This window comes from Streptomyces sp. NPDC042100, from assembly GCF_055582325.1.
This window is the reverse complement of record NZ_JBVJDK010000008.1, coordinates 167,996-281,670: the sequence shown is the minus strand read 5'-3', so window position 1 is coordinate 281,670 and position 113,675 is coordinate 167,996. Positions and strand designations below refer to the sequence as shown.

102 protein-coding genes, 2 tRNA genes and 2 pseudogenes (1 of these 106 cut by a window edge) are annotated in these 113,675 nt (G+C 72.2%); 50 read left to right on the top strand and 56 right to left on the bottom strand.

Annotated features, from left to right (window positions below; all coding sequences use genetic code 11):
- Positions 1-329 carry the 5' end (the start) of a sensor histidine kinase gene (locus ACZ6J5_RS20265; protein WP_469393354.1) on the bottom strand. The gene continues 1,105 nt to the left of window position 1, outside the view, so the window shows 329 of its 1,434 coding nt (coding positions 1-329); the start codon lies at positions 327-329; the stop codon falls past the left edge of the window.
- Between the two features lie 326 nt (positions 330-655).
- Between ACZ6J5_RS20265 and ACZ6J5_RS20260 the strand changes: the two genes are divergently transcribed.
- The 7 genes from ACZ6J5_RS20260 to ACZ6J5_RS20230 all read left to right on the top strand — a co-directional run bounded on the left by ACZ6J5_RS20260 (position 656) and on the right by ACZ6J5_RS20230 (position 6,403).
- A tRNA-Gln gene (locus tag ACZ6J5_RS20260) sits at positions 656-727 on the top strand.
- Between the two features lie 110 nt (positions 728-837).
- Positions 838-2,286 (top strand): bifunctional UDP-N-acetylglucosamine diphosphorylase/glucosamine-1-phosphate N-acetyltransferase GlmU, encoded by a 1,449-nt coding sequence (gene glmU / locus ACZ6J5_RS20255; RefSeq protein ID WP_469393352.1) that lies wholly within the window; start codon positions 838-840, stop codon positions 2,284-2,286.
- A gap of 121 nt (positions 2,287-2,407) precedes the next feature.
- Positions 2,408-3,382, top strand: a complete 975-nt coding sequence (locus ACZ6J5_RS20250) for a ribose-phosphate diphosphokinase (RefSeq protein WP_469393350.1) — start codon at positions 2,408-2,410, stop codon at positions 3,380-3,382.
- Positions 3,383-3,632: 250 nt separating this feature from the next.
- The gene (locus tag ACZ6J5_RS20245) at positions 3,633-4,223 is read left to right on the top strand and encodes a 50S ribosomal protein L25/general stress protein Ctc (protein ID WP_469393348.1); all 591 of its coding nucleotides are present in this window, start codon (positions 3,633-3,635) and stop codon (positions 4,221-4,223) included.
- A 107-nt stretch (positions 4,224-4,330) separates the two neighbouring features.
- Positions 4,331-4,927 carry an aminoacyl-tRNA hydrolase gene (pth, locus tag ACZ6J5_RS20240; RefSeq protein WP_469393346.1) on the top strand — a complete coding sequence of 199 codons (597 nt, stop codon included), beginning with the start codon at positions 4,331-4,333 and terminating at the stop codon, positions 4,925-4,927.
- A 33-nt stretch (positions 4,928-4,960) separates the two neighbouring features.
- Positions 4,961-5,404 carry a hypothetical protein gene (locus ACZ6J5_RS20235; protein WP_469393344.1) on the top strand — a complete coding sequence of 148 codons (444 nt, stop codon included), beginning with the start codon at positions 4,961-4,963 and terminating at the stop codon, positions 5,402-5,404.
- Between the two features lie 180 nt (positions 5,405-5,584).
- Positions 5,585-6,403 carry an LPXTG cell wall anchor domain-containing protein gene (locus tag ACZ6J5_RS20230; protein WP_469393343.1) on the top strand — a complete coding sequence of 273 codons (819 nt, stop codon included), beginning with the start codon at positions 5,585-5,587 and terminating at the stop codon, positions 6,401-6,403.
- A gap of 76 nt (positions 6,404-6,479) precedes the next feature.
- Here ACZ6J5_RS20230 and ppc read toward each other — a convergent pair whose 3' ends face one another.
- Entirely contained in the window at positions 6,480-9,209 is a 2,730-nt protein-coding gene (gene ppc, locus ACZ6J5_RS20225; RefSeq protein WP_469393341.1) for a phosphoenolpyruvate carboxylase, read from the bottom strand.
- A gap of 236 nt (positions 9,210-9,445) precedes the next feature.
- Here ppc and ACZ6J5_RS20220 point away from each other — a divergent pair, with 236 nt between their 5' ends.
- Positions 9,446-10,441 carry an acyl-CoA desaturase gene (locus ACZ6J5_RS20220; RefSeq protein WP_469393339.1) on the top strand — a complete coding sequence of 332 codons (996 nt, stop codon included), beginning with the start codon at positions 9,446-9,448 and terminating at the stop codon, positions 10,439-10,441.
- Positions 10,441-11,136, top strand: a complete 696-nt coding sequence (locus tag ACZ6J5_RS20215; protein WP_469393587.1) for a TetR/AcrR family transcriptional regulator — start codon at positions 10,441-10,443, stop codon at positions 11,134-11,136. The genes ACZ6J5_RS20220 and ACZ6J5_RS20215 overlap by 1 nt, the downstream gene beginning before the upstream one ends.
- A gap of 66 nt (positions 11,137-11,202) precedes the next feature.
- Here the strand turns inward: ACZ6J5_RS20215 and ACZ6J5_RS20210 are convergent, their stop codons facing one another.
- Positions 11,203-12,042 (bottom strand): trans-aconitate 2-methyltransferase, encoded by an 840-nt coding sequence (locus ACZ6J5_RS20210; RefSeq protein WP_469393337.1) that lies wholly within the window; start codon positions 12,040-12,042, stop codon positions 11,203-11,205.
- A gap of 178 nt (positions 12,043-12,220) precedes the next feature.
- Between ACZ6J5_RS20210 and ACZ6J5_RS20205 the strand changes: the two genes are divergently transcribed.
- Positions 12,221-12,718, top strand: a complete 498-nt coding sequence (locus tag ACZ6J5_RS20205; RefSeq protein WP_362475398.1) for a MarR family winged helix-turn-helix transcriptional regulator — start codon at positions 12,221-12,223, stop codon at positions 12,716-12,718.
- On the opposite strand, the gene ACZ6J5_RS20200 is transcribed toward ACZ6J5_RS20205, so the two are convergent.
- The 8 genes from ACZ6J5_RS20200 to ACZ6J5_RS20165 form a co-directional block, all read right to left on the bottom strand.
- Complete coding sequence (locus tag ACZ6J5_RS20200) at positions 12,677-13,405, bottom strand: LuxR C-terminal-related transcriptional regulator (protein WP_469393335.1); 729 nt, start codon at positions 13,403-13,405, stop codon at positions 12,677-12,679. The two genes, ACZ6J5_RS20205 and ACZ6J5_RS20200, sit on opposite strands and share 42 nt — an antisense overlap.
- A gap of 241 nt (positions 13,406-13,646) precedes the next feature.
- Positions 13,647-14,801 (bottom strand): galactokinase, encoded by a 1,155-nt coding sequence (gene galK, locus ACZ6J5_RS20195; RefSeq protein ID WP_469393333.1) that lies wholly within the window; start codon positions 14,799-14,801, stop codon positions 13,647-13,649.
- A complete protein-coding gene (gene galE / locus ACZ6J5_RS20190; RefSeq protein ID WP_469393331.1) occupies positions 14,798-15,781 on the bottom strand; it encodes a UDP-glucose 4-epimerase GalE in 984 nt (327 codons plus the stop codon). The genes galK and galE overlap by 4 nt, the downstream gene beginning before the upstream one ends.
- The gene (gene galT / locus ACZ6J5_RS20185; RefSeq protein WP_469393329.1) at positions 15,778-16,818 is read right to left on the bottom strand and encodes a galactose-1-phosphate uridylyltransferase; all 1,041 of its coding nucleotides are present in this window, start codon (positions 16,816-16,818) and stop codon (positions 15,778-15,780) included. The genes galE and galT overlap by 4 nt, the downstream gene beginning before the upstream one ends.
- Before the next feature lie 128 nt (positions 16,819-16,946).
- Positions 16,947-17,624, bottom strand: a complete 678-nt coding sequence (locus ACZ6J5_RS20180) for a response regulator transcription factor (protein ID WP_469393327.1) — start codon at positions 17,622-17,624, stop codon at positions 16,947-16,949.
- Positions 17,625-17,757: 133 nt separating this feature from the next.
- Entirely contained in the window at positions 17,758-19,584 is a 1,827-nt protein-coding gene (locus ACZ6J5_RS20175) for an outer membrane protein assembly factor BamB family protein (protein ID WP_469393325.1), read from the bottom strand.
- 61 nt (positions 19,585-19,645) lie between these two features.
- Complete coding sequence (locus tag ACZ6J5_RS20170) at positions 19,646-21,442, bottom strand: outer membrane protein assembly factor BamB family protein (RefSeq protein ID WP_469393323.1); 1,797 nt, start codon at positions 21,440-21,442, stop codon at positions 19,646-19,648.
- Between the two features lie 133 nt (positions 21,443-21,575).
- Positions 21,576-23,381, bottom strand: coding sequence for an ABC-F family ATP-binding cassette domain-containing protein (locus tag ACZ6J5_RS20165; RefSeq protein WP_469393321.1), 1,806 nt, complete (start codon positions 23,379-23,381; stop codon positions 21,576-21,578).
- A gap of 106 nt (positions 23,382-23,487) precedes the next feature.
- On the opposite strand from ACZ6J5_RS20165, the gene ACZ6J5_RS20160 reads away from it, so the two are divergent.
- From ACZ6J5_RS20160 to ACZ6J5_RS20150, 3 genes are all read left to right on the top strand, one after another.
- A complete protein-coding gene (locus tag ACZ6J5_RS20160; protein ID WP_469393320.1) occupies positions 23,488-24,591 on the top strand; it encodes a hypothetical protein in 1,104 nt (367 codons plus the stop codon).
- Positions 24,588-25,682, top strand: a complete 1,095-nt coding sequence (locus ACZ6J5_RS20155) for a hypothetical protein (RefSeq protein WP_469393318.1) — start codon at positions 24,588-24,590, stop codon at positions 25,680-25,682. Before ACZ6J5_RS20160 ends, ACZ6J5_RS20155 begins: the two co-directional genes overlap by 4 nt.
- A gap of 168 nt (positions 25,683-25,850) precedes the next feature.
- Complete coding sequence (locus tag ACZ6J5_RS20150) at positions 25,851-26,864, top strand: NHL repeat-containing protein (RefSeq protein ID WP_469393316.1); 1,014 nt, start codon at positions 25,851-25,853, stop codon at positions 26,862-26,864.
- On the opposite strand, the gene ACZ6J5_RS20145 is transcribed toward ACZ6J5_RS20150, so the two are convergent.
- The 6 genes from ACZ6J5_RS20145 to rsmI form a co-directional block, all read right to left on the bottom strand.
- Positions 26,861-27,766, bottom strand: coding sequence for a 4-(cytidine 5'-diphospho)-2-C-methyl-D-erythritol kinase (locus ACZ6J5_RS20145; RefSeq protein WP_469393314.1), 906 nt, complete (start codon positions 27,764-27,766; stop codon positions 26,861-26,863). The two genes, ACZ6J5_RS20150 and ACZ6J5_RS20145, sit on opposite strands and share 4 nt — an antisense overlap.
- Entirely contained in the window at positions 27,763-28,644 is an 882-nt protein-coding gene (gene rsmA / locus ACZ6J5_RS20140; protein WP_362475422.1) for a 16S rRNA (adenine(1518)-N(6)/adenine(1519)-N(6))-dimethyltransferase RsmA, read from the bottom strand. Before rsmA ends, ACZ6J5_RS20145 begins: the two co-directional genes overlap by 4 nt.
- Positions 28,641-29,798 (bottom strand): ubiquitin-like domain-containing protein, encoded by a 1,158-nt coding sequence (locus tag ACZ6J5_RS20135; RefSeq protein WP_469393311.1) that lies wholly within the window; start codon positions 29,796-29,798, stop codon positions 28,641-28,643. Before ACZ6J5_RS20135 ends, rsmA begins: the two co-directional genes overlap by 4 nt.
- Before the next feature lie 72 nt (positions 29,799-29,870).
- Positions 29,871-30,740 (bottom strand): TatD family hydrolase, encoded by an 870-nt coding sequence (locus tag ACZ6J5_RS20130; protein WP_469393309.1) that lies wholly within the window; start codon positions 30,738-30,740, stop codon positions 29,871-29,873.
- 58 nt (positions 30,741-30,798) lie between these two features.
- Positions 30,799-31,134 (bottom strand): hypothetical protein, encoded by a 336-nt coding sequence (locus ACZ6J5_RS20125; RefSeq protein WP_469393307.1) that lies wholly within the window; start codon positions 31,132-31,134, stop codon positions 30,799-30,801.
- Positions 31,135-31,273: 139 nt separating this feature from the next.
- Positions 31,274-32,161 (bottom strand): 16S rRNA (cytidine(1402)-2'-O)-methyltransferase, encoded by an 888-nt coding sequence (rsmI, locus tag ACZ6J5_RS20120; RefSeq protein ID WP_469393305.1) that lies wholly within the window; start codon positions 32,159-32,161, stop codon positions 31,274-31,276.
- A 52-nt stretch (positions 32,162-32,213) separates the two neighbouring features.
- On the opposite strand from rsmI, the gene ACZ6J5_RS20115 reads away from it, so the two are divergent.
- From ACZ6J5_RS20115 to ACZ6J5_RS20095, 5 genes are all read left to right on the top strand, one after another.
- On the top strand, positions 32,214-33,968 hold the full coding sequence (locus tag ACZ6J5_RS20115; RefSeq protein WP_469393304.1) for a dolichyl-phosphate-mannose--protein mannosyltransferase: 1,755 nt from the start codon (positions 32,214-32,216) through the stop codon (positions 33,966-33,968).
- A gap of 962 nt (positions 33,969-34,930) precedes the next feature.
- On the top strand, positions 34,931-36,577 hold the full coding sequence (locus tag ACZ6J5_RS20110; RefSeq protein ID WP_469393302.1) for a penicillin-binding transpeptidase domain-containing protein: 1,647 nt from the start codon (positions 34,931-34,933) through the stop codon (positions 36,575-36,577).
- A gap of 298 nt (positions 36,578-36,875) precedes the next feature.
- On the top strand, positions 36,876-37,364 hold the full coding sequence (locus ACZ6J5_RS20105; protein WP_469393300.1) for a YbaK/EbsC family protein: 489 nt from the start codon (positions 36,876-36,878) through the stop codon (positions 37,362-37,364).
- Positions 37,361-38,212 (top strand): EamA family transporter, encoded by an 852-nt coding sequence (locus ACZ6J5_RS20100; RefSeq protein WP_469393298.1) that lies wholly within the window; start codon positions 37,361-37,363, stop codon positions 38,210-38,212. The genes ACZ6J5_RS20105 and ACZ6J5_RS20100 overlap by 4 nt, the downstream gene beginning before the upstream one ends.
- Before the next feature lie 113 nt (positions 38,213-38,325).
- A complete protein-coding gene (locus tag ACZ6J5_RS20095; protein WP_469393297.1) occupies positions 38,326-38,832 on the top strand; it encodes an RICIN domain-containing protein in 507 nt (168 codons plus the stop codon).
- 12 nt (positions 38,833-38,844) lie between these two features.
- Here the strand turns inward: ACZ6J5_RS20095 and ACZ6J5_RS20090 are convergent, their stop codons facing one another.
- The 4 genes from ACZ6J5_RS20090 to ACZ6J5_RS20075 are packed head-to-tail and all read right to left on the bottom strand — an operon-like array spanning position 38,845 to position 42,711.
- On the bottom strand, positions 38,845-40,062 hold the full coding sequence (locus ACZ6J5_RS20090) for a serine hydrolase domain-containing protein (RefSeq protein ID WP_469393295.1): 1,218 nt from the start codon (positions 40,060-40,062) through the stop codon (positions 38,845-38,847).
- Positions 40,063-40,118: 56 nt separating this feature from the next.
- Complete coding sequence (locus ACZ6J5_RS20085; protein WP_469393293.1) at positions 40,119-40,880, bottom strand: energy-coupling factor ABC transporter ATP-binding protein; 762 nt, start codon at positions 40,878-40,880, stop codon at positions 40,119-40,121.
- A complete protein-coding gene (cbiQ, locus tag ACZ6J5_RS20080) occupies positions 40,877-41,638 on the bottom strand; it encodes a cobalt ECF transporter T component CbiQ (protein ID WP_469393291.1) in 762 nt (253 codons plus the stop codon). Before cbiQ ends, ACZ6J5_RS20085 begins: the two co-directional genes overlap by 4 nt.
- Positions 41,638-42,711 (bottom strand): energy-coupling factor ABC transporter permease, encoded by a 1,074-nt coding sequence (locus ACZ6J5_RS20075; RefSeq protein WP_469393289.1) that lies wholly within the window; start codon positions 42,709-42,711, stop codon positions 41,638-41,640. The genes cbiQ and ACZ6J5_RS20075 overlap by 1 nt, the downstream gene beginning before the upstream one ends.
- A gap of 300 nt (positions 42,712-43,011) precedes the next feature.
- Here ACZ6J5_RS20075 and ACZ6J5_RS20070 point away from each other — a divergent pair, with 300 nt between their 5' ends.
- On the top strand, positions 43,012-43,323 hold the full coding sequence (locus ACZ6J5_RS20070; RefSeq protein ID WP_469393585.1) for an SsgA family sporulation/cell division regulator: 312 nt from the start codon (positions 43,012-43,014) through the stop codon (positions 43,321-43,323).
- A 100-nt stretch (positions 43,324-43,423) separates the two neighbouring features.
- Here ACZ6J5_RS20070 and ACZ6J5_RS20065 read toward each other — a convergent pair whose 3' ends face one another.
- Both ACZ6J5_RS20065 and ACZ6J5_RS20060 read right to left on the bottom strand, forming a co-directional pair.
- Positions 43,424-45,634, bottom strand: a complete 2,211-nt coding sequence (locus ACZ6J5_RS20065) for an MMPL family transporter (RefSeq protein ID WP_469393287.1) — start codon at positions 45,632-45,634, stop codon at positions 43,424-43,426.
- A 184-nt stretch (positions 45,635-45,818) separates the two neighbouring features.
- The gene (locus tag ACZ6J5_RS20060) at positions 45,819-46,388 is read right to left on the bottom strand and encodes a TetR/AcrR family transcriptional regulator (RefSeq protein WP_469393285.1); all 570 of its coding nucleotides are present in this window, start codon (positions 46,386-46,388) and stop codon (positions 45,819-45,821) included.
- A gap of 233 nt (positions 46,389-46,621) precedes the next feature.
- Between ACZ6J5_RS20060 and ACZ6J5_RS20055 the strand changes: the two genes are divergently transcribed.
- Positions 46,622-50,107 carry a S41 family peptidase gene (locus tag ACZ6J5_RS20055; RefSeq protein WP_469393283.1) on the top strand — a complete coding sequence of 1,162 codons (3,486 nt, stop codon included), beginning with the start codon at positions 46,622-46,624 and terminating at the stop codon, positions 50,105-50,107.
- On the opposite strand, the gene ACZ6J5_RS20050 is transcribed toward ACZ6J5_RS20055, so the two are convergent.
- From ACZ6J5_RS20050 to ACZ6J5_RS20030, 5 genes are all read right to left on the bottom strand, one after another.
- Positions 50,050-50,625: a GNAT family N-acetyltransferase gene (locus ACZ6J5_RS20050; protein ID WP_469393281.1), complete on the bottom strand. Its 576-nt coding sequence runs from the start codon at positions 50,623-50,625 to the stop codon at positions 50,050-50,052. The two genes, ACZ6J5_RS20055 and ACZ6J5_RS20050, sit on opposite strands and share 58 nt — an antisense overlap.
- Before the next feature lie 118 nt (positions 50,626-50,743).
- The gene (locus ACZ6J5_RS20045) at positions 50,744-50,935 is read right to left on the bottom strand and encodes a hypothetical protein (RefSeq protein WP_469393279.1); all 192 of its coding nucleotides are present in this window, start codon (positions 50,933-50,935) and stop codon (positions 50,744-50,746) included.
- Between the two features lie 122 nt (positions 50,936-51,057).
- Positions 51,058-51,939 (bottom strand): SDR family oxidoreductase, encoded by an 882-nt coding sequence (locus ACZ6J5_RS20040; protein ID WP_469393277.1) that lies wholly within the window; start codon positions 51,937-51,939, stop codon positions 51,058-51,060.
- A complete protein-coding gene (locus tag ACZ6J5_RS20035) occupies positions 51,936-52,853 on the bottom strand; it encodes an alpha/beta fold hydrolase (protein ID WP_469393275.1) in 918 nt (305 codons plus the stop codon). The genes ACZ6J5_RS20040 and ACZ6J5_RS20035 overlap by 4 nt, the downstream gene beginning before the upstream one ends.
- On the bottom strand, positions 52,850-54,373 hold the full coding sequence (locus ACZ6J5_RS20030) for a flavin-containing monooxygenase (protein ID WP_469393273.1): 1,524 nt from the start codon (positions 54,371-54,373) through the stop codon (positions 52,850-52,852). The genes ACZ6J5_RS20035 and ACZ6J5_RS20030 overlap by 4 nt, the downstream gene beginning before the upstream one ends.
- Positions 54,374-54,722: 349 nt before the next feature.
- On the opposite strand from ACZ6J5_RS20030, the gene ACZ6J5_RS20025 reads away from it, so the two are divergent.
- On the top strand, positions 54,723-55,337 hold the full coding sequence (locus ACZ6J5_RS20025) for a MerR family transcriptional regulator (protein WP_469393271.1): 615 nt from the start codon (positions 54,723-54,725) through the stop codon (positions 55,335-55,337).
- A gap of 21 nt (positions 55,338-55,358) precedes the next feature.
- Here ACZ6J5_RS20025 and ACZ6J5_RS20020 read toward each other — a convergent pair whose 3' ends face one another.
- Complete coding sequence (locus ACZ6J5_RS20020; protein WP_469393269.1) at positions 55,359-56,162, bottom strand: exodeoxyribonuclease III; 804 nt, start codon at positions 56,160-56,162, stop codon at positions 55,359-55,361.
- 57 nt (positions 56,163-56,219) lie between these two features.
- Here ACZ6J5_RS20020 and ACZ6J5_RS20015 point away from each other — a divergent pair, with 57 nt between their 5' ends.
- Together ACZ6J5_RS20015 and ACZ6J5_RS20010 are read left to right on the top strand one after the other, a co-directional pair.
- Positions 56,220-56,714 carry a GNAT family N-acetyltransferase gene (locus ACZ6J5_RS20015; RefSeq protein WP_469393267.1) on the top strand — a complete coding sequence of 165 codons (495 nt, stop codon included), beginning with the start codon at positions 56,220-56,222 and terminating at the stop codon, positions 56,712-56,714.
- Between the two features lie 168 nt (positions 56,715-56,882).
- Entirely contained in the window at positions 56,883-57,623 is a 741-nt protein-coding gene (locus ACZ6J5_RS20010) for a class I SAM-dependent methyltransferase (RefSeq protein WP_469393266.1), read from the top strand.
- Between the two features lie 48 nt (positions 57,624-57,671).
- Here the strand turns inward: ACZ6J5_RS20010 and ACZ6J5_RS20005 are convergent, their stop codons facing one another.
- From ACZ6J5_RS20005 to galU, 9 genes and pseudogenes are all read right to left on the bottom strand, one after another.
- The gene (locus ACZ6J5_RS20005; RefSeq protein ID WP_469393264.1) at positions 57,672-58,739 is read right to left on the bottom strand and encodes a hypothetical protein; all 1,068 of its coding nucleotides are present in this window, start codon (positions 58,737-58,739) and stop codon (positions 57,672-57,674) included.
- A gap of 512 nt (positions 58,740-59,251) precedes the next feature.
- Positions 59,252-59,347 (bottom strand): annotated as a pseudogene (locus tag ACZ6J5_RS20000) (nuclear transport factor 2 family protein); the annotation flags it as partial.
- A gap of 188 nt (positions 59,348-59,535) precedes the next feature.
- A tRNA-Ala gene (locus ACZ6J5_RS19995) sits at positions 59,536-59,609 on the bottom strand.
- 95 nt (positions 59,610-59,704) lie between these two features.
- Positions 59,705-60,805, bottom strand: coding sequence for a divisome protein SepX/GlpR (sepX, locus tag ACZ6J5_RS19990; protein WP_469393262.1), 1,101 nt, complete (start codon positions 60,803-60,805; stop codon positions 59,705-59,707).
- Positions 60,806-60,961: 156 nt separating this feature from the next.
- Positions 60,962-61,579 carry a GNAT family N-acetyltransferase gene (locus ACZ6J5_RS19985; protein ID WP_469393260.1) on the bottom strand — a complete coding sequence of 206 codons (618 nt, stop codon included), beginning with the start codon at positions 61,577-61,579 and terminating at the stop codon, positions 60,962-60,964.
- Positions 61,576-62,100, bottom strand: a complete 525-nt coding sequence (locus ACZ6J5_RS19980; RefSeq protein WP_469393258.1) for a MogA/MoaB family molybdenum cofactor biosynthesis protein — start codon at positions 62,098-62,100, stop codon at positions 61,576-61,578. The genes ACZ6J5_RS19985 and ACZ6J5_RS19980 overlap by 4 nt, the downstream gene beginning before the upstream one ends.
- Positions 62,097-62,582 (bottom strand): cyclic pyranopterin monophosphate synthase MoaC, encoded by a 486-nt coding sequence (moaC, locus tag ACZ6J5_RS19975; RefSeq protein ID WP_469393256.1) that lies wholly within the window; start codon positions 62,580-62,582, stop codon positions 62,097-62,099. Before moaC ends, ACZ6J5_RS19980 begins: the two co-directional genes overlap by 4 nt.
- A gap of 58 nt (positions 62,583-62,640) precedes the next feature.
- Positions 62,641-63,918 (bottom strand): molybdotransferase-like divisome protein Glp, encoded by a 1,278-nt coding sequence (glp, locus tag ACZ6J5_RS19970; protein WP_469393583.1) that lies wholly within the window; start codon positions 63,916-63,918, stop codon positions 62,641-62,643.
- Positions 63,919-64,033: 115 nt separating this feature from the next.
- Positions 64,034-64,933 carry a UTP--glucose-1-phosphate uridylyltransferase GalU gene (gene galU / locus ACZ6J5_RS19965; protein ID WP_469393254.1) on the bottom strand — a complete coding sequence of 300 codons (900 nt, stop codon included), beginning with the start codon at positions 64,931-64,933 and terminating at the stop codon, positions 64,034-64,036.
- 144 nt (positions 64,934-65,077) lie between these two features.
- Between galU and ACZ6J5_RS19960 the strand changes: the two genes are divergently transcribed.
- Entirely contained in the window at positions 65,078-65,641 is a 564-nt protein-coding gene (locus tag ACZ6J5_RS19960) for a 5-formyltetrahydrofolate cyclo-ligase (RefSeq protein ID WP_469393252.1), read from the top strand.
- Positions 65,642-65,660: 19 nt separating this feature from the next.
- Here the strand turns inward: ACZ6J5_RS19960 and ACZ6J5_RS19955 are convergent, their stop codons facing one another.
- Positions 65,661-68,378, bottom strand: coding sequence for a penicillin acylase family protein (locus tag ACZ6J5_RS19955; protein ID WP_469393250.1), 2,718 nt, complete (start codon positions 68,376-68,378; stop codon positions 65,661-65,663).
- Positions 68,379-68,613: 235 nt separating this feature from the next.
- Between ACZ6J5_RS19955 and ACZ6J5_RS19950 the strand changes: the two genes are divergently transcribed.
- The 6 genes from ACZ6J5_RS19950 (at position 68,614) to mscL (ending at position 74,391) form a co-directional block, all read left to right on the top strand.
- Complete coding sequence (locus tag ACZ6J5_RS19950; RefSeq protein ID WP_469393581.1) at positions 68,614-70,173, top strand: potassium/proton antiporter; 1,560 nt, start codon at positions 68,614-68,616, stop codon at positions 70,171-70,173.
- 249 nt (positions 70,174-70,422) lie between these two features.
- Entirely contained in the window at positions 70,423-71,700 is a 1,278-nt protein-coding gene (locus ACZ6J5_RS19945) for an MFS transporter (RefSeq protein WP_469393248.1), read from the top strand.
- 68 nt (positions 71,701-71,768) lie between these two features.
- A complete protein-coding gene (locus tag ACZ6J5_RS19940; protein ID WP_469393247.1) occupies positions 71,769-72,098 on the top strand; it encodes an FmdB family zinc ribbon protein in 330 nt (109 codons plus the stop codon).
- Between the two features lie 85 nt (positions 72,099-72,183).
- On the top strand, positions 72,184-73,026 hold the full coding sequence (locus ACZ6J5_RS19935) for an S-methyl-5'-thioadenosine phosphorylase (RefSeq protein WP_469393245.1): 843 nt from the start codon (positions 72,184-72,186) through the stop codon (positions 73,024-73,026).
- Positions 73,027-73,242: 216 nt separating this feature from the next.
- Positions 73,243-73,791, top strand: coding sequence for a hypothetical protein (locus ACZ6J5_RS19930; RefSeq protein ID WP_469393243.1), 549 nt, complete (start codon positions 73,243-73,245; stop codon positions 73,789-73,791).
- Between the two features lie 111 nt (positions 73,792-73,902).
- Positions 73,903-74,391, top strand: coding sequence for a large conductance mechanosensitive channel protein MscL (gene mscL, locus ACZ6J5_RS19925; RefSeq protein WP_469393241.1), 489 nt, complete (start codon positions 73,903-73,905; stop codon positions 74,389-74,391).
- Positions 74,392-74,410: 19 nt separating this feature from the next.
- Here the strand turns inward: mscL and ACZ6J5_RS19920 are convergent, their stop codons facing one another.
- The 10 genes from ACZ6J5_RS19920 to nirB form a co-directional block, all read right to left on the bottom strand.
- Positions 74,411-74,626, bottom strand: coding sequence for a hypothetical protein (locus ACZ6J5_RS19920; protein WP_469393239.1), 216 nt, complete (start codon positions 74,624-74,626; stop codon positions 74,411-74,413).
- 75 nt (positions 74,627-74,701) lie between these two features.
- Complete coding sequence (locus ACZ6J5_RS19915) at positions 74,702-75,109, bottom strand: DUF6755 family protein (protein ID WP_469393237.1); 408 nt, start codon at positions 75,107-75,109, stop codon at positions 74,702-74,704.
- Positions 75,106-75,789: a QcrA and Rieske domain-containing protein gene (locus ACZ6J5_RS19910; RefSeq protein ID WP_469393235.1), complete on the bottom strand. Its 684-nt coding sequence runs from the start codon at positions 75,787-75,789 to the stop codon at positions 75,106-75,108. The genes ACZ6J5_RS19915 and ACZ6J5_RS19910 overlap by 4 nt, the downstream gene beginning before the upstream one ends.
- Entirely contained in the window at positions 75,786-76,385 is a 600-nt protein-coding gene (locus tag ACZ6J5_RS19905) for a 4Fe-4S dicluster domain-containing protein (RefSeq protein ID WP_469393233.1), read from the bottom strand. The genes ACZ6J5_RS19910 and ACZ6J5_RS19905 overlap by 4 nt, the downstream gene beginning before the upstream one ends.
- A gap of 7 nt (positions 76,386-76,392) precedes the next feature.
- Entirely contained in the window at positions 76,393-78,705 is a 2,313-nt protein-coding gene (locus ACZ6J5_RS19900; protein WP_469393230.1) for a molybdopterin oxidoreductase family protein, read from the bottom strand.
- Entirely contained in the window at positions 78,702-79,988 is a 1,287-nt protein-coding gene (locus ACZ6J5_RS19895) for an MFS transporter (protein WP_469393228.1), read from the bottom strand. Before ACZ6J5_RS19895 ends, ACZ6J5_RS19900 begins: the two co-directional genes overlap by 4 nt.
- Positions 79,989-80,097: 109 nt before the next feature.
- Positions 80,098-80,898, bottom strand: a complete 801-nt coding sequence (gene pflA / locus ACZ6J5_RS19890; protein WP_469393226.1) for a pyruvate formate-lyase-activating protein — start codon at positions 80,896-80,898, stop codon at positions 80,098-80,100.
- Between the two features lie 206 nt (positions 80,899-81,104).
- The gene (gene pflB / locus ACZ6J5_RS19885; protein ID WP_469393224.1) at positions 81,105-83,375 is read right to left on the bottom strand and encodes a formate C-acetyltransferase; all 2,271 of its coding nucleotides are present in this window, start codon (positions 83,373-83,375) and stop codon (positions 81,105-81,107) included.
- Positions 83,376-83,561: 186 nt separating this feature from the next.
- Positions 83,562-84,986, bottom strand: coding sequence for an MFS transporter (locus ACZ6J5_RS19880; RefSeq protein ID WP_469393222.1), 1,425 nt, complete (start codon positions 84,984-84,986; stop codon positions 83,562-83,564).
- Between the two features lie 105 nt (positions 84,987-85,091).
- Positions 85,092-87,905: a nitrite reductase large subunit NirB gene (gene nirB / locus ACZ6J5_RS19875; RefSeq protein ID WP_469393220.1), complete on the bottom strand. Its 2,814-nt coding sequence runs from the start codon at positions 87,903-87,905 to the stop codon at positions 85,092-85,094.
- Between the two features lie 350 nt (positions 87,906-88,255).
- Here nirB and ACZ6J5_RS19870 point away from each other — a divergent pair, with 350 nt between their 5' ends.
- The 4 genes from ACZ6J5_RS19870 (at position 88,256) to ACZ6J5_RS19855 (ending at position 92,325) form a co-directional block, all read left to right on the top strand.
- The gene (locus ACZ6J5_RS19870) at positions 88,256-88,978 is read left to right on the top strand and encodes a sirohydrochlorin chelatase (RefSeq protein ID WP_469393218.1); all 723 of its coding nucleotides are present in this window, start codon (positions 88,256-88,258) and stop codon (positions 88,976-88,978) included.
- A gap of 123 nt (positions 88,979-89,101) precedes the next feature.
- Complete coding sequence (locus ACZ6J5_RS19865) at positions 89,102-90,274, top strand: low temperature requirement protein A (RefSeq protein WP_469393216.1); 1,173 nt, start codon at positions 89,102-89,104, stop codon at positions 90,272-90,274.
- 35 nt (positions 90,275-90,309) lie between these two features.
- Entirely contained in the window at positions 90,310-91,365 is a 1,056-nt protein-coding gene (locus tag ACZ6J5_RS19860; RefSeq protein ID WP_469393214.1) for a P1 family peptidase, read from the top strand.
- Between the two features lie 171 nt (positions 91,366-91,536).
- Positions 91,537-92,325 (top strand): DUF6227 family protein, encoded by a 789-nt coding sequence (locus ACZ6J5_RS19855; protein ID WP_469393212.1) that lies wholly within the window; start codon positions 91,537-91,539, stop codon positions 92,323-92,325.
- 78 nt (positions 92,326-92,403) lie between these two features.
- Here ACZ6J5_RS19855 and ACZ6J5_RS19850 read toward each other — a convergent pair whose 3' ends face one another.
- Together ACZ6J5_RS19850 and ACZ6J5_RS19845 are read right to left on the bottom strand one after the other, a co-directional pair.
- A complete protein-coding gene (locus ACZ6J5_RS19850; RefSeq protein ID WP_469393210.1) occupies positions 92,404-93,492 on the bottom strand; it encodes a glycosyltransferase in 1,089 nt (362 codons plus the stop codon).
- Between the two features lie 292 nt (positions 93,493-93,784).
- On the bottom strand, positions 93,785-94,222 hold the full coding sequence (locus ACZ6J5_RS19845) for a hypothetical protein (RefSeq protein WP_469393208.1): 438 nt from the start codon (positions 94,220-94,222) through the stop codon (positions 93,785-93,787).
- 849 nt (positions 94,223-95,071) lie between these two features.
- Here ACZ6J5_RS19845 and ACZ6J5_RS19840 point away from each other — a divergent pair.
- Positions 95,072-95,251, top strand: a complete 180-nt coding sequence (locus ACZ6J5_RS19840) for a hypothetical protein (RefSeq protein ID WP_469393206.1) — start codon at positions 95,072-95,074, stop codon at positions 95,249-95,251.
- Between the two features lie 73 nt (positions 95,252-95,324).
- On the opposite strand, the gene ACZ6J5_RS19835 is transcribed toward ACZ6J5_RS19840, so the two are convergent.
- From ACZ6J5_RS19835 to ACZ6J5_RS19820, 4 genes and pseudogenes are all read right to left on the bottom strand, one after another.
- The gene (locus ACZ6J5_RS19835) at positions 95,325-97,316 is read right to left on the bottom strand and encodes a PTS fructose transporter subunit IIABC (RefSeq protein WP_469393205.1); all 1,992 of its coding nucleotides are present in this window, start codon (positions 97,314-97,316) and stop codon (positions 95,325-95,327) included.
- A gap of 154 nt (positions 97,317-97,470) precedes the next feature.
- On the bottom strand, positions 97,471-98,424 hold the full coding sequence (gene pfkB / locus ACZ6J5_RS19830) for a 1-phosphofructokinase (RefSeq protein WP_469393203.1): 954 nt from the start codon (positions 98,422-98,424) through the stop codon (positions 97,471-97,473).
- Positions 98,421-99,182 carry a DeoR/GlpR family DNA-binding transcription regulator gene (locus tag ACZ6J5_RS19825; protein WP_469393201.1) on the bottom strand — a complete coding sequence of 254 codons (762 nt, stop codon included), beginning with the start codon at positions 99,180-99,182 and terminating at the stop codon, positions 98,421-98,423. Before ACZ6J5_RS19825 ends, pfkB begins: the two co-directional genes overlap by 4 nt.
- A 206-nt stretch (positions 99,183-99,388) precedes the next feature.
- Positions 99,389-100,087: pseudogene (locus tag ACZ6J5_RS19820) on the bottom strand (MFS transporter); the annotation flags it as partial.
- 173 nt (positions 100,088-100,260) lie between these two features.
- On the opposite strand from ACZ6J5_RS19820, the gene ACZ6J5_RS19815 reads away from it, so the two are divergent.
- Entirely contained in the window at positions 100,261-101,814 is a 1,554-nt protein-coding gene (locus ACZ6J5_RS19815) for a recombinase family protein (RefSeq protein ID WP_469393199.1), read from the top strand.
- A 715-nt stretch (positions 101,815-102,529) separates the two neighbouring features.
- Here ACZ6J5_RS19815 and ACZ6J5_RS19810 read toward each other — a convergent pair.
- A complete protein-coding gene (locus tag ACZ6J5_RS19810; RefSeq protein WP_469393197.1) occupies positions 102,530-102,718 on the bottom strand; it encodes a hypothetical protein in 189 nt (62 codons plus the stop codon).
- 393 nt (positions 102,719-103,111) lie between these two features.
- Here ACZ6J5_RS19810 and ACZ6J5_RS19805 point away from each other — a divergent pair, with 393 nt between their 5' ends.
- From ACZ6J5_RS19805 to ACZ6J5_RS19740, 14 genes are all read left to right on the top strand, one after another.
- A complete protein-coding gene (locus tag ACZ6J5_RS19805) occupies positions 103,112-103,450 on the top strand; it encodes an HNH endonuclease (protein ID WP_469393195.1) in 339 nt (112 codons plus the stop codon).
- A 601-nt stretch (positions 103,451-104,051) separates the two neighbouring features.
- Positions 104,052-104,504 (top strand): HNH endonuclease signature motif containing protein, encoded by a 453-nt coding sequence (locus tag ACZ6J5_RS19800; protein WP_469393193.1) that lies wholly within the window; start codon positions 104,052-104,054, stop codon positions 104,502-104,504.
- 98 nt (positions 104,505-104,602) lie between these two features.
- Positions 104,603-105,085, top strand: coding sequence for a P27 family phage terminase small subunit (locus ACZ6J5_RS19795; protein WP_469393191.1), 483 nt, complete (start codon positions 104,603-104,605; stop codon positions 105,083-105,085).
- Positions 105,063-106,763: a terminase large subunit gene (locus ACZ6J5_RS19790; protein ID WP_469393189.1), complete on the top strand. Its 1,701-nt coding sequence runs from the start codon at positions 105,063-105,065 to the stop codon at positions 106,761-106,763. Before ACZ6J5_RS19795 ends, ACZ6J5_RS19790 begins: the two co-directional genes overlap by 23 nt.
- Before the next feature lie 14 nt (positions 106,764-106,777).
- Positions 106,778-107,149, top strand: coding sequence for a hypothetical protein (locus ACZ6J5_RS19785; RefSeq protein WP_469393187.1), 372 nt, complete (start codon positions 106,778-106,780; stop codon positions 107,147-107,149).
- A complete protein-coding gene (locus ACZ6J5_RS19780) occupies positions 107,139-108,209 on the top strand; it encodes a phage portal protein (protein ID WP_469393185.1) in 1,071 nt (356 codons plus the stop codon). The genes ACZ6J5_RS19785 and ACZ6J5_RS19780 overlap by 11 nt, the downstream gene beginning before the upstream one ends.
- Positions 108,209-109,189: a VG15 protein gene (locus ACZ6J5_RS19775; protein WP_469393183.1), complete on the top strand. Its 981-nt coding sequence runs from the start codon at positions 108,209-108,211 to the stop codon at positions 109,187-109,189. The genes ACZ6J5_RS19780 and ACZ6J5_RS19775 overlap by 1 nt, the downstream gene beginning before the upstream one ends.
- A 17-nt stretch (positions 109,190-109,206) precedes the next feature.
- On the top strand, positions 109,207-109,773 hold the full coding sequence (locus ACZ6J5_RS19770) for a hypothetical protein (RefSeq protein WP_469393181.1): 567 nt from the start codon (positions 109,207-109,209) through the stop codon (positions 109,771-109,773).
- A gap of 100 nt (positions 109,774-109,873) precedes the next feature.
- On the top strand, positions 109,874-110,833 hold the full coding sequence (locus ACZ6J5_RS19765) for a major capsid protein (RefSeq protein ID WP_469393179.1): 960 nt from the start codon (positions 109,874-109,876) through the stop codon (positions 110,831-110,833).
- Positions 110,834-111,041: 208 nt separating this feature from the next.
- Complete coding sequence (locus ACZ6J5_RS19760; protein WP_469393178.1) at positions 111,042-111,569, top strand: hypothetical protein; 528 nt, start codon at positions 111,042-111,044, stop codon at positions 111,567-111,569.
- Positions 111,566-111,910, top strand: a complete 345-nt coding sequence (locus ACZ6J5_RS19755; RefSeq protein WP_469393176.1) for a hypothetical protein — start codon at positions 111,566-111,568, stop codon at positions 111,908-111,910. The genes ACZ6J5_RS19760 and ACZ6J5_RS19755 overlap by 4 nt, the downstream gene beginning before the upstream one ends.
- A gap of 238 nt (positions 111,911-112,148) precedes the next feature.
- Positions 112,149-112,559, top strand: coding sequence for a hypothetical protein (locus ACZ6J5_RS19750; RefSeq protein ID WP_469393174.1), 411 nt, complete (start codon positions 112,149-112,151; stop codon positions 112,557-112,559).
- 41 nt (positions 112,560-112,600) lie between these two features.
- Positions 112,601-113,164, top strand: a complete 564-nt coding sequence (locus ACZ6J5_RS19745) for a phage tail tube protein (protein ID WP_469393172.1) — start codon at positions 112,601-112,603, stop codon at positions 113,162-113,164.
- Positions 113,165-113,195: 31 nt separating this feature from the next.
- Positions 113,196-113,510, top strand: coding sequence for a hypothetical protein (locus ACZ6J5_RS19740; protein ID WP_469393170.1), 315 nt, complete (start codon positions 113,196-113,198; stop codon positions 113,508-113,510).
- Positions 113,511-113,675 lie beyond the last annotated feature (165 nt).

The window sequence follows — 113,675 nt, the reverse complement described above, 5'->3', positions numbered from 1 at the left end:
ACCTCGGAGGCGGCCAGCGTGTAGAGGCCGACGACGCCCATCAGATAGCCCATCTCGGCGGGCGTGACGGCGATGGAGACCAGCACGACGGTGATGGGCCAGCGGCGGCGCACCAGCAGCACGGAGCCCACGACGAGGCCGAACAGCACACCGACCGGCACCGGCAGCGACGCCTTGCCGGCGAAGCCGATGCCTTCGAGCCCGCACTCCAGCGCGGACACGACGGCCAGCAGCACGTCGAGCACCACGCTGCGCCGTCTTCCCCACCACCACCATGTACGCGGGGCGCGCGCGCCCTGAGCGTCCTGGTCTGCCCCCGTTGTGGTCATGCCTTCCACCCTACGGGCGAGAGCCAGCGGTTTTCCCGCCGCTGGCGCCGCCCGGAGCGGCGCGCGTCAACGTGTGCGCACACCAGTCGCTCGAACTAATGAATCGACAGGACTTTCGACCCGGACGCCCGCATTCCGAACGACCCTGGGTGTCATGACTTCCGCATCGAGCCGCCGCGCGAACGTCGGATCGCCGGGGCCGCCTCGCGGTCCGCGTCGCGCGAGGCGCCGAGCCGTACCGTCGCATCGGAGGCGGGTGGTGCGGCATAGTAGGTGCCGTCGGCCCGGACAACATGACGGAATGTCCGATTTAGTCGACTTAGCTATCCCCTGTGGTGTAATCGGCAGCACTGGGACCTTTGGAGTCCTATGTCCGGGTTCGAGTCCTGGCAGGGGAGCCGTTCGCACAAGGGTCCCGACCGTCCCGGTCGGGACCCTTACTCATAGCCCGCCCAGTACCCCCCGGTATCCTTCGGACGTCCACCCCCCGAAGCCGAAGGGCACATCCGTGAGCGCCAATCGCCCGGCCGCCGTCGTCGTCCTCGCAGCGGGTGAGGGCACCCGCATGAAGTCGAAGACCCCCAAGGTTCTGCACGAGATCGCCGGGCGTTCGCTCGTCGGGCACGTCGTCTCCGCCGCTCGCGAGCTGGAGCCCGAGGACCTCGTCGTGGTCGTCGGGCACGCGCGGGAGCAGGTCACGGGGCATCTGGACGAGCGGTACGCGGGGACCCGGACCGCCGTGCAGGAGCAGCAGAACGGGACCGGGCACGCGGTGCGCACCGCGCTCGGGGAGCTCGGGCGGGCGCCCGAGGGGACCGTGGTCGTGGTCTGCGGCGACACCCCGCTGCTGTCGGGCGAGACGCTGCGGGCGCTCGCCGAGACGCACGCGGCCGACGGGAACGCCGTGACGGTGCTGACGGCCGAGGTGCCGGACGCCACCGGTTACGGGCGGATCGTGCGGGACGAGGCCACCGGCGCCGTCACCGCGATCGTCGAGCACAAGGACGCCTCCGACGCGCAGCGCGCGATCCGGGAGATCAACTCCGGGGTGTTCGCGTTCGACGGCACGCTGCTGGCGGACGCGCTGGGCAAGGTGCGGACGGACAACAGCCAGGGCGAGGAGTACCTCACCGACGTGCTGTCGATCCTGCGCGAGGCCGGACACCGGGTGGGCGCCTCCGTGGCCGGGGACCACCGGGAGATCCTCGGGATCAACAACCGGGTGCAGCTGTCCGAGGCCCGCGCGCTGCTGAACCGGCGGCTGCTGGAGCGGGCGATGCTCGCCGGCGTGACCGTGGTGGACCCGGGTTCGACGTTCGTGGACGTCACGGTGACCTTCGAGCCGGACGCGGTGGTGCTGCCGAACACGCTGCTGCTGGGTGCGACGCACGTGGGCGAGGACGCCGTGGTGGGTCCGAACACGCGGCTGACGGACACCACGGTGGCGCGCGGGGCGCGAGTGGACAACACGGTGGCCGACTCGGCCGTGGTGGGCGAGGGCGCCTCGGTGGGCCCCTTCGCGTATCTGCGCCCGGGGACGAAGCTGGGCGCGAAGGCGAAGGCCGGCACGTATGTCGAGATGAAGAACGCCGTGGTGGGCGAGGGGACGAAGGTCCCCCATCTGTCGTACGTGGGTGACGCGACGATCGGCGACTACACGAACATCGGCGCGGCGAGCGTCTTCGTGAACTACGACGGCGAGGCCAAGCACCACACGACGATCGGTTCCCACTGCCGTACGGGTTCGGACAACATGTTTGTGGCACCCATCACGATCGGGGACGGGGCGTACACCGCCGCCGGGTCCGTGATCACGAAGGATGTGCCGCCGGGTTCGCTGGCCGTCGCCCGTGGCCAGCAGCGGAATATCGAGGGCTGGGTGGCCCGCAAGCGGCCGGGCAGTGCCGCCGCGCAGGCCGCTCAGGCCGCGTCCGAGGACTCCGTCGGCGCAAGCTGACCGGAAACGAGTACGTCGAACTCGGCGTACCGTGATACGTGCACACAAATTCGGCTGGCTCGCACACGCGCTCGGGAGCGCGGGTATCCGTGGCCAGAGAAACCGTCGAGGAGACAGTGCTGTGACCGGGATCAAGACGACCGGCGAGAAGAAGCTGATGCTCTTCTCCGGCCGCGCCCACCCCGAGCTGGCCGAGGAGGTCGCGCACCAGCTGGGCGTCGGCATCGTGCCGACCAAGGCTTTCGACTTCGCCAACGGTGAGATCTACGTCCGCTTCCAGGAGTCGGCGCGCGGCGCGGACTGCTTCCTGATCCAGAGCCACACGGCTCCGATCAACAAGTGGATCATGGAGCAGCTGATCATGATCGATGCTCTGAAGCGGGCCTCGGCCCGGAGCATCACCGTGATCATCCCGTCCTACGGCTACGCCCGTCAGGACAAGAAGCACCGCGGTCGCGAGCCGATCTCGGCCCGTCTGGTCGCCGATCTGCTGAAGACCGCGGGTGCGGACCGCATCCTGACGGTCGACCTGCACACGGACCAGATCCAGGGCTTCTTCGACGGCCCGGTGGACCACCTCTCGGCGCTGCCGGTCCTCGCGGACTACGTGGGCGCGAAGGTGGACCGCTCGAAGCTGACGATCGTGTCCCCGGACGCCGGCCGCGTGCGTGTGGCGGACCGCTGGTGCGACCGCCTGGACGCGCCGCTGGCGATCGTCCACAAGCGCCGTGACAAGGACGTCGCCAACCAGGTGACCGTCCACGAGGTCGTCGGCGACGTGAAGGGCCGCGTGTGCGTCCTGGTGGACGACATGGTCGACACCGGCGGCACGATCTGCGCGGCCGCGGACGCCCTGTTCGCGCACGGCGCCGAGGACGTCATCGTGACGGCGACGCACGGCATCCTGTCGGGCCCGGCCGCCGACCGCCTGAAGAACTCGAAGGTCAGCGAGTTCGTGTTCACGGACACGCTGCCGGACCCGGGCTCCCTGGAGCTCGACAAGATCACGGTGCTGTCGATCGCCCCGTCGATCGCCGCCGCGGTGCGCGAGGTCTTCGAGGACGGTTCGGTCACGAGCCTCTTCGAGGAGCACTGAGCCTCGTAGCCCCTGGGCACGCGTAAGGGCCGCTCCCCTCGGGGGAGCGGCCCTTACGCGTGCCCCACGTGATCCACGTGATCCATTTGGGCCCCTGGTGAGCTGCGGCTAGACTGTCGTGGTTGCTCGGCGAGGGAGGCCGGATCCTGTGGATCCGGCGGTCCGTTATCGACGCGCTCTTCGTAGCAGGCCATCGCCAGTCGTGGCCGGGTGACAGTCACAGACGTCACCACCCATACGAGGAGTGCACATGTCCGAGGTCAAGCTCGCCGCCGCCGTCCGCACCGAGTTCGGCAAGGGCGCCGCCCGCGCCATCCGCCGCGCCAGCCAGGTCCCCGCCGTCGTCTACGGCCACGGCTCGGAGCCGGCCCACATCACCCTTCCGGCTCACGAGCTGGGCATGGCGCTGCGTACGCCGAACGTCCTGCTCTCCCTGGACATCGACGGCAAGAACGAGCTGGCGCTCCCGAAGGCCGTCCAGCGCGACGCCATCAAGGGCTTCCTCATCCACGTCGACCTGCTCCTCGTGAAGCGCGGCGAGAAGGTCACCGTCGAGATCCCCGTCCAGGCCGAGGGCGACCTCGCCGCCGGTGGCAACCTGCTGGAGCACGTGCTCGGCACCCTCTCCGTCGAGGCCGAGGCCACCCACCTCCCCGAGGCCGTCACGGTCTCCGTCGAGGGCCTGGAGGCCGGTGCCTCCATCCTCGCCAAGGACATCGTCCTGCCCGCCGGCGCCTCCCTGGTGACCGACGCCGACGCCGTCGTCCTGCAGGTCCTGGCCGCGCAGGCCGAGGAGCCGGCCGCCGAGGGCGACGCCGCCGCCGAGGGCGACGAGGCCTGAGCCGTAGGCTCTGCCTGACCTGACGGGGTGACGGACCGGGAACGGTCCGCCACCCCGTTTCTTTCTTCACGTTCACACCTGTACGCATTCGAGGAGACGTGCACCAGATGACGGACGACGCGAACGCCCCCTGGCTGATCGTCGGCCTCGGCAACCCGGGCCCCGAGTACGCGGGCAACCGGCACAACGTGGGCTTCATGGTGGCGGACCTGCTGGCCGAGCGGATCGGCGGCCGGTTCAAGCGGGCGCAGAAGGCGCAGGCGCAGGTGGTGGAGGGCCGGATGGGCCCGCCCGGACCGGCGAACCGGCGGGTGGTGCTGGCCAAGCCGATGTCGTACATGAACCTGTCGGGCGGCCCGGTGACGGCGCTGCGCGACTTCTACAAGGTGCCGACGGCGCGCATCGTGGCGGTCCACGACGAGCTGGACATCGACTACGGGGTGCTGCGGCTGAAGATCGGCGGCGGCGACAACGGGCACAACGGCCTGAAGTCGATGACGAAGTCGATGGGCGCCGAGTACCACCGGCTGCGCTTCGGTATCGGCCGGCCGCCGGGCCGGATGCAGGTCGCGGACTTCGTCCTGAAGGACTTCTCGTCGACCGAGCGCAAGGAGCTGGACTACTTCGTGGACCGGGCGGCGGACGCGGTGGAGTGCCTGGTGACGGAGGGCCTGGAACGGGCCCAGTCCGCGTACAACTCCTAACGCCCGCGCGGTACGACGGTACGATCGCGGGTCATGACGCTCGCCCGTAACGCCGCCATGGCCCTCGTCGTGCTGCTCCTGCTCGTCGCGGGCGCCTGGTCGTCCTGGAACACGGCCCAGCACGTGCTGCTCCCGAAGGGGCGCGAGCACGGGACGCTGCTGGTGACGGGCTGCGACGACGAGACGTGCAGCGGGCGGTACGTGTCCGACGACCCGGCTTCGGGGCTGCGGGCGGTGACGATCGCGCACTCGGTGGCGGCGCGGAAGGGCGAGACGCTGCCGGTGGTGGTGAAGCCGGGGACGCGGGAGGCGGTCCGCACGGGCTGGGGTGGCGGGCTGCACGCGTGGCTGCCGCTGGGCGGGGCGCTGCTGCTGGCGGCGCCGCTGATCGGCGGCGGGATGCGGCTGCCGAGGACGGCGTGGTCGGCGGCGGGCGCGGGGGCGGCGGTGCTGGTGGCCACGTTCTTCGCGCTCTGACGGGCTCGCGCGCCGCCGGGCTCGTGCCCGGCCCCTCCTCACGCTCTGGCGATTTTCGGCCATCCTGGCCTGATGCCAGGCAAATCGTTATCACCTCTGGGTTAAGGGTGACTTAAAGCGACGGATAGGCTGCCTCCGCGCCGCCCCCCACGGCTACCCATCCCACTTGGACGACAGCACATGCGACGATCCCTCATACCCGCCGCGCTGGTCGCGGCCACGGCCGGCTCCCTGGTCCTGGCGCCGAGCGCGCTCGCCGGCGGCAAGCCCCACGGCGACAACGGCACCGTCAAGATCCACGACTCCAGGACCGGCGAGGAGTTCAAGCAGAACGAGCCCAAGGTCTGCTCGTTCTACCTGGACGCCTTCGGCTTCGACGCCGGCCAGAAGGTCCAGTGGCACATCGAGGCCTGGGCCGACAACCCGAAGGACAAGGGCACCACGGTCAAGGACGGCACCCTCGTCCTCGACGCCGACGGGCACGAGCGCACCGCGGACATGACCCTTCCGAACGGCCAGTACAAGCTGTTCTGGAACTTCGAGGGCGAGAACGGCCGCGCCAAGCAGAAGGTCTTCAAGACCGACTGCGAGCCCGGCGAACCCGAGCAGCCCGGCACCCCCAGCCCCTCGGACACCCCGACCGGCGGCACCCCGAGCCCCTCCGACACGCCGACCGGCGGCACGCCCAGCCCCTCGGACACCCCGAGCGGCACCCCGAGCGGCACCCCGAGCGGCACACCGTCCGGGACGCCCTCCGGCACCCCGGGCACCGGCACCGAGACGCCCGGCGGCTCCGAGTCGCCGTCCGCCTCCGCCTCCGTCACCACCCCCGGCGCCACCGCGAGTGACGGCACCTCGGGCTCCGGCGGTTCCACCGGCGGCGACCTGGCCCAGACCGGCTCCGGCGCCCCCGTCGGCGTCCTCGCCGCCGTCGCCGCCGTCCTCGCGGGCGCCGGCGCCTTCCTGGTGAGCCGCCGCCGCAAGGCCCAGCGGCACTGAGCCGGACCCCTGGACGTGACGGTGCCCCCGCGGGATCTCCCGCGGGGGCACCGTCACGTCCAGGGGTGGGCGGCCGTCAGCCGGTGTTGCGCAGGCCCGCCGCCACGCCGTTCACCGTGAGCAGCAGCGCCCGGGACAGCAGCGGGTCCGGGTCCTCGCCGCGCTCGGCGGCGGCCCGCTGACGGGCCAGCAGGGCGACCTGGAGGTAGGAGATCGGGTCCAGGTAGGCGTCGCGGATGGCGAAGGTCTGCTGGAGCGCCGGGTTGGAGTCGAGCAGCTTCTCCCCGCCCGTCACCCTCAGGACCTCGGCGACGGTCAGGTCGTGCTCGGCCTGGATGGCGTCGAAGACGTGCTGGAGCTCCTCGGGGACGAGGGTGTCGACGTAGTGCCGGGCGATCCGCAGGTCCGTCTTCGCGAGCGTCATCTCCACGTTGGAGAGGAAGTTGCGGAAGAAGTGCCAGTGCTCGTGCATCTCGCCGAGGACCTCTTCGAGACCGGCCTCGCGCAGCGCCTTGAGGCCGGAGCCGACGCCGAACCAGCCGGGGACGATCTGGCGGGACTGGGTCCAGCCGAACACCCACGGGATGGCCCGCAGCCCGTCGAGGGAGACGCCCGAGCCGGGGCGGCGGGACGGCCGCGAGCCCAGGTGGAGGTCGGCGAGCTGGTCGACGGGGGTCGAGGCGAGGAAGTACGTCGGCAGGTCCGGGTCCTCGACCAGCCGGCGGTACGCGGAGTGGGCGGCGTCCGAGACGGTGTCCATGGCCGCGTCCCAGCGGGCCAGCGACTCGCCGGACTGACGGGGCGCCGTGTGCAGGGCGGAGGCCTGGAGCGTGGCGGCGACCGTGAGCTCCAGGTTCTCCCGGGCCAGCGACGGGATCAGGTACTTGTCGGAGATGACCTCGCCCTGCTCGGTCACCTTGATCTCGCCCTCCAGGGTGCCCCAGGGCTGGGCGAGGATCGCGTCGTGCGAGGGGCCGCCGCCCCGGCCGACGGTGCCGCCCCGGCCGTGGAAGAGGCGCAGCCGCACGCCGTAGCGGTGGGCGACGTCGCGGAGCCGGCGCTGGGCGCGGTGGATCTCCCACTGGGAGGTGGTGATGCCGCCGAACTTGGAGGAGTCCGAGTAGCCGAGCATGACCTCCTGGACGTCGCCGCGCAGCGAGACGAGGCGCCGGTAGGAGGGGTCGGCCAGCATGTCGTTGAGGATGACGTCGGCGGCGCGGAGCTCGTCGGTGGTCTCCAGGAGCGGCACGATGCCGATCTCGGCCCAGCCGGCGTGCAGGTCGATCAGGCCGGCCTCGCGGGCGAGGACGGTGGCGGCGAAGACGTCGTCGGCGCCCTGGCACATCGAGATGATGTAGGACTCGATGACCTCGGGGCCGAAGCGCTCGAAAGCCTCCTTGACGGTGTGGAAGACGCCGAGGGTCTTCTGTCCGGCCGGGTCGAGCGGGGCGGGGGTGGGCGCCAGCGGGCGGCGCGACCTGAGCTCCTTGGCGAGCAGCTTCTGCCGGTAGTCGCGCGGCATGTCGGCGTAGCGCCAGGACTCCTCGCCGAGCCGGTCGAAGAGCTGCCCGAGGGCGTGGTGGTGGGCGTCGGCGTGCTCGCGGACGTCCATGGTGGCGAGCTGGAGGCCGAACGCGGACAGGGTGCGGATGGTGCGGTCCATCCGGCCGTCGGCGAACAGGCCGCCGCGGTGTTCGCGCAGCGAGCTCTGGATCAGGGTGAGGTCGCGGAGCAGCTCGGCGGTACCGAGGTAGTCGCGGCCCTCGACGTGCGGGGTGCCGGTGGCGAGCCGCTCGCGGGTGTTGACCAGCTTCTGGCGCACGCAGGTCGCCTTGAGCCGGTAGGGCTCCTCGGAGTTGAGGCGCTTGTAGCGGGGGCTGATCTCCGGGAGGCGCTCCAGGTCGGCCTGGAGCGAGTCGAGCAGCTCCTGGGTGGCGCCCGTGTAGCGGATGGAGTTGGAGAGCAGGCCGCGCAGGTAGTCGACGAGTTCGAGGGCGTCGGTGATGCCGTGCTCGTGCTGGAGGATCAGCACGTCCCAGGTGACCTGCGGGGTCACGTTGGGGTTGCCGTCGCGGTCGCCGCCGATCCAGGTGCCGAAGGTGAGCGGGCGGGTGCCGGCGGGCAGTTCGAAGCCGACCCGCTCCAGCTCGGCGGCGAGGTCCTCCAGGACGTCGCCGACGGCGTTGCCGTGCAGCTCGTCGAGGTAGTAGATCGCGTTGCGGGCCTCGTCGGCGGGCTCGGGGCGGACCACGCGGAGCTCGTCGGTCTGCCAGATGAGGTCGATGTTCTCGGCGAGCCGCAGGTCGTGGCGGCGCCGGTCGGCCTCGATGACCGGGGTCTCCAGGAGCACGGCGATGCGCCGCAGCTTGTTGAGGACCGAGCGGCGGGCGGCCTCGGTGGGGTGCGCGGTGAACACCGGCCGCACGTTGAGGTTCTTGATCGTCTCGCGTACGTGCTCGGGGTCGCCGTCCTTGAGCATGTCGGCGGTGCGGGCGAGCAGCCCGCCCTCCGCGGCGCGCCTGTCGCGCATCTCACGTCCGCGGTGCACCTGCTCGGTCACGTTGGCGAGGTGGAAGTAGGTGGAGAAGGCCCGTACGAGGCGGGCGGCGGTCTCCAGCTCGACGCCGCGCAGCAGCTCGGCTGCGGCCTCGCCGTCCTCGCGCGTGAGGCGGCGGACCTTCTCGACGAGGTCCAGGAGCTCCGGGCCCTCCTGGCGGACGAGCGTCTCGCCCAGCAGGTCGCCCAGTCGGCGGATGTCGGAACGCAGCTCGGCGCTGGCGGTGGAGGTCTGGTCGGCACTGCTCACAGGTGCGGCTCCTTGCAGTGTTTGAGCACGTCTGGAGGGGTACTGGAGGCTTGCGGACCGCGCTGTCCGACGCACCAAGGATAGGTGTCCGATCAGGCGGCACGGGCAACGCCCCGGCTGAGGACCTCTTGCCGGGCGCCGACGCGCTGCCATACTTACGTCGCCGTAGGTTACGGGAGCGTAGCCACGGCCCCTTTTCCGTACCCCTCCCCCACCCTCAGCCCCCAGGGACACGTATGACCATCAGCCCCGAGGTGATCTCGGAATCCGCCGCCGGCTCAGGGGAACGGGGGACCGCGCCGGTCCCGCCCTCCGCCACGCTGGGCGGTGACAGCAAGCGGTCGGTCGAGCAGGTCACCCTGCTGCTGTTCATCGCGGTGCCGTTCCTGGCCCTGGTCGCGGCGGTGCCGCTGGCCTGGGGCTGGGGTGTGAGCTGGCTCGATCTGGGCCTGCTGACGGCGATGTACTTCATCGGCTGCCACGGCATCACGATCGGCTTCCACCGCTACTTCACGCACGGCTCGTTCAAGGCGAAGCGCCCGCTGCGGATCGCGCTGGCGATCATGGGATCGCTGGCGGTGGAGGGGCCGCTGGTGCGCTGGGTGGCGGATCACCGCAAGCACCACAAGTTCTCCGACGCGGAGGGCGACCCGCATTCGCCGTGGCGGTTCGGGGAGACGGTGCCGGCCCTGATGAAGGGGCTGTGGTGGGCGCACATCGGCTGGATGTTCGACGAGGAGCAGACGCCGCAGCACAAGTACGCGCCCGATCTGATCAAGGACCCGGCGATCCGCCGGATCTCCCGCCAGTTCGTGCTGTGGACCGTGGTGTCGCTGGCGATCCCGCCGCTGGTGGGCGGTCTGGTGACGATGTCGTGGTGGGGCGCGTTCACGGCGTTCTTCTGGGGCTCGCTGGTGCGGGTGGCGCTGCTGCACCACGTGACCTGGTCGATCAACTCGATCTGCCACGCGGTGGGCAAGCGCCCCTTCAAGTCGCGGGACCGCTCGGGCAACGTGTGGTGGCTGGCGGTGCTGTCCTGCGGGGAGTCCTGGCACAACCTGCACCACGCGGACCCGACCTCGGCCCGGCACGGCGTGCTGAAGGGCCAGGTGGACTCCAGCGCGCGGCTGATCCGCTGGTTCGAACAGCTCGGCTGGGCCTCCGACGTGCGCTGGCCGGCCGCCGCCCGCATCGACGCCCGGCGCCAGGACACCCCCGCCGACGCGGCATGATGGAAGACGTGGCGATCACAGGCAGCGCAGGCGGTACCGGCAGCACCGGCAGTACGAGCGAACCCAAGCCCCGGCGGGGCCGTCGGGTGCGGATGACGGGTGCGGAGCGCCGGGAGCAGCTCCTTGACATCGGCCGCACCCTCTTCGCGGAGAAGGGTTTCGAGGGCACGTCGGTGGAGGAGATCGCGGCGAAGGCCGGGGTGTCGAAGCCGGTGGTGTACGAGCACTTCGGCGGCAAGGAGGGCCTGTACGCGGTCGTGGTGGACCGGGAGATGCGCCAGCTGCTGGACATGGTGACGGGGGCCCTGACCGCCGGGCATCCGCGCGAGCTGCTGGAGCAGGCGGCCTTCGCGCTGCTGGATTACATCGAGCGGTATACGGACGGCTTCCGGATCCTGGTCCGGGACTCGCCGGTGGCGCAGTCGACGGGCACCTTCGCCTCGCTGATCAGCGACATCGCCACGCAGGTGGAGGACATCCTGGGGCTGGAGTTCAAGGCCCGCGGCTTCGACCCGAAGCTGGCCCCGCTGTACGCGCAGGCCCTGGTGGGCAGTGTGGCGCTGACCGGGCAGTGGTGGCTGGACGTGCGCCGGCCGAAGAAGGCGGAGGTCGCGGCGCACCTGGTGAACCTGGCCTGGCACGGCCTGGACGGGCTGGAGCAGAAGCCCCGGCTGATAGGGCACCGCAAGAACTGACGGCTTCCACGGGGCCCGGGGACGGGGGCGTCGCACGCGCGGGCGTGCGGCGCCCCCGTCCCCGTGTCACGCGCGGGTTCTGGTGGCGACGGCGAAGATCCTGCGGAACGGGAAGGCGGTGCCGTGCGGGCCCGGGGGGTAGGCCTCGCGGAGCCGCTCGCGGTACTGGGCCAGGAAGGCCTCGGTGGCGGCCCGGTCGTCGCGCAGGGCGGTGAGCACGGGCCGCAGGGCGGTGCCCTTGACCCAGTCGAGGACGGGGTCCTCGCCGGGCAGGAGCTGGATGTAGGTGGTCTCCCAGACGTCCGTCTCGCAGCCGAGGTCGGCGAGCCGGCGGAGGTAGTCGGCGGGTTCCAGGATGTGGACGTAGCGCCGGCCCTGGTCGCCGAGGCGCCCGCGCCACTCGGGGGTCTCGCAGAGTTCGCCGAGCAGGGCGTGGCTGGGCGAGGTGAAGTTGCCGGGGACCTGGAAGGCGAAGGTGCCGCCGGGGCGCAGTCCGGCGATCCAGGGGGCGAAGGACTCGGGATGGTTCGGCACCCATTGGAGGGCCGCGTTGGAGACGATCAGGTCGTACGGCTCCTCGGGGGTCCAGTGGGCCGCGTCGGCGGCGCGGAAGTCGAGCCAGCCGCCGCCCGCCGTGGTGCCCGCCCAGTCCTTCTCGGCGCGTTCCAGCATCTCGGGCGAGAGGTCGAGGCCGGTGATGTGGGCGTCGGGCCAGCGGTCGGCGAGGAGGGCGGTGACGTTGCCGGGGCCGCAGCCGAGGTCGGCGATCCGGGCGGGCCGGCCGTCGGCGGCGGGGAGCCGGGGTATTCGGGCGAGCAGGTCGACGAAGGGGCGGGTGCGGTGGCCCGCGTGGCGGAGGTACTGCTGTGGGTCCCATGTCGGTGCGGCGGATTCCACGGAATGCATGTTCGAAGCCCCCTTGCTGGAACGAGTTGCCGAAGCGGAACGGAGTTCCGGCCCGGTCCCTTCCCCATAGTCCAGGAGACTATATCTCTATGTCAAGATTCTCGTCATCGAGATACTTGAAAACGAGAGACTTAATACCAAGAGACTTTATGTCAACAGACCCTCTACACTGATCGTCATGGAGGACGAGGTCGACCGGCTGGTCGCTGCATGGCGCCGAGAGCGCCCGGACCTCGACGTGGAACCGCTCGAGGTGCTCAGCCGTGTCTCACGCCTGGCCCGGCACCTCGACCGCGCCCGTCGGCTCGCCTTCTCCGAGCACCAGCTGGAGCCCTGGGAGTTCGACGTCCTCACCTCGCTCCGCCGGGCCGGCGCGCCCTACCAGCTCTCCCCCGGCCAGCTCCTCACCCAGACCCTGGTCACCTCGGGCACCATGACCAACCGCATCGACCGGCTCACCAAGAAGGGCCTCGTCGAGCGGCTGCCCGACCCCAGCGACCGGCGCGGCGTGCTGGTCCGCCTCACCCCCGAGGGCCGCGACCGCGCCGACCAGGCGCTCGCCGGGCTGCTCGCCCAGGAGCGGGCGATCCTGGCCCGCCTCTCGCGCACCGAGCGCGCCGAACTGGCCGCGCTGCTACGCCAGCTGACCGCTCCGTTCGACAACATCCCCGGCTAGGGCGGCCCCCGGCGGCTCCTCCGCCGGGCCCACCCCGGCCCGCCGGGCCAGCGCCACGGCGGCCAGCGTCGAGTGCACGCCCAGCTTGCCCAGCACGTTCTGCATATGCGTACGGACCGTGTGCGGCGACAGGAACAGGCGCTCCGCCACCGCCTTGCGCCCCAGCCCGGCCACCATGCAGCGCAGCACCTCCCGCTCGCGCGGGGTCAGCGACTCCACCAGCCGCTCGCTCTCCGTCCGGTGCTTGCGGGCCTCCGTCAGCTCCCGCAGCACCCCCGTGAGCAGCGCGGGCGGCAGATGGGTCTCGTCCCGCAGCACCCCGCGCACCACGGCGAGCAGCCGTTGCAGCGAGCAGTCCTTGGCCACCCAGCCCCAGGCACCCGCCTGGAGCGCCAGGGCCGCCCGCCGGGCGTCGTCCTTCTCCGCGAGGACCACGCAGCGCAGCCCCGGCCGCCCCTCGCGCACCCCCGCGACCAGCGCGACCCCGTCGCCGCCGCCGAGGTCGGCGTCGACCAGCATCACGTCGAAGCGGCGCCCCTCCCCCGCCGCGCGGTCCAGGCAGCGCAGCGCCGCCGGGCCGCTGCCCGCGGCGGTGACGTCGACGTCGGGCTCCGCCGCGAGGGCGGCGGCGAGCGACTCGGCGAAGATGCGGTGATCGTCCACCACGAGAACCCGGATACGGGCCACGGACACTCCCAAGTGTCGAGGAACGGCCCGGCGCGGGCACGGCGCCGGGGGCGGGTCCGCCGGTCGCACGGCCGCCGCCGTGCCATGACAGTTACCCCGCCCCGGGCGCCGTACCCGGCGGGTCTCGATACCCCTGAAACAGCACCGGCCCCCACCGGCGCTGCGCACCAGGGTAGGGGTGCGCGGCTCCGGTGGGGGCCGAATCGCGGAACTGTACGCCGTCTGTGGGGTCTTGGTGGATTCAGCGGACCCGACGGGCGCCCGCCGACGGCACCGCCGGGAAGATCCCGGGGGCGCCGTGGCCCGCCTCGGCGAAGGCCTTCCCGACGGCGACGGCGACGGCGTCCGCCCGGTCCGCCGCGACCAGGACGACGGCCGAGCCGCCGAAGCCGCCGCCGGTCATCCGGGCGCCGAGCGCGCCCGCCGCGTTCGCCGCCCCGACCGCGAGGTCCAGTTCGGGGCAGGAGACGCGCAGGTCGTCGCGGAGCGAGGCGTGGCCCTCGGTGAGCAGGGGGCCGACGGCGGCCGGGTCGCCGGCGTCGAGGAGGGCGATCACCCGCTCCACGCGGTCGTCGTCGGTGACGACGTGCCGCACATAGCGGCGGACCGTTTCGTCGTCCAACCGTGCGAGGGAGTCGGACAGATGCGCGGCGGGGACGTCGCGCAGCGCGCGCACGCCGAGCGCCCGCGCACCCGCTTCGCACCCGGCGCGCCGCTCGGCGTACGCGCCGTCCCCGAGCGCGTGCTTCACCCGGGTGTCCACCACCAGCAGGCACAGCCCCCGGGCCGCGAGGTCGAAGGGCACCTGCCGGTACGAGAGGTCGCGGGTGTCCAGGTACAGCGCGTGGCCCTCGGCGGCGCAGGCGGAGGCCATCTGGTCCATCACCCCGCACGGCACGCCCACGAAGTCGTTCTCGGCCCGCTGGGCGAGCACGGCCAGCTCGGGGCGGGAGAGCCCGAGGCCGAACAGGTCGTTCAGGGCGAGGGCGGTGACGACCTCCAGGGCGGCGGAGGAGGACAGGCCCGCGCCGGTCGGCACCGTCGACGCCAGGTGGATGTCCGCGCCGGTGACCGGGTGCCCGGCCGCCCGCAGCGCCCACACCACCCCGGCGGGGTACGCGGCCCAGCCGTACCCCGAGGTCCCGGACAGGGGCTCCAGGGTGTCGGCGTCGAGCCGGACGACCCCGCCGCCGACGTCGGCGGAGTGCAGCCGCAGCACGCCGTCGTCCCGGCGGGAGACGGCGGCCGCGGCGGTGTGCGGCAGGGCCAGCGGCAGGACGAAGCCCTCGTTGAAGTCGGTGTACTCACCGATCAGGTTGACCCGCCCGGGGGCCTCCCAGACACCCTCGGGGGCCGTCCCGTACAACGCCGCGAACTCCGCCGCCACCGTGCTCATGCCTGTCCCTGCTCCTTCTTCCGCGCGAACGCCCACGCGTCCTCGACGATGGCCGCCAGGTCCGGGCGGGACGGGTTCCAGCCGAGGCGCTCGCGCGCCGCGCCGGCCGAGGCGACGAGCACGGCCGGGTCTCCGGCGCGGCGCTCGGCCATGACCTCGGGCACCGGGTGGCCGGTGACCTCGCGGACGGTCTCGACGACCTCCCGCACGGAGAAGCCGTTGCCGTTGCCGAGGTTGCAGATCAGGTGCTCGCCCGAGGTCATCGCGTCCAGGGCCAGCAGGTGCGCCTCGGCGAGGTCGGCGACGTGGATGTAGTCGCGGACGCAGGTGCCGTCCGGTGTCGGGTAGTCGTCGCCGTAGACGTTGATGGCCTCGCGCTGCCCGAGGGCGACCTGGAGGACCAGCGGGATCAGGTGCGACTCGGGGTCGTGCCGCTCACCGCACTCCTTGTAGGCGCCGGCCACGTTGAAGTAGCGCAGCGAGACGGCGGCCAGGCCGTGCGCGGCGCACTCGCCGGAGATCATGTGGTCGACGGCCAGCTTGGTCGCGCCGTACGGGTTGGTCGGCGCGGTCGGCGCGTCCTCGGTGATCGGCACGGTCCGGGGCTCGCCGTAGGTGGCGGCGGTCGAGGAGAACACCAGGCGGCGCACGCCGGCCTCGCGCATGGCGGCGATCAGCGCCATGGTGCCGCCGACGTTGTTGTCCCAGTACTTCTCGGGCTTGGCGACGGACTCGCCGACCTGGGAGTACGCGGCGAAGTGCAGCACGCCGTCATAGCTGGAGTCGAGCCACTTCGCGGCGTCCTGGATGCGCCCCTCGATGAACTCGGCACCGGCCGGGACACCCTCCCGGAAGCCGGTGGAGAGGTCGTCGAGGACGGTGACCTCGTGCCCCGCCTCCAGGAGGTGGGCGGCGACCGTGCCGCCCACGTAGCCCGCTCCACCGGTCACCAGGTACTTCGACGACGCTGCCTTGCTCAACTGCTTGCCACCTCTCGGAGTCTGTCGGCCGCGGACTCCGGCGACACGTCGTTCATGAACGCGCCCATGCCGGACTCGGTGCCCGCGAGGTACTTCAGCTTGCCAGAGGCCCGGCGGACGGTGAAAAGCTCCAGGTGCAGCGCGAACTCCTCGCGCCCGGCGCCCGCCACCGGGGCCTGGTGCCAGGCGGCGATGTACGGGGTCGGCGGCAGGCCCTCGCCGAAGATCCGGTCGAAGCGGCGCAGCAGCTCCAGGTAGATCCCGGGGAACTCGGCGCGGGCCGCCGCGTCGAGCCCGGTCAGGTCGCCGGTCCGGCGGTGCGGGTAGAGGTGCACCTCGTACGGCCAGCGGGCCGCGTACGGCACGAAGGCGGTCCAGTGCTCCCCGGCCAGCACCACCCGCTCCCCGGCCCGCTCGCGCGCCAGGACGTCGTCGAAGAGGTTGCGCCCGGTGGCGGCGCGGTGGGCGGCGGCGCTGCGGAGCATGGTGGCGGTGCGCGGCGCGGTGTACGGGAAGGCGTAGATCTGGCCGTGCGGGTGGGCGAGGGTGACGCCGATCTCGGCGCCCCGGTTCTCGAAGCAGTAGACCTGCCGGACGCCGGGGCGGGCGGAGAGCTCGGCGGTGCGGTCGGTCCAGGCGGCCAGCACGAGGGCGGCCCGCTCCTCGGTCAGGTCCGCGAAGGAGGCGGTGTGCTCGGAGGTGAAGCAGACGACCTCGCAGCGGCCGTGGGCGCCCGACAGGGAGGGGAAGCGGTTCTCGAAGACGGCCACCTCGTACGCCGGCGCCGGGACCTCGCCGTGCCGCTCCCCGGTGGAGGGGCAGAGCGGGCAGCTGTCGGCGGGCGGGTGGTAGATCCGGCCCTGCCGGTGCGAGGCGATGGCGACGTCCTCGTCGAGCAGCGGGTCGTGGCGGAGCTCGGAGGCGGAGGCGACGGGGTCGAGCGGGCGCGGGTCGGCCGCGTCGCGGACGGCGTCCTCGTCGAGGTCGAAGTAGATGAGCTGACGCCCGTCGGCGAGCTGGGTGACGGTCTTCTTCACGGCGGGCGGCCTCCACAGCCTCCATCCAACAGAACCACCCATAAAAAACCACAATCGAACATCGATGGTCAACACTCCACCACGCCCGACCACTCGGAAGGGTCAACGGGGCGGCGCGGGACCCGGGTTCAGCCGCGCCGCTGCCCCGGCACCCGGTCCAGCAGCCCCGTCCGCGCCGCCAGCGCCGCCGCCTCCAGGCGCGAACCCACTCCCAGCTTCATCAGCACCCGCTGCACATGGGTCCGCGCGGTGCTCGGCGCGATCGCCATCTCCGCCGCGATCACCCGCGTGTCCTCGCCCTCGGCCACCCGGACCAGCACCTCCACCTCGCGCGGGGTGAGCATCCGCAGCAGCCGCTGCCCCTCGTCGTCCGGCTGCGCCGCCGGGTTCAGCAGCTCCGCGAAGGCCGCCTGGAGGAGCTGCGGCGCCACCGCCGCCTCCCCCGCCCGGGCCTTCACCAGCGCCCGCTCGACCCCCTCGATCCGCTCGTCGTGCCGCACGTACCCGGAGGCGCCCGCCGCGAACGCCGCCGCGATCCCGCGCGGCGAGGGCACCGGCCCGAGCACCACCACCGCCACCTGCGGGCGCTCCCGCTTGATCCGCACGACCGGGTCGAAGGCGCCCGGTTCGGCGGGCGCCGAGGTGCCCAGCAGACAGACCTCCGGCGCCCGGCTCACCACCAGCTCCGCCGCGCCCGCCACCGGCGCCGCCGACGCCAGCACCCGGTGCCCGCGCAGCTTCAGCGCCGAGGCCAGCGCCTCCGCGTGCAGGCGGTGGTCGTCGACCACCACGAGCCGAACGCCCATCGATCTGGCCCCCATCTCTCCCCCATCCCCCCGGACTGTCGAATTCTTCGCCGGGCGGCACCCGCGCAAACAGCCCGGCGCGCCGATGTGCATCGGTGCGCCGGGCTGCCGGGTCCTCGCCCCGCGACCGACGTCAGTGCGTGCTGTACCCCACCGCCAGGTACTCCTTGGCGGAGGACGACGTGCGCTGCTTGGAGATCATGACCTCCGACAGGAAGAACCGCCCGTCGGCGTACAGCGCCTCCGAGTAGTCCGAGGAGAAGGTCCGCTCCGGGTTGTCGAGGCCCTTGACCGCCGGGGTCTCCAGCAGCGTGGTCTGCTTCATGGTGGCGCCGTCGACGGAGACGATCTGCCCGCCCTTGTCGTAGGGCGGCAGCTTGTACGCGACGAGGTTACCGCCGTCCATGCGCAGCGGGACCATCGTGTAGCGGTCGCCCGCGTCCGCCTTCTCCGGCACCGGCTGCCCGCTGGCCAGGTCGAAGGCGACGATCTCGTTGGTGTCGTCGCCGTACTCGCCGGTGCTGCCCTCGTGCTTCTCGGTCGGCAGGTAGAGCCGCCCGTTGCCGACCACGACCTTGCTGCAGTTCTCCACCTCGGTGGAGCGGCAACGGGCCGCGTAGCGCTCGGAGTCCGCCGAGATCTTCGCCTTCAGCTTGCCGGTCTTCTCGTCGATCGAGAAGAAGTCCGAGATGCCGGAACCGTCGGTCGCGGTGTCGGCGACGTTGGCGGCCACCACCAGCGGCTTGGTCGAGACGACCGCGGCGTAGTCGACGCCCGTGGGCATCTTGTACTGCGAGATCGGGGCGCCCGTCGTCGGGTTGAGGTTCTGGATCAGCACGTGCTGGCTGCCGTACGGGCCGCACTTGCGGGCCGCGACCAGACCGGCGCCGCCGCCGTACCCCATGTCGTAGCAGTTGTCCGCGTTGGCCTGCGGCTTCCAGCGCGGGTTGCCGTTGGCGACGTCGAAGGCCGCGCCGCCGTCGGTGCCGCCCGCCGCGACCGTCGCGCCGGACAGCGTGACCTCGTTGAACTTGGCCTTGCTGTCGCCCGCCGAGCCGCCGGTGACGGAGGTCGACCAGACCAGCTTGCCCGTGTTCAGGTCGACCAGGCCGACCTCGGTGCACGGCTGGTAGTTCTTCGGGGGCATCCGCTTGCCCGCCTCGAACAGGATCGGCGTCTTCCCGTCCGCGGTGACGTGCCGGGAGGTGCCGCAGACCTGGCCGGTCAGCGGCAGCGTCCACAGCGCGGTGCCCTTGTCCAGGTCGTAGCCGACGACCGAGTTCACCCCGGTCTTCACGTACGCCTTGGCGGTGATCCAGGAGCCGGCGACGTCGGTGACGTCCTCGACCTTCGGCTGCGGGAGCTGGACGGTGAGCTTGGCCGCGGTGTTCGCGGGAGCCTTCTCCTTGCCCGGCCCGTCCACGCCGCCGCCGCCCGTGCCGCCGGAGCCGCCGCCCGAGGCGGTGCCGCCGGACGCGGTGCCCTTGGCGTCCTTGCCCGGTCCCTCGTCACCGCCGGAGTTCGCGTACCAGAGGCCGGCGCCGACGAGCAGCACCACGGCGACGACGGCCGCGATGACGATCCGCGCCTGCGCCGACGGCTTCTTCCCGCCGCCGGAGCCCGGCGGCGGGGCCTGCTGGTACATCGGCTGCGTCGGATGGCCGTACGGCTGCTGGGGCGGCTGGCCGTACGGCTGCTGCGGCTGGCCCGGCGGCTGCGTCGGGTACCCGTACGGCTGCTGCTGGGGATAGCCGTACGGCTGCTGGGGCTGCTGGGGCTGCTGGGGCTGCGGGTAGCCGTAGGGCGGCTGCTGCGGCGGGGGCGTCGGCGCGCCGAACCCGCCCGGCGGGGGGTCCTGCGGGGCGCCGAAGCCGCCGGGCGGCGGGTCCTGGGGGGCGCCGAAGCCGCCCGGGGGCGGGCCGGGGGGCTGGTTCGGCGGGGGTGGCGGGGGCTGGGTCATGGCGTGGGCACCTCGGAGTGGGGACGGAGCGGGGAGCGGGGACGGGACGGGCGGCGGGGCGTCACTTGCCGTACGCCATCATCGTCTTGACCTCCTTCTCCGCCTTGTCGTTGGAGGCGGAGACCCGGCCCGAGGCGATCACGAAGGTGCCGTCGGCGTAGGCGAAGCGGGCGTTGTAGAAGGAGCTCTCGACCGTCGACACCGCCGCCTGGTGCTGGAGCAGCACCTTCGGCGCGCCACCGGTCGGGGCGAGGGTGGCGACCGCGCCGCCCGTGTCGTAGCGGGGCTCGACGTAGAGCAGCACGTCGGAGCCCTGCATCCGCAGCGGGGTCATCTGCTGCTCGCCGGGCGCCTTGGAGCGCCACTTGGGCTTGCCCGTGTTCAGGTCGAAGGCGACGACCTCGTTGGGGGTGCCGTACGCGCTCTCGGTCGCCATGTAGAAGGTGTTCGCGTCGGCGGCGACCCCGGTGCAGCCCTGGAGGTTCTTGCCGAAGACGACGAAGGCGCCGCCGCAGCGCGGGGCGAACTTGTCCTTGCCGCCCTGGATCTGGGAGCGCTCGGTGCCGTTGGCCGTGAGCGAGAAGATCGCCCACTTCTTCTGCTCGCGCTGGGTGGCGGAGACGACGAGCGGGTCCACCGAGTAGACGCGGTCCACCTCCCAGTCGGTCTGCAGCTTGAAGGTCCACTTGGCCTTGCCGGTGGCCGGGTCGACCTCGCTGACCGCCTGCGACTGCTTGTTGACGTCGCCTGAGGGGCACTTGGAGGCGGCGATCAGCTTGCTGCCGCCCGCGTACGCGAACGGCTTGCAGCCGTCGGCGGGGCCGGTGAAGAGCTGCCTGCCGTCGGTCAGCGAGAAGCCGTACGCGGAGCTGGAGCCCGCCGCGGTCACCGTGTCGCCGCTGATGGCGAGGGTGTTGTCGGAGAAGGCGAAGAGGCCGGTGGCCTTGGGGACGGCCTTCTTCCAGCCCGCCTTGCCGGTCTTGAGGTCGACCTGCTGCATCTGCGTGCACTTGGCGCGGTCGCCCGCGCTGTCGTTGTACGCGAAGACCATGGTGCCGTTCGCGGAGGGCTCCGGCGGGGCGGCGCACAGCTCGAAGGGCACGTCGACGTGCCACTTCGGGGAGCCGTCGGCCAGGCTGTAGCCGTCGATGCCCTTGTACATGGCCTTGACGACGGTGTCGCCGACGATCCACGGGCCGAAGACGTCGGCGCCGTTGCGCGGCAGGTCCACGTCGTTCTTCAGCAGCCAGGCGAGCTTCGCCTCGCCGTCCTTGCGGCCGGCGTTCAGGCTCTCGTCGCCGTTCTGCCCGTCGCCGCTGCCGTCGCCCTGGTCGACGGAGTCGGAGGGCTTCGGCGTGGGGCTCGTGGAGTTGCTCGGCTGGGCGACCGGTTCCTTGTCGTCGCCGCCGCCGAAGGCGAACCAGCCGGCGGTGCCGATGACGAGCAGCGCGGCGGCCGCTGCGGCCACGATGACGCCGGGCCTGCCCTTGAAGGGATTGCCGCCGCCGGAGGACGGGGGCGGCGGCACCGGGCCGCCGGGGTAACCGCCGTACGGGTTCGGCTGCTGGGCGTACGGACCCGGCTGCTGGCCGTAGGGGCCGGGCTGCTGGCCGTACGGACCCGGCTGCTGGGCATACGGACCGGGCTGCTGCGGCTGCTGCGGGTAGCCGTACGGGCCCGGCTGCCCGGGCGGCGGCGTCTGCGGCGCCTGCTGCGGATACCCGTACGGTCCCGGCTGCGCCTGCGGAGCCTGCGGCGGGACCGGCGGGGCCTGCGGCGGGACCGGGGGCACCGGCGGCACGTTCGGGTCCGGAGCGCCGAAGCCCCCCGGCGGCTGGTTGCTGGGCGGCTGGGTCATCTTCGGTTCCCCCTTTTGTGAGCGGGTTTTCTTTCTACCACTCACCCGATGGCGCAAAAGTGACCGGTCCGCCCCTTGTTCCCAAGGGAGGACCGGCCCGTGATGCCCTCGTTACGCCTTCTCTACGACTTCTCTACGCGTCCTCGGCCAGTTCCAGCCAGCGCATCTCCAGCTCCTCGCGCTCACCGGCGAGTTCGCGCAGCTCGGCGTCGAGCTTCGCCACCTTCTCGAAGTCCGTGGCGTTGTCCGCGATCTGGGCGTGCAGCTTCGCCTCCTTGTCGGAGACCTTGTCGAGCTGCCGCTCGACCTTCTGCAGCTCCTTCTTCGCGGCGCGCGCGTCGGCCGCCGACGGGCCCGCCTTCGGCGCGGCGGCCGGGGCGGGCGCGGCCGGGGCGGCGTCCTCGACCATCCGCCGGCGCCGCTCCAGGTACTCGTCGATGCCGCGCGGCAGCATCCGCAGCGCCCGGTCGCCGAGCAGCGCGAAGGTCCGGTCGGTGGTGCGCTCCAGGAAGAAGCGGTCGTGGGAGATGACCACCATCGAGCCGGGCCAGCCGTCGAGCAGGTCCTCCAGCTGCGTGAGGGTCTCGATGTCGAGGTCGTTGGTCGGCTCGTCGAGGAAGAGCACGTTGGGCTCGTCCATCAGCAGCCGCAGCAGCTGGAGCCGGCGCCGCTCGCCGCCGGACAGGTCGCCGACGGGCGTCCACTGCTTGTCCTTGCCGAAGCCGAACTGCTCGCAGAGCTGCCCGGCGGACATCTCCCGGCCCTTGCCGAGGTCCACCCGGTCGCGGATCTGCTGCACCGCCTCCAGGACCCGCAGGGTGGCGGGGAGTTCGGTGACGTCCTGCGAGAGGTAGGCGAGCCGCACGGTCTTGCCGACCGTGATCCGGCCGGCCGGCGGCTGCACCTCGCCGCCGGAGCGGGCGGCCTCGGTGAGGGCCCGCAGCAGCGAGGTCTTGCCCGCGCCGTTCACGCCGACCAGGCCGATCCGGTCGCCGGGGCCGAGCTGCCAGGTCAGGTGCTGGAGCAGCGTCTTGGGCCCGGCGGTGACGGTCACGTCCTCCAGGTCGAAGACGGTCTTGCCGAGCCGGGCGTTGGCGAACTTCATCAGCTCGGAGCTGTCGCGCGGCTCCGGCACGTCGGCGATCAGCGCGTTCGCCGCCTCGATCCGGAAGCGCGGCTTGGAGGTGCGGGCGGGGGCGCCGCGGCGCAGCCAGGCGAGCTCCTTGCGGACCAGGTTCTGCCGCTTGACCTCCTCCGTGGCCGCGATCCGCTCCCGCTCGGCGCGGGCGAAGACGTAGTCGGAGTAGCCGCCCTCGTACTCGTAGACCGCGCCGCGCTGCACGTCCCACATGCGGGTGCAGACCTGGTCGAGGAACCAGCGGTCGTGGGTGACGCAGACGAGCGCGGAACGCCGCTCGCGCAGATGCCCGGCGAGCCAGGCGATGCCCTCGACGTCGAGGTGGTTGGTGGGCTCGTCGAGGACGAGCAGGTCCTGGTCCTCGATGAGCAGCTTGGCGAGCGCGATGCGCCGCCGCTCGCCGCCGGACAGCGGGCCGATGACGGTGTCGAGGCCCTTCTCGAAGCCGGGCAGGTCCAGGCCGCCGAAGAGCCCGGTGAGCACGTCGCGGATCTTGGCGCTGCCGGCCCACTCGTGGTCGGCCATGACGCCGATGACCTCGTGGCGGATGGTCGCCTCGGGGTCGAGCGAGTCGTGCTGGGTGAGCACCCCGAGGCGCAGCCCGCCGCTGTGCGTGACGCGGCCGGTGTCGGCCTCCTCCAGCTTGGCGAGCATCCGGATCAGGGTGGTCTTGCCGTCGCCGTTGCGGCCGACGACGCCGATCCGGTCCCCTTCGGAGACGCCGAGCGAGACCCCGTCGAGCAGCGCACGGGTGCCGTACACCTTGCTGACGGACTCGACATTGACCAGGTTGACGGCCATTTCACTCCTGTACCGGGGGATCGATCGACTCCAGAGTAGTCGGGCGGAGCCGGTGGGATAGCGTGCGGTGATTCGTTCGCGGTGACGTACGGGGCGGGGGCCTGGCATGGACGGGACGGCTTGGGCGCGCTTCCGGCGCCGCCGGTGGCTGCCGAGGGCCGCGCTGGTCCTGCTGGCCGTGGCCCTGGCCGCCGGCTTCGTCCTGGTGCGCGCCGGGCTCCGGGAGAGCGGGAACACGGAGGCGCTGGCCCGCGCCTGCGGCGGGGTGCTGCCCCGGGACGCGGTGCGGGCCCTGCTGCCCGAGGACGGCTCCTGGAGCGAGCGGAGCGGCCCGGGGCCGCGCGGTCTGGTCGCCTGCGGGGTCGGGGTGAGCGGCGGCGAGGGCGGCTGGCTCCAGCTGACGGCGGTCCCGGTGCTGGCGGCGCCGCTGGCGAGCGTGCGGGCCGAGGGCGTCGCGGGCGATCCCTTCGGGCGCGCGCCCCGCTGGGCCGCCGACCACCGCTGGGCCGACGCCACGGCCACCGTCGGCTGTCCGGGCGGGCTGCCGGGGTACGCGCGCCCGGTGACCTCCTTCCACGTGTACGGGGACCTGTCCACCGTGGGCGACGCGGTGCCGCCCGGCTGGGAGCGGCGGCTCGCCGAGGCGGTCGCCGCCGTCGCGGAGGACCTGCGCACCGCCCACGGCTGCGGCGGCTCCGCCGTGCGCCCCGCCGAGGTCCGGCCCGCCCCGAGGGCCGCGCCGGACGGCACGGACGGGGCCGCCGGGTCGGACGGGAAGGCCGTCCGGGCAGCCTGCGACTGGTTCCGGGCCTCGCGGCTCGGTCCCGGCTGGGGGCCGACCGGGGAGGCCGACCGGGGCGCCGAGCACGCCGGGGCGCGCGGCTGCGTCACCGGCGGGCTGAACGGGCGCCGGACCGCCGCGGTGACCTCCGCGAGCTGGTGGGGCGAGCTGCTGCCGGAGGCGCGCACCGAGTACGGGCGCGAGCTCGCGCTGGTGGGCCGAGGCACCGCGCCCGGCGGGGGCCGCCCGGCGCACACGGTCGCCGCCTGGGCCGAGGCGCGCTGCGGCGACGGGCCCGCGCTGCACCGGGTGAGCGTGACGGCCGGGGAGCCGGGCGGGCTCGCGGACCGGGCGGAGGCGCTGCTCGGCCGCTATCTGGAGGCGGCGCACTGCCGCGGCGTCACGAGGCTGGGGACGGTGTGGAAGTGAGCGGGGCGACGGCATCCGAGCGGCCGGGGCGCCGCCGCCTGGCGCGGCGGGCGGCCTGGCTCGCCGGCGGCGCGGTCCTGGTGTCCGGCGGCCTCTTCTGGGCGTCGGGCGGCTGGGACGCCTGGCGGCACGACCGGGCCCTGGACACGGCCTGCGACGGGGCGCTGGCGGCGGGCCCGGTGCGCGCGCTGACCGGCGGGGCCGAGGTGACGGCGGACATCCGGCGTGACCGGCGGGGCTCCTGGTGGCAGTGCCGGGTGACCGGCGTCCGGGGCGAGGAGGACGGCCGGATCGACCTGCGGGTGACGGTGTGGCCGGGCGAGGAGCGGTACGCCGGGATCGAGGCCGCGCGCACGGACGCGCCGCTGGGGCACGGCTGGACCGGCGGCTTCGCCTTCGACCCCGACCGGGCCGGCGGGGACCCGGGCGACGCGGTCGCCACGCTGCTGCTCGACTGCCGGGGCGAGGGGCGCGGGTCGGTGTCCGCCGAGGTCCGGGCGCGCACCGACCGGCTCGACTTCGGCCGTCCCGAGGCCCGGGAGCGGCTGACGGCCGTGCTGACGGGCACGGCGACGGCGTACGCCCGGCGGACGGGCTGCGAGGTCGCCGAGGGCGGACCGGTGACCGGGGTCGGGGTCTCGGCGACGGCGTGGGACCACGAGCCGTTCGCGACGGTGTCGGGGAGCTGCGCCGGGATCCTGGACGCGGCGACGGCCGCCCGCTGGGGCGTGCGCACGGCCGTCGAGACCGCGCGGGACCCGAAGCCCGTCGAGGGCTGCCTGCTCGGCGGGGTGCGGGGCGCGCCGCTGTACGAGTTCACCGCCTCCTACGGGGCGGCCCTGGAGTGGGCCGAGCGGGACCGGCTGGACCGGCTCGGGGACACGCCGGGCGACTCGTCCGACGGGAGCTACGCGCTGTGGGCCTCCTGTCCGGCCGGGACGGCGGCGTACGCGGTCGGGACGGCGGACCGCGCCGGCGGGCTGGCCCTGGACCACCCGGGGCTGCGGGCCGCGCTGGCCCGCTTCGCCGCCGCGTCGGCGAAGGAGCACGGCTGCGCCGCGCCGCGTACGGAGCGGCCGGCCGCCGGCTGACGCCCGGCGGGCGTGCGCCGGGCGTGCGCCGGGCGTCACCCGCCCGTGCATACGTGCGAACGGAGTGCCGGGGTCGGCCGCGCGGGCGACTGTGCGGCCCCGGCTGCCGGGGCCGGGTGGCGGCGGGCCGCCATGTTCGGGGGACAGCCGCACCCCCAGGAGAGAACCATGACCCGCAGTCCCCGCCCCGGGCCCCGCCCCGGGCCCCGCGCCGCCGCCGTCGGCGCGCTCACGGCCGCCCTCACCGCCCTCGCCCTGCTCGCCGCCGGACCCGCCGCCGCCCACGGCGACCCGAAGGTGACCGATCCGCAGGTCCTCGCGCACTTCGACTTCGCCGCCGGACAGACCCCGGAGAACATCGCCCTGGAACCCGACGGCTCCGCCGACCTCACCTTCGCCTTCGCCCGGCAGGTCGTCCGGGTGGACCGGCAGGGGCGCACCCGGGTCCTGGCGACCCTGCCCGCCGTGGCGCACCCGGCGACCCCGACGGTCGGCGCGGCCCTCGTCACGGGCATCGCCCGCGCCGGGGACGGCACCCTGTACGTCAACTACGCCACCGGCACGCCCGAGACCGGGATCTGGCGGATCGCCCCCGACGGCGGCGCCCCCGAGCGGATCGCCGCGCTGCCCGCCGACGGCTTCCCCAACGGGCTGGCGCTCGACGAGGACTGCGGCACCCTCTACGCCGCCGACTCGGCCCTCGGCACCGTGTGGAGCGTCCCCGTGGACGGCGGGCGGCCCACCGCGTGGGCGGCCGGGCCCGCCCTGGCACCCACCTCGGCCCTCCCCTTCGGCGCCAACGGCGTCAAGCTCAAGGACGGCGCCGTCTGGGTCTCCAACACCGCCAGGGGAACCCTGCTGCGCATCCCCGTCCGGCCCGGTCCCGAGCGGGCCGCGGGCCCGGTGGAGACCCGGGCGAGCGGGCTCACCACCGTCGACGACTTCGCCTTCACCGGGCACGGCGACACCGTCCTGGCCGCGCTCAACACCGTGCACGAGCTGGCGCTGGTCCGCCCGGACGGCACTCACAAGACGGTCCTGACCGGCGCGGACGGGCTCCAGAACCCGACCTCGGTGGCCGTGCACGCCAAGAGCGTCTACGTGAACAGCGCCGCCTTCTACGTACAGCGGGGCCAGGACCCGAACCTGCTGCTGGCGCGGATCTCCAAGAACAAGCTCTAGATCAGGGTCGCGCCCGCCGCCGGGGAGCTCGCCACCCGGGCCGCGCGGCAGGTGCCGGAGGCGGTCAGGGCGCTCGCGACCGCCTCGGCGGACTCGGCGTCCTTCACCAGGAAGGCCGTCGTCGGGCCCGAGCCGGAGACCAGCGCGGCCAGCGCCCCGGCGGCCGTGCCCGCCTCCAGCGTCGCGGCCAGCGAGGGCCGCAGCGACAGGGCGGCGGGCTGGAGGCCGTTGGCGAGGGCCCCGGCGAGGGCGGTGGTGTCCCCGGTGCGCAGGGCGTCGAGCAGCGCCGGGGAGGCGACCGGCTCGGGCACCGTCACGCCCTCGGTGAGGCGGTCGAACTCGGCGTACACGGCGGGCGTGGACAGCCCGCCGTCGGCGACGGCGAAGACCCAGTGGAAGGCGCCGCCGACCGGCAGCCCGGTGAGCCGCTCGCCCCGGCCGACGCCGAGCGCGGCACCGCCGACCAGGCTGAACGGCACGTCGCTGCCCAGCTCGGCGCAGATCTCCAGGAGCTCGGCACGCGGGGTCTCCAGGCCCCACAGGGCGTCGCAGGCCAGCAGGGCGCCCGCGCCGTCGGCGCTGCCGCCGGCCATGCCGCCCGCGACCGGGATGTCCTTGGCGATGTGCAGGTGCACGTCGGGCGCGATGCCGTGCCGGGCGGCGAGGAGTCCGGCCGCGCGGGCGGCCAGGTTGGTGCGGTCGAGCGGCACCTTGTCGGCGTCGGGACCCTCGCAGGTGACCGTCAGGGCCTCGGCGGGGGTGGCGGTCACCTCGTCGTACAGGGAGACCGCGAGGAAGACGTTGGCCAGGTCGTGGAAGCCGTCGGGGCGGGCGCCGCCGACCGCGAGCTGCACGTTGACCTTGGCGGGGACCCGTACGGTGACGGATCCGGCGGCGCTCACGCCCCGGCCCCCTTGTGCTCCGCGATCCGGGCGAACTCCTCGACCGTCAGGGCCTCGCCGCGCGCCTGCGGCGAGATGCCGGCCGCGACCAGCGCCGCCTCGGCGGCGGCGGGCGAGCCCGCCCAGGTCGCGAGGGCGGCGCGCAGGGTCTTGCGGCGCTGCGCGAAGGCGGCGTCGACGACGGCGAAGACGTCCTTCTTGGCGGCGGTGGTCTTCACCGGCTCGGCGCGCCGGACCAGCGAGACCAGGCCGGAGTCGACGTTGGGCGCGGGCCAGAAGACGTTGCGGCCGATGGAACCGGCCCGCTTGACGTCCGCGTACCAGTTGGCCTTCACCGACGGCACGCCGTACACCTTGTTGCCCGGCCCGGCGGCCAGCCGGTCGGCGACCTCGGCCTGGACCATGACGAGGGTCCGCTCGATGGTCGGGAAGCGGTCCAGCATGTGCAGCAGCACCGGCACGGCCACGTTGTACGGCAGGTTGGCGACGAGCGCGGTGGGCGGCGGGCCCGGCAGCTCCTGGACCAGCATGGCGTCGGAGTGGACCAGCGCGAAACGGTCCTTCCGCTCCGGCATCCGGGCGGCGATGGTGGCCGGCAGCGCGGCGGCGAGGATGTCGTCGATCTCGACGGCGGTCACCCGGTCCGCGGCCTCCAGCAGCGCGAGGGTGAGGGAGCCGAGCCCCGGTCCCACCTCCACGACCACGTCGTCGGGGCGCACCTCGGCCGTGCGGACGATCCGCCGGACCGTGTTCGCGTCGATGACGAAGTTCTGGCCCTTCTGCTTGGTCGGGCGCACGCCGAGGGCGGCGGCCAGCTCGCGGATGTCTGCGGGGCCGAGGAGGGCGTCGGGACTGTCGGGTCCGGTGGTGGTGCTCACCGGTACAGCCTACGGCCGCAGTGCGGCCACGGAGTCGCCCCCCGGGTCACGTAGAGCTTCTTCGCCCGGAAGGTCTGCTCGGCGGCGGGCGCGTTCTGCGCGGTGCCGCTGCCGCCGAGGGAGCGCCAGGTGCCGGGGTCGAACTGGTAGAGCCCGCCGTAGGTGCCGGACGGGTCGACGGCCCCGGGGCGCCCGCCGGACTCGCAGGCGGCGAGCGCCGACCAGTTCAGGTGGTCGGCGCCGGACACCGAGGTGGGCAGCGGGCGGGTGCCGATCCGGACCCGCTGGGCGACCGGCTCGCGCACGGTCTCCTCGCCGGTGCGCCGGGGCTTCTGCCGGACCCCGTTGACCGTGCGCAGGCTGTACGTGACGCGGCGGACACCTGGAACGCCCTGGCGTTCGACGAGCTCGGTGCCGGCGAAGAGCTCGTCGTCGCGGACCTTCTCGACCGCGAACGGCAGGGCCTCCTCGCGGATCTCCTGGGTGCCGGTGATCCGCAGCACGGTCACCGTCTGCCCGTCGCGCGGGAAGGACGCGGGCGGCACCGAGGTGGTGTCCTGGCCGGAGAGGGTGATCCCGGCCTCCTCGACGGCCTCCCGGACGGTGGCCGCGTTGGTGCGCACGGTCCGCTCCCGCCCGTCGGCGAGGAAGGTGACGGTGCGCTCGGTGCGCACGTCGAGCGCGAGGCCCTGCCGGGAGATGGCGGCCGAGCGGGAGACGGAGAGGTGGGCGCCCTCGGCGCGGACGCCGAGCTGCCGCAGGGCCCCGTCGACGGTCCGGGCGGTGGTCCACACCTGGCGGCGCTGGCCGTCGAGGGTGAGGGCGACGGGCCGCCCGTAGCGGACGACGATCTCGTCGCCGCTGGCCAGGGCGGCGGCCGGGGCGGGGGCCACGATGTCGTGGCCCCCGACCGCCAGGCCCTCGTCGGCCAGCAGCTCCTCGACGTCGTCGGCGAAGGTGTGCAGGGTGCGCGGGACGCCGTCGACGGAGAGCCGGACGGCCTTGTCCTGGGCGACGAAGGCGCTGGTGCCGCCGGCCAGGAAGGCGACGACGAGGGCCTGCGGGACGATCCGCCGCAGTCCGTCGACGGCGGGCGGGCTCGCCTTGCGGCGCCGGGCGGCCCGGCGAGCCCCGGATCGATGCGAAGTGCTCACGAGGCCGGGACCCTAGCCCCGTGCGCGCTCACTCTCCAAGACGACCCGACTACATGACGTAACCGTTATGGATCAGTAATCGAAGGCGCGGGCCGTGTTGACGGCGATCGCCCCGGCCAGCTCCTCCTCGCCGATGCCGCGCACCGCCGCCATCGCGCGGACGGTGACGGGGATCAGGTACGGGGCGTTGGGGCGGCCCCGGTAGGGCGCGGGGGTCAGGAAGGGGGCGTCGGTCTCGACCAGGACGAGCTCCAGCGGGGCGACGGCGAGGGCGTCGCGCAGCGGCTGGGCGTTCTTGAAGGTCACGTTGCCCGCGAAGGACATGTAGTAGCCCTTGGCGGCGCAGATCGCGGCCATCTCGGCGTCGCCGGAGTAGCAGTGGAAGACGGTCCGCTCGGGGGCGCCCTCCTCGTCGAGGACCCGCAGCACGTCGGCGTGGGCCTCCCGGTCGTGGATGACGAGGGCCTTGCCGTGGCGCTTGGCGATCTCGATGTGGGCGCGGAAGGAACGCTCCTGCGCGGCCATGCCCTCGGGGCCGGTGCGGAAGAAGTCGAGCCCGGTCTCGCCGACGGCCCGCACGTACGGGAGGGCGGCGAGCCGGTCGATCTCGGCCAGCGCGTCGTCGAGCGCCGCGTCCCCGCCGGGCGTCCGCGCCCCCTGCCGGGACCATCCGTCCGGATCCCCCAGCACGATCCGGGGCGCTTCGTTGGGGTGCAGCGCCACCGCCGCGTGCACGTTCTCGTGGGCGGCGGCCGTCTCGGCGGCCCACTGGGAGCCCTTCACGTCACAGCCGACCTGCACGACCGTCGTCACACCGACGGCGGCGGCCTTGACCAGGGCCTCCTCGACCGTGCCGGACTGCATGTCGAGGTGGGTGTGCGAGTCCGCGACCTCCACGGTCAGGGGCTCGGGCAGCGGCGGCGGGGCGTCCTTGGAACTCATGGCCCGATCGTACGAGGGCCATGAGTCCGGCGAGTCCCCGCCAAGGCCCGCCGCCGCGCTACCGCCGGGACCGGAAGGGGTGCAGCAGGTCGGAGAGGTGCCAGTGGTGCTCCGGCTTCTCCCGCTCGGCCGCGGCGATCAGGGCGAGCACCGAGGACACCTGGCCCGCGCGCATGATCCGCACGACGTGACCACCGCAGTTCATGCAGGTCGGACTGGACAGCGGGGACGGCACCCGCTCTCCGTCGGCCTTGTAGACCACGAACGTGTGGCCCTTGGCGTCGACGTGGTGCTCTATCTCGTAGGCCTGCTCCCAGCCGTAGCCGCAGCTCATGCAGGCGAAGGCGTACGCCTCGTGCACGACGGGCGTTCCGGTGCCGGTGATCTCAGTCATTCCAGCTCCTCTCCACTGCTCCAGTGGACGCCTTTTCCGGCCGGAGCGCATCAGTGGCGGAAAAACCATGGAAGCTCTTTGGCGTTTCCTTGCCCTGAGGGCCTTCGGGCGGGCCCGCGAGCGGGTTCCGCTTTGCCTTTCAGATTAGTCCTTTACCTTTACCGGGGCCCTGCGCCGCCGCATTCTTTGCCGCCACCACGGCATCGAACACCTCGCGCTTGGGAACCCCCGCCTCGGCCGCGACCGCCGCGATCGCCTCCTTGCGCCGCTCCCCCGCCTCCTCGCGCACCAGCACCCTGCGCACCAGCTCCTCGGAGTCCAGCTCGCCCGGCACGGGCTCCGGGGCGCCCTCGACGACGACGGTGATCTCGCCCCGTACGCCCTCGGCCGCCCAGACCGCCAGCTCGCCCAGCGGGCCGCGCTTGACCTCCTCGTACGTCTTGGTCAGCTCGCGGCAGACGGCAGCCCGTCGCCCGTCGCCGAAGACCTCGGCCATCGCGGCCAGCGTGTCGTCCAGCCGGTGCGGCGCCTCGAAGTAGACGAGGGTCCGGCGCTCCTCGGCGACCTCGCGCAGCCGCCCGAGGCGCTCGCCGGCCTTGCGGGGCAGGAAGCCCTCGAAGCAGAAGCGGTCCACCGGCAGCCCGGACAGCGCGAGCGCGGTGAGCACCGCGGACGGGCCCGGCACGGCCGTGACCTTGATGTCCCGCTCGACGGCGGCGGCGACGAGCCGGTAGCCCGGGTCGGAGACGGAGGGCATCCCGGCGTCGGTGACGAGCAGCACCCGCGCCCCGCCGGCCAGTGCCTCGACCAGCTCGGGCGTGCGGGCGGACTCGTTGCCCTCGAAGTACGAGACCACCCGGCCCGAGGTGTGGATGCCCAGCGCGCGGGTGAGCCCGCGCAGCCTGCGGGTGTCCTCCGCGGCCACGATGTCCGCGTTCTCCAGTTCGGTGGCGAGCCGTGGCGGTGCGTCCCCGATGTCGCCGATGGGGGTCCCTGCGAGTACCAGCGTTCCTGTCACACGGACCATCCTCCCAGCCCGGACAGGCGACGCGCACAGGCGCGTTCCCTACGATGGCGCGGTGACCAGTACCGCACCCGAGGCCCTGGAGGGTCAGCACCCCGTGGCACCCACCGTGGCAGAGCCCTCTTCGTGGCAGCGGCGGCTGCGGCAGTTCGGCTACCGGCCGGACAGCACGGGCGCCCTGTCCACCGGCCTGCGGGAGCGGCTGGTGCCGCCGTACACCCGCCCCTCGGAGCGGCTGTGGGAGCTGTTCCCGATCGGCCCGGCCGCCGCCGACCGGATCCGGCGCGCCGCCGCCTGGGGCGGGCCGCTGCTGGTCGCGCTGGTCGCGGGGGTGCTGCGGTTCTGGAACCTGGGCAAGCCGCACGCGGTGATATTCGACGAGACGTACTACGCCAAGGACTCCTGGGCCCTGATCAACCAGGGGTACGAGGGGGCCTGGCCGAAGGACATCGACAAGACGATCCTGAACGACCCCGGCGCGGTCCTCGTGCCGGCCGACCCCGGGTACGTGGTGCATCCGCCGGTCGGCAAGTGGGTCATCGGCATCGGCGAGAAGATCTTCGGCTTCGAGCCGTTCGGCTGGCGCTTCATGGTGGCGCTGCTCGGCACCCTGTCGGTGCTGATGCTCTGCCGGATCGGCCGGCGGCTGTTCCGCTCGACGTTCCTGGGCTGTCTGGCGGGGCTGCTGCTGGCCGTGGACGGCCTGCACTTCGTGATGAGCCGCACGGCCCTGCTCGACCAGGTGCTGATGTTCTTCGTGCTGGCCGCCTTCGGCTGCCTGGTCGTCGACCGGGACCGGGCGCGGGCCCGGCTCGCGGCGGGGCTGCCCGAGGACGACCAGGGCGTCCTGCGGCCGGACGCCTCGGTCGCGGAGACCCTGCGGCTGGGCTGGCGGCCCTGGCGGCTGGCGGCCGGCGTGATGCTGGGCCTGGCGGCCGGCACCAAGTGGAACGGGCTCTACATCATGGCCGCCTTCGGCCTGATGACCGTCCTGTGGGACGTCGGCGCCCGCCGCACGGCCGGCGCGATCCGCCCGTACGCGGCCGTCCTCAAGCGGGACCTGCTGCCGGCCTTCGTCTCGGTCGTCCCGGTGGCGATCGGCACGTACCTGCTCTCCTGGACCGGCTGGATCGTCACCGACAAGGGCTACTTCCGCAACTGGGCCGCCGAGCAGGACAAGCTGAACGGCGGCGGCACCTGGGGCTGGCTGCCCGACTGGCTGCGGAGCCTGTGGCACTACGAGACCGAGGTCTACAAGTTCCACGTCGGCCTGAACTCGCCGCACACCTACGAGTCCAACCCGTGGAGCTGGATCGTCCTCGGCCGCCCGGTCTCCTACTTCTACGAGTCCCCCGCCCCCGGCCAGGCGGGCTGCCCGGCCGACGCGAGCGACAAGTGCGCCCAGGAGGTGCTGGCCCTCGGCACCCCGCTGCTGTGGTGGGCGGCCTGCTTCGCGATCCTGTACGTGCTGTGGCGCTGGGCCTTCCGCCGGGACTGGCGGGCGGGCGCGATCGCCTGCGGCATCGCGGCGGGCTGGGCGCCCTGGTTCCTCTACCAGGAACGCACCATCTTCCTTTTCTACGCGGTGGTGTTCGTCCCCTTCCTGTGTCTCGCGGTGGCGATGATGATCGGGGCGATGGTGGGGCCCGCGGGTTCCTCGGAAAGACGGCGCACTTTCGGGGCGGTCGCCGCGGGAGTGCTCGTTCTCCTCATCGTCTGGAATTTCATCTATTTCTGGCCGCTGTACACCGGACAGGCCATTCCGATACAGGGCTGGCGCAATCGGATGTGGCTCGACACCTGGGTCTAGGGCCGGGGAATTCCACGAGAGGGCGCGACCGGCGGTCGCGCCCTCTCCGCATGTCGCCGGCGTCCGGCGGCGGGCTCGGCGGTCGCCGCCGCCCCACAGGTGGCGGAGTGCTCTCGATACGCCAGGATTCGCCACCCCCTCCAAAGCCCCTGCCTGCGGTTTCACGTTTTTCCGCCCTGGCGAAGCCACGGAGCGCCATGGTTTTCGCGCCACGGCCAAACCATCCCAGAAGTCATATTTCTTCGTCGGGCGACGACCGGCGCTTGATGAAGCCGGTGAACTGCGGTTACCTCGTCCCGCAGCGGCTTCGCGTCCTGGCGCTCGGGGTCCTGCCCCCGTACACGCGTCGGGCCTGGTCATGGGGTGCAACCCATGACCAGGCCCGCGTGCGGGGCAGCGTGGGTCCGGCCGAGTATCAGCCGGCCGGGCCCACCTTCGCCCGGCCAATCGTCCAGTCCCCGCCGCTGCGTCACATGAAGCGTTCGACGCATCCCGCAATGGCAGTGATCGCCGTGAGGACCAGCGCCGTCAGTTCGACCCAGTCACGTAACCGGGTCTTCCGGCGCGGCCTCCTGTTCGACCTCTCCATCCGGTTCGACCTCCTCTCTCTCGGACTCCCAACGGTGTTGGGGCCTGTCGCAGGACAGGCGCTCGTGGAGAGAAAGCGGTGAACTCTCGCAACCTACCGCCGCCTCAACCCGCTCCAGGACAAGATCCGCTGTTCGCCACTGTTCGCCACACCCCGCCCCTCGAAAGCGCCACCTCTCCTCCTCCGGCGGCGGGCTCGGTCACACGCTCGGCGCCGCCTGCGGCACGGCGGGCCGGCTCCGCGCGGCCCGGACACGGCTCCGGCCGCACGGCGGGAAACGGGCGCTCCGGTCGCTTTCTGGTAACGGCCGTGCCTTTGCCACTGCGATCGCCCTAGGCTGCTGGGGCCGGTCACAGGGGGAGGGAGCGCGGACATGCGCAGCGGAATGAAGGTCGCGGTCGTCGGCGGGGTGTTCGTCGTCGTCGCCGGCGGCATCGGCTACGGGGGCTACAACCTCTGGAGCGGGGTCACCGGGGGCTCGGCCGGCGGGGGTGACGGGGCGCGGGGCACGAAGAGCGGGCCGGTCACCGCCGAGGAGGTCACCACGACGGCGAAGGACTTCCTCGCCGCCTGGGCGGCCGGCGAGTCGGACCGGGCGGCGCAGCTGACCAACGACCCGGTCGGCTCGGGCCCCGCCCTGCTGGGCTTCCGCGAGCAGGCCAAGGTGTCCGCCGCGACGATCACCCCGGGGGCGGCGACCGGCGCCTCGGTGCCGTTCACGGTGAAGGCGACCATCACGTACGAGGGCGTGTCCAAGCCCTGGACGTACTCCTCGTCCCTCACCGTGGTGCGCGGCGCCACCACCGGCCGCCCGCTGGTCGCCTGGAAGCCGGCCGTCCTGCACCCGAAGCTGACCACGCCGTCGGCGTCGATCCGCACCGGCGCGGCGAAGACGGCCGCGATCGAGGCCGTCGACCGCTCGGGCCGGCCCCTCACCGCGGAGAAGTACCCCTCGCTCGGCCCGGTCCTGGACCAGCTCCGGGAGCGGTACGGCGACAAGATCGGCGGCAAGCCGGGGGTCGAGACCTTCGTCGACTCGGGCGTGGAGGGCGTGGCGGACTCGACGCTGCTGACCCTGTCGAAGGGCCGGCCGGGGAAGCTGCGGACCACGATCGACGCGGATGTGCAGGCGGCGGCCGAGCAGGCGGTGAAACGGTACGGCAAGGCGTCGGTCGTCGCGGTCAAGCCCTCGACGGGCGCGATACGGGCGGTCGCCAACAACCCGGCGACCGGCTTCAACACGGCCTTCCTCGGCACCAAGGCGCCCGGCTCCACCCTGAAGATCGTCACGGCGGCGCTGCTGCTGGAGCAGGGCCTGGTGAAGGCGGACGAGAAGACGGAGTGCCCGCCGACGGCGATGTACCAGGGCCGCTCCTTCCGCAACCTCGACGGCTTCTCCATCGACGGCGGCACCTTCGGCAAGAGCTTCGCCCGCTCCTGCAACACGGCGCTCATCAAGAAGATCGACGACGTGAAGACGAAGGAGGGCGACGACCACGGGCTGAGCCGGGAGGCCTCGGAGGTCTTCGGCATCGGCCTCGAATGGAAGACCGGCATCACCTCCTTCGACGGCTCGCTCCCTCCCGCGGAGGGCGGCGAGGCGGCGGCGCAGTACATCGGGCAGGGCGCGGTGCGGATGAACCCGCTGAACATCGCCTCGATCACCGCCACCGCGAAGGAAGGCACCTTCCGGCAGCCGTTCCTGGTCCCCCAGGACCTGGACGACCGCCCCTTCGCCACGGCGGAGCGGAAGCTGTCCGCCCCGGTGGCCCGGCAGCTGCGTGACGTCATGCGGCTGACGGCGACGGCGGGGTACGGCACGGCGACCGGCGTGATGGCCTCGGTCAGCGGCGACAAGGGCGGCAAGACGGGCTCGGCGGAGGTCGACGGGCAGGCGTCCTCGGACTCCTGGTTCACGGGCTTCGCCGACGACCTCGCGGCGGCGGCCCTGGTCGAGGGCGGCGGCCACGGGGTGGACGCGGCGGGGCCGATCGTGGCGAGGGTGCTGAACGCGGACTAGACCGACCGGGCGGACCGGGCGGACCGGCGGGACCAGGCGGACCAGCCGGGCCAGCGGGACCAGCCAGGCCGCGCGCCCCCAGCCGGGCCAGCCGGGCCAGCGGGACCAGGCGGACCAGCCGGGCCAGCCAGGCCGCGCGCCCGCAGCCGGGCCAGCCGGACCGGGGGCGCGGCGCGCGGGCGGTCCGGGAGGGTGCGGGGTCCGGTCCGGCGGCTTCACCGGGGCTTCTCCCGCTGTTCCCCCGGCGGCCGGCAACCCGGTCGCTTGGCCGCTACACCGACCGCTAGCGTGACCGCCCATGACGACGTCACATGCCGAAGCCCACCCCCAGTTCGCCGCCGCTCTCGAAGAGTTGGGCCTCGATGTCGAGGTCCGGCGCTTCCCGGACGAGACCCGCACCGCGCAACAGGCCGCCGACGCCATCGGCTGCGCGGTCTCCGAGATCGTGAAGTCGCTGGTCTTCACGGCGGACGGGGTGCCGGTCCTGGTCCTCATGGACGGGTCCTCGCGGGTGGACCTGGAGCGGGTCCGCGAGGAGCTGGGCGCGGCCGAGGTGGGCCGCGCCGACGCGCGGCTCGTGCGCGAGACGACGGGGTACGCGATCGGCGGCGTCCCGCCCTTCGGGCACCGCACCCGCACCCGCGTGCTCGCCGACCGGGGGCTGCTCGACCACCCGGTGGTGTGGGCGGCGGCCGGGACCCCGCACACGGTCTTCGCGCTGGAGCCCGGGAAGCTGGTCGCGCACGCGGGCGGCACGCTGGTGGACGTCCGGGAGCGCACGGCGTGACCCCGCTCGTCGTCGCGGCCGTGCTGGTGGCGGCCGTGACCCACGCGGCCTGGAACGCGATCGCGGCCCGCGTCACGGACCAGCTCCTGTCCTTCACCCTGATATCCGGCGGCGGCGCGCTGCTCGGCGGCGCCGCCGCCCTGTTCGTCCCGGTCCCGGCGGCCGGGGCGTGGCCGTATCTGATCGGTTCGGCCGCGCTGCACGTGGCGTATTACGCGCTGCTGATGAAGTCCTTCGCGCTCGGCGACTTCGGCCAGATGTACCCGATCGCCCGGGGCACCGCCCCGCTCGTGGTGACCGTGCTCGCCGCCGTCTTCGTCGCCGAGATCCCGTCCGCCGAGCAGCTCGCGGGTGTCGCCGTCGCCTGCGCGGGCCTGACGGGCCTCGCCCTGTGGGGCATCCGGGGCACGGGGGCCCGCCCGCACTGGCCGGCCCTGCTGGCGGCGGGCGCGACGGGCCTGTCCATCGCGGCGTACACAGTCGTCGACGGCATCGGCGTCCGCGCCTCCGGCACCCCGCTCGGCTACATCGCCTGGCTGATGCTGCTGGAGGGCCTGGTGATCCCGGCCTACGCCCTCTCCCGGCGCCGCGCCGCCCTGATCACCGAACTCCGCCCGTACGCGGCCCGCGGCCTCCTCGCGGCGGCCCTGTCGGTCGGCGCCTACGCCCTCGTCCTGTGGGCCCAGACGAAGGCCCCGCTCGCCCCGATCGCGGCGCTGCGCGAGTCGTCCATCATCGTGGGCGCGGCGATCGGCGCGGTCCTGTTCAAGGAGCGCTTCGGCGGGCCGAGACTGGCGGCGGCGGGGCTGATGGTGGTGGGCATCGGGCTGATGCTGTACGCGAGTTGACCGGAATCTTCCTTCCACATCCCAAACTCAACGACAAGACCCATATCGGCCGCCTATGTTCCTCCTCAAGATCGCGTACGCCGCCGAGCGCGTGCGCCTACGAGGGAGATCGCATGAACAGGTCCCGCACCCTGGGCACCGTCCTGGCCACCGCCGTGCTGACGGCCGGCGCGCTCGTCGGGTCCGGCTCCGCCGCGTCCGCCACGGTGCAGCCGGCCTACCACCTCAAGAACGCCTACGGCGGGAAGTGCGTCGCCCTGCAGGGCTCCGCGAACAACACCATTCCGTTCGCGTGGGACTGCCTCGACTACCCCGACCAGTTCTGGATATTCGACGACTCGAACGCCCCCACCCCCGGCGTCTTCCAGCTGAAGAGCGCCAACAGCGGCAAGTGCCTGATCGTGCGCGGCTCCGACAACGGGACCGTCCCCGAGCAGTACGAGTGCCTGAACTTCGCCGACCAGTTCTGGCAGAAGGTCATGACCGACGACCCCGACGTCTTCAAGCTGAAGAACTTCAACAGCGGCAAGTGCCTGACCCTGCAGGGCTTCGAGAACGACAAGAACCCGTTCCAGTACGACTGCGAGGACTACGCGGACCAGAGGTGGTACATCCGTTAGGGCCGGTGGGTCCTAGCGGACCGTGCGCAGCGCTCTCACCAGGGCCTGGGCGCGCGGGTCGGCCGTGACCGTCTTGCGCATCCCGTTGGTGACATAGCCGAAGGCGATCCCTGACTCGGGGTCGGCGAAGCCGAGCGAGCCGCCCCGGCCCGGGTGGCCGAAGGAGCCCGGGGCGAGCAGCGGCGAGGCGGGGCCGTGCAGCATGTATCCGAGGCCGAAGCGGGTGCCGACCAGCAGCACGCGGTCGGTGCCCGCCGACTCCTCCGTGCGGGCCAGGGCCAGCGTCGCCGGGGCGAAGAGCCGCGCGGCGCCGTCGACCGGGCCCAGCGTCGCCGCGTAGAAGCGGGCGAGCGAGCGGGCGGTGGCGACGCCGGCCGAGCCGGGCAGCTCGGCCGCCCGGTACACCGGGTCGTTCTCGTCGGGCGCCGGCTCGATCACCCCGAAGGCCCGCCGGGTCAGCGACTCCGGGTCCTGGTACGCCTCGGAGACCGCGCGCTTGGGGCGCAGCCGAAGGGCGCCGCCGTCGGCGGGCTCCCGCTCCTCCACCGGGCCGAGGCGCCCGACCCGGTGGGCCTCGGCGTCCGGCAGCCCGATCCACAGGTCCAGGCCGAGCGGGGCGGCTATCTCCTCGGCCACCCAGCGGCCGATCGTGCGCCCGGTGACCCGGTGGACCAGGCCGGAGAGCAGCCAGCTGAAGGTGTGCGCGTGGTAGCCGTGAGCCGTCCCCGGCTCCCAGACGGGCGCCTGGGCCGCGATGGCGGCGGTGGCCGTCGGCAGGTCGACCGCCTCGGCCAGGGTCAGCGGGCGGTCCAGGACCGGCACCCCCGCGCGGTGCGCGAGGAGCCCGCGCACGGTCACCCGGTCCTTGCCCGCGGCCTTGAACTCGGGCCAGTACGTGCCGACCGGGGCGTCCAGGTCGAGCAGCCCGCGCTGGTGCAGCAGCAGCGGCACGGCGGCGGCGACGCCCTTGGTCGCGGAGCGGACGACCTGGGCGGTGTCCTCCGCCCAAGGGGCGCCGCCGTCGACGTCCTTGGTGCCCGCCCACAGGTCGACGACCTTCACGCCGTCCCGGTAGACGGCCACGGCCGCGCCCCGCTCGCCGCGCTGCTCGACGTTGCGCAGGAACGCGTCCCCGACCGGCTCGAAACCGGCCTCCACCGTGCCCCTGACGTCCACCTGGCCCACGCTCCCTCGTCCCCGCTCGTCGTTCGCTCCCCCACGGCCCTCCATGGTGCAACGTGGGCGGCGACCGGCCGATTCCGGGGGTCGGGGCCGTCGGGATGCGCTCAGGCCACCGAGCTCGGCACGAAGCCGTACGGGAGTTCCAGCCGGTGCCGGGCCATGAGCTCCTCGTCGGCGAGGATGCCGGCGGTCCGCCCGTCGGCCGCGATGACGCCCTCGCTGAGGATCACCGCGCGCGGGCAGAGCTCCAGGGCGTACGGCAGGTCGTGGGTGACCATGAGGACGGTGACGTCCAGGGCACGCAGGATGTCGGCGAGCTCGCGGCGCGAGGCCGGGTCCAGGTTGGACGAGGGCTCGTCGAGGACCAGGATCTCCGGCTCCATCGCGAGGACGGTCGCGACGGCGACCCGGCGGCGCTGCCCGAAGGACAGGTGGTGCGGCGGCCGGTCGGCGAACTCCGCCATGCCGACCCGCTCCAGGGCCCGGTGGACCACCGCCTCCAGCTCCGCGCCCCGCACGCCCGCCGCGGCCGGCCCGAAGGCCACGTCCTCGCGGACGGTCGGCATGAAGAGCTGGTCGTCGGGGTCCTGGAAGACGATGCCGACCCGGCGCCGGATCTCCGCGAGGTTCTTCTTGGCGACCGGCAGCCCGGCGACGGTCACGCCGCCCGCGCCGCCCGTGAGGATGCCGTTGAGGTGCAGGACCAGGGTGGTCTTGCCGGCGCCGTTGGGGCCGAGCAGGGCGACCCGCTCGCCGCGCCCGACGGTCAGGTCGACGCCGAACAGGGCCTGGTGGCCGTCGGGGTAGGCGTAGGCGAGGCCCCGGACGTCCAGGGACGGGGCGGCCGACGGGGAGGGTGTGGTCATAGCGTCCATCCGAGGAGGCAGATCAGGAGGGCGGCGAGCGGCAGCGCGGCGGCGTACCGCCACTGGGCGGGGGTCGCGGTGACCTCGTCGATGACCGGCATGGACCCGGTGTAGCCGCGGCTCACCATCGCGAGGTGGACGCGCTCGCCGCGCTCGTAGGAGCGGATGAAGAGGGCGCCGGCCGACTTGGCGAGGACGCCCCAGTGGCGGACGCCCCGGGCCTCGAAACCGCGCGAGCGGCGGGCGATCGACATCCGGCGCATCTCGTCGGTGATGACGTCCCCGTAGCGGATCATGAACGAGGCGATCTGGACGAGCAGCGGGGGCAGCCGGAGCCGCTGGAGGCCGAGGAGCAGGGCGCGCAGCTCGGTGGTGGCGGCGAGGAGCACGGAGGCGGCGACGCCCAGGGTGCCCTTGGCCAGCACGTTCCAGGCGCCCCACAGGCCGGGGACGGAGAGGGAGACGCCGAGGACGGTGGTCCGCTCGCCGGGCACCACGAAGGGCATCAGCACGGCGAAGGCCACGAACGGGACCTCGATGAGCAGCCGCTTCAGCACGAAGCCGCCCGGCACCCGGGCCCGCCAGGCGACCACGCCGAGCAGCGCCGCGTACCCGGCGAAGGCCCAGACCGCCTCGCGCGGCGTGGAGACGACCACGACGACGAAGGCGAAGACGGCCGCCAGCTTGGCGTGCGGGGGCAGCGCGTGGACCGGCGAGTCCGCCCGCCGGTAGAGCTTGTGGGCGTGCCCCGCGCCCATCAGGCGTCCGCGTCCGCGTGCCCGTCCGCGGGCACGGCCCTGCGGCGGCGGACGGCCCAGAAGGCGCCGCTGCCGACGGCGAGGGTCGCGCCCACGCCGATGACCCCGGCGAGACCGCCGGACAGGCGCGCGTCGGAGACGTCCTTGACTCCGTAGTCGGCGAGCGGCGAGTCGGCCGCGGCGTGCGGCTCCACCTTGCTGTCGATGCCCTTGTCGGCGGCGACCTTCTCCAGGCCGTCGGGGCTCGCGGAGGCGTAGAAGGAGACGAAGCCGGCCAGGACGAGGGCGGTGACCACGCCGCCGATCCAGAGGGGGCGCGAGGAGCGGGGCGCCGCCGGGGCGGGGGCGGGCGTGGCCTCGACGGGCGTGGCGTCGATGAGCTCGCCGCCCACGCGCAGCTTGAGCGGGGCGGTCAGGCCGCGCGCGCCGTGCACGAGGTCGGGGCGGACGGCGATGACCGCGCCGACGGTGAGCATGGTGATCACGGCCTCGCCGACGCCGATGAGGACGTGGACGCCGACCATCGCGGTCAGGACCTTGCCGATCGGTACGTCGGTGGTGCCGCCGATCGCGTAGATCGCCGTGAAGGCGGTGGCGGCGGCGGGCACGGAGACCAGGGCGGCGACGAAGGAGGCGACGGTCACCGAGCGGCGGGTGCGCGGCAGCGCGAGGACCAGGCCGCGGAAGAGCGCGTAGGACACGACGACGGTGACGACGCCCATGACGGTGATGTTCACGCCGAGCGCGGTGAGCCCGCCGTCGGCGAAGAGGACGCCCTGCATGAGCAGGACGATGGCTATGCAGAGGACGCCGGTGTAGGGGCCGACGAGGATCGCGGCGAGGGCGCCTCCGAGGAGGTGCCCGCTGGTCCCGGCCGCGACGGGGAAGTTGAGCATCTGCACGGCGAAGATGAAGGCGGCGACGAGGCCCGCGAGCGGGGCCGTCCGCTCTCCCCCGTGGCCTCCCCCGAGCTCCTTGCGGGCCCCGCGCAGGCTGATGGCGACGGCGCCGGCGGCGACGACTCCGGCGACGGCCGATACGGGGGCGTTGATGAATCCGTCAGGTACATGCACAACGGGCATCATAGGGCGCTCCTGCGAAGGGCTTGCAAGAGCGTAGAGAACACAAAAACGGGGCTCTCGCTCGGCACATGCGCCGGTACATATGCGACATTGGATGACAAACACGACGAGTGTGAGACCGTGAGGAGTCGTCCGATGACGCGCAGCCCGAACGCCCACGCCGTCGAGAGCCCTGCCGTCGAGAGCCCTGCCGTCGAGCGCGCCGCCTCCGGGAGCCCAGCCGTCGAGGGCCGGGCCTCCGAGGACCGCTCCGTCGAGGACCGCTCCGTCGAGGACCGGGCGCGGGGCCGGATCGTCACCGACGCCCCGCTCTCCCGGCCCGTCCCGGTCGACCTCCGCTACGACGCCGGCTTCTCCCCCGCCACCGTCCGCTTCGTCTTCCCCGGAGGCATCGAGTGGTCCTTCCCCCGCTCGCTCCTGGAGACCGGGCTGCGCGGGCCCGCCCGGCGCGGGGACATCGGGGTCTGGCCCTGCGGCCGGGTCCAGACGGTCGTCGAGTTCCACGGCGTCGACGGGGTGGCCGTGGTCCAGTTCGACACGACGGCCCTGATGCGCTTCCTCCGGCACACCTACGCCGCCACCGCGTCGGACTCGACGCGATGACGGCGTAGGGTCGCGTCGGCTCCCCGTCCCCACAGGTTCCGGCGCGGTCCGGGGCCCGCCGCCCGCTCAAGCGGCGGCCCCGGAGGTCAGGGGCAGGGGGTCAGACGGAGACCAGCTCCTTCTTCCCGTCGCCGGGCTCCCCGGCGTCGCCCTCGCCGTGCGCGTCCTTCGCGGCCAGGGCCTCGCCCTCGACGTCCACGTTGGGCAGCACCCGGCCGAGCCACTTCGGCAGCCACCAGGCCTTGTGGCCGAGCAGCGCCAGCACCGCCGGGACGATCGCCATGCGGACCACGAAGGCGTCGAAGAGGACGGCGACGGCGAGACCGAAGCCGATCATCTTGATCATCTGCTCGTCCATGCCGATGAAGCCGGAGAAGACCGCGATCATGATCACCGCGGCGGCGGTGACCACCCGGGCGCTGTGCTTGAAGCCGGCCACGATCGCCTCGCCGGGGCGCGCCCCGTGGACGTACGCCTCGCGCATCCGGGTGACGAGGAAGACCTCGTAGTCCATGGCCAGGCCGAAGACCACGCCCACCATGAAGATCGGCATCATCGACATGATCGGGCCGGTCTGCTCGACCCCGAACAGGCTGCCCAGCCAGCCCCACTGGAAGACCGCGACGACCGCGCCGAGGGCGGCGACCACGGAGAGCAGGAAGCCGAGGGCCGCCTTCAGCGGGACCAGGACCGAGCGGAAGACCACCATCAGAAGCAGGAAGGCGAGGCCGACGACCAGCGCCAGGTAGGGCAGCAGCGCGTCGTTCATCTTCTGCGAGAAGTCGATGTTCATCGCGGTGGCGCCGGTGACGAGCACGTCGTCGCCGGTGGCGCCGCGGATGTCGTGCACCAGCTCCTCGGTGTCGTGCGAGGACGGGCGGTCCTTCGGGATCACCGTGATCATCGCGGCGTCGCCGGCCTTGTTCGGGGTCGGCGGGGTGACCGCCACGACGCCGTCCAGGCCCTTGATGGTGTCCACGGTCTTGTCGGCGGTCGCCTTGTCGCCGTCGACGACGACGAGCAGCGGGCCGTTGAAGCCGGGCCCGAAGCCCTCGGAGAGCAGGTCGTAGGCGCGCCGCTCGGTCGTGGAGACGGCCTTGACGCCGTCGTCCGGCAGGCCCATCTCCAGGGAGGCGGCCGGGACGGCGATCGCGCCGAGGCCGAGGACACCGACCAGCAGGACGAACACGGGGCGGCGGATGACGAAGCGGGCCCAGCGGGTGCCGCCGTTGGCCTTCCCGCCCGAGGGGTCGGCGGAGACGGCGGCCCCGTCGGACGCCGCCGCGCCCTTGCGCTGCTTGCGGCCGAGGACCTTGTCGCCGGCGAAGCCCAGCAGGGCCGGGATGAGGGTGAGCGCGATCAGGACGGCGATCACGACCGTACCGGCGGCGGCGAAGCCCATCTTCGTCAGCATCGGGATGTTGACGACGGCCAGGCCGACCAGCGCGATGACCACGGTGAGGCCGGCGAAGACCATGGCGGAGCCGGCGGTGCCGACGGCGCGCCCGGCGGCCTCCTCCTTGCCCCGGCCCTCGGCGAGCTCCGCGCGGTAGCGGGAGACGATGAAGAGGGCGTAGTCGATGCCGACCGCGAGGCCGATCATCATCGCGAGGGTGGAGGTGGTGGAGCCGAGGTCCAGGACGTTGGCGAGCGCGGTGATCGTCGAGACGCCGATGCCGACGCCGATGATCGCGGTGAGCAGCGGCAGTCCGGCGGCGACCAGCGAGCCGAAGGTGATGACGAGGACGATGCCGGCGATGACCACGCCGACGACCTCGCCCGCGCCGGTCTCCGGGATGCTCTGGAGCGCGTCGCCGCCGATCTCGACGGTCAGGCCCTGGCCCTGCGCGGAGTGGCCGGCCTCCTTGAGCGCGTCACGGGTCGCGTCGGTCAGCTCCATGCCGCTGACCTTGTACGAGACGGAGACGTAGGCGATCCGGCCGTCCTGCGAGACGGCCTGCGCGGTGTACGGGTCGGTGACCCGGGCGACCTGGTCGGAGCTCGTCTTCAGCGCGGCGACGGTCTCCTCGACCTTCGCCTTGTTGGCCGGGGTCTTCATGGTCTGGCCGGCCGGGGCCTCGAAGACCACCCGGGCGGTGGCGCCGTCGGCGTTGCCGCCGGGGAAGCGCTCTTCGAGCAGGTCGAAGGCGCGCTGCGCCTCGGTGCCGGGGATCGAGAAGGAGCTGGAGGTCGCGGTGGGGGCGGTGGCGGCTCCGATGCCGGCGACGGCGAGGAGGGCCACCCAGAGCAGGGCGACGAGCCGTCGGCGCCGGAAGGCGGAACGGCCGAGCTTGTAGAGGAACGTGGCCACGGGGGCGTACTCCCGGTGTGAGTGGGACAGGGCATGGGGAGCCGGCCCGACGGCGTGAGCGGTGCGCAACGTCAGGAGGTGGGTACTGCGGTGTGGGTACTGCGAGGTGGTACTGCGGTGGGTGGTGCGGGGTACCGGCCGTGGGGAGGCCGGTGGGCGGGGTCGCTGTCGGTACGGGTGTCGGTCAGGCGCCGAGTGAGGGGAGCACGACGGCGTTGACGTAGGCGGTGAGGAAGGCGGCGTCGACCGGCCGGTCCTCGATGAGCGGCCGGGCGACGAACGCGCCGATCAGCATGTGGGGGATGAGCTTCAGCGCCGGGTTGTCGGCGGCGATCTCCCCCCTCCGCACGGCCCGCTGGAGCAGATCGTCGAGCCCGTTCATCTCGGGTTCGACGAGCAGCTCGCGCATGGCCTGGAGCAGATCGGGGTTGTCGTGGACGGCGTGGGCAAGACCCCGCATGAGCGCGGCGTCCTTCTCCAGCCGGCAGTCGTCGGTCCGCTCCAGCAGCACCTCGAAGTCACCGCGCAGGCTGCCGGTGTCGATCTCGCCGAGCTGGACCGGCTTGTCGTGCCGGAGCGCCATGACGACGAGCTGAGGCTTGCTCCCCCACTGGCGGTAGAGGGTGGCCTTGCTGGACCGGGTGCGGGCGGCGACGGCGTCCATGGTGAGGGCGTCGTAGCCGACCTCGCGCAGCAGATCGAGCACGGCCGTGTAGAGCTCGGACTCCCTTTCGGGGGTGAGCCTGCTGGCCATGACCGGCCTCCTGTCGAGCGAACGAAACGGTTTCGTACACCACGACGATATACCCGGGCCGACTGCGAAACGAAACGGTTTCGTACGTGTCCTGGGCCACACTCGGGCCACGCTCGGGGCGCACCCCGGACCGCCCCCGGGCCCCCGTCCGCCCCCGTCCGCCCCCCGTCCGGCTGTCGTCTCGGGCACACGTACGAGTTGCCGCACCCCCCGTGCGCGGAAAGCATGAGGAGGTGAGTGACGACCTCGCGTATCTCCGCTTCCCGCACCTCCACGGCGAGCTGCTGTGCTTCGTGACCGAGGACGACCTCTGGGTCGCCCCGCTCGTGCCCGGGGGCCACCGCCCCGGGCGGGCCTGGCGGATCACCGCCGACCGGACCAGGGTCGGCCCCCCGCGCTTCTCCCCCGACGGCCGCCACCTCGCCTACACGAGCTGGCGCAGCCTCGACCCCGAGATCCACCTCGCCCCCGTCGACGGCGGCCCGGCCCGGCGGCTCACCTACTGGGGCTCGACCGACACCCGGGTCTGCGGCTGGTCTCCGCCCGACGGCGACGGGCGCTCCGACATCCTCGCCGTCTCCTCCCACGGGCAGCCCTTCTCGTACTACTCCTGGGCCTACACCGTCCCCACCGACGGCACCCCCGGCGGCCGGATGCCCTGGGGCCCGGTCTCCGACATCGCCGTCGCCGACCTCGCCCTCGCCGACGACGCCGGACAGCGCCGCACCCTCCTCCTCACCGGCCGCCCGCCGCACGAGCCCGCCGCCTGGAAGCGCTACCGGGGCGGCGCCATGGGACGCCTCTGGCTGCACGGCGAACGCCTCCTGGAAGAGCTCGGCGGGCAGTTCGAGTCGCCGCTGATCGTCGCCGCGCCCGAGGCGGAGGGCGGGCACCGGATCGCCTTCCTCTCCGACCACGAGGGCATCGGCAACCTCTACTCCTGCCGCCCCGACGGCGGCGGACTGCGCCGTCACACCGACCACGACGCCTTCTACGCCCGGCACGCCTCCAGCGACGGGCGCCGGATCGTCTACCAGTGCGCGGGCGAGCTGTGGATCGTCGAGGACCTGGGCGCCGGGGGCCGGCCGCGCCGCCTCGACGTCCGGCTCGGCGGGCCCCGCACCGGCCGCCGCCCCTACCAGGTGCCCACCGCCCACCACGTGGACGCGCTCTCGGTCGACGAGACCGGACGGGCCAGCGCCGTCTCCGTGCGCGGCAGCCTCTACTGGCTGACCCACCGCGACGGCCCGGCCCGGACCATCGCGGACACCCCGGGCGTACGGGTCAGGCTGCCCGAGATGCTGGGCAGTGGTGGCCAGGTCGCCTACGTCACGGACGCGGAGGGCGAGGACGCCGTCGAGATCGCCTCCCTCCCGCGCGCCAGCGGCGATCGCGCACCGCGCCGGCTCGCGGCGGGGCGGCTGGGCCGGGTCGAGGAGATGACCGCCGCCCCCGACGGCGACCGCCTGGCGATCGCCTCCGACGACGGCCGCCTGCTCCTCCTCACGACGACGGACCCGGAGGAACCGACGGCGGGGGAACCGGCGACGGAGGAGGCCGAGGAGGCGGCGGAGGCCGAGGAGGCGGCGGAGGCGGACAGGAAAGAGGACAAGGAGGCGGCCAAGGAGAAGGCCGAGGAGGCGGACAGCGCGGCGGACGGCGTTGCGGGCGGGCGCGAAGACCCCGCCCCCGGCGACGTCACCGAGCTCATCCGTTCCGTCAACGGCCCCGTCCGCGACCTCGCGTTCTCCCCCGACGGGAGCTGGCTCACCTGGTCCCATCCGGGGATCGGGCGCTCGCTGCGCTCGATCAAGATGGCCCGGATCTCCGGGCCAGGCGCGCCCGTCATCGTGGACGTCACCAACGGGCGCTTCGAGGACGAGAACCCGGTCTTCACCAGCGACGGGCGCTACCTCGCCTTCCTCTCCTGGCGGGGCTTCGACCCGGTGTACGACGTGCACACCGGCGACCTGTCCTTCCCGCTGGGCTGCCGCCCCTACCTCGTACCGCTCAACTCGGCGACCCCGTCGCCCTTCGCGCTGCTGCCCGACGGGCGGCCCGCGGCGGGCGGCATGGACCCCGCCGACGAGGGAGCGGGCACCGGCGACGGCACGGTGACCGTCGAACTCGAAGGGCTCGCCGAGCGGGTGACGCCCTTCCCGGTCAGCGCCTCCAAGTACTCGGCGCTGTCCCCGGTCACCGGCGGCGGCCTGGTCTGGCTGCGCTGGCCGATCTCCGGCGCGCTCGGCGAGACCTTCGCCAACCCCTCGGACCCCTCGCCCCGCCCCACCCTGGAGCACTACAACATCACCAAGGCGCGCAAGGCCGAACTCGTCGACCACCTCGACTGGTTCGCGGTCAGCGGCGACGCCTCGCGGCTGGTCGTCGTCGACGAGGGCGAGCTGCGCGCCGTACCCGCCAACGAACCCGGCGACCTCGACTCCACCGTCTACCTGGACCTGCGCCGGATCGTGCACGAGGTGGACCCGGCGGCCGAGTGGCGGCAGGCCTTCGACGAGGCGGGCCGGATCGTGCGCGCCTACTTCTGGGAGCCGGGCCTGGGCGGGGTCGACTGGACGGCGGTACTCGACCAGTACCGGCCGCTCGTCGAACGCTGCGCCTCACCCGACGAGTTCGCCGACCTGCTCCGCGAGGTCTTCGGCGAACTCGGCACCTCCCACGCGTACGTCACCCCCGCCCGGCGCAACGAGGGCCCGCCGCACTACCAGCGCGCCCAGGGCCTGCTGGGCGCCAACCTGGTGTGCCGGGAGGACGGCTGGCTGGTCAAGCGGATCCTGCCGGGCGACTCCTCCGACTCCAAGGCCCGCTCCCCGCTGGCCGGCACCGGCATCCGCGAGGGCGCGGTCCTCACCCACGTCGACGGCCGCCCGGTCGACCCGGTCACCGGCCCCTACCCGCTGCTCTCCGGCACCGGCGGCACCACCGTCGAGCTGACGTTCCGGCCTACCGGGTCGCCGGGCCGCTCCCGCCGCGTCGCCGTCGTCCCGCTCGTCGACGAACGCCCGCTGCGCTACCAGGACTGGGTGGCCAAGCGGCGCGCGGTGGTGCGGGAGCTCAGCGGCGGGCGCTGCGGCTATCTGCACATCCCCGACATGGGCGGCTCCGGCTGGGCGCAGTTCAACCGCGACCTGCGCATGGAGGTCTCCCGGCCGGCCCTGATCGTGGACGTCCGGGGCAACGCCGGCGGGAACATCAGCGAGCTGGTGATAGAGAAGCTGACCCGCCGGATCCTCGGCTGGGACCTGACCCGCAACGCCCAGCCCGTCTCGTACGCCTCGAACGCGCCGCGCGGCCCCGTCGTCGCGCTCGCCGACGAGGCCACCTCCTCCGACGGCGACATGATCACCGCCGCGTTCAAGCTGCTCGGGCTCGGCCCCGTGGTCGGCCAGCGCACCTGGGGCGGCGTCGTCGGCATGACCGGGCGGCACCGGCTCGGCGACGGCACGCAGATCACCGTGCCGATGAACGCGGCCTGGTTCCCGGAGTACGGCTGGTCGATCGAGAACCACGGGGTGGAGCCGGACCTGGCGGTGCTGCGCACCCCGCTCGACTGGGCGGAGGGACGGTACGCGCAGCTCGACGACGCCGTGCACATCGCGCTCGCCCTGCTCGACGAGAAGCCCGCGGCGAACCCGCCGGGCTACGAGGACCTGCCGGACCGCTCCCGCCCGAAACTGCCGCCGAGGTCCAGCTCGTAGGCGATCCCCGGCTCGTCGGCGGGCTCGGCGGCCCCGGACCCGGCCCCCGCGCCACCAGGGCCCCCCGGCCCGACCGGCAGCCGCACGCCCCCCACCGCGCCGAAGCCGACCCGGGCCAGCACGGCCCGGGACGGCCCGTTGCCGAGGGTGGTCGCGGCGGTCAGCCGGCTCAGCCCGTACTCCTCGCGGGCCAGCCGGCACAGCTCCCGCACCGCACCGGTCGCGAGCCCGCGGCCGGTGGCCTTCTCGGCGAGCCGGTAGCCGAGTTCGGCGCTCCCGCCGGCCAGGTCCAGCAGGTTGAAGCGGCCCAGGATCTCGCCGTCGTCCCCGACGAGCACGTGGAAGACGATCCCGCCCTCCTCCTGCTCGTCGAGCAGCGCCCGGTGGCGGTCCTCGAAGGCGTCGAAGTACGCGTCGCCCCGGTCCGGCACGGAGGCGGCGAAGAAGGCCCTGTTCTCCCGCTCGAACGCGAGCAGGGCGGGCGCGTGGTCGGGTCGCAGTCGCTCAAGTACGGGCATGGGCGCCACCGTACGGAACGGGGCGCCCCGCCGCCCCGGGTTATGGCGGGGACGCGCGAAGGCGCACCCGGCGTCCCGGGTGCGCCTTCCTCGCCGATCGCCGGCCGGACACCGGAGCTCAGGCGTCGTAGTCCTGGTCGAAGCGGTCCTGCGCCTCCTGCTGGGCACGCTGCGAGTCCTGCGACTCCCGCGACTGGTCTCTGCCCCGCGCGGCCCGCTGGGACGCCTCGTCCTTCTTCGAGCCCACGGCGTCCTGCGCCCTGTCCGCGAGCTCGCGCGCCTTGTCCTGGAACTGGTCCTTGATGCCCATGAGGGTTCACTCCTAGAAGGGTGTGAGGGGACGGGGCGGACTCGCCCCTTGGGCCTCGACCAGCGTGGCACGGCGGGTCACCCCGCGCATGTCGACCGGCTACCGCGCGTCACACCCACGCGTCACACCCGTTCGCCGCGCTCCTGCTCGTCGGCCGCGCCGCCCGCGCCCACCAGCCCCTTGGACACCGAGGAGAGCCTCGGTTCGAAGCGGCGCATCTCGCGCTGCCCGACGGAGGCGATGATCCCGGGGAGGTAGCCGCGGGTGGACTGCATCCCGCGCAGCCACCACTGGGCGTAGACGTGCGCGGAGCGGCGCTCGATGCCCGCCACGATCCGGTCGACGGCCGGGCCGAGCGGATACGTGCGGTTCGACGGCCACGGCAGCCGCTGCCGCAGCTCCTTCATCACGTCGTCCTGGTCGGCGCCCCGCACCATGTCCGTGTCGGTCCAGGAGAGATAGCCGACGCCGACCCTCACGCCCTTGTAGGCGACCTCGGCGCGCAGGCTGTGCGCGAAGGCCTCCACGCCGGACTTGGAGGCGCAGTACGCCGTCATCATCGGGGCGGGGGTCATCGCCGCGAGCGAGGCGATCTGGAGGAAGTAGCCGCGCGACTCCATCAGGACGGGCAGGAAGGCCCGGGCCGTGACGGCGCCGCCGATGAGGTTGACCTCGATGACCCGCCGCCAGGCGGCCGGATCGGAGTCGACGAAGGGACCGCCCGAGGCGACACCCGCGTTGGCGACCACGATGTCCACCTTGCCGAAGCGCTCCTTCACCTCGGCGGCGACCGTGGCCATGGCCTCGTGGTCGGTGACGTCCGCGTGCCACCAGTCGGCCTCGGTGTGCAGCCGGCCGGCGACCTCCTTGAGCAGCTCGGGCTCAAGGCCGACCAGGGCGATCTTCGCGCCGCGTGCCGACAGCTTGCGGGCCAGCAGCTCGCCGACCCCTCGGGCGCCGCCGGTGACGACGGCGACCTGCCCCTCCAGACTGACCCTGCTCATGCGCCGGCCTCCTCGTTCTGCTTCGAGTCGCTCTGCTTCGCGCCCAGGTAGGTGAGCGTCAGTTCGCGGATCTGCGCGGTGACGGCCTCCGGGGCCTCCACCGGTGTCATGTGCCCCATCCCGGCCAGCTCGACCAGGCCCGCGCAGTGCGGCAGGGCCTCGGCCATGGCGCGGGAGTGGACCGGCGGGGTGAGCCGGTCGGCGGTGCCGACGAGCACCGCCACGGGCAGCCGCAGCTCCCGCACCCCGGCCTCCAGGTCGAGCCCGGACAGCACGTGGGACCAGCCGACCCGGGCGGCGCGCGGGCAGGCGTGCACGATCCGGGCGCAGGCGTCGACCCGGTCGGGGGCCGAGCCCGGTCCCATCGTCGCGTACTTGAGGATCTTCTTCGAGACGGCGTTGACCGGCCCGAGGGGTGCCTTGGCGCCGAGTACGGAGGCGGTGAGGCGGGTGCGCAGCCGGCCCGGCCGCAGCGGCAGCACCCGCGACTCGGCGGTGAGCCGGGAGGGCCCGGTCGAGCAGAGCAGGACGGCGGCGGCGTAGGTGCGCAGGGCGGGGCGCCCGGCGGCGGCCATCACGGTCATGCCGCCCATGGAGTGCCCGGCCAGGACGGCCCGCTCGCCGGGCCCGAGGGTGGCGGCGAGCACGGCCTCCAGGTCGTCGGCGAGCGCGTCCGTGGCGAATCCCTTGCCGCCGGGGGCGGGCAGGGGGCTGCGTCCGTGGCCGCGCTGGTCGTAGGCGATGACCCGGTGGTCGGCGGCGAGGTCCCGGATCTGGGCGTCCCAGAAGCGGGTGGAGCAGGTCCAGCCGTGGGCGAGGACGACGGCGGGGGCGCCCTCGGGTCCGTACACCTCGACGTGGAGGGTGGAGCCGTCGGCGGAGAGCGCGGTCAGCTCGCGCGCGGCGGGGCTCACTTGGCGCTCTCCTTGCGGCGCGGGGCACGGCGGGCGGCGGCGGGCTTGGCGGCGGCGCGCAGCACCTCGTACTCGGCGAGGTCCACGGTCCGGGTCTCGCGCCGGAACTCGCCGGTGGTGCCGGGCCACAGGGTGGTGTTGCGCCCGTTGGCGTCCAGGTACCAGCTCTCGCAGCCGCCGGACTTCCACACGGTCCGCTCCATGCGGGCCTGGACCTTGCGGTTCCAGGCGCCGACGGCGGAGGGCCGGGCGGCGAGCGCGGCCCGCCCGCCGAGGACGTCGAGCTGGCGCAGGTAGTCGGCCAGGTAGTTCAGCTGGGACTCGATCATGAGGATCATGGAGGAGTTCCCGAGGCCGGTGTTGGGCCCGATGATCGTCATCCAGTTGGGGAAGCCGGCGGCGGTGGCGCCGCGCAGCGACTCCATGCCGCTCTTCCAGTGGTCGGCGAGCGAGCGCCCCTCCTGGCCGATCACGCGGGGGGCGATCGGCATGTCGGTGACGTGGAAGCCGGTGCCGAAGACGATCACGTCGGCCTCGGTCTCGGTGCCGTCGGAGGCGACGAGGACGTTGCCCCGGACCTCCTTGAGCCCGGCGGCGACGACGTCGACGTTGGGCCGGGCGAGCGCCGGGTAGTACGCGTTGGACAGCAGGATCCGCTTGCAGCCGATCCGGTACGAGGGGGTCAGCTTGGCCCGCAGCGCCGGGTCCTTGATCGACTTGGCCATGTTGGCCTTGGCGAGCCGCTCGACCAGGCCCAGCGCGGTGGGGCGCTTGGTGAAGGCGCTGACCTGGAGCTCGCGGATGCCCCAGAGGACGCCTCGGCGGGCGGCCGTGGTGAAGGGGAGCTGGCGGTGCAGCCAGCGCTCGGCGCCGCTGATGGCGCGGTCCGCGCGGGGCATGACCCAGGGGGGCGTGCGCTGGAAGAGGGTGAGCCGGCCGACCTTCGGCTGGATGGCCGGGACGATCTGGATGGCGGAGGCGCCGGTGCCGACGACGGCGACGCGCTTGCCGGTGAGGTCGTGGTCGTGGTCCCACTGGGCGGAGTGGAAGACCTTGCCGGTGAAGCCGTCGAGCCCGGGGATGTCGGGGATCTTGGGGTCGGAGAGCGGCCCGGTGGCGGAGACGACGACGTCGGCGGAGAAGGCGCCGCGGCTCGTCTCGATGTCCCACTTGAGCCCGTCCTCGTCCCAGACCATCCGCATGACCTCGTGCCCGAGGCGCAGGTGCGGCCGGATCCCGAAGGTGTCGGCGACGTGCTCCAGGTAGGCGCGGATGTGGCGCTGGCCGGAGAAGGCGCGGGGCCAGTCGGGGTTGGGGGCGAAGGAGAAGGAGTAGAGGTGGGAGGGGACGTCGCAGGCGCAGCCGGGGTAGCTGTTGTCGCGCCAGGTGCCGCCCACGGATTCGGCCCGCTCCAGGACGACGAAGTCGGTGATCCCCTCGCGCCGCAGCCGGACGGCGGCCCCGAGTCCGCCGAATCCCGATCCGATCACCGCCACCCGTACGTGCTCGTGCTTCGCCATGCCGCCTCCCGTGCGCCCGGCCAAGATTCCGCCAGCAATCACTGGCACAATCGGGACTGTAGAGCAGCGGCATACCGAGCGGTAGGGGTACGACCGGGGAAAGTTACCGGCGGTACAACATAGGCTGGCGGGCGTGTCGAGACGATCAGGAGCAGGGGTGGGGACGCACGGTCCTGAACGGAAGACGGGGGCGGAGGTGACGGCTGTGGCGACCGCGACGCCAGAGACAGGCACGGACAAGGGCACGGGCACGGGCACGGGCACGAACGCAGGCACGGACAGGGACGCGGGCACGGAAACAGGCACAGACGCAGGTGCGGGTTCGGGTTCGGGCACCCGCGAATACCGCATGACCGACCTGGCGGAGGCGGCCGGCATCACCGTGCGCACCCTGCGCTTCTACCGCGAGCGCGGCCTGATCCCGCCGCCGCGCCGGGAGGGCCGGATCGCCTGGTACGACGAGCGCCACCTGGCCCGCCTGCGGACGATCGCCGCACTGCTCGACCGGGGCCACACCCTCAACGGGATCGCCGACCTCACCGCGGCCTTCGAGTCCGGCCGGGACGTGGGCGAGGTCCTCGAACTGGGCACCCCGACGGAGGAGGAGCCGGTCCGGCTGACACCCGAGGAGCTGGCCGACCACTTCGCCGGGGAGGTCACCCCGGAGAACCTGGCGGCGGCGCTGGACCTCGGCTATCTGGCGACGGACGGCGAGGACATCGTCCACGTCAGCCGCCGCCTGCTGGACGTCTCCGCCGCGCTGGTCCGCGAGGGCGTCCCGCTGGCGGCGGTGCTGGCGGCGGGCGGCCGGGTCCGCGAGCACGCGGAGGCACTCGCGGAACTGTTCGCGGCCCTGCTCGGCACGTACGCCGCCGAGCAGGACCTCCAGCGCCTGCGCCCCCTGGCCAAGAGCGTGGTGGAGGCGGAACTCTCGCTGGCCCTGGACCGCCGCCTGCACCCCTGAGGACCCCGGAGGGCGACGGGGCTACACCCCGTAGACGGCGGTGACGGGCGCGTGGTCGCTCCAGCGCTCCTCGTGGGTGGCGGCCCGCTCGACGTACGCCTTGACGGCGCGCGCGGCGAGTCCGGGGGTGGCGACCTGGTAGTCGATCCGCCAGCCGCTGTCGTTGTCGAAGGCGCGCCCGCGGTAGGACCACCAGGAGTAGGGCCCCTCCTGCTCGGGGTGGAGCGCCCGCACGACGTCCACGTAACCGCCCTCCCCCTCCTCGAAGACCCGCCCGAGCCACTCGCGCTCCTCGGGGAGGAAGCCGGCGTTCTTGCGGTTGGCCTTCCAGTTCTTGAGGTCGGCCTCACGGTGGGCGATGTTCCAGTCGCCGCAGACGACGACCTCGCGCCCGTCGGCGGCGGCGCGGGCCTTGAGCTCCTTCAGGTACGGCAGGAACTCGCCCATGAACCGGATCTTCTCGTCCTGCCGCTCCGTCCCGACCTCACCGGAGGGCAGGTAGAGGCTGGCGACGACGACGCCGGGGAGGTCGGCCTCGATGTAGCGCCCGCTGGTGTCGAACTCGCTCGACCCGAAGCCGACGCGCACGGCGTCGGGCTCGCGGCGGGTGTAGAGCGAGACGCCGGCGCGGCCCTTGGCGGCGGCGGGGGCGTGGGCGGTGAACCAGCCCTCGGGGGCGCGGACCTCGGCGGGGAGCTGGGACTCCTCGGCGCGCACTTCCTGGAGGCAGACGGCGTCGGCGGAGGTCTGGGCCAGCCACTCGACGAAGCCCTTCTTGGCGGCGGCCCGGAGTCCGTTGACATTCGCGGTCGTGACAGTGAGCATCCCGGGAGAATACCGACACCACGCGCCAGCCGACAGCATACATGTACCATGCTCCGCATGGATATACGCCCCACGCCGTACGATCACCCCGACGCCGTCAAGCTGAACGACGCCGTGCAGCTCGAATACGCCGAGCGCTACAAGGACGACGACGGCGACGACGGTGAGGGCGACCTCACACCGCTCGACGCGACGATGTTCACCCCGCCGCGGGGCCTCTACCTGATCGCGTACGCGCCCGAGGGCCACCCGGTGGCGACCGGCGGCTGGCGCTCGCAGGAGGCGAACGAGGAGGGGTACGCGGACGGGGACGCCGAGCTGAAGCGGATGTACGTGATCCCCGAGGCCCGCGGCCTGGGCCTGGCCCGCCGCGTCCTGGGCGCCCTGGAGGCGGACGCGCGGGCGGCGGGCCGCACCCGCATGGTCCTGGAGACGGGCACGGCCCAGCCGGAGGCCATCGCCCTCTACACGTCGAGCGGCTACGAGCCGTGCGCGAAGTTCGGCTACTACCGCGACTACCCGAGCAGCCGCTGCTTCGCCAAGACCCTCTGACCCGTCCCCCTGGACGATCCCACCAACTCCTCTCCCGTCGCCCCGGGCAGCGCCCCTCGCCGATCTTCGGACCTTCCGTCAGTTCAGCCCCGCCCCACCCCGGCGGAAGACTCTCCGCCAGAGGCCGCGGCCTGCTCGGGCCGACGCCCATACGGAGGGAACAGCACCATGAGCGGTCAGCTGTACGACGAGATCGGCGAGGCGTTCGAGGGCTTCAAGACCCTTCCGCTGGCCCGCTACGGGGAGGTGCCCGGCTTCCTCGCGCTGGTGGGCGACGTGGCGGGCAGGTCGGTCCTGGACCTGGCCTGCGGAACGGGCTTCTACAGCCGCGAACTGAGGCGCCGGGGCGCCTCCCGGGTGCACGGCGTCGACATCTCCGGCGAGATGATCGCCGCGGCGCGCTCGCTGGAGGAGTCGGAGCCGCTGGGCATCTCGTACGAGGTGGGAGACATAGCCGAACTCCCCGCCCTCCCGGCCCGGTTCGACACGGCGGTGGCGGTGCAGGCGTTCAACTACGCGGACGACGTGGCGACGATCGCGCGGATGACGAAGGCCATCCACCGGAACCTGGCCCCGGGGGCGGACTTCTTCCTCTTCATGCAGAGCCCCGAATTCCGCTTCGGCGGCCCGTCGCTGGCCAAGTACGGCTTCCTCTGCGAGCCGACGGGCGAGGAGAACGAGGTGGGCCCCCAGATCAAGCTGACGGCCCTGCTCGACCCCCCGATCTCCTTCCACGCCCACCCGCCCCGCCGCGAGGTCTACGAGAACACCCTCCAGGCGGCCGGCTTCACGGACCTGACCTGGGTCCCCCTGGAGATCTCCCCGGCGGGCACGGAGAAATACGGCAAGGACTTCTGGACCGACTTCACCGACAACCCGGCCCTGACCATGCTCCACTGCCGAGCCTGACCCCCGGCCCGGGGCCGAACAGAGCACCACCCGACCCCGGGCACGCGGTCACCCCTGATAGGCGAGCACATCCAGCCAGACGCTCAGCAGCGATGCCTCGCCCTTGTAATCCCCCTTGGCGCCCCGCGCCGCCCGCACGCCCCGGTAGTTCCCCACGAGCCGCTCGGCCGTCCGCTCCACAGCCGCGGGCAGCCGATCGCGGATGTCCCCGTCCCAGTCGAAATACGCGGACCTCTCCTCATGCAGCCGCTCCAGGGGCAGGACCTCACGGCACGCGGCCCAGCAGATCAGCTCCGGCGCGTACGCGATGAGGTGCCCGGCCCCGCCCTTCAGCCGCCCCGGCAACGCGCTCAGCGCCTCCCGCGCCTTCTTGCGCGCCTGCACAGCCCGCAGCACCCCCAGCGGCCTCATGCGGTCATGGAAGACCTCCAGGTAGAGCCGGGTGCCGACGGACCCCCAGAACGCCTCAAGGCCCTGTTCCGTATCGACGAGGTTGCTCGCCTCCGGAGTCGGCGACGGCGACAGGCACGTCAACGCCCTGGTGACCTCCGGCATGGTGAACAGGCGCCCGCGCCGCCCTGCGACGGCACCGCGGCGCGGGTCGAAGGAGCCCTCGTCCTCCCAGTCCGCGTCCATGAGCCGGGCGATGTTGGGGCAGTGGATCAGCCCGTCCTGCGCGGTGGGCGCGTTGACGAGCACACCGGCTTCATGATGCAGCCGTGCGGCGAGCCCGGCGCCGGCCCCGCAGTAGATCTCCAGCCGCACGGTCGAGCGCGCGACGTGCTCCGGGCCCAGCGCCGCAGCGGCGTCGGCGATGACGCGGAGGCGCTGGAACCCGTCGATGCACCGCACCCCGTCGACCCACAACTCCCCGCCGAACCCCCGGACACTCCCCGCCCCCGCAACCTCGATGGCGTCCGCCACCAGCACGATGGCCCCCACCGCGCCGAACTCCTCGGGCGTACGGCGCAAGATCTCCGCCAGCCGCCGGTTGGTCGGCGTCTCGCCGAGGAATCCGCGCTTCGCCCGCAGCCGTCGCACGGCGTCGGGCCCCTGCGCGAGGGCAGCCAGGTCACCGGCGGACACGTCCACCACCCACCGCTCGGGCGATTGCATCCGCCGCAGCGGCCTCAACGTAAGAACCGGCCCGGCGGGAAAGGGCCACAACGCGGACGAGAAGTCTCCATTCATGCCGGACTAACCAGCCCGGCCCCGCAATGGTCGCGGTGATCACCCTCACGAAGCGCCTGGGCACGACCAGCAGGAGCCGAAGGAGTTCCGGCAGGCCGATGGCGACGAGATCAGCGCCGCCTTCGGAGTCCGCGTACAGGACCGGGCGTTCCTCGCCGCCGCTTCCGCGGCAGAAGTAGGTGCCCCCGGCACCGTCGCCCGCGAAGCCCTCCGACACCGCACCGTAACGGCAAGGGCTGACACCGCCCGCCGCTGGTTCTGGAGAGGGGCGGCGGCCTGATGTCAGTGGCGGGCAGGTGAATGCGGACCATCGACCGTGACGCCGTAGAGGCCATCCTGGCCGGGGCACCGCTGAGCTACGGGACGGTGGCCTCGTTGTCCTCCACGGCCGACTTCGAAGCGGTGGCGGCGCGCAGGCCCGCAGGCTGGGCTATGCCGTACTCGTCCAGTCGCCAGGAGACGAACGAGCCGTCCCGGATCCCTTCGATGTGGGCGGCGGGAAGGAACGCGTCGCGGAAGTGGGCGGGGTCGCCGGCGATCAGCTCGTCAGGGTGTTCGCGGCGGGCGGTCCGGCTCAAGCCGCTCACCAGCCGGACGGGACGGACCCCGACCGCCCCCACGCGCCCTCTGGATGAGCACCGCCCCGAGCGGACTCGTACAGACCCCGGGAACGACGAAGATCCCGCCCGATCTTGCGATCGGACGGGATCCTCTGTGTCTGTGGACCTGTGGGGATTTGAACCCCAGACCCCCTCGATGCGAACGAGGTGCGCTACCAGACTGCGCCACAGGCCCTTGCGACGTGTGAAACATTAGCATCCCGAGCGGCCTACGCGGAAATCCGCTCCCCCGCAGGTCAGCCGGGGGGCGTCGCGGCCCCCCGGCCGGGGTCATTCGTTGGCCGCCCGGGGGCGGTCGTCGTCCGCGTACTGGTCGAAGAGCGGGGTCCGGCCGTGGTCGCGGCGGGCGCGGGGCTGGGCCGTGCGCTGGCGGGGCGCCGGGGCAGGGGCGGGGGCCGGGGCCGGGTCCGCCGCCGTGGAGGAGCGGGCCGCGCTCCAGGTCTCCGGGTCCGTGATGTCGACGCCGCCCGAGGCGCGCGGGGCGACCGGGGCGGTGACGTACGTCGGGAGCGGCACCGGGACCGGCTCCCAGCTGTCGCCGCGGGCGGGCCCGCGCTCGCGCTGCTGGTCCACCCACTCGGCGTGGTCCGTCTGCTCGACCAGGGCGCGCCGCCCGGCCTCCTGCGGGGAGACCGCCGGCGCGGGCGCCGGGGTCTCGGCGGGGGCCGGTTCGGGCGTCGGGGCGGGCCGCCGGCTCTCGCGCAGGCGCGCGGCGGCGGCCTCCGCGTTGCGGCGGTCCATCACGTAGATGAAGCGCCGCCGCTCCTGGACCCGCAGGTACACGATGTACGCGCTCAGCAGCACCGCCGGGACGCCGGGCGCCCACAGGAAGGCGAGGCCGCCGACGGCCGCGACGACCGCGCCGAGCGTGAAGGCCAGGAACAGGAGCACGGTGGTGCGCCGGCGCCGGGCCAGCGCCTTGCCCCGGCGCGCCCGTTCGGCCGCCGCACTCGGCGCACGCCGGGCGGACGCCGGGGCGCCCCCCGGAGCGGGCGCGGGCGCCGAGGCGGGCGCCTGAGGCTGGTGCGGGGGCTGGGGCTGGGCGGGGGCCGGGTCCGGGAACTCCAGGCGGGCTTCCGTCCTGGCCGCGGGCGCGCTGAAGCCCCGGACGTCGACCGAGCTCAGATGCTCCGTCGCCGCGTCCGGGTCCACCTCGGGCGCCACTCCCTCGGCCGCGCGATCCCGGTCCCTGAGCTCCTTGGCGTACCGGCGCTCCATTCCCGCCCGTCCGGACAGCAGCCGGATGGCGGTGCTGAAGCGTTCCGTCGGACGGGCTTCGTTCAGCTCGTCCTGCCTGCGGAGCCACATCGGCACCAGGTAGGCGGCCCAGGCCCCGACGATGACTGCGTAGATGAGGCCGCTGCTGCTCACGCCTCACACCGTAGAGGGGTTCACACGGAGGGATCGGCCAATTGGGCCGGTGTGTCGCACGATCTGGCTGATATCACTGAATTTTTTTGTGATTGTTCAGACCGATTGAGCGCTTTGGGTGCCAACTGGGGATGAAATTCGAACACTTATGGCATTTCAATGGTGCTGACGGCGCGCCTGATGCCACCGGCGCAGCAGCCCCTCCGGGACCTCCTCAGCCGTCAGCGCGAACACCAGGTGATCCCGCCACGCCCCGTCGATGTGGAGGTACCGGGGCCGCAGCCCCTCCTCCCGGAAGCCCAGCTTCTCCACCACCCGCCGCGACGGGCCGTTCTCCGGCCGGATGCACACCTCCATCCGGTGCAGCCCCACCGCCCGGAAGCAGTGGTCGACCGCGAGCGCGACCGCCGTCGGCATGACGCCCCGCCCGGCCACCTCGCCGTCCACCCAGTACCCCACGTGCCCCGAGCACATCGAGCCCCAGGTGATCCCCGCCACCGTCAACTGCCCCACCAGACGACCCTGGTACTCGATCACGAACGGCAGCATCCGCCCCGCGTTCGCCTCGCCCCGCAGATGGCGCACCATCTGGCGGTACGTCGGGCGCTGCGCCACCGGCCCGCCCGGACCCGCCGGCGGGACGGTCGCCTCCCAGGGCCGCAGCCAGTCCCGGTTGCGCCGGTTCACCTCGCGCCAGGCCCGCTGGTCGCGCATCTTTATCGGCCGGAGCAGCACGTCGCCGTCCACCAGCACCACGGGCCAGGACGGGGTCATGACTCCGGGTCCGCTTCCGCCGCGGGTCTCGGGTGGTCGCCGCCGCGGATCTGGTCGACGGCGTGCGTGAGCAGCGGCTCCAGGACGGCCAGCCCGTCCCGTACCCCGCCGGTCGAGCCCGGCAGGTTCACGATCAGCGTGCCCCCGGCCACCCCGGCGAGCCCCCGGGAGAGCGCCGCCGTCGGCACCTTCTCCCGGCCGTACGCCCGGATCGCCTCCGGGATGCCGGGGATCTCCCGCTCCAGGACCCGGCGGGTCACCTCGGGCGTCTCGTCGGTCGGCGAGATGCCCGTACCGCCGGTGGTGACGATCACGTCGTACCCGGCGGCGATCCCGGCGCGCAGCGCGGCCTCGACCGGCGCGCCGTCCGGGACGACCTGGGGGCCCTCCACCGCGAAGCCGGACCCGCGCAGCGCCTCGGCGATCAGCGGACCGCCCTTGTCCGCGTAGACCCCGGCCGCCGCCCGGTTGGAGGCGGTGACGACCAGCGCCGTGTACGGGGCGGTGCCCGTGCCCGTCACGCCTCGCTCCGCGTCCAGTGGCCCGACTTTCCGCCCGTCTTCTCCTCGACCCGCACCTCGGAGATGACCGCGCCCTTGTCGACCGCCTTCACCATGTCCACCACGGTCAGCGCCGCCACCGACACCGCCGTCAGGGCCTCCATCTCGACGCCCGTGCGGTCCGTGGTCTTCACGGTCGCCAGGATCTCGACGGCGTCGTCCGCGACCGACAGGTCCAGCGTCACACCGGAGACCGCCAGCGGGTGACAGAGCGGGATCAGGTCCGGGGTCCGCTTCGCGCCCATGATCCCGGCGATCCGCGCGGTGGCGAGCGCGTCGCCCTTCGGCACGCCCTCGCCCCGGAGCAGCTCGATCACGCGCGGCGAGACGAGGACCCGGCCGCTCGCGCGGGCGGTGCGGGCCGTGACGTCCTTCGCGGAGACGTCGACCATGCGGGCCGCCCCCGCCTCGTCGATGTGGGTGAGTCCTTGCTGCGTGCTCATGGCGGTTGACACTCCCGGTCGCTGTGTGGGAGGACACGGTACCCCCACCAGGGCCTCCTCAGCCGAGGAGGACCACGTCCAGCTCCGTGCCGGGCTCGACGGCGGTCACCTCCTCCGGTACGACGAGCAGCGCGTCCGCGTGCGCGAGCGCGCCGATCAGGTGCGAGCCCGCGCCGCCCACGGGGGTGACGGCACCCGCCTCCGCGTCGTACGCCCCCCGCAGGTACTGCCGGCGGCCCTCCGGCGAGGACAGCGGCCGGTCCGCCTTCAGCACCGCCCGGACCGTCGGCCGCGCGGTGTCGGCCCGGTCGGCGAGCCCCCTCAGCGCCCGGATCGCGGGCCGCACGAACAGCTCGAACGACACGTACGACGAGACCGGGTTGCCCGGCAGCGCCAGCAGGGGGATCTGCTCCTGCCCGATCATCCCGAAGCCCTGCGGCTTGCCCGGCTGCATGGCCAGCTTGCGGAAGTCCACCTCGCCGTCCGCCGTCAGCGCCTCCTTGACGACGTCGTACGCCCCCACGCTGACCCCGCCGGTGGTGACGATCAGATCCGCCCGGATCAGCTGGTCCTCGATCGCCGACCGCAGCGACTCGGCGTCGTCCGCGACCGCCGGCACCCGGAAGGCCAGCGCCCCGGCGTCCCGCGCGGCGGCGGCCAGCGCGAAGCTGTTCGAGTCGTAGATCTGGCCCTCGGCCAACGGCTCGCCCGGCTGCGCCAGTTCGCTCCCCGTCGAGATCACGACCACGCGCGGGCGGGGCCGCACCCGCACCGTGCCCCGGCCGATCGCGGCCAGCAGGCCGATCTGCGGCGGCCCGAGGACCGTGCCCGCCGCCAGCGCCAGCTCGCCCGCCCGGACGTCGCTACCGCGCTCCCGCACATGCTCCCGGGCCGCCGCCGCGCGGTGCACCCGGACCTCGCCCGCCGCGCCCTCCGGCGCGGCGCTCGCGGGGCGCATCGCGCCGGCCGCGCCCCCGCCCGTACCGCCGTCGGTCCACTCGACCGGGACGACCGCCTCCGCGCCGGGCGGCAGCGGCGCGCCCGTCATGATCCGGGCGGCCTGCCCGGGGCCGACCTCGGGCAGCCCGTCCGCGCCCGCGGCGACGTCGCCGATCACCGTGAGGACCGCCGGGAACTCCTCGCTCGCCCCGGCCACGTCCGCGACCCGGACCGCGTACCCGTCCATGGAGCTGTTGTCGAAGGGCGGCAGCGCGACCGGCACCGTGACGTCCTCGACCAGGACGCAGCCCTGCGCCTCCGGCAGTTGCAGCTCGATGGGTTCGAGCGGGGCGACCGCCGCCAGGACGTCGGCGAGGTGCTCGTCGACCGACCACAGGCCGCGGGCGGGGCCGGCGCAGGGGTCGGCCGATCCCCGCTCGGCCGATCCCCGCTCGGCCGTGCCGGAGTCCGAGGGGCCGTGGTCCGACGGTGCCGTACTGCTGCTCACAGTGCTACATCTCCTCGTTGACGTACCTGCGGAGCCAGGTCCGGAAGTCCGGTCCCAGATCTTCACGTTCGCACGCCAGTCTGACAATGGCACGCAGATAGTCGCCGCGGTCCCCGGTGTCGTAGCGCCGGCCCTTGAAGACCACGCCGTGCACCGGACCGCCGACCCGCTCGTCCTGGACCAGCTTCTGCAGGGCGTCGGTGAGCTGGATCTCCCCGCCGCGACCCGGCTCGGTCTCCCGCAGTATCCCGAAGACGGCCGGGTCGAGGACATAGCGGCCGATGACCGCGTAGGTGCTGGGCGCCTCCGCCGGGTCCGGCTTCTCCACCAGGCCCGACACCTTCACCACGTCCGACTCGCCCGTCGGGCCGACCGCCGCGCAGCCGTAGAGGTGGATCTGCGAGGGCTCCACCTCCATGAGCGCCACCACGCTGCCGCCGAACCGCTCCCGGACCTCGACCATCCGCGCCAGCAGCGGGTCGCGCGGGTCGATCAGGTCGTCGCCCAGGAGTACGGCGAAGGGCTCGTCGCCCACGTGCGGCTGCGCGCACAGCACCGCGTGGCCGAGCCCGCGCGGGTCGCCCTGGCGCACGTAGTGCATGGTCGCCAGGTCGCTGGACTCCTGCACCTTCGCCAGGCGCTGCTCGTCGCCCTTGCGGCTCAGCGCCTCCTCCAGCTCGTAGTTCCGGTCGAAGTGGTCCTCCAGGGGCCGCTTGTTGCGCCCGGTGACCATCAGGACGTCCGAGAGCCCGGCCGCGACGGCCTCCTCGACGACGTACTGGATCGCCGGTTTGTCCACGACCGGAAGCATCTCCTTGGGCGTCGCCTTGGTCGCCGGGAGGAACCGGGTGCCGAGACCGGCGGCCGGGATGACAGCCTTGGTGAGGGACGGCGTCTGAGTCATGCGCTGCACCCTAGCCGTTCGGTATGGGAGGAAGATGAGCATCCCGTGAGCTTCTTCAACCTCGTACCGCTACCACCCGATACAAGAGGAATTCGAGCCGCGTTGAGCCAGGATCCGGGTCAGGAACCGTCCGAGAAGACCGTCTTGCGCCGCGCCCTCCTGGGCGCCCGCGCCGCCTTGACGCCCGACGACACCGCGCGGGCCGCCGAAGCCCTGGCGGACTCCGCGCTGGAGCTCGCCGAGCTCGCCGGGGCCGGCACCGTCGCCGCGTACGTCTCGGTGGGGCGCGAACCGGGCACGCGCGCCCTCCTGGACGCGCTGCGCGAGCGGGGCGTACGCGTCCTGCTGCCCGTACTGCTGCCCGACAACGACCTCGACTGGGCCGCGTACGAGGGCCCCGACCGGCTCGCCAAGGCCGGCCGCGGGCTGCTCGAACCCGTCGGCGAGCGCCTGGGCCCCGACGCCGTCCGCACGGCCGACGCGGTGCTCCTGCCGGGGCTCGCCGTCGACGCGCGCGGGATGCGGCTCGGCCGCGGCGGCGGCTCGTACGACCGCGTCCTCGCCCGGCTCGCCCGCGCGGGGGCCCGCCCGCCGCTCGTCGTGCTCCTCTACGCGAACGAGGTGGTCGCGCGGGTCCCGGAGGAACCGCACGACCACCCCGTGCACGCGGTGGTCACCCCGGGGGGCGTCCGGCGCTTCGCGCCCTGACACCCCCCGCGCTCCGGCCCTAGGGCTGGAGCGTCAGGGTGTCCTTGGTGGCGGCGTCGACCGCCGCCTTCCCGTACGCCCAGTCCAGCAGCTCGCCCTTGACCCACTTGTCGGTCTGGTCCGTGTAGTGGCTGTGGAAGGCGTGGCCGGAGGCGCCGGTGAGGTTGATCCACCGGGACTTGTCCCAGTCGCCGACGTTGACGACCATCCGCATCGAGGGCACCCAGATGACGTCGTAGCCGCCGGCCGCGTTCCAGCCGGTGGCGTTGACGGCCGCCTCGCCGCCGCCCAGGTTCCACGGGCCGCGGTTGAGCAGCTGCTGCACGAGGCCGGGGCCCGCGGTGCCGAGGGTCTGGTTCTTCAGCGTCAGCTGGTGCAGCCGGCCCCAGCTCCAGGTCGAGACGTCCTTGCCGAGCTTGGCCGTCAGCTCCCAGCGGGCGTCCTTCATGGCCTGCGCGAGCAGCTGGTCACGGGTCTCGGTGGGGGCGTTCAGCCGGTCGCCCGGCGTCTTCCACCACTCGCTCTTCTCCTGCTGCAGCAGCGGGCGGACCACCTCGTACCAGCGGTCGCCGCCGTCCGGCTGCGCCGAGTCGGCGGCGCGGTCGCCGCACTCGCGGACCAGCTTGTTCTGCTCGTCGACCGGGCCGGTCGCGTCGGTGCGGCGCACGTTGATGCAGTCGCCCTCGACGCGCAGCTCCTTGGGCAGCTTGTTGCCGAAGGCCAGCTTGAGGACGTTGCGCCAGACCGCGTTGAAGTACGCGGCGGCGGCCGAGTCGGGCTCCTGGGTGTAGTCCCAGCCCTCCAGCAGCTTCTGCGCCTCGCGGACCTGCGGGTCGGCGACGTCGATCTTCAGCAGCAGCGGGTTCAGCAGGGTCGCGATCTCGCTGCGGTTGTCCATCTGCATGGTCTGCATGTCGTCCGGCGAGATCTTGCCGCCGTCCTTGATCTTCGACTCGATGAGGTCGTTGATCCGCTGGCTGCGCGAGCCGTAGCCCCAGTCCTTGGTGAGCAGGTAGGGGTACTTCTTCTCGTCGATGACGGCCTGGTTCGCGGTCACGATGTAGCCGCGCGCCGGGTCGTACTCGTAGGGCAGCTCCTTGAAGGGGATGTAGCCCTTCCAGTCGTACGAGGAGTCCCAGCCGGGCACGGGCAGGGTGCCGTCGCCCTTGCTGCGGACCGGGATCTTGCCGGGCGACTGGTAGCCGATGTGGCCCTCGGTGTCGGCGTAGATCAGGTTCTGGGAGGGGACCTCGAAGTTCTTGGCCGCGGCGCGGAAGCTCGTGAAGTCCTTGGCGCGGTTGAGCTCGAAGACGGCGTCCATCGACTTGCCCGGCTGGAGCGCGGTCCAGCGCAGCGCGACCCCGTAACCGGTGCCCCGGTCGGGGGCGGCGTTGCCGACGGGGGCGCTCTGGCCGACCTTCTCCAGCTCGGAGGAGCGGTCGGAGAGCAGCGGGCCGTGTTCGGTGGAGCGGACCGTGATGGTGCGGTCGCCGCCGCCGGCGACCTTGATGGTCTCCTCGCGGGTGCGGAACGGCTTGACCTTGCCGTCGACCAGGTAGCCCTGCTCGCCGATCTTCTCCAGGTAGAGGTCGGTGACGTCGGCGCCGAGGTTGGTGAAGCCCCAGGCGATGGAGTCGTTGTGGCCGATGATCACGCCGGGGGTGCCGGAGAAGCTGTAGCCGGCGACGTCGTAGCGGCAGGTCGCCGAGACGGAGCGGCAGTGCAGGCCCATCTGGTACCAGAGCGACGGCAGCATCGGCGCGAGGTGCGGGTCGTTGGCGAGCAGCGGCTTGCCGGAGGTCGTGTACTTCCCGGAGACGACCCAGGAGTTCGAGCCGATGCCGTTGCCGTTGGGGCCGAGCAGCGCGGGGATCTCGTCGAGGGCGTCGGAGAGCCGGGCGAGCTGGGTCCGCGTGCCGCCGAGCGCGTCGGCGCCGCTGGAGCCGCCGCCCGTGCCGTGCGCCTCGGCCTTGGGGTCGAACTTCCCGGTGATCTTGTCGACGGCGCCCTTGGAGACGATCGGCTGGTGGATCTCGTACGGGTAGCCCGGGTAGAGGTCCTTGATCTGCTGCGGGGTGAGCCGGGCGGCCATCAGCGAACGGTCGATCTCGTCCTGCATGTTGCCGCGCAGGTCCCAGGCCATCGCCTTGAGCCAGGCCACCGAGTCCACCGGGCTCCACGGCTCGATCGTGTAGTCGCCGGTGAAGGCCAGCGCCGCGTACTCGACGGAGATGTCCGAGGGGTCCCGGTCCTTGAGGTAGGCGTTGACGCCCTCGGCGTAGGCCTGGAGGTTCTTCTTGGTGTCCGCCGACAGGACCTTGTCGTACTCCTCCTGCGCGACCTGCCGCCAGCCGAGCGTCCGTAGGAAGGCGTCGGTGTCGACCTGGCTCTTGCCGAACATCTCGGAGAGGCGGCCGGCCGTCATGTGACGGCGGACGTCCATCTCGTAGAAGCGGTCCTGCGCCTGGACGTAGCCCTGGGCGCGGAAGAGGTCGGCCTCGCTGTCGGCGTAGATCTGCGGGACGCCGTAAGCGTCGCGCTTCACCTCCACCGGTCCGGAGAGCTTGTCGATCCGGAGGGTGCCCGTGGTCTGCGGGAACGAGCCCCGGACGGTGCTGACGCCCCAGTACGCCCCGTACCCGACGCCCGCGACCAGCGCGAGGACCAGGACGAGGACGATCAGGCGGGCACGCCGCCCCTTCTTCTTGGCGGGGGGCGCGGTCGTGTTGGAGGGCATCGCTGTCCTTCGAGGGGCAGGGTGGTCCTGGAGTACGGGAGCAACCTTAGGCGCAGCGCCAGGAAGGCCTGGACGCGGTGTCAGGAAGAGAACCGTCAGGAGAACCGTACTTATACGTACGACTGTGCGATGTAACACCAAGGAGGCGTCAAGAAAGCGTTAAAGATTAGGTAAGGTAACGAAGTACCGGCGCTGGAGGAACGATCCAGCTGCGCGTGAGGGGAAGGATCGGCCACTGACTGTCCACCAGCTCAACGAACTCCTGCTCATCTGCTCGCTCGTACTGCTCATCGCTGTCGCGGCGGTGCGGATCTCCTCCCGGAGCGGGCTCCCCAGCCTGCTGCTGTATCTCGGGATCGGGGTCGCCATGGGGCAGGACGGCATCGGCAACGTCGCCTTCGACAACGCCGAACTGACCCAGGTGATCGGCTATGCCGCACTCGTGGTGATCCTGGCCGAGGGCGGCCTGGGCACCAAGTGGAAGGAGATCAAACCCGCGTTGCCCGCGGCGGTCGTACTGTCGACCGTCGGCGTCGCGGTGAGCGTGGGCATCACGGCCTCGGCCGCGCACTACCTCGTCGGCCTGGAATGGCAGCAGGCCCTCATCATCGGCGCCGTCGTCTCCTCCACCGACGCCGCCGCCGTCTTCTCCGTGCTCCGCAAGGTGCCGCTGCCCTCCCGGGTCACCGGCGTCCTGGAGGCCGAGTCCGGCTTCAACGACGCCCCCGTCGTCATCCTCGTCGTCGCCTTCTCCACCGCCGGCCCCGTCGACGCCTGGTACCTGCTGGTCGGCGAGATCGCCCTGGAGCTCGCCATCGGCGTCGCCGTCGGCCTCGCCGTCGGCTTCCTCGGCGCCTATGGACTGCGTCACATCGCGCTGCCCGCCTCCGGTCTCTACCCGATCGCCGTCATGGCCATCGCCGTCGTCGCCTACGCCGCCGGCGCCATGGCCCACGGCTCGGGCTTCCTCGCCGTCTACCTGGCCTCGATGGTGCTCGGCAACGCCAAACTGCCGCACGCCCCCGCCAACCGGGGCTTCGCCGAGGGCCTCGGCTGGATCGCGCAGATCGGCATGTTCGTCCTGCTCGGCCTGCTCGTCACCCCGCACGAGCTCGGCAACGACTTCTGGCCGGCCGTGATCATCGGCCTCGTCCTCACCATGGTCGCCCGCCCCATGGAGGTCTTCGTCAGCCTCCTCCCCTTCCGCATCCCCTGGCAGGAGCAGGCCCTGATGTCCTGGGCCGGCCTGCGCGGAGCGGTGCCCATCATCCTCGCCACCATCCCGATGGTCTCGGGGATCGAGGGCAGCGAGCGGATCTTCAACATCGTCTTCGTGCTCGTGGTCGTCTACACCCTGGTCCAGGGCCCGACCCTGCCCTGGCTGGCCAAGGCCCTCAAACTGGGCGACTCGGCCGAGGCCGCCGACCTCGGCGTCGAGTCCGCCCCCCTGGAGCGGCTGCGCGGACACCTGCTCTCCGTCGCCATCCCGGAGAAGTCCAAGATGCACGGCGTCGAGGTCGCCGAGCTCCGGCTCCCGGCCGGCGCCGCCGTCACCCTGGTCGTCCGCGAGGACGCCAGCTTCGTCCCCGGTCCCGCCACCGTGCTGCGCCGCGGGGACGAGCTGCTGGTGGTCGCCACCGACCCCGTGCGCGACGCCACCGAGCGCCGGCTGCGCGCGGTCGGCCAGGGCGGCAAGCTGGCCGGCTGGCTGGGCACCGGCGGCGCCACCGCCATCGCCGCCCCGGAACGCTCCCGAGGCTCGTTTCCCAACCCGTTCCGGCGAACATCCGGTTAATCCCAGGCATTAATTCGGGTCGGAGGGCGCTTTCCCAGGCGGGAAGACGCCCTCCCCTGTACCATGAAGGCACACTTGATCGAACCAACTCTGCCTGACGCAGAGCTGGCGCGACCGTATGGCGGCCAGGCGCCCTCCACCATCGTGGGGCCAGGTATCTACCGCAGTTCCGCGCAAGAGGACAGCTCTCGGCGATACCCGCACCACCCGTGCACGGGCCCGCTACCAGGCGGCGGAAAGGCATGGACCGTGGAGTCCACGGTCGTCCCCGAGAAGCGGCCCGGATACGGCGCGCTGCTTCGCACTCCGGGGGCTCTCTCCTTCGTTCTGCCCGGCTTCGCGGCCAGGCAGCCCTTCGCGATGCTGACCATCGGCATCGTGCTGCTCGTCCAGCACACCACCGGCTCCTACGGCAGCGCGGGTGCCGTGGCCGCCGTGACCGGCGTCTCCATGGCGCTGTTCGCCCCCCAGACCGGCAAGCTGGCCGACCGCTTCGGCCAGCGGGCCGTCCTGATCCCCGGTGTACTCGTCCACACCGCCTCGGTCTCCCTCCTCGTCGCGCTGGCCCTGGCCGGCGCCCCGATGTGGGCCCTGTTCCTGGCGGCCGTCCCCGCCGGTGCCTCCGTCCCGCAGGTCGGCCCCATGGTCCGGTCCCGCTGGGCCGCCAAGCTGGACGGCACGCCCCTGATGTCCACCGCGGCGGCCTTCGAATCGGTCACCGACGAGTTCACCTTCGTCGTCGGACCGGTCCTCGCCACCGCCCTGTGCACCGGCGTGCACCCGGCCGCCGGCCTGATCGCCGAGGCCACCCTCACCCTGATCGGCGGCCTGTTCTTCGCCGCCCAGCGCAGCACCCAGCCCGCCTTCGGCGTGGCCGCCGCCGGCCTCACGGACGGCGAGCCGCACCGCTCGGCCCTCTCCATCCCCGGCGTCCGGGTCCTCGCCGTCGCCCTCCTCGGCATCGGCTCGGTCTTCGGCGGGATGCAGGTCTCCCTCACGGCCTTCAGCCAGGAGATCGGCAACCCCGGTGCCAACGGTCTGCTGTACGGCATCTTCGCCGCCGGCAACATGATCGCCGGCATCGCCGTCGGCACCATCGCCTGGAAGATGGGCCCGCGCCGCCGGCTGATCCTCGGCTACGTCGGTCTCACCATCGCCGCCTCCCTCCTGTGGACCACGCACTCCGTGCTGCTGCTCGGCGCGCTCGGCCTGATCGTGGGTCTGTGCATCGCCCCGGCCCTGATCACCGCGTACACGATCGTCGAGACCCTGGTCCCGGCCTCGTCCCGCACCGAGGCCTTCACCTGGCTCACCGGCGCGGTCGCGCTCGGCCAGGCCGCCGCCGTCACCATCGCCGGCCGACTGGCCGACGCTCACGGCGCGAGCACCGGTTTCCTGGTGCCGATGGCGGGCACCGTGCTCGCCCTCATCACCCTGATCACCCTGCGCTCCCGGCTCCGTCCGCGCACCACGGGCCTCGTCGCCGCGCGTGGCATGGGTCACCGAGTTCCCGTGACGGTGGACTGAACCGGCGGAATACGTCACTATGGATCGTCGTTAGCACTCGATGAGTGTGAGTGCCAGGAGGAAGACAAGTGCCGACCTACCAGTACCAGTGCACCGAGTGCGGCGAGGGCCTCGAGGCGGTGCAGAAGTTCACGGATGACGCTCTGACCGAGTGCCCGAACTGCAAGGGACGCCTGAAGAAGGTGTTCTCGGCCGTCGGCATCGTGTTCAAGGGCTCCGGCTTCTACCGGAACGACAGCCGTGGCTCGTCGTCCAGCAGCTCGCCGGCCGCGTCGAAGTCCTCTTCGTCGTCGTCCTCCACCTCGTCGTCTTCTTCTTCGTCGACGTCGACCCCTTCGGCTTCGTCCTCCTCGGACTCGAAGCCGGCGGCCTCGTCGAGCTCCACTTCGGCGGCCTGATCCACCTTTCCCGCGCTGCCCTGCCGATCACCGTCGGCAGGGCATCTCGCGTTTTCCCGGGCGGCCTGCGGCTAGGGTGACCGCCATGACGAGCGACGTGTTCGCGGACATCGGTGTGATCGGCGGTTCGGGGTTCTACTCCTTCCTGGACGATGTGACCGAGGTGCCGGTCGACACCCCGTACGGCAGCCCCAGCGACTCCCTCTTCCTCGGCGAACTCGCCGGCCGACGGGTCGCCTTCCTCCCCCGGCACGGCCGCGGACACAGCGTGCCTCCGCACCGGATCAACTACCGCGCCAACCTCTGGGCCCTGCGCTCGGTCGGCGTCCGGCAGGTCCTCGGGCCCTGCGCGGTGGGCGGTCTGCGCGAGGAGTACGGCCCCGGCACCCTCATCGTGCCCGACCAGCTGGTCGACCGGACGAAGGCCCGCGCGCAGACCTACTTCGACGGGGAGCCACGCCCGGACGGGGCCGTCCCGAACGTGGTCCACGTCACCTTCGCCGACCCCTACTGCCCCGACGGGCGCAGGGTCGCCCTCAAGGCCGCCCGGGGACGGGGCTGGGAACCCGTCGACGGCGGCACGATGGTCGTCGTCGAGGGCCCGCGCTTCTCCACCCGCGCCGAGTCGCGGTGGCACGCGGCCGCGGGTTGGTCGATCGTCGGCATGACCGGCCACCCCGAGGCCGTACTCGCCCGGGAACTGGGACTCTGCTACACCTCCTTCGCTCTGGTGACGGATCTGGACGCCGGCGCGGAGACGGGGGACGGCGTCTCGCACTCCGAGGTCCTGCGGGTGTTCGGCGAGAACGTGGGCCGGCTGCGTGAGGTGCTCTTCGACGCGGTGGGCGCGCTCCCCGCGTCGGCCGACCGGGACTGCCTGTGCACCCGGGCCCACGACGGGTGGGACCTGGGGATCGAACTGCCCTGACCTCGCGGCGGGGTGAGGAGCACGCCGCGGGACCGGACTCGTTCAAGCGTCGCGGACGCCGTCGCACGGCGGCAATCGCTCGCGGGGGTGAGGAAGTTGTCCACAGCGGCCCGCTCGTCCACAGCCCCGAGCGGGATCGCGGCGAGGGCGGGATGGTGAGTGCGGTTCGCCGGACGGTCCGGCGGACGGCTCATGTCACGACGGGCGGTATCCGCGATGAACTCCGACTCCTGTCTCCCCCATACCCGCGCCTCGGTCCCCGCGCCGTGCGGCGTCCCCGCGTTCGATCCGCTGCGGGTGCGCGGCGGCCGGCTCCGGCTGCGGCGTGCCCTGCGGCGCAGGCGGCTGGCCCCGGCCGCGGTGCTGGCGCTGACGGCCGCGACGCTGGCGGCGGCCGGCGCGGCCGGGGCCGACGACCTGGCCGCCCCGCCGCCGCCCCGTCCCCCGGCGCAGGAGCGGCACCGGCCGCCCGTCGCGCCCCTGGTGTCGGCCCCGGTGCGGATCGCCGACGCGGAGACCGTGCGGCTGCTGCGGCCCGGCGACCGGGTGGACGTGATCGCCGCTCCGGGCGCGGCACCTGGCGCCGCGGGGCGGGCCGACGAGGCGCGGGTGGTGGCCTCGGGCGTCCGGGTGGCCGAGGTGCCGGACCCGGGCGGGACTCCTTCGGGCGACGGCGCGTTGGTGGTCCTGTCCCTTCCCCGGTCGACGGCGGCCGAGCTCGCCGGTGCGGGCATGACGTCCCAACTGGCGGTGATCGTGTGCTGATTCGCACTGACGCCCTGTCAAGTCACCATCCCGTGTGTACGGATTGGACGCCCCTGCGCCGATCGCGGCGTAATGGCTCCGCACACTGCACACAAGACGAAGGGCACCACGGTGAGCGCGAAGAAGGAAAGCGTGCTGGAGGGCTTCAAGGCCTTCCTCATGCGGGGCAATGTCATCGACCTGGCCGTGGCGGTCGTCATCGGTGCCGCGTTCACCAACATCGTGAACTCGGTGGTGAAGGGCATCATCAACCCGATCGTCGGCGCCTTCGGCACCAAGGACCTGGAGAGCTACAAGTCCTGCCTCAAGGCCCCGTGCAAGGTCGTGAACGGCGAGATGCAGGGCATCCAGCTGGAGTGGGGCCTGGTCCTCAGCGCCATCCTCAGCTTCATCATCACCGCGGCCGTCGTCTACTTCCTGATGGTGCTGCCGATGGCCAAGGTGCTGGCCAAGCGCGCCGCGCACGAGAAGGCGAAGGAAGGCGTCCAGGAGACCATGGAGATCAGCGAGCTGGAGGTGCTCAAGGAGATCCGCGACACGCTGGTCGCGCAGCGGGGTCCGTCCTCCGGCGCGGGCACCGGGGCGCACCCCACCTCCTGACCGACGGCCCGCGCCGGCGTCAGAGGTGGTGCGGCGGCTTCTCGTCGAGGAAGCGCGCGAGGTCGGCGGCGCTGTCGCCGCCGGCGGGAGGCCGCTCGCCCCAGCCCCGGTCCGTGTCGTCCGCGGACTGCTGGTCCAGCGGATCGTCGAAGACCAGCGCCGGCCTGGGCCGGGGATCGGGTCGCGAGTCGGACTGCTTCGCTGCGCGCGGTCCGGGGTCGGGGGCGGTGCTCATGTCTTCAGGGTACGCCGGGGCCCCCGCCCCGTACCGGCCCGTCCGGGGGTCTCGCGGGGCGGGCGCGGGGGCGGGTCAGCGGTCCTTCGGGTCGAGCCGCCACAGTCCGAGGACCACGAGGAACGACAGGACGAGGAAGCCCGCGCCCCACCAGGCGGTGCCGGTGTCGCCGGCCATCCACTCGTCGACCACGATCGTCAGACCCCACAGCTGGCCCACGACGACGGTGAGGGCCAGCACCAGGCGGGCGGTGAGCTTGGAGGAGCGTTCGGGCTCCTGCTCGCTCCCGGCGCCCGGGCCGGGGCCGGTGTTCCGGATCCGGGGGTCGCCGTAGCCGCTGGTGGGGCGGATCTGGGGGTAGCGCTCGTGGACCGGGCGGTTGAGCCGCGGCTGGGCGCTCCCGGGGGTGTAGGCGGGCCGGGGCGGGGGCTCCGGCGGGTGGCCCGGGGCGGCCGGGTCCTTGGGGAAGGGGGTGTCGGTCATGTCCGGCGGCTCCTCTCCAGGGTGCTGTCGAGCGGGCTGCCGCCGCCGGCACCGGGGCAGCCGAGGCGCCCCGCGAGCCCGGGACGGTCCTCGCCCAGCTGGCGGCAGAGCCCTTCCTGGACGCTCTCGCCGGAGCGTGTGGTGCCGACGGCCCAGACACTGCCGTCGGTGCCTTCGACGAGGAGGACCTTGGGCAGCGGCCGGGGCGGCGGGCCCGCGGTCACCTCGCCGGTGCGGGCGTCGAAGATCCCCTCGTGGCAGGGGCAGTACAGCTCGCCCTCGCTCCCCCGGTCCTTGCGCCAGAGCACGGCGCAGGCCAGGTGGGTGCAGACGGCGGAGTAGCCGGCGAGGGTGCCGTCCGCGAGGCGGATGGCCACGGCGCGGTCCTCGTCCTCCGGGTAGCGGAAGGCGATCGACTCGCCGGGCGGGAGCGAGTCGGCGATCTTCTTGGGTTCGGGGGCCCCGTCGCTGTCGCCGTGGCGGTGCAGGATGCCGGAGGCGACGCCGATGCCGCCGACAGCGAGGCCGCCTGAGACGGTGGCGACGATCCGCAGGTAGTCGCGGCGGGTGGTGAGGGAGTCGGCCGAGACCCGGTCGCGGAGGGCCGCCTGGGCGGCGTCGGGCGCTTCGGCGTCGGGTGCCTCGGTGCCGGGGTCGGGGGGCTGTTCGGTGAGGCTCATCGGACGTCCACTCCGTTGACTTCGACGATGGGCAGACCGCCGGGGACCGGCCATTGGACCTTGTCGGCGGGGACGACCATCGCCACGCCGGTGGAGACGGTGGTGGCGCCGAAGGTGAAGGAGTCGGCGACCTGGACGCCGGGGCGTTCGGCGCGCAGCTCCTCAAGAGTCCCGTAGAAGAGGGCGCCGGTGGGGCAGACGGTGGCGCACATGGGGGCGAGGCCGTAGGCGGTGCGGTCGTAGCAGAGGTTGCACTTCATCTGCAGCTTCGCCTGGAGGTCGATCTTCGGGACACCGAACGGGCAGGCGTTGACGCAGTTGGCGCAGCCGATGCAGCGGCTGGTGTCGGCCTGCTGCACGACACCGTCGGCGGTGACGAGGATGGCGTCGGCGGGGCAGACCTCGGCGCAGGGGGCGACCGGGTCCTCGCAGTGCATGCAGACGGTGGGGAGGGAGGCGACGGAGCGCCCCTCGTCGGGGTAGTCGAGGTGGATCATCGACTTGCCGCGGTGCGAGTCGCATTCGCGGCAGGCGGAGACGCAGGCCTGGCAGCCGATGCAGCGGCCGGGGTCGATGAAAATGGTGCGGCCCATCATGTGCGTGTCAGCTCCTCTCCGAGGTGCCTCGGCCCTGGGGGGCCGAGGGGGGCAGGGGGTCGTCGCGGGAGACCTGGGTCTCCGGGTAGGCGAGCTGGCCGGGGGCGGTGGGGGGCGCGGGGACCTCGTCGACGCGCTCGGCCGGCTCGACGCGGGCGGCGCAGACCTTGTACTCGGGGATCTTGGAGCGCGGGTCGAGGGCGTCGATGGTCAGTGCGTTGGCCGAGGTGGGCACGGGCCAGTGGTACGGGATGAACAGGGTGTCGGGGCGGATGGCTTCGGTGACCAGGGCGGGGAAGACCTCGCTGCCGCGGCGGGTGACGACGCGGACCGGGTCGCCGTTGCGGAAGCCGAGGGCGGGGTGGACCTCCACCCAGGGGCGGGGGGTCTGTTCGACGAGGGCGCCCAGGCGGCGGGTCTGGTTGCCGGAGAGGAAGTGGGCGACGGTGCGCCCGGTGGTCAGGGAGAGGGGGTATTCCTCGCTGTAGGGGTCCATGGGCGGGTGCCATTCGACGACCTGGAGGTGGATCTTGCCGTCGGGGTGGTAGGTCCGGCCGTCCTCGAAGAGGCGGGGGGTGCCGGGGTGCCGGGTGTCGGGGCAGGGCCAGGCGATGCCGCCGGTCTCCTCCAGCCGCTCGTAGGTGATGCCGTAGTAGTCGTTGACCGTGCCGGCGGAGGCGACGCGCAGCTCCTCGAAGACGGCGCGCGAGTCGGGGAAGTCGAATTTGTCGGCGACGCCGAGGCGCTTGGCGAGTTCGCAGATGACCCAGGTGTCGGTGCGGACGCCGGCGGGCGGTTCCTGGGCCTTGTTGTGCTTGACGACGCGGGCCTCGGCGTTGGCCATGACGCCTTCGTCCTCGGCCCAGACGGTGACGGGGAAGACGACGTGGGCGTTGGCCGCGGTCTCGGAGAGGAAGAAGTCGAACTGGGCGTGGAACTCGGCGGTGTCGTAGCCGTCCTTGACGGTGGCGTAGTTGGGGAGGGAGACGAAGGGGTTGTTGCAGATGCCGATGAGGCCGCGGATCTCGCGGCGCTGCATCTGCCAGACCATCTCCATCATGGAGGTGCCGGCCGGGGGCAGTTCGGCCTCGTCGATGCCCCAGATCTCGCAGATCTGGCGGCGGTGTTCGGGGTTGGAGATGTTCCGGCCGCCGGGGAGCATGTCGGACTTCTGGCCGTGCTCGCGTCCGCCCTGGCCGTTGCCCTGTCCGGTGATGGTGCCGTAGCCGGCGCCGGGGCGGCCGATGTGTCCGGCGGCGACGCAGAGGTTGATGATCGACAGGCAGTTCTCGACGCCCTGGGAGTGGTGTTCGACGCCTCGGGCGTGCCAGGCCATGGCCCGGTCGGCGCCGGCGAACATGCGGGCGACCTGGCGGATCTGCTCCTCGGGGACGCCGCAGATCTCGGCCGAGCGGGCGGGCGGGTAGTCGGCGACGGTCCGCTTGACCTCGTCCCAGCCGGTGGTGTGCGCGGCGAGGTACGCCTCGTCGGTGAGGCCCTCGGCGACGACGACGTGGAGGACGGCGTTGAAGAAGGCGGAGTCGGTGCCGGGCTTGAGGGCGACGTGGACGTCGGCGGTGCGGGCGATGGGGGTCTCGCGCGGGTCGACGACGATCAGGGTGGCGCCCCGGTCCCGGGCGCCCCAGAGGTACTGGGTCATCACGGGGAAGCACTCGCCGACGTTGGAGCCGGCGATCAGCAGGCAGTCGGTGAGGAGGATGTCGGAGAAGGGGTTGCCGGCCCGGTCGATGCCGAAGGCGAGCTTGTTGGCGCCGGCGGCGGAGACCATGCAGAGCCGCCCGTTGTAGTCGACGTGCCGGCTCTTCAGGGCGACCCGGGCGAACTTGCCGACGAGATAGGTCTTCTCGGAGAAGAGGCTGGCGCCGCCGAGCAGGCCGAAGGCGTCGTTGCCGTAGGTGTCCTGGATGCGGCGGATCTCGGAGACGGTGAAGTCGAGCGCCTCCTCCCAGCTGACCTCGCGGAAGGCCTCGTCGCGGCTGCGGCGCATGAGCGGGGCGGTGAGCCGGTCGGGGTGGTTGACCTGCTGGTAGGCGTTGATGCCCTTGGGGCAGAGCCGCATCCGGTTGATGTCGTGGTTGCGGGGCTCGACGCCGAAGACCTTCCCGGAGTGGTCGACCCGCAGGTACATGCCGCACTGGACGCCACAGAAGCAGCAGTGGGTGGGGACGAGGGTCTCGCCGTTCTGGTCGGCGTGCCAGCGGTCGGCGGGGATGCCTCCGGCGTCGCGGAAGTTCCGGGTGCCGGGCGGGGCGACGGAGGGGTCGATGGGGAGCGGCTGCCCGGCCTGCGCGTGCGTCACTTGTAGCCCTTCTTGACGTGGGTGAGGTAGGCGTTGCCGCGCAGGACGCGCTTGCAGCGGGGGCAGTACTCGGCCCATTCGTCGAAGTCGAGGCGGAGGTCGCGCATGGTGCCCTTGAGGTTCTCGACGTAGGGGGCGGCGTCGATGGGCTCGCCGCAGCGGCGGCAGGCGAGGAGGCCGTCCTCCGCGCCGGGATGGGCGGGTGGAACGGGTGGGCTCGTCGTGGCGGCGCCTGCCGCCGTCGGGTCCGCGCCCCCGGGTCCGGCCGGGCCCGCCGCCGTCTCCGCCATCGGCGTGGCGCCCGTGCCGGCGGCCACCGCTTCCATGGCGGCCACCTCGTCGGGGCTCGCCGCCGCCTTCTGCCGGGCCGTGTACTTGAACAGCTGCATCCCGACGGCCGCCGGGCGCTGCACGATGTGGAAGAACTTCCCGAACGGGATGTAGATCAGGGTGAAGACCACCGAGACCATGTGGAGGATCGCCAGGAACTGGTAGCCGCCACCGTGCAGGAAGATCGAGGAGAAGGTGAGCAGCAGGCCGGTCACCGAGATCACGATGAGGGCGATCAGCGGGATCAGGTCGTAGGCGAAGCGCTGGCCGGTGATGGCGCCGCGGTCCCGCATGCGGCGCCAGAGGAAGTAGGAGGCGCCGGGGATGACGAGGACGGCGGCGACGTCCAGGCCGTGGAACATCAGCCAGCCGATGATGTTCAGCGAGTCGAAGCCGAGGACCTTGAAGCCCCAGATCCGCATCTCGTAGCCGGGGCCCGAGCCGGTGGCCGAGGTGAAGGTGAACCAGCCCCAGGTCAGCGGGAAGGTGATCAGGGCGGCGAGCACGCAGCCCCAGAAGATCAGCTGGTGGGCGGCCCAGCGGGCGTGCGAGCGGGCGCCGAGGAACTTCTGGAAGCCGAGATAGGTGGCGATCATCCGGGGCAGGGCGGTGGGCGCCCGGCGGAAGTTCTCGACGGAGAAGAAGGCGCTCCAGCCCTGCCGGAACAGGCGCCGGGCGCCGGGCGCGGAGATCCACACGGTGTAGCGGTAGGCGATGCCGAAGGCGAGGAAGACCGTGGCGACCGCGTACGGCAGCAGGGCCGAGTCGAAATCGCGGAGCAGCCGGCTGCCCAGCACGATCGCGAGGATCAGCAGGAGGGAGACGACGACCCCCGCCAGGCTCGCGCGGCGGCGTACCTGGGCGGGGGTCTGCGGCGGCGGGGCGGCGGGGGCGGTCGGCGTTCCGGCGGCGGCCTGGGGCGGCTCGGCGGGTGCCTGCGGTGGCTCGGTCACGCGGTCACCGTAGGGCGAGTGGTTCGCGTTTGTCCTGTTTTGCTATGCAGCCGGGTGAGCGTCCACCCGGCTGCCCGCGGGCGCCTGGTCAGGGCGGCCCGCACGTCCCTCACACGGCGTAGAGCCCGTGGGACAGGAAGACCTCGCGCACGGCGGTGACCTGCTCGGGGGTCGGCGACGGGGTGTCGTGGAGGGTGAAGGGCTTGGCGAGTGCCTGCCACTTCGCTTCGCCGAGCTTGTGGAAGGGAAGGACATCCACGCGGGAGACATTGCCGAGACCTGCGGCGAAGGCGGCGACTCCCTCGACGTTCGCGGGGTCGTCGGTCAGCCCCGGGACGAGCACGAAGCGGACGTGGACCTCCTGGCCGAGGTCGGCGAGACGCCGGGCGAAGTCCAGCGTCGGCCGCAGCGGCCGGCCGGTCACCTTCTTGTACGTCTCCGGGTCCCAGGACTTGATGTCGAGAAGGACCAGGTCGGTGTCGCGCAGCAGGGCGTCGGTGGCGCGCACGCCCAGGAAGCCCGAGGTGTCCAGGGCCGTGTGCAGCCCGAGCTCGTGCTTCATCCGGTGCAGGAGCTCACCGGTGAAGACGGGCTGGAGCAGGGGTTCGCCGCCCGAGACGGTGGCCCCGCCGCCGGACGCCGAGATGAAGCGGGTGTACTTGCTCGCCTCCGCGATCACGTCGTCGGCCGAGGTGCGCTTGCCGTTGCGCATCCGCCAGGTGTCGGGGTTGTGGCAGTACAGGCATGTGAGGGGGCAGCCCGAGAGGAAGGTGACGAAGCGGGTGCCGGGGCCGTCGACGCCGGTGGACAGGTCCCAGGAGTGCACGGAGCCCTCCGAGGGCCGCTGCGTGGCCGCGGCTGCCAGGGTGGCGGGAAGGGTCGGAATGTCCGAGCCGAGGAGCACAGTCATGGCAGGGCCTCCTGTCCGGGCGGATGGAAGTAGAGGTGGTGCGGGGGAGGTACGGGGGTGAAGCGGTGGTGCGGCCGGGCCGGCCGGTGAGGGCCGGCCCGGGTCGGGAGTCGCGCGCGGCTCCGGGGCCCGGGTGAGGGTCGAGGGTTCGGGCCCCGGGGCCGCGCGGTCTGGGGCGGGCCGGCCGGTGAGGGCCGGCCCGGGGATCACAGGGACGCGTGGAAGGTGCGGTTCAGTACGTCGAGCTGCTGCTCGCGGGTGAGCCGGACGAAGTTCACCGCGTATCCGGAGACCCGGATGGTGAGCTGCGGGTAGTTCTCCGGGTGCTCCATCGCGTCCATCAGCACGTCCCGGTTGAGGACGTTGACGTTCATGTGGAAGCCGTCGCTGGCCATGTAGCCGTCGAGGACACCGGCGAGGTTCTTGATCCGCTCCTCGGGGGTGCGGCCCAGACCGTCCGGGGTCACCGTGTTGGTCAGCGAGATGCCGTCCTCGGCGTCCTCGTACGGGAGCTTGGCGACCGACAGGGCCGAGGCCACGTAGCCGTGGGTGTCGCGGCCGTTCATCGGGTTGGCGCCCGGGGAGAAGGGCTCGCCGGCGCGGCGCCCGTCGGGGGTGTTGCCGGTCTTCTTGCCGTAGACGACGTTGGAGGTGATCGTCAGGACGGACTGGGTGTGCTCGGCGTTGCGGTAGGTCGGGTGCTTGCGCACCTTCTTCATGAACTCCTCGACCAGCCAGACGGCGATCTCGTCGACGCGCTCGTCGTTGTTGCCGTACGCCGGGAAGTCGCCCTCGACCGTGTAGTCGGTGGCCAGGCCGGTCTCGTCGCGCACCGGGGTGACCTTGGCGTACTTCACCGCGGCCAGCGAGTCGGCGGCCACCGAGAGGCCGGCGATGCCGCAGGCCATGGTGCGGCGCACGTCGCGGTCGTGGAGCGCCATCTCGATGCGCTCGTAGGCGTACCGGTCGTGCATGTAGTGGATGACGTTCAGCGCGTGGACGTAGACGTCCGCCAGCCACTCCATCTGCTCGTCGAACTTGCTCATGAGCTCGTCGTAGTCGAGCACGTCCGCGGTGATGGCACCGGTGGCCGGGCCGACCTGCGCGCCGGACTTCTCGTCGCGACCGCCGTTGATCGCGTAGAGGAGGGTCTTGGCGAGGTTCACGCGGGCGCCGAAGAACTGCATCTGCTTGCCGACCGGCATCGCCGAGACGCAGCAGGCGATCGCGGTGTCGTCGCCGAAGCGCGGGCGCATCAGCTCGTCCGACTCGTACTGCACCGAGGAGGTGTCGATCGAGACCTTGGCGCAGAACTCCTTGAAGCCCTGGGGGAGCTGCGGCGACCAGAAGACGGTCATGTTCGGCTCGGGGGCCGGGCCGAGGTTGTACAGGGTCTGGAGGTAGCGGAAGGAGGTCTTGCTGACCAGCGGACGCCCGTCCTCGCCCATGCCGGCGATGGACTCGGTGACCCAGGTCGGGTCGCCGGAGAACAGCTCGTCGTACTCGGGGGTGCGCAGGAAGCGGACGATGCGCAGCTTGATGATGAAGTCGTCGACCAGCTCCTGGGCCTGCTCCTCGGTGAGGAGGCCGGCCTCGAGGTCGCGCTGGAGGAAGACGTCGACGAAGGTCGAGGTGCGGCCCAGCGACATCGCGGCGCCGTTCTGCTCCTTCACGGCGGCCAGGTAGGCGAAGTACAGCCACTGGATGGCCTCGCGGCCGGTGGCGGCGGGGCCGGAGATGTCGTAGCCGTAGGAGGCGGCCATGGCCTTCAGCTCGCCGAGGGCGCGCATCTGCTCGGAGAGCTCCTCGCGCAGCCGGATGGTCTCCTCGAGCGAACGGTGACCGGCGGGGAGGGCGTTGAGCTCCGCCTTCTCCTCCTTCTTCACCGCGATGAGGCGGTCGACGCCGTAGAGGGCCACGCGGCGGTAGTCGCCGATGATCCGGCCTCGGCCGTAGGCGTCCGGGAGACCGGTGACGATGCCGGCCTTGCGGGCGGCGCGGATCTCGGGGGTGTACGCGTCGAAGACACCGGCGTTGTGGGTCTTGCGGTACTCGGTGAAGACCTTCTCCAGCTCCTCGGAGACCGGGTAGCCGTAGGTCTCCAGGGCACCGGCGACCATGCGCCAGCCGCCGTACGGCATGATCGCGCGCTTGAGCGGCGCGTCCGTCTGCAGACCGACGATCAGGTCCTTGTCGCGGTCGATGTAGCCGGGGGCGTGGGCCGTGATGGTCGAGGGGATGTCGTACGAGACGTCGTAGACGCCCTTCGCGCGCTCCTCCGGGAACTTGTCCGTGATCGCCTTCCACACGGCGGTGGTCCGCTCGGTGGGGCCGGCGAGGAAGGAGTCGTCGCCCTCGTACGGCGTGTAGTTCTGCTGGATGAAGTCACGGACGTCGATGGCGTCGCGCCAGAGGCCGCCCTTGAAGCCCTTCCAGGCTCCCTCGTTCACCGTCGCTTCAGCAGGGGTCGCAGTCATTGCCCGCACCGCCTTCTCGATCGTTCGACTTCGCTTCGTTGCTTGCTTCCATTGCACTCCTTTTGATCGATCAAAGGGGGCGGCAATGGTCACCAGTCGATGGCCGTAGGTCCCGTTTCGGGCATGGGAGAAGGCCCCGCCTGCGGCGGGGCCTTCTGTACACGCGCGTGCTCGCGGAGGGGTCGGTCAGCTGGGGGCCTCCGCGCCCTTGCGGGCGTAGAACCACCAGGCCACGACGGTGCAGCTCGCGTAGAAGGCGACGAATCCCCACATCGCGCTGGTCACGGCCACCGAGCCGAACAGGGCCGGGATGAAGAAGAAGCCGTAGGCCGCGATGGCCGAGGTGAAGCCGGTGACCGCGCCGGACTCCATTTCCGCCTGCTTGAGGGCCTTGGCGTACTCCGGGGTGCCCTCCGTGAGGCCCTTCAGGTGGGTGCCTCGGAAGATCACCGGGATCTGCCGGAAGGTCGAGCCGTTGCCGATGCCGGAGAAGAGGAAGGCCGCGAGGAAGCAGAAGAAGAAGCCGTAGAACGAGCCGCCGTCACCGCCCGAGGGCAGGAAGTTGATCACGCCGATGATGGAGACCGCCATGCCCACGAAGGACAGGATCGTCACCCGGGCGCCGCCCCACTTGTCCGCGATCCAGCCGCCCGCCCACCGGGCGAGGGCGCCGACCGCCGGGCCCATCCAGGCGTAGGTGGCGACGGAGTAGTCCGGGAAGGTCGTCTTGATCAGCATCGGGAGCGCCGCGGCGAAGCCGATGAAGGAGCCGAAGGTGCCGACGTACAGCCAGGTCATCAGCCAGTTGTGCTTGCGCTTGAAGATGACCTTCTGCTTGCTGAAGGGGGTGGAGGCCACCTTCAGGTCGTTCTGCCCGAACCAGGCCACGGCCGCGAGCACGATCAGCACGGGCACCCAGATGAAGGCGGCGTTCTGCAGGTAGACGGGGGTCCCGTCGGCCTTGTGCTGGGCGGAGCCGATGGCGATCGTCGACCAGGTGATGACGATCGGGGTCAGCAGCTGGACCACCGAGACGCCCAGGTTGCCCAGGCCGCCGTTGATGCCGGTCGCGCTGCCCTTCTTCGCCTTCGGGAAGAAGAAGCCGATGTTGGCGAGGGAGGAGGCGAAGTTGGCGCCGCCGATGCCGCAGAGCGCGGCGATCGCGACCATCACGCCGTACGGGGTGGAGGGGTCCTGGATCGCGATGCCGAGCCAGATCAACGGCACGATCAGCACCACCGTCGACAGGGCGGTGAAGCGCCGCTGGCCGACCATCGGGCCGAGGAAGGTGTAGAAGATCCGGGCCGTGCCGCCGGTCAGACCGGGGATGGCCGTCAGCCAGAACAGCTGGGAGGTGGAGAAGGAGAAGCCGACGTCCTTCAGGTTGGTCGCGGTGACCGACCACACCTGCCAGACGACGAAGGCCACCAGCAGCGCCGGGACCGCGATCCACAGGTTGCGGTTGGCGACCTTCTTGCCGACCGACTTCCAGAACAGCTCGTTCTCCGGCTCCCAGTCTGTGATGGGCCTGCCGGGGCGGTACTGCTCGGTGTCGTACGAGGCGGGTGCCGGCCCGCCCTTCGTTCTGCTGTCCTGGACCGCGGAACTCATGACTTCCCCTGACTTCTACGAGTGGTACTTGCCCTTCCAGGCTGCGCCGCGCCATAAGGGCGGCGTGAGAGCCGATGGTCGCCGGGGCGTGCGGCCTAGGTCCCGTCAGCCCTGGGCCTTAGGGACCTCCGGCACGGCCAGCAGGGGCAGGGAGACCGAGGGATCGTCCAGGCAGACGCCGGTCCGCAGGTCGAACTCCTGCTTGTGCATCGGCGAGGCCACGACGGGGACACCGTCCCGGGTGCCCATGATCCCGTTGGCGATGACGTCGGCGCCCGAGAACGGGTCCCGGTTGCCCACCGCGTACACCTCGCCCGTGCCGTCCTTGAACAGCGCGGCCTCCGTCCCGTCGGCGAGCACCGCCGCCCGGCCCCGGCCGGGCTCCAGGAACCGCACCTCGGAGACGTGCGGGCTGAAGCGCTCCAGCGCCTCCGGGTCCTCCAGGACGGCCTGCCACTCGTCGCGGTACGCGGCCACGTGCCGCTCCATCTGGGCCTCCAGCTCGGCGCAGATCCCCAGCGAGTCCGCCACCAGCACCTCGCGCAGGTGCTCGATGCCGCCGCCGGTCCCGCCGAGCCGCTCCAGCCACGCGGAGGTGCGCTCCAGGCGCTCGCCGGTGCGGATGTAGTACATGAGGAAGCGGTCGATCAGGGCGAACAGCTCCGCCGCCGACAGGTCCGAGGCCAGCAGGTCCGCGTGGCGCGGGGTGGTGCCGCCGTTGCCGCCGACGTACAGGTTCCAGCCGCCGGCCGTGGCGATCACGCCGATGTCCTTGCCCCGGGCCTCCGCGCACTCGCGCAGACAGCCCGAGACGCCGCCCTTGAACTTGTGCGGGGCGCGCAGGCCCCGGTAGCGCAGCTCCAGGTCGATCGCGAGCTGCACCGAGTCGCCCTGCCCGAAGCGGCAGAACTTGGAGCCGACGCAGGACTTCACCGTCCGCAGCGACTTCCCGTACGCCTGGCCCGACTCGAAGCCCGCGCCGATCAGCCGGCGCCAGATCGCCGGGAGGTCCTCCTTGCGGGCGCCGAACAGGTCGATGCGCTGACCGCCGGTGATCTTGCTGTAGAGGCCGTGGTCACGGGCCACCTCGCCGATCACGATGAGCTGCTCGGCGCTGATCTCGCCGCCCGGGACGCGCGGCACGACCGAGTAGGTGCCGTCCTTCTGGAGGTTGGCGAGGAACAGGTCGTTGGAGTCCTGAAGGGTGGCCTGCTCGCCCTCCAGGACGTGCCGCAGCCCGAGCTCGGGGGCGAGGGTGCCGAGGACGTTGGCGACGACGGGCTTGCAGACCGTGCAGCCGGAGACGCCCGCGGGGCCGCCCTCGGAGCCCGCGGTGCCGTGCCGCTCCATCAGCTCGGTGAAGGAGCGGATGTGCTCGGTCCGGATCAGTTCGTAGAGCTCGGCGCGGCCCAGCTCCGGGAAGTGCTCGCACAGCCCGCGCGGCTTCTCCACACCGGCCGCGTCCAGGACCGCCTGGAGCGTGTTGACGCAGCCGCCGCAGCCCGTGCCCGCCTTGGTGCAGCGCTTGACGCCGCCGACGTCGACCAGCCCGTGCTCGGCGATCGCCTCGCGGACGGCGCCCTTGGTCACGTTGTGGCACGAGCAGACGACCGCGTCGTCCGCGAGGGACTCGGCGCCCGGCAGCTGCCCCGCGCCCTCCCCCGCCGGCATCAGGAACGCCGCCGGCGGCGCCGGGAGCGTCCGGCCCGCGTGCGGCTTCAGCGAGCCGTACGCCTCCGCGTCGCCGACCAGGATGCCGCCGAGGAGCTGGCCCTCCGGGCCCAGCAGCAGCTTCTTGTAGACGCCCTCGCGCCCGTCCGAGAACACGATCTCGGTGGCCTTCGGCACATCGGAGAACGGGTCGCCGAAGGACGCCACGTCCGCCCCGAGCAGCTTCAGCTTCGTCGAGGTGTCGGCGCCGGTGAAGACCGTGTCGCCCTCCCCCGCGAGCCGGTCCGCGACCACCTCGGCCATCTGGTACCCGGGGGCGACCAGGCCGTAGACCCGCCCGTCGCAGGTCTGCGCGCACTCGCCGACCGCGTACACGTACGGGTCGCTGGTCCGGCAGTGCTCGTCCACCGCCACGCCGCCCCGGTCGCCGACCGCCAGCCCCGCCTCCCGCGCGAGCCGGTCCCGGGGGCGCACGCCCGCCGAGAAGACCACCAGGTCGGCGGGGATCCGCTTGCCGTCGGACAGCTTCAGGGAGCGGACCCGGCCGTCGGCGTCCACGTCGACCTCGGCGGCGCCCACGCCGGTGTGCACGGCCACGCCCATCGACTCGATCGTGGCGCGCAGGGCCGCCGCTCCGCCGTCGTCCACCTGGAGCGGCATCAGCCGGGGCGCGAACTCCACGACGTGCGTGGCGAGCCCCAGGGTGCGCAGCGCGCCGGCCGCCTCCAGGCCGAGCAGCCCGCCGCCGATGACGACGCCGCCGCGGATCGCGCCCCGGCTGCCGTCGGCGTTCTCGGCGTACGAGGTGAGGGCGTCGACGTCGTAGAGGGTGCGGTAGGTGAAGCAGCCGGTCGCGTCGGCGCCGGGGATCGGCGGCACGAAGGGGTACGAGCCGGTGGCCATGACCAGCGCGTCGTACGGCACGACCGCGCCGGAGGTGGTGGTGACGGTGCGGGCGGCGGTGTCGATGTGCTCGGCCGGGTCGCCGAGGCGCAGGTCGATGAGGCCCTCGTCGAGGGCGGGCAGGGAGAGGCCGCCGGGCTCGGTGCCGGTGAAGACCGAGGAGAGGTGCACCCGGTCGTACGCGGGCACGTCCTCCTCCGCCAGCACCACCGCGCGCCAGCCCGGCCCGCCGTCGGACCCGGCGAGCGCGCCGCGCTCGGCCAGCGCCTCCAGCAGCCGGTGGCCGACCATGCCGTGGCCTATCAGCACGAGGTTCCGGGTCTGCTGGGCAGGGGCGGCAGCCATGGCGGTCTCCAGTGGGGGTGGCTGGTGGTGGTGCGGTGGGTGTGGCGGCACGGGAGGACTCCCGCGCTCGTCGTCTTCGACGGTAGGGCGGCCCGCCCGCCCGTAGGGCCCCGAAAAGGGCCCGATGCTCCGGGACTTGCGGCCCTGCGGGACGGGACCTGCGGCGGGGGCGGGCGGCGGGGGCGCGGGCATAGCGTGGGCGGTGTGGGGGCCGCGCCGCCGAACGACACCGGCGACGCGGCCCCGGACGGGGTTTCGGGGCGGTGACTCCGGGTCGGGGACCCGGGGCGGGAGAGCTCCGGGTGGACCCGGGTGGGGTTTCGTAATCCGGCGGCATCGCGGAGGCAGTCATGCGGGATCTCGTACTCGCCGTGCACGGCAGCGCCGTGCCCGAGGCAGGGGCGACCGTCGCCCGGCTCGCGGACGCGGTCGGCCGGCTCACCGGCGCGCCCGTCTCCGTCGCGCACCTGGACCACCAGAAGCCGTCCCTGCCGTACGTGCTCGCCGACCGGCCCGGCGCCGTCGTCGTGCCGCTGCTGCTCGGCGACGGCTACCACCGCACCGTGGACATCCCCTCCGTCGCCTGCCACTTCGACTGCACCGTCACCCCCGGTCTGCGCGGCGAACCGGGCGTGGGGCTCGCCCTCCACGACCGGCTGCGCGCCGCCGAGCGGGCGGCCGGCGGTCCCGCCGACGCGGTCGTGGTCGCCGGGGCCGGCTCCTCCCGGCCGGGCGGCAACGACGGCACCCTGCGCGCGCTGGACCAGCTCGCGCGTCTGATCCCGGTCCCGGCGACCGCCGCGTACTGCTCCGCGACGGGCCCGGCGGCGCCGCCGGTCGTGGACGCCGTCGCCTCGCTGCGCGCCCGCGGCTTCCGCCGGATCGCGGTCGCCGCGCACCTGCTGGCCCCCGGCCGCTTCACCCAGGCGCTGGCGGCGCTCCCCGACGTCTGGGCGGTCTCGGCGCCGCTGGCCGACCACCCGCGGATCGCGGGCGCGGTGGCGAAGCGCTACAAGGAGGCCGCGGCGGGACATCCGCCGGTCCCGGCGGGTTTGGCGAGCGGCAGCCGCTGAAGCGGGCGGGTACCGCTGAGCGGCATGGGCCGCTGAAGCGGGCGTGAGCCGCGCGGGGCGCGCGCCGCGCGGGGCGGGTGTCCTGCCTGCCCGGCCGCCCCCGGGTCTGCTGTCCTGTGGGGCATGACGCAACCGTTCCTGCCGCTCACCTCCCGCTCACGCGAGGAGTCGCACCGCGCCTCGACGCCGCTGGAGCTCTTCTTCGACCTGTGTTTCGTCGTCGCCGTCGCCCAAGCGGGCGCCGAGCTGGTGCACGCCCTCGCCGAGGGTCACGCCGGATCCGGGATCCTCAACTACACGATGGTCTTCTGGGCGGTCTGGTGGGCGTGGATGAACTTCACCTGGTTCGCCTCGGCCTACGACAACGACGACGTCCTCTACCGGGTCGTCACCCTCGTCCAGATCGCCGGCGTCCTCGTCCTCGCCGCCGGGGTCTCGCGCGCGTTCGAGGACCACGACTTCACCGTCGTCTACATCGGCTACGTCGTGATGCGCCTCGCGCTCTCCTCCCAGTGGCTGCGCGCCGCCCACCACGCCACGGATCCGGCCGAGCGGACGATGTGCCTCCGGTACGCCGGCGGGGTCGTCGCCTGCCAGGTCGGCTGGGTCGCGCTGCTGCTGGTGCCCGAGAACGCGCGCATGTGGGTGTTCCTGGTCATGGCGCTGGCCGAGATGGCCGTCCCCGTCTACGCGGAGAAGGACGTCAACACGCAGTGGCACCCCCACCACATCGCCGAGCGGTACGGCCTGTTCACGATCATCGTGCTGGGCGAGTCGATCGCCGCCGCGACGGTCGCCGTGAAGTCGGGCGTCGCGGAGAACGACGCCCTGCGCGAGCTGCTGCCGATCGCCGCGGGCGGGCTCCTCATCGTCTTCGCCGCCTGGTGGATCTACTTCGTGGTGCCCGCGCACGACCGGCTCGCCGACAACCGGAAGGGCTTCCTCTGGGGCTACGGGCACTTCCTGATCTTCACCTCGGCCGCCGCGATCGGCGCCGGTCTCGAGATCGCCGTCGAGCAGGCCGTCGGCGAGGCCCACATCTCCACCCTGGCCGCCTCCTCCGCCGTCACCCTCCCGACCGCCGTCTTCCTGCTGTGCGTGTGGCTGCTGCACGCCCGGTACTTCAAGGTGGGGATCGCCCAGCAGGCGGTGCTGCCCGGCTCCGCCTTCGTCATCCTCATGTGCACGTTCGCCGGGCACTGGGCGGTGTTCGCGGCCGGCCTGGCCGCCGCCGCCACGGTCGCGCTGGGGGTGACCCTGACCGCGACCAACCCGGCCACCCGGGCCGCGCGCTGAACGGCGCCCGAACGGCCGCGTGGTACGCAGGGGACATGACACTGCATCGGCACGACGCACTCACCGACGTGGGCGGCCTGCGGGTCGGCCACGCACGGGTCCCCGGGGACCGGGCGCTGTCCGGGACCACCGTCGTCCTCGCCCCGGAGGGCGGGGCGGTGGCCGCCGTGGACGTACGCGGCGGGGGCCCCGGCACCCGCGAGACGGACGCGCTGGACCCGCGCAACCTGGTCCAGCGGATCGACGCCGTCGTCCTCACCGGCGGCAGCGCCTACGGGCTCGACGCGGCGGGCGGGGTGATGGCCTGGCTGGCCGAGCGGGGGCGCGGGGTGCGGGTGGGGCCGGACCCGTCGCACGTGGTGCCGGTAGTCCCCGCCGCCTGCCTCTTCGACCTGGGCCGGGGCGGCGACTTCGCGGCCCGGCCCGACGCCTCGACCGGGCGGGCGGCGGTGGCGGACGCCGCCGCGACCGGGCCGTACGCGCCGGTGGCGACGGGCTCGGTGGGCGCGGGCACGGGCGCGGTGGCGGGCGGGCTCAAGGGCGGGGTGGGCACCGCGAGCGCGCTCCTGGAGTCCGGGATCACGGTGGCGGCGCTCGTGGTGGTCAACGCGGTCGGCTCGGTGGTCGACCCGGACACGGGCGTGCCGTACGGGGCCTACTTCGCGGGCGGGCGCCCCGCCTTCCCCGACCCGGCCGTGCACGAGGCGGCGCGGCGCCGGCTCGCCGAGGCGCGGGAGAAGCTCGCCCCGCCGCCGATGAACACCACCCTCGCGGTCGTCGCCACGGACGCGGCGCTGACCCGCGCCCAGGCGCAGAAGCTCGCGGGGACGGCGCACGACGGCATCGCGCGCGCCGTCCGTCCGGTGCATCTCCTCAACGACGGCGACACCGTCTTCGCCCTCGCGACCGGGGAGCGGGAACTGTCCCCGGAGGCCGGCCCGCTCGCCCTCAACGAGATCCTCGCGGCGGGCGCCGACACGGTCACCCGCGCCATCGTCCAGGCGGTTCTCGCCCCGGCGACGGGGGTGACGGGGCCGGGCGGGGACCATCCCGCGTACCGCGAACTGTACGGCGGGACGTACGACGACTAGCCCCCCGAAGCGACTGCCGGTATACCAAAGGGAGTTGAAGAACTCGTCTGGGGGGCGCGGGAACTCAATGCGCGCCCCCGTTCGTTTTCCCGAACGCCGGACACGATGTCAGACCCAGGGACTACGTTTAGCAAGCACCAAGTGACATGCGGCGACGGCCTGGAGACCCCCTTGAACGATCCGCACGATCCGCAGGATCCTTCGCACGATCCGTACGAGACGACCGACACCCAGGTTGAGCGGCTCCTCGGCAGGGCGCTCAACTCCTTCGACCTGCCCGACTCCACGGTCGAGCGCCTGGCGTCGGCGCTCGCGCACTCCAGCACACTGCACTCCTCGCACCACAGCGCGTCGCTGCACCGCACCACCTACCGGCACGCCTATCTGCTCGCCGACGGCACGGCCCTCACCCTGTGGGAGCTGGTGCACAACTCCGGCCGCGACGGCGCCGAGCAGCACGAGCTGTACGAGGACGAGTCCGAGGCCCGGCTCGCCGCCTCCCGGCTGCCCGCGGGCCCCTCGCTCGGCTGGAGCGTGGAGCGCGCCGACGGCGGCCGTCCCGACGAGGACGACGACCTGGAGGTGCTGAGCGCGCTCCTCGCGCGCCCCATACCCGCCCAGCCCCGGGTGTACGTGCCGGACAACTCCGCGGACCACGCCCGCCGGGTGCTCCGGCGCGCGGAGAACGCCGACCGTCCCGGCGAGGCCGTGGCCCGGCGGCTCCGGCTCGCCTTCGGGCACCACATCACCCAGGCGTTCGGGCGCCAGTGCGCGATGGAGGGCGGCCGGGACGCCGGCTTCACCCTCTACGAGCACCAGTTCCTGCTCCTCGACGGCAGCGAGGTCAGCCTCTGGGAGGTCGAGCACACGGCGACCCCCGACGGGCGCCATATGTGCGAGGTGTACGAGGACGAGCGCGCCGCCCGCGACGCGATGGAGTCCCGCTCCCGCGTCCGCTGACCGCCCTCGGCCCCGCACCCCCTGGTCCGCCGCCCGCTCGCCCGGCGCGGCGGACCGGGAGGGCGACCGCCACGCCGGTCAGGCGGGTACGGGGGCGGGTGCGGCGCTGCCGGGGCGGAGGCGGGCGGCGGAGAACGCGCGGTTGGCCAGGGTCTGCTCGCGGTAGGCGGCGGGCAGCTCGGGCAGGGCGAGGAGCCGATCGCAGGCGGCGAGCGAGGCGGCGGGGTCGCCGGTCCAGTAGGCGGTGATCGAGTACTCGAAGAGCAGGCCCCAGCGGTAGACCCAGGGCTGGAGGAACAGCACGTCGTCGGCGGGCGGCTCGCGGTCGAGGACGGCGGTCAGGACGGCGTGGGCGGCGTGATGGCGGTTCAGCCCGCGGAGCCGGGAGGCCAGCTCGTAGCAGGCTTCGAGGCGCTGGGGCCGGGACTCCCAGGCCCGTACGAGGGCGTCCTGGGCGGCCGGCCAGCCGCCGCCGGCCTCGGGGTGCTCGGCCGCCAGGACCCCCGCCTGGAGCAGGGCGAAGTAGACCTCCTCGCCCCAGCCGCCCATGGCGGCGCGGCGCTCGTAGAGGGCGATCGCCTCGGCGGGGCGGCCCATGTCGCGCAGGGTCTGGGCGAGGTAGAAGACGGTACGGGGGTTGGCGGGGTCGCGGGCGAGTTCGGCGCCGAGGAGGCGGGCGTCCCGCTCGAACTTGTCGTGCCGGGAGCCGCCGTCGGCGTGGTCCTCGACGACGAGGGCGTCCAGGGGGCGCTGGGTGTGCGGGCGGTCGGCGGTCAGGTACTCGTGGGTGACGCCCTCGTACCGCCAGGGCAGATCGCCTCTGACCAGGCGTTTGATGCGGTATTCGAGGTGCCCTCCGTGCCGGATCAGATACGCGTCGGCGGTCAGGGCGGGGAGCGGGGCGTCCTGGCGCAGGACGTGGTCGGCGTCGAGGAGGAGCAGGTAGTCGGCGCGGCCGAGGGCCCGCGCGATGTTGGCGCTGCGGTTGTGGCCGAAGTCGCGCCACGGCTCCTCGTGGAGCTCGCCGGGGATGCCGGCCAGGGAGCGGCGGACCAGGTCCTGGGTGCCGTCGGTGGAGCCGGTGTCGGAGACGACCCAGGTGTCGACGAGGTGCCGGACGGAGGCGAGGCAGCGTTCGATGACGGCGGACTCGTTCTTCACGATCATGCACAAGCAGAGGGACGGCCGCACGGCAACACCACTTCCGGTGGATCGGTCGGGGGGCGACGGTACGCAGGGGCGTGGCGGGGCCGGTCGCGGCACGCCGAGGGGGCCGCCGGGGTTCGCCATCGCGTATGCATCCAAACGGCTGGCACGGCTACGCCATGGCGCTGAGAGGCGGCCGGAGCCGTCAAGGCTTCGCAGTCGCGATCCGATGATCCGATGGAACGCTCATCGGATCATGAGGAACAGAGGAGCATGGATGCGTCCTGATCCACGGACCCGGTCCGGGCCGTCGTCACTCGGCCCGCTCCCCCGCCGACGGGCCTGGCGGGGCGGCGGAGCGCTCGCCTCGGTGGCGCTCGTCCTCACGGGCCTCGCGACGCCCGCCGTGGCGGGGCCGTCGGGGCCGGCCCTGCCGGCGGGCGCGGCGTCGCGTGCCGCCGCCCCCGCCACCGGCGACGACTGCGGCGGGGGCCCGCCGCCGGGCCACCACGAGGACGGGAGCGGGGGCCACGAGGACGGCGGGCCACCGCCGTGGGCCCAGGAGGACGGGCCGCCCCCGGGCGAGGACGGGGGGCCGCCCCGGGGCGAGGACGGGGCGCCGCCGTCGCCGGAGGACGTCCAGCAGTACCTCGACCAGAACCTCCCGGGCCAGTCCCCGACCGGCCCGCCCCGCACCCTCCGCACACCGGACGGCGGCGACCACGGCGACCACGGCGACCACGACTGCCACCAGGGCCCACCGGGGCCGACGGGACCGGCGGGGCCGACGGGGCACACGGGGGCGACCGGGGCCACGGGGCCTACCGGGGCCACGGGGCATACGGGCGCTACAGGGGCGACCGGGCCTACCGGGCCCATGGGAGCGACGGGTGCCACTGGGGCCACGGGACCGACAGGGGCCACGGGTGCCACTGGTGACACCGGCCCGACTGGCCCGACCGGCCCGACCGGAGCCACCGGGAACACGGGGCCTACCGGACCCACCGGGCCCACGGGAGCGACGGGGGCCACCGGAGCGACCGGGGACACCGGGCCCACCGGGCCTACGGGAGCCACCGGCGCTACCGGCGCTACCGGAACGACCGGCGACACGGGGCCGACCGGACCCACGGGTCCCACCGGAGCCACGGGAGCAACCGGCGCCACTGGGCCTACGGGACCCACTGGTGCCACAGGCTCTACGGGAGCCACCGGACCGACCGGTCCCACCGGGCCAACCGGAGCCACCGGAGCGACTGGTGCCACAGGCCCCACGGGGCCCACCGGTCCTACTGGTCCCACAGGCCCCACGGGTCCCACCGGACCTACCGGTCCTACCGGTCCTACCGGCCCCACAGGAGCAACCGGCCCCACCGGCCCCTGTACCGACATCGACACCTACAGCCCCTCCAACACCGAGGACTTCCAGGCCGCGCTCTACAACGGCAAGGCGTTCGTCGGTAAGGCCAGCGCGCCCGGTGGGGCGATCGCGTGGCAGGACCTGACCAATGCGACGACCGTCGGGACGGACCCCGCCAATCCCGGCTACCCCGCCGACGCCTGCGGCATCTCCATCGAGGCGCAGGGCAACGACGCCTACGTGAAGGTGATCACCAAGGGCGGCCAGGTCTGGCAGACCAAGGGCGGCATCATGGGCAACACCTTCGTGTGGAACCAGCCCTGGGTGCAGCAGACCACCCCCACCCCGGTCGCGGTGCGCGCGCTCCGGTTCACGTACAAGGGTGATCTGAAGAACAGCGGCGGCATCGTCAACCGCTGACGGGACGACGGACACCACAACACGGCAGGAGGGGCCCCGCAGGGCCCCTCCTTCTCGTCAGGCCGCCCGGCCCTCAGGCCGCGACCGCCACCTTCTCCTCGGCGTCCGCCGCCTCCGCCGTCTCCCCCGGCACCGGCTTCCGCGCGCTCTTGAGGAGGATGACCACTCCCGCGCTGACCACCGTGCCGGCGGCGATCGCCAGCACGTACAGCAGCGGGTTGCCGATCAGCGGGGTCACGAACAGGCCGCCGTGCGGCGCCCGCAGGGTGCACTCGAAGGCCATCGACAGGGCCCCGGTCACCGCGCCGCCCGCCATCGCCGCGGGGATGACCCGCAGCGGGTCGGCCGCCGCGAACGGGATCGCGCCCTCCGAGACGAACGAGGCGCCCAGCACCCACGCCGCCTTGCCGTTCTCCCGCTCGGTCTTGGTGAAGAGCCGGCCGCGCACCGTCGTGGCCAGCGCCATCGCCAGCGGCGGCACCATGCCGGCGGCCATCACGGCCGCCATCACCTTGAGCGAGCCCTCGTTGGGCGTGGCCAGGCCGCCGACCGCGAAGGCGTACGCGACCTTGTTGACCGGACCGCCGAGGTCGAAGCACATCATCAGGCCCAGGATCACGCCGAGGATCACCGCATTGGCGCCCGAGAGGCTCGCCAGCCAGTCGGTCAGCGCGCTCTGGAGGCTCGCGATCGGCTTGCCGATGACCAGGAACATCAGGAAGCCGACGACGATCGAGGACAGCAGCGGGATCACGACCACCGGCATGATCCCCCGCAGCGCCGCGGGGATCCGCACCCGCTGGATGGCGAGGACCGTGCCGCCCGCCACCAGACCGGCGACGAGACCGCCGAGGAAGCCCGCGTTGATGGTGAGCGAGATCGCGCCGCCGACGAAGCCGGGGACGAGACCGGGGCGGTCCGCCATCCCGTACGCGATGTAGCCCGCGAGCACCGGGACGAGGAAGCCGAAGGCCAGGCCGCCGATCTGGAACATCAGGGCGGCCCAGCTGTCCACCTGGCCCCAGTCGAAGTGCTCCGCGACGGACGGGGCCTTGTTGATCTCCCAGCCGCCGAGCGCGAAGCCGAGGGCGATGAGGAGGCCGCCCGCGGCGACGAACGGCACCATGTAACTCACGCCGGACATCAGCCACTTGCGGAGCTTCGTGCCGTACCCCTCGTCCGGCTCGCCCGCCGCCTCCACCGGGGTGGCCGCGGCCGGGGCCGAGACCTCGCCGCGCGCGGCCTTCTCGCGGACCTCGGCGATGAGCTCGGCGGGCCGGTTGATGCCCGCCTTCACGCCGACGTCCACCGTGGGCTTTCCGGCGAACCGTTCCTTCTCGCGTACGGGGACGTCGTGCGCGAAGATCACGCCGTCGGCCTCGGCCAGCACCGCCGAGTCGAGCCGGGTGAACCCGGCCGAGCCCTGCGTCTCGACCACCAGCTCCACCCCCGCCGCCTGGCCCGCCTTCTCCAGGGCCTCGGCCGCCATGTAGGTGTGCGCGATGCCCGTGGGGCAGGAGGTGACCGCGACGATGCGGAACGGTGCCCCGCCGGCCGGGGCGGAAGCCGGGGCCGGGGCCTCCGGCTCGGGCCCGGTCTCGGCCGCCGGGGCCTCCGGCGCGGGCTCCTCGCCCGCGATCAGCGCCGCCGCTGCCGCCGGGTCCGCCACCGACCGCAGCGCCCCCGTGAACTCGGCGTCCATCAGGTGCCGGGCCAGCGAGGACAGGATCGTCAGGTGCGCGTCGTCGGCGCCGGCCGGGGCGGCGATCAGGAAGACCAGGTCCGCCGGGCCGTCCGGGGCGCCGAAGTCGATGCCCTCGGCGGAGCGGCCGAAGGCCAGGGTCGGCTCGGTGACGTGGGCGCTGCGGCAGTGCGGGATGCCGATGCCGCCGTCGAGGCCCGTCGGCATCTGCGCCTCGCGGGCGGCGACGTCCGCCAGGAAGCCTTCGAGATCGGTCACCCGGCCCCGCGCGACCATCCGCTCGGCGAGCGAACGGGCCGCCGCCTCCTTGGTTTCGGCGGACAGGTCGAGGTCGACCAGGTCCGCGGTGATCATGCTGCTCATCGCGGGCTCCCTTGCTCGCTGGAGACGGTGCTGGAGGGGACGGGGAGGGAAGAGGCTGTGGGGGCTGTGGGGGCTGTGGGGGCCGTGGGGGCCGTGGGGGCCGTGGGGGCCGTGGGGGCCGTGGGGGCCGTGGGGGCCGGGCGGAGCGGTGGCTTCATCGGCCCGCCGCCGGTTCGCTCAGCGGCTGGTCCAGGGGGACGTCCGCGGTGACCGTCACCGCGGCCGGGTCCAGGTCCGCCGGGGTGGGCATCTCGCTGCCGGGGAGCTGGACGGCCGCCGCCCCGTGGGCCACGGCCGCGGCCAGCGCCTCGGGTCCGGTGCCGCCCGCCGCCAGGAAGCCGGCGAGGGACGCGTCGCCCGCGCCGACGTTGGAGCGGACCGCCGCGACGGACGCCCGGCCGTAGTGGACACCGTCCGCCTCGACCAGCAGCTGGCCGTCCGCGCCGAGGCTGGCGAGGACGGCGCCCGCGCCCCGGTCGCGCAGTTCCTCCGCGGCCTTGACCGCGTCGCCGACGGTGGCGAGCGGGCGGCCGACGGCCTCCGCGAGCTCCTCGGCGTTCGGCTTGACGACGTCGGGGCGGGCCGCGAGCGCGGCGAGCAGCGAGGGGCCGGAGGTGTCGAGGGCGATCCGGGCCCCGGCGCCGTGGGCGCGGGTGACCAGTTCGGCGTACCACTCGGGGGCGAGGCCGCGCGGGAGGCTGCCGCAGCAGGCGATCCAGTCGGCGGCCGGGGCGTGCGCGAAGACGGTGGCGAGGACGGTCTCGGACTCCTCGGGCGTGAGCTCCGGGCCCGGGGCGTTGACCTTCGTCAGGGTGCCGTCGGGCTCGGCGATCGCGATGTTGGAGCGGGTCTGCCCGGCCAGTGGCACGGGCGCGACCTCGATGCCCTGCCCGGCGAGCAATTGGGCGACGAGGGCGCCGGGCGCGCCGCCGAGCGGGACGACGGCGACGGTGCGGTGTCCGGCGGCGGCGACCGCGCGGGAGACGTTGACGCCCTTGCCGCCGGGGTCGACGCGCTCGGCCGAGGCGCGCAGCACCTCGCCTCGGTCCAGGGCCGGGACCTCGTAGGTCCGGTCGAGGGAGGGGTTGGGGGTGACGGTCAGGATCATGCGCGGACGACCTCCGTTCCGGCCGCCTCGATGGCGGCGGCGTCCTCGTCGCCGAGGCCGCTGTCGGTGATGAGCAGATCGACGTCGGCGAGGCCGCCGAAGCGAGCGAAGTGCTCCTGGCCGTGCTTGGCGGAGTCGGCGAGCAGCACGACCCGGCGGGCGGCGGCGATGACGGCCCGCTTGACGGCGGCCTCGGCGAGGTCGGGGGTGGTCAGGCCGCGGGCGGGCGAGAAGCCGTTGGCGCCGAGGAAGGCGACGTCGGCGCGGATCTCCCCGTACGCCCGCAGCGCCCAGGCGTCGACGGCGGCGCGGGTGCGGTGCCGGACCCGGCCGCCGACGAGGTGCAGGTCGATGCCGGGGTGGTCGGCGAGCCGGGCGGCGACGGGCAGGGCGTGGGTGACCACGGTCAGGTCCCGGTCCAGGGGGAACTCGGCGGCGAGGCGGGCCAGGGTGCTGCCGGCGTCGAGGACGACGCTGCCCTCCTCGGGGAGTTCGGCGAGGGCGGCGCGGACGATCCGGTCCTTCTCGTCGGCGGCGGTGGACTCGCGCTCGGCGAGGTCGGGCTCGAAGTCGAGCCGCCCGGCCGGTATGGCGCCGCCGTGGACGCGGCGGACGAGTCCGGCGCGGTCGAGGGCCTTGAGGTCGCGCCGTACGGTCTCGGCGGTGACCTGGAACTCCTCGGCGAGGGAGAGCACGTCGACCCGCCCGCGCTCGCGGGCCAGGCTGAGGATCGCCTGCTGGCGTTCCGGTGCGTACATGTGGGTTTACGTCCGTTCCATGCCCGAACCTGTGGTTTCAGCGTCAGACTACGCAGAGATTTCCGCGAAGTAAACGGAAACGGGCATCCATACGGGCAAGAACGGGCATCGCACGGACATTCGGGCCGAAGGGCCGCCCCCGGACATGCCGAAGGCCCCGGCCGGGAGTACCGGACCGGGGCCTTCCGCCCTGTGCGCGCCGAGCGTCAGGAGGTGAGCGCGGGCTCCTTCTCCGGGGCGGCGGTCGGCTCCCCGCCGTCTCCGCCGTCCGCGCCGTCCGTCCCGCCCTCCAGGTGCTGCTTCGGCTTGGCCGGGAGCGCGAACATGATCAGGAAGATGCCGCCGAGCACCGCCGCCGCCCAGCCCAGCGCGTTCTGGAAGGCGTCGGTGAAGGCCGCGCCCGTCTCCGCCGGGAAGCGGGCCAGCCGCTCGTCGTCGATCGTGCCGAAGAAGACCACCGACACCAGGCCGAGGCCCAGCGCGTTGCCCATCTGCCCGGTCGTGTTGATCAGGCCCGAGGCCGAGCCGGCGTGCTCGCGCGGCACCTCGGAGAGCACCGCGTCCGTCAGCGGGGCCACGATGAGGCCCATGCCGAGGCCCATCACGACCAGCGGCGGGATCATCTGCCAGGTGTGGATCCCGGTGCCGTACCGCCCCGCCTCGAAGAGGTAGAGCAGGATGCCCGCGGCCATGGTCAGGGCGCCCGTCTGGAGCACCTTGCGGCCGAAGCGCGGCACCAGCTTCTGCACCGACAGGCCCGCCGCCGTGGAGACGGCGATCGAGAACGGCACACCGGTCAGACCCGCGTGCAGCGGGGTCCAGCCGAGGCCGATCTGCATGTAGAGCGTCCAGACCAGGAAGAAGATGCCCATCACGACACCGAACGTGAGCTGGACCGCGATGCCAGTAGGCGAAACACCCTGACACCTACCGGTAGCGGGCCGAACCCGCAGGTCACAAGGGGTACAGCATGGCAACCGCCACCCTGACACGCTCCGTCGGAACACCTTCGGTCCCTACCAAGGGCATGGAAACACCCAATCAAGGCGGAGTCTGCACATGCCACGGCCGCCCGCTGGTGGACCTGCTGCTCCGCAAATCGAAAGTTGTCCGCGAGGGCGAACGTGCCCTCTCCATCCGTGCACAGGAAGAGCGGGGCCGTACGTGGGCCGGCGAGCACGGGTACTGCGTGCGTACGGTCTGGAAAGAAAACCTGTCGGCGTGGTCCGACGTGCGACGCCCCAAGTACGACGCGGCCATGTCGGCCGTCCTCGCCGGCGAAGTACCCGCCCTGTGGTGCTACGCGCTCGACCGGTTCAGCAGGAAGGGGGCCGAAGCCGTGGTGCCGATCCTCGGTAAGGCCCGGGTGATCTTTGACTACGAGCGCCTTGACTCGATGGACGAACGCGACCGGCGATGGATCATCGACCGTGCTGAGAACGCCCGCGAGTACTCACAGCGGCTCTCATACAACGTCACCGCCACCAAAGAACGTCAGCGCAACGAAGGACGGTGGCTCGGCCGCGCACCGTTCGGCCTCACGGCGCACCCTGATACACGACGCTTGAGCCCTGACCGCACGCCGTATACATGTCTCGTCAGCACCCGCGAGGAGGTCACGCCGTGGGACGTGGTCGAGTGCGTTTTCAGCGCAGTAGCCGCCGGGGTCGCTGCACGTGCGCTTGCTCGCCGTTTCAACCGCATCGGGCTCCCCACGGTCACGGGGGCCCAATGGCGTGCCGCGCAGATTCGCAAGATCTTGCACCACCCCGTGTACGAGGGTTGGTTGACGGTCGCAGTCGGAGCGGCCGAGACCGCTACGCGCTACGTGGACGCGAACGGGTCCCCTGTCCGCTGCGTTGAGCCGAGCACGCTGCCCGCGATGATTCCCCCTGCCCTGGCAGGCAAGGCCCGCCGGGTCCTCACGGGTGCCGAGTGGACAAAGCCCGAGCCGAAAGCGGGGCTCCCCGTGTACGCGCTTTCCGGACGGCTCGTGTGCGCCGGCTGTAGCGGTGCTATGACAAAGGGCGGGCGAAGCTACCGATGTAGCCGCATCGTGGACGGCGGGGTTTGTGCGGCACCTGCGTGCGTGATGTCCAAATCGTTGGAGTCCTACGTAGTCGATCTCTGGTCGGACCGACTGCACGCGGCGGACGATGATGACCCGCTGTTGATCGCGGTTGCCGAACGGTGGCAACGGCTACAGCGCCCGAGCGAGACGGCAGAGGTTACGGAAGCACGGGCCGAGATGCAGGCAGCTACGGCGCAGCTCGAAAAATTCCACGCGGACGACCGCGCGGGGTTCTACGCGGGCCGGTCGGCTAAGTACCGCATCCCTGCAAAGATCGCTGTAGAAAACCGACTCGACGCCGCCGAAGAGAGGTTCAAGGCACTGACGGGCGAGGATCGCGTAGACATCACGTTCCTCATCGAGGGACACGCAGCGAAGACGTGGCACGCGGCAAGCCCGCAGCTTCGGCGGGACCTGCTGGGACTGGCGATAGACCGCGTGATCGTCTCCCAGTCCCCCGGCAAGGGGAAGCCGTTCAAGGGGGAGGAGCGCGTCACCATCGTATGGGCGACCCCCGAGGGGGCCGAGCCCGACGTAGACGAGTTTGACCAAGCCCCGTAAGCCCCGTAAGCCCCGGCCGGCCCCTGCGGCTACCGGGGCTTTCCGTTGCCCGCAGCGGGGCCTCTGTGACCCCGCTAGGCTCGCTATGCCCCGTGCCGACATGGAGTGTGCGGGGTAGGGGCGAGCATCTAGGACCAGTCCGAAAATGCAGTACACCCGCCCCGCCTCGCCCCGGTAGTCCCCTCGGACCGCCGGGGCTTTCTGCTGCCCGCCCTCGGGCGTGCGGTACCCTCACCGGCTGCCCCTCGGGCCGAGCGGCCCAACAGCGAGGCGAAAGGGCGTTGAGGGTGTCGAACTTCGACACTTTTTGAGGTAGCTAGAAAAAACCTAAGAGAAAGAGAACCGGGGTCTCCATCGTCACCCCGACACCTTCCGGTGCCCACACCACCTTCGGTCCCTATAGGTGGGGCACCAGGGAGCGAACGCAGCACGGGGCGACCACCTACCGCACGCAGCGGGCAGGGCTCACACCACCTTCGGTCCCTATAGGTGGGGCAAGAGAGAGCGGGATTACCGCGCACCCATCCCGAGGGGGAAAGCCGGCGGGCAGAGTGCCCGCTCTCTCACCAGCTCTGCCCGTGCACCACGCACCCCGCCGTTACGGGGGTGGCCGCAGGGGTCGTGTGGCAGAGCGCGGGGACCGCACCGCCCATGAGTAACCGGCTCGGCAACGAGTCGCCGAAAGGGGTCGTAAGCGCGTGCGGTCCCCGGGGCCCTACTTGGGGTCTACGAAAACAACCTCTGCGTTATAGAACGTCGGGTCGTCGCTCTTCTCGCTCTGCGCTTCGAACTCGAACCCGTCAAGAGCGTCCGCAAGCGCCTCGGAGACTTCCTTCGGCGTGCACGCACGGCCGTCCTGGCGTACGGCCTTGATTTCCACCATGTAGGACATGGACTTAGACATGACTCCGCCTTAGATCGAGGGGGGGTGGGAATGCCTCCACTCTATTCGGGTCGGCGAGCACGTCCAAGCGCTCTGATTTTCGCTGCGGAATGGGCATGGCCCCTGTCTGTACCGGTGCACTTCACGATTCGGCGGTGTACCCAGCGGCGCCCTGCCCTATCGACTGTTCCCGTGCCGGGAACTCGGGGTCCTGCCGATCCGCACCCCTTTATAACGGATCGGTAACGCATTTTCGAAAGCGGAATCTTCCCTTCCGTATACCCACCTGACCCAATCGGTAGAGGTGCGCGGTACCGGCCCCGCTCGGGGATATCGGCCGCAGAGATCCCGGTTCAAGTCCGGGGGTGGGCACGCATTGAACGACGACCAGGCCGACAACAACGAGGGGGCGCCATGCGCTGTATCGACTGCACGGAGCCGGCGACCCATCGGGGCCGCTGCGAGACACACCACGGGGCGTATGAGGGGCGTCCGGCTGTCCGTTCCCGGCGGGCACGGGGACGGCGACGGGCGAGCCGCCGGGATGCTGCTGCACGGCTCCGCCGGCGGGTGCAGGAACGGGGCTCGGCCTGGTGTGACTGGTGCCTGAACGACTTTCCCGCAGACGGGGTGGACGTGGACCACGTGCGGCCCCTCTCGATGGGAGGGAGCGACACGGACGGCAACGTGCAGGTGCTGTGCCGCCAGTGCCACGCGCTGAAGACGCGCACGGAGTTCGGGGCTGCGCGGTAACACGAAAGCCCCCGGCGGACCGAGGGCTTTCGTGTGCGGGGCGGGGCGGGGCTGGAGTCTTAGCCGACTTCCGCAGCGAGTACGCCGCAGGTCCCGCAGTAGTCGAGCTGGTCCCCGTGCTCATTAACGAGGATGTGCCCCATTTCGACGCACTCACGCTCGTTTGCCTCTACACATACGGCACACATTTAGAACCCCCCTGGGTTGGCTTTATCGGCTCTGAGCATAGCGGGTTATGGCGCCCCGGTCTGGAGTTCTCTATGCCCCGTCGTCCTCGGCCCCCGTGTTCGGTACCCGGGTGTCCCGAACTAACGGCCCGTGGTGGCCGCTGTGCCGAGCATCGCCGGGAAGCCGAGCGGTTGCGCGGGTCCTCTGCTGAACGGGGTTACAGCACGCGTTGGCAACGTGTCCGGCGTGCGTTCCTGTACCGGCATCCGTGGTGTTTGCTGTGCGGTCGCACGGCGACGGTCGCTGACCACTTCCCCCTGTCTCGGCGTGAGCTGGTGGCGCAAGGGGTTGCCGAGCCGGACGCGTTCAACCGTCTGCGTCCGCTGTGCACGCAATGTCACAACAAAGAGACCGCTAAATACCAACCCGGAGGATGGGCGGCCGAGCGCCGTTCAATTCCCCGGCTTCAATAGGGATACCCCGGGGGGTGCGCGTGAACAAGACCCCCCGGGTCAAAAAGACCCCCAGGCAGCGGGCGCTAGGGATTCTAGAACGCGCCACTCCACAAAAAGACTGCCTCATATGTGCACACGTAGATACGTCTGGTTACGGTCGTATCTGCTACCGCCGGGACGGGAAGCAAATAACCGAGAGCGCGCATAGATTTGTCTACCGTGAACTCGTAGGGCCGATTCCCCGCGGTGAAGCCATACATCATATCTGCGGTGTATCTGCGTGCGTAAACCCCAAGCACTTGCAGCGTGTCACACACCGCGATAACAGCGCTGAAATGCTGGCGCGTCGAGCCTACATAGCTCGTATAGCCGAGCTTGAGCAAGCGCTGACCGAGTTGGACCCATCAAATCCAGCTCTTTTGGCCAAGTGACACCCACGGGGGTACTCCCCTCTCCTCCCGCTCCAGATCGGCAGGGAGGCAAAAAACTTGCATGGCTCATTGGGCCGTTTCGGTGGAGGTGACTTAGCGTGGCAATTCCGGGACAGAAACCCAAGCCCCATATTCAAGCGGTCCGCGAGGGGACTTACCGCCCCGACCGTAATTCCGAGGGCGCTCGGTTCGCCCCGCTGTCACCGGTCGAGCCGGATTGGTCCGAGCTGTTGCCCGGGGATGCGTCGGACGACGTGCGGGAGAAAGCGGCGGACGTGTGGGCGAGGACGATTCCCGCCCTGGTGCACTCCGCTGGTCTCACCGACCCGCAGCGAGAAACAGCAATCGAGTATTGCGTCACGGTCGCCCGACTCTGGCAGGCCGAGCGCGAGTTGAGCCGTACCGGCCTGGTGGTCGAGACGGAGCGCGGGAACGTCAAGAATCCTTGGGTGACGATCGCCGGCCAGTACCGGAATCACTTCCGGTCGCTGGTCGGTGAGCTGGGGCTCAGCCCTGCGGCAGCCACCCGGATTACCCCGCCGGAGAGCGGGGGCGCAGATGACGACGGGATCTTTGACTGACGGGCTGCCGGTCCCCTATGAGGCACTGCTAGAACTCGGGCTCACCGAGGACGAGATATCCGCAGCGCTCGACTCGCGGCCCCTGGTGGTCGCTGCGCAGGCCGCGCAGGCTCCGGGCGCATACTTCGACGTTGCGTCCGCGCGGCGCGCTCTCGACGCCGTACAGAGCTTCCGGCACACAAAGGGCCGTTGGGGTTCTACTCGGCTCAAGCTCGACCCGTGGCAAGTCGTCTGGGTGATCGCGCCGATTTTTGGATGGCTCGCCTACGACCCCGAGTTGGGGCGCGCGGTGCGGGTTATCCGCTCGGCGTGGATCGAGGTTCCCCGGAAGAACGGGAAATCCACTCTGTCCAGCGGTATCGGTCTGGTGCTGTTGCTTGCCGACCGCGAGATAGGCGCAGAGGTGTACGCGGCGGCCGGCTCACTTCCGCAGGCGGAACGCGTTTTCGATGACGCTAAGCGCATGGCGCTGACAAGTCGCGCTGTGCGAGGACGTGTTGAAGTGCTGCGCGGGCTTATCCGCGTTCCCCGTACCGGCGGAGTCTTCCGGGCCCTCTCCAAAATTGCTGAGACCGCCCACGGCTTGAACGTGTCCGGCGCGATTGTCGATGAGGTCCACGTGCACAAGCGGCGCGACCTTATCGACGCTATCGAGACCGGTACAGGTGCCCGGGATCAGCCTCTCGTTATTTTCATTACGACTGCCGACGAGGGTATTGAAGGCAGCATTTATGACGAGAAGCATACCTACACCCGCCGCTGTGCGGACGCCGTGGTTTCTGACCCCGGGCACTACGGGGTTATCTGGGCTGCCGAGGAGGGCGACGACCCTTACGCCGAGGCAACGTGGCGAAAGGCTAATCCCGGACTCGGCGCTTCCCCCTCGCTGGCTTACATGCGGCGCGAGGCGAACAAGGCTAAGAGCACCCCGAGCTATTTCCCGACGTTCTGCCGACTGTCCCTGAATCGCCGTATGCGCTCGTCCTCGCGTTGGCTGCCTCTGACACTGTGGGACGCGAACGCGGGGGCGGTAGAGCAGGATCGTTTCCGCTATCGGCGGGCCTGGGGCGGGGTGGACCTCTCGGCGGTCTCGGACCTTTCTGCGTGGGTGCTTGCTGTCGAGTCCCGCAAACCCGGGGTCGAGCTGGAATTGATCTCCCGTTTTTGGCTGCCCGAGGAACGCATAGACGAGCTGGAACAACAGCTACAAGTCCCCTTGCGCCAATGGGCGGACGACGGGCTGTTGACCCTTACCGAGGGCGACGCCATCGACTACGGCGCGATTGAGAAACAGATCATTGCGGACTGTCGCCGGCTGGACGTGCAGCGGATTTCGTACGACCGAATGTTTGCCGGTCAGCTCGTCCAGCGCGTTGAATCGAAAACCCGTGGCGTGGACCTGGTGCCGATTGCGCAGACGTATCTAGGCATGAGCCCCGGCAGCAAGGAACTTGAAAGGCTGCTGCGCGAGGGCCGTCTACACCACGGAGGTAACCCGATCCTCCGTTGGAACGCGTCGGTAGTCGAGGTGTACCGGGACGGAAACGACAACTTGCGCCCCGTGAAACCTGACCGGGGAAAATCAAGTGCCCGTATTGACGGTATCGCCGCTGCGGTCATGGCCCTTGACGGGTATGTCCGCCGTCCGCTTAAGCGTGCCCGTGCTGCGAGCGCTTAGACCGAGGGGGAAGCATGACCGAAACTCCGCTACAGATGACGGAACGCCTATACGGCAAGATACAGCGCCGCAGGCACCAGACTAAGAAGTGGTCCGACGCGTACGAGGGTGACCGCCCTCTACTGTTCGCCTCGCCCGAGTTCAGCACGCAGACAGGCGGGCTTTTTGACGAGTTCTCCGATAACTGGTGTGCGGTGGTGCCCGATGCGACGGTTGAACGGCTCATGCCGATTGGGTTCCGTCTGGAAGACGGGTCGATTGACAAGGATGCCGGTAAGGCGTGGAAGCGCTCGGAAGCCGATGTGGAGATCGGTCTAGCGCTGCTGGAAGCGCTGATTACGGGGCGCTCGTACGCCCTGGTTTGGAACAACGCCGATGCCGGTTGAAATCACCTTTCAGCACGCCGCGAGCGCGATAGTCGAGTACGTCCCTGGTCGTCGCCGGCTCCGTAAGGCGGGGCTCATGACATGGCGAGACTGGGATACCGAGTTCGCAACGCTGTTCACGCCGAGCATGGTCTACCGGTGGCAGCGTCCGACCCGCGAGGGCGGGCAGTGGACAGGCCGCACTTCGGGGCTTCCCAGGGGTGAGCCGAGCCACGTACCGAATCCCCTCGGCGTGGTGCCGCTGGTTGAGCTGCCGAACCGCTCGCGGTTGCACGGAAAGCCCCGCAGCGAGATTGCGACTGTCCTACCGCTACAGGACGCCGTGAACACGCTGTGGGCCCACCTGATGACCGCCTCGGACGGATTGGCGCTGCCCGCTCGGGCGGTGCTCGGGATGGATCGGCCCGTCCGCGAAATCGTGGACCCCGAGTCGGGTGAAGTGGTCGGCGAGGAGGATCTACCGCTAGACCGGTTCCGGTCGGACCGTCTGCTGTGGCTGGAGAAACAGGGCGCACAGATAGCCGAGTTCTCCGCCGCTGATCTTGAGAACTACCTCAGGGTTATTGAGGTGGCCGTGCAGCACATCGCAGCCCAAACCCGCACGCCCCCTTCGTACTTGGCGGGGCAGCTCGTCAACGTGAGCCCCGATGGATTCGCAGCATCGGAAGCGGGTCTGATTGCCAAGGTGACCGAGATGCAACGCCACTTCGGTTCGGCACTCCGCGAAATCATGCGCCTTGAAGCCCTCGCGCAGGGCGAGGCTCGGCGTGCGGAATCCCTCGCGCTCGGCTCCGTGGTGTGGCGGGACCCGCAGTTCAGGTCTGACGCCCAATACTCCGATGCGCTGGTCAAGCTCAAGAGCATTGGTGTGCCGGATGAAGCGCTGTGGGAGCGAATCCCCGGGGTCACTCCGGACGAAATCGCACGGTGGAAGACCATGCGTACGGATGCGGCGGGCGCGATCCTCGGCGGGGACATGTCCTCGCTGTTCGGGGTGAAGCCCGACCAGGGCGACGACGACCAGGCCGACGTACCCGAGGACGCCGAGGGGGCCGCCTAGTGTCCCGCACGGCGGAGTTGGCGGCCGACCGGTACACCCAAGTCCAGAGCACTTCCCGGGCCGTTGTGGAGGCCGTGCAGGGGCTTTGGAAGGACGTTCCGGCGGACCGCATTCTGTCCGCCATGCAGGGCGAGACCGGGCGGGCGATCCTCGCTGCGGTCATTTCTGGGCAGCTCTCTGCCGCGCAGGGAGCCCAAGCGTTTGTCGGCGCCGCTATGGCAGCCCAAGGTGCCGTTGCGGCCCCGCTCGGCGTGCTCGACCCGGCGGCCCTGGTCGGTGTTGCTGCGGACGGTCGCCCGCTCGCCTCCCTGCTGCAACTGCCCGCGATCACCACGGCTCGGGCACTGGCAGCCGGCGAGAGCGCCGAACTCGCGGCAGCCCGAGGACTTACCCAAATGGCCATGATGGCGAGCACACAGATAGCCGACGCGTCCCGTACGGCGACGTCCATCGGCATGGCCGCGCACCCGCGCTGCATCTCGTACGTCCGCGTTGTGCGGCTGCCCGCGTGCGCACGGTGCATCATCCTGGCGGGTCGTCAGTATTCCTACTCGACCGGATTCAAGAGGCATCCCCGCTGTGACTGCGGAATGGAGCCGATGACCGATGCCGAGTGGAAAGCGAGCAAGTCCCCCGAGGACTTGTTCCGTGAGATGAGTCCCGCCGAGCAGCGGAAGCGACTCGGTGCAGCGGGAGTCAAGGCACTAGAGGCCGGGGCCGACCTCGGGCAGCTCGTCAACGCGCGCCGAGGAATGGCAACCGCCGTGACCGGTCGGGGGCCGATGCGGGTGACCACCGAGGGCACCACCAAACGCGGTCTCGGGGCAAAGGCCATGAGTGCCACGTTCGAGAAGGTTCCGGGCCGGACGTACGCAAGGGCCCGTGAGGCTCGGCTCATGCCAGAGACCATTTTCAAACTCGCGGGAGACAACCGCGAGCACCAAATAGCCATGTTGACGAAACACGGATACATCGTGTGAACCAGGGGGGATCACCTATGGCAGACGACTCGCAGAACACGCCCGGCAACGGCCCCGAGGACAAGCCCGAGGGCACGCCCGGTACGGCTACCGGCATCGAGCGCCAGGGCGAGGCGGGCACGGGGGCCGAGGGCGACCAGGCCGACGCGGTGAAGACCGCCGAGACCGCCCGAGCGGCTGCCGAGAAGCGCGCCGAGACCGCTGAAGCGGAAGCGGCACGGCTGCGCCGGTCGAACGCTGCGACCAGGGGCACCGACCTTGACGCGCTGCGCGAGGAGGTACGGGCAGAGTTCACGGAAGCGCTCGTGCGCGCCGAGCTGCGCGCGGCTGCCGCCGGTCGGCTTCGTGATCCGGCGGACGCTCTTGCGCTGCTGGACGTGGCTTCGCTCGCCGGCTCCGGGGGCGATATCGACGCGGCGGCGGTGGCTGCTGCCGTGGCTCAGCTCGTCAAGGACAAGCCGTACCTTGCGGTCGCAGAGGGCTCCGCCCCGTCGTGGGGTGATGTGGGTGCGGGGCAGCGGGACACGGCCGAGCCCGAGCCGGCGACGCCGTTTGACCGTCTGCGCCGCGCGTACGCCGCGTAAGGAACCTTTTCGCAGAAACGTTCTTGCACCCATTCCAGGGGACGCACCTAAATAGGTGCCGTCCCCTTTTTCATGCCCAACATCAGGGGGAATTCAGCACATGGCACTTACTCTTCCCGAGGCTGCCAAGCTCAGCACGACCGATCTTCAGCGGGGCGTTATCGAAACGTTCGTGCAGGAGTCCAGCATTCTGGACCGGCTGCCGCTGCTGCCCATCGAGGGAAACGCGTACGCGTACAACGAGGAAGCCACGCTGCCGGGCGTCCAGTTCCGTGCGGTGAATGAGGCGTATTCCGAGAGCACGGGCACCGTGAACCAGAAGTCCGAGAGCCTTGTAATTCTCGGCGGTGACGCGGACGTGGACAAGTTCATCGTAAAGACACGCGGCAATCTCAACGATCAGCGCGCTATTCAGACGCGCATGAAGATCAAGGCTGCCGCGTACAAGTTTCAGGATGCGTTTTTCAACGGTGACGTTGCCACCGAGCCGAAGGGCTTTGACGGTCTGCGTAAGCGGCTGGTCGGTGCTCAGGTGATTTCGGCGGGCACGAACGGCGCTCCGATCGTGGGTGACGGCAAGGGCGAGGATTCGCACGCGTTCTTTGACCTGCTGGACCGGCTGATTGCGCAGGTCCCGGGCCTGAACGCGAATAACGGTGCGCTGTACGCCAACGCTGGCGTTATCGCCCGAGTCAAGTCGGCTGCCCGCCGGATCGGCGGTTACGAGATGGTCCGCGAGGCGCTTACCGGAAAGATGGTCGCGACGTACAACGGCATTCCGCTGCTCGACCCGGGCCAGACTGCCGCCGGCGTGGACATTCTTCCTCAGACGGAGACGCAGGGCACGGCAACCGATGCGTCGTCCATTTACGCGGTGCGTTTCGGCCAGGCCGAGGACGACCGCGCGGTTACCGGTCTCACCAACGGGGGAATTCAGGTTACGGACCTCGGCGAGCTGGAGTCCAAGCCGAGTTACCGCACCCGGATCGAGTTCTACACCGGTCTCGCCGTTTTCGGTGGCCGTGGTGCCGCCCGCCTTAACGGCGTCCTTGCCAAGTAGCCGAGAGGGGTACGGAATGCCGCCGCGCAAGCGCCTTTTTTCCTCTCAGGTTCCGCACACGGATTCGTGCGGTGCCCCGGAGCGGATCGAGCATTTTCCTGTGATCGATTCCCGCTCCGGGGCCGCCCTGACCGTGGTGCGGTGCCTGGAATGCGGCGCACAGATAGTGAATTAGGGGGCTGCTGTGGGACTCCCTGCACTGGCGACCGTGGGCGAGCTGGCTGCGTGGATGCAGCGTGAGCCGGCCGAGCTGCCCGAGGGCGCCGCCCTGGCGCTCGACTCCGCGTCCGCCATCGTCCGCAGCGAAGCACGGCAGAGGTTCACCCGGGGTACAACGACTGTCGCTCTTGCGACCCGGGACCAGGTGGTCACGCTTCCCCAACATCCGGTCATCGCAGTGCAGTTGGTACGTGCGGGCGGGCGGGAGCTGCGGCCGGATGAGTACCGTTTGTGGCGGGACGAACTGTGGCTCGCGGGCTCGTTCGGCTCGGTGGTGGTCACCTACTCCCACGGGTACGCCGAGGTTCCCGCGACCGTGCGCGCCATCGTGCTCACGCTCGCGGGGCGGGTCCTGACCAACCCGTCCGACCTACGGCAAGAGTCTGTCGGTTCGGTGTCGGTGACGTACGCGGCCGAGACCATCGGCGCGAGCCTCGCCCCCATCGAGCGGGACCAGCTCGCCCGCTACCGCCCTCGCGCTGCCGTGGTGCAGCTCGGCAAGGGGCGGCCCTGGTGACGCTCCACTACACACAGACCGTCGTCATCCTGCGGGCCCCGTTCGTGGTGGACCGGTACGGCAACGTGACCAGCGAGCGGGATTGGTCGAGCGCGACCAGGACGACCGTCCGCCGGGTGTCGGTCCAGCCGGACACGTCCACCGAGGACGACGGGGACCGCCCTGCGGTGACCACGGGCCTACGGCTGACCACCCGCCGAGGGGTCGATATCGACCTGATCCCCGGGGACCGCGTGGTTGCCGGGGGCCGGCTGCTCGACATGGACGCAGAACCCGCCCGGTACGTCGTCGCGGGCCGACACCACCACACCGAGGCACGGCTAAGGGAGGTGGCGGGATGAGGTTCCGCCCGAACATGGCCGGTATCCGGTCGCTGATGAGGACCCCCGAGACGGGCGCCGAAATACGTCGGGTGGCCGAGCGCATCGCGTCCGCTGCGGGCTCGGCGGGGGGCGACTTCCGCACCGACTCAGCTCTAGGCGCCCGCCGTTGGCGTGCCGCTGTGATCGGCAACTACCAGACGCACAACGATGCCGAGGGCACCCGCCGCGCGCTCCTCCGGGGGCTGGACGGTGCCGAGTGACCCGCCCCGTCATCGTCATGCCGGACGCCGTGGCCGTGGTGACCGGGTATCTCCGGACGGCCCTCGCGGCAGCCGGCGAGCTGGTGCCGGTCGTCTCCCGGGTCCCCTCGCCCCGTCCCGCTCGGTTCGTCCGGGTGATGCGGGTCGGAGGGACCAGGGCGACCCCCGTATCCGACCGCCCCCGGCTCGACGTCCACGCGTGGGCCGATACCGAAGCGGCTGCCGCTGATCTCGCCGAGCTGGTCCGGGCCCTGGTGCACGTAATGCCCGGAGTCCGGGACGGGGTCACGGTGTACGGCGTGCGGGAGGTCGGGGGCCCGCAGTGGCTGCCCGACGACGTCTCGGGGGTACCCCGGTACGCGTTCGCCGTGGAGATTCACATGCGCGGGCGCTCTCTTAGCGGCTAATTTGCCGCAATCCATTTTGATATTCACTCAGGGGGAAACCCATGCCTCTTTCCGCTAGCGCTGTACGCGTAGCGATCACAGGTGCCGCATATGTGGCACCGCCTAAGACCAAGCTGCCGACCGATTCCGAATCCAACTGGGACGCGGCCTTTACCGATATCGGCTGGATCTCCGATGACGGCATCACCGAGTCCAACTCGGCGGACTCCTCCGAAATCAAGGGTTGGCAGGGCGGGCAGACCGTCCGCAAGGTGGTCAGCTCGTCCGAGATGACCTTTTCTTTTACGGCCATCGAGACCAGCAAGACCGTGCTTGAGCTTTACCACAAGGGCTCAAAGGTGGTCACGGCTACCGGCAAGAGCGCACTTGCCGTCAAGGCACCGGGGCCGGACCGCCGGGTTTTCGGTTTCGATGTGATCGACGGTGACGCGCATATCCGAATCGTGATCCCTGACGGCGAGGTCACCGAGACGGGCGACATTACCTATAAGGGCGACGAGGCCATCTCATACGAACTGACCATTACCGCCTACCCGGGGCCAGATGGCACGGTCGCTTTCAAATACAGCAATGACCCCGCGTGGTCTGCTGCCCCGCCCGCCTAATCCGAACTCAACGACTTTCTAGGTAGGACTCATGACCACCGCCGCTTTTGACCTTGACGTATGGGTCAGGGAAGCCCGCCAGGAACCTTTCCGGTTCACCGTGTCCGGCCGTCTTTTCGAGATGCCCGCCGCTGGAGAGCTGGACAAGTCCATTCTTACGACGGTCAACGTCGATAATCCGTCCGCCCGGGACATCGAGACTCTGCTAAAGGCTGGTCTCGGCGAAGCGTGGCCCATCTTCAACGAGATACCCATTCCGCTTGCCGCCCTTGGCGAGCTTTTCCGGCGCTGGCAGGCACACGAGGGCGTGCCGCTGGGGGAATCGTCGGCCTCTGCCGACTCCTGAGTGAGCACGGAGAGGCCATAGAGGCGGACCTAGCGCGCTACTACGGCGCAGATATCCGGGACGTGGTCCGGCCCGGGTCGGGGCTCACGTGGCGGCGGCTGCGGGCTCTGGTCGCCGCTCTCCCCGCAGACTCGGCGCTTGGTCGGTCCCTCGCCGGCGAGGATT

Coding starts and splice junctions, on each gene's coding strand:
- ACZ6J5_RS20180 (WP_469393327.1), bottom strand. CDS start 17,624: ATGGGCGTTCGGCTCGTGGTGGTCGACGACCACCGCCTGCACGCGGAG.
- ACZ6J5_RS20025 (WP_469393271.1), top strand. CDS start 54,723: ATGACCGACCTGGCGGAGGCGGCCGGCATCACCGTGCGCACCCTGCGC.
- ACZ6J5_RS19865 (WP_469393216.1), top strand. CDS start 89,102: ATGACGCAACCGTTCCTGCCGCTCACCTCCCGCTCACGCGAGGAGTCG.
- pth (WP_469393346.1), top strand. CDS start 4,331: ATGACGGACGACGCGAACGCCCCCTGGCTGATCGTCGGCCTCGGCAAC.
- ACZ6J5_RS19880 (WP_469393222.1), bottom strand. CDS start 84,986: ATGAGTTCCGCGGTCCAGGACAGCAGAACGAAGGGCGGGCCGGCACCC.
- ACZ6J5_RS20060 (WP_469393285.1), bottom strand. CDS start 46,388: ATGGCCAGCAGGCTCACCCCCGAAAGGGAGTCCGAGCTCTACACGGCC.
- ACZ6J5_RS20090 (WP_469393295.1), bottom strand. CDS start 40,062: ATGGAGGGCCGTGGGGGAGCGAACGACGAGCGGGGACGAGGGAGCGTG.
- ACZ6J5_RS19765 (WP_469393179.1), top strand. CDS start 109,874: ATGGCACTTACTCTTCCCGAGGCTGCCAAGCTCAGCACGACCGATCTT.
- cbiQ (WP_469393291.1), bottom strand. CDS start 41,638: ATGGGCGCGGGGCACGCCCACAAGCTCTACCGGCGGGCGGACTCGCCG.
- ACZ6J5_RS20045 (WP_469393279.1), bottom strand. CDS start 50,935: ATGGGCATCAAGGACCAGTTCCAGGACAAGGCGCGCGAGCTCGCGGAC.
- ACZ6J5_RS19835 (WP_469393205.1), bottom strand. CDS start 97,316: ATGAGCAGCATGATCACCGCGGACCTGGTCGACCTCGACCTGTCCGCC.
- ACZ6J5_RS19745 (WP_469393172.1), top strand. CDS start 112,601: ATGCCTCTTTCCGCTAGCGCTGTACGCGTAGCGATCACAGGTGCCGCA.
- ACZ6J5_RS20085 (WP_469393293.1), bottom strand. CDS start 40,880: ATGACCACACCCTCCCCGTCGGCCGCCCCGTCCCTGGACGTCCGGGGC.
- ACZ6J5_RS20105 (WP_469393300.1), top strand. CDS start 36,876: ATGACGACGTCACATGCCGAAGCCCACCCCCAGTTCGCCGCCGCTCTC.
- ACZ6J5_RS19825 (WP_469393201.1), bottom strand. CDS start 99,182: ATGTACGCACCGGAACGCCAGCAGGCGATCCTCAGCCTGGCCCGCGAG.
- ACZ6J5_RS19850 (WP_469393210.1), bottom strand. CDS start 93,492: ATGATCGTGAAGAACGAGTCCGCCGTCATCGAACGCTGCCTCGCCTCC.
- ACZ6J5_RS19805 (WP_469393195.1), top strand. CDS start 103,112: ATGCGCTGTATCGACTGCACGGAGCCGGCGACCCATCGGGGCCGCTGC.
- ACZ6J5_RS19740 (WP_469393170.1), top strand. CDS start 113,196: ATGACCACCGCCGCTTTTGACCTTGACGTATGGGTCAGGGAAGCCCGC.
- ACZ6J5_RS19915 (WP_469393237.1), bottom strand. CDS start 75,109: ATGACCGACACCCCCTTCCCCAAGGACCCGGCCGCCCCGGGCCACCCG.
- ACZ6J5_RS19780 (WP_469393185.1), top strand. CDS start 107,139: ATGCCGGTTGAAATCACCTTTCAGCACGCCGCGAGCGCGATAGTCGAG.
- ACZ6J5_RS19910 (WP_469393235.1), bottom strand. CDS start 75,789: ATGAGCCTCACCGAACAGCCCCCCGACCCCGGCACCGAGGCACCCGAC.
- ACZ6J5_RS20020 (WP_469393269.1), bottom strand. CDS start 56,162: ATGCTCACTGTCACGACCGCGAATGTCAACGGACTCCGGGCCGCCGCC.
- ACZ6J5_RS20245 (WP_469393348.1), top strand. CDS start 3,633: ATGTCCGAGGTCAAGCTCGCCGCCGCCGTCCGCACCGAGTTCGGCAAG.
- ACZ6J5_RS20130 (WP_469393309.1), bottom strand. CDS start 30,740: ATGAGTTCCAAGGACGCCCCGCCGCCGCTGCCCGAGCCCCTGACCGTG.
- ACZ6J5_RS19870 (WP_469393218.1), top strand. CDS start 88,256: ATGCGGGATCTCGTACTCGCCGTGCACGGCAGCGCCGTGCCCGAGGCA.
- ACZ6J5_RS19785 (WP_469393187.1), top strand. CDS start 106,778: ATGACCGAAACTCCGCTACAGATGACGGAACGCCTATACGGCAAGATA.
- moaC (WP_469393256.1), bottom strand. CDS start 62,582: ATGAGCACGCAGCAAGGACTCACCCACATCGACGAGGCGGGGGCGGCC.
- ACZ6J5_RS20095 (WP_469393297.1), top strand. CDS start 38,326: ATGAACAGGTCCCGCACCCTGGGCACCGTCCTGGCCACCGCCGTGCTG.
- galU (WP_469393254.1), bottom strand. CDS start 64,933: ATGACTCAGACGCCGTCCCTCACCAAGGCTGTCATCCCGGCCGCCGGT.
- ACZ6J5_RS20205 (WP_362475398.1), top strand. CDS start 12,221: ATGGAGGACGAGGTCGACCGGCTGGTCGCTGCATGGCGCCGAGAGCGC.
- ACZ6J5_RS20210 (WP_469393337.1), bottom strand. CDS start 12,042: ATGCATTCCGTGGAATCCGCCGCACCGACATGGGACCCACAGCAGTAC.
- rsmI (WP_469393305.1), bottom strand. CDS start 32,161: ATGGTCCGTGTGACAGGAACGCTGGTACTCGCAGGGACCCCCATCGGC.
- ACZ6J5_RS20230 (WP_469393343.1), top strand. CDS start 5,585: ATGCGACGATCCCTCATACCCGCCGCGCTGGTCGCGGCCACGGCCGGC.
- ACZ6J5_RS19920 (WP_469393239.1), bottom strand. CDS start 74,626: ATGAGCACCGCCCCCGACCCCGGACCGCGCGCAGCGAAGCAGTCCGAC.
- ACZ6J5_RS20160 (WP_469393320.1), top strand. CDS start 23,488: ATGGACGGGACGGCTTGGGCGCGCTTCCGGCGCCGCCGGTGGCTGCCG.
- ACZ6J5_RS20110 (WP_469393302.1), top strand. CDS start 34,931: ATGCGCAGCGGAATGAAGGTCGCGGTCGTCGGCGGGGTGTTCGTCGTC.
- ACZ6J5_RS20015 (WP_469393267.1), top strand. CDS start 56,220: ATGGATATACGCCCCACGCCGTACGATCACCCCGACGCCGTCAAGCTG.
- pflB (WP_469393224.1), bottom strand. CDS start 83,375: ATGACTGCGACCCCTGCTGAAGCGACGGTGAACGAGGGAGCCTGGAAG.
- galK (WP_469393333.1), bottom strand. CDS start 14,801: ATGAGCACGGTGGCGGCGGAGTTCGCGGCGTTGTACGGGACGGCCCCC.
- ACZ6J5_RS20010 (WP_469393266.1), top strand. CDS start 56,883: ATGAGCGGTCAGCTGTACGACGAGATCGGCGAGGCGTTCGAGGGCTTC.
- ACZ6J5_RS19860 (WP_469393214.1), top strand. CDS start 90,310: ATGACACTGCATCGGCACGACGCACTCACCGACGTGGGCGGCCTGCGG.
- ACZ6J5_RS19955 (WP_469393250.1), bottom strand. CDS start 68,378: ATGCCCTCCAACACGACCGCGCCCCCCGCCAAGAAGAAGGGGCGGCGT.
- ACZ6J5_RS19800 (WP_469393193.1), top strand. CDS start 104,052: ATGGGCGGCCGAGCGCCGTTCAATTCCCCGGCTTCAATAGGGATACCC.
- pflA (WP_469393226.1), bottom strand. CDS start 80,898: ATGACTGTGCTCCTCGGCTCGGACATTCCGACCCTTCCCGCCACCCTG.
- ACZ6J5_RS20005 (WP_469393264.1), bottom strand. CDS start 58,739: ATGCAATCGCCCGAGCGGTGGGTGGTGGACGTGTCCGCCGGTGACCTG.
- ACZ6J5_RS19985 (WP_469393260.1), bottom strand. CDS start 61,579: ATGACCCCGTCCTGGCCCGTGGTGCTGGTGGACGGCGACGTGCTGCTC.
- pfkB (WP_469393203.1), bottom strand. CDS start 98,424: ATGATCCTGACCGTCACCCCCAACCCCTCCCTCGACCGGACCTACGAG.
- ACZ6J5_RS19790 (WP_469393189.1), top strand. CDS start 105,063: ATGACGACGGGATCTTTGACTGACGGGCTGCCGGTCCCCTATGAGGCA.
- ACZ6J5_RS20040 (WP_469393277.1), bottom strand. CDS start 51,939: ATGAGCAGGGTCAGTCTGGAGGGGCAGGTCGCCGTCGTCACCGGCGGC.
- ACZ6J5_RS19935 (WP_469393245.1), top strand. CDS start 72,184: ATGACGAGCGACGTGTTCGCGGACATCGGTGTGATCGGCGGTTCGGGG.
- ACZ6J5_RS20125 (WP_469393307.1), bottom strand. CDS start 31,134: ATGACTGAGATCACCGGCACCGGAACGCCCGTCGTGCACGAGGCGTAC.
- ACZ6J5_RS19770 (WP_469393181.1), top strand. CDS start 109,207: ATGGCAGACGACTCGCAGAACACGCCCGGCAACGGCCCCGAGGACAAG.
- ACZ6J5_RS20150 (WP_469393316.1), top strand. CDS start 25,851: ATGACCCGCAGTCCCCGCCCCGGGCCCCGCCCCGGGCCCCGCGCCGCC.
- ACZ6J5_RS20030 (WP_469393273.1), bottom strand. CDS start 54,373: ATGGCGAAGCACGAGCACGTACGGGTGGCGGTGATCGGATCGGGATTC.
- ACZ6J5_RS19810 (WP_469393197.1), bottom strand. CDS start 102,718: ATGTCTAAGTCCATGTCCTACATGGTGGAAATCAAGGCCGTACGCCAG.
- ACZ6J5_RS19930 (WP_469393243.1), top strand. CDS start 73,243: ATGAACTCCGACTCCTGTCTCCCCCATACCCGCGCCTCGGTCCCCGCG.
- ACZ6J5_RS20165 (WP_469393321.1), bottom strand. CDS start 23,381: ATGGCCGTCAACCTGGTCAATGTCGAGTCCGTCAGCAAGGTGTACGGC.
- ACZ6J5_RS20220 (WP_469393339.1), top strand. CDS start 9,446: ATGACCATCAGCCCCGAGGTGATCTCGGAATCCGCCGCCGGCTCAGGG.
- nirB (WP_469393220.1), bottom strand. CDS start 87,905: ATGGCTGCCGCCCCTGCCCAGCAGACCCGGAACCTCGTGCTGATAGGC.
- ACZ6J5_RS20175 (WP_469393325.1), bottom strand. CDS start 19,584: ATGACCCAGCCCCCGCCACCCCCGCCGAACCAGCCCCCCGGCCCGCCC.
- ACZ6J5_RS20170 (WP_469393323.1), bottom strand. CDS start 21,442: ATGACCCAGCCGCCCAGCAACCAGCCGCCGGGGGGCTTCGGCGCTCCG.
- ACZ6J5_RS19905 (WP_469393233.1), bottom strand. CDS start 76,385: ATGATGGGCCGCACCATTTTCATCGACCCCGGCCGCTGCATCGGCTGC.
- ACZ6J5_RS20235 (WP_469393344.1), top strand. CDS start 4,961: ATGACGCTCGCCCGTAACGCCGCCATGGCCCTCGTCGTGCTGCTCCTG.
- ACZ6J5_RS20215 (WP_469393587.1), top strand. CDS start 10,441: ATGGAAGACGTGGCGATCACAGGCAGCGCAGGCGGTACCGGCAGCACC.
- ACZ6J5_RS20050 (WP_469393281.1), bottom strand. CDS start 50,625: ATGCCCGTACTTGAGCGACTGCGACCCGACCACGCGCCCGCCCTGCTC.